The following is a 111,669-nucleotide window of genomic DNA, read 5'->3' on the forward strand; positions in this document are numbered from 1 at the left end:
GGTGACGAAGCACGATGTCATCGCCTTCCTCACCCATCTCGCCGAGATCGTCGGTCCGGAGGCGCGCTTCGTCCACCAGGGCATGACCTCGTCGGACGTGCTCGACACCTGCCTCAACGTCCAGTTGGTGCGCGCCGCCGACATCCTGATCGCCGACGTCGATTCGCTCCTCGCCGCCCTCAAGACCCGGGCCTTCGAGCACAAGCTGACCCCCACCATCGGCCGATCGCACGGCATCCATGCCGAGCCGGTCACCTTCGGGCTGAAGCTGGCCCAGGCCTATGCCGAGTTCGAGCGCAACCGCCGCCGCCTCGTCGCGGCCCGCGAGGAGGTTGCCACCTGCGCCATCTCCGGGGCGGTCGGCACCTTCGCCAATATCGACCCGCGGGTGGAGCAGTACGTTGCCGAGAAGATGGGCCTGACCGCCGAGCCGGTCTCCACCCAGGTGATCCCGCGCGACCGGCACGCGATGTTCTTTGCCACCCTCGGCGTCGTCGCCTCGTCCCTGGAGCGCCTGGCGATCGAGATCCGGCACCTGCAGCGCACCGAGGTTCTGGAGGCGGAAGAGTTCTTCTCCGAGGGGCAGAAGGGCTCCTCGGCCATGCCGCACAAGCGCAACCCGGTCCTCACCGAGAACATCACAGGCCTCGCCCGGATGGTGCGCGGCTACGTCACCCCGGCGCTGGAGAACGTCGCCCTCTGGCATGAGCGCGACATCTCGCACTCCTCCGTCGAGCGGATGATCGGCCCCGACGCCACCGTGACCCTCGACTTCGCTCTGGCCCGCATGACCGGGGTCATGGAGAAGCTGCTGGTTTACCCGGCCAACATGCAGAAGAACCTCGACCGGCTCGGCGGCCTGATCCACTCGCAGCGCGTGCTTCTCGCGCTCACCCAGGCCGGCGTGTCCCGCGAGGATTCCTACCGGCTGGTCCAGCGCAACGCGATGCCGGTCTGGCGCGGCGAGGGCGATTTCCTGGCCCTGCTCAAGGCGGACCCGGAGGTCGCCGCAGCGCTCGCGCCCGAACAGATCGAGGCGTGCTTCGATCTCGACTACCACTTCAAGCACGTGGACACGATTTTCGGGCGGGTGTTCGGCGACCGCTGAGCATCCCGCACGATCCTGCTTGGGCCCGCGACGAACACAGGACAGCTCTCCGTGACCGCTCCCCGCATCGTCTATCTCAACGGCCAGTTCCTCCCCTACGAGGAGGCGCGCGTGCCGATCATGGATCGCGGCTTCCTGTTCGCGGACGGCATCTACGAGGTCTCGGCGATCATCGACGGCAAGCTCGTCGATAACGCCGCGCATCTCGCCCGCCTCGACCGCTCCCTCGGTGAGATCGGCATCCGCAACCCGCACGATGCGGCAAGCTGGGAGCGCCTGCAGACCGAACTCGTCGCCCGCAACGGCGTCACCGAGGGGCTGGTCTACATGCAGGTGACCCGGGGCGTGGCCGAGCGCGACTTCGCCTTCCCGAAGGCCGGCACCGAGCCTACCGTGATGATGTTCACGCAGGCCAAGACCGTGCTCGCCAACCCGCTTGTCGAGAGCGGCGCCCGGGTGATCACCGTCGAGGATCTGCGCTGGAAGCGGCGGGACATCAAATCGGTGGCCCTGCTGGCGCAGGTGCTCGCCAAGCAGCAGGCGGCCGAGGCCGGCGTCGCCGAGGCGTGGATGGTCGAGGATGGCGCGGTGACCGAAGGGTCGTCCTCGACCGCGTTCATCGTCAGCCGCGACCGCGTGCTCGTCACCCGGCCGCTCTCCACGGCGCTCCTGCCGGGCATCACCCGGGCGTCGGTCCTGCGCCTCGCCCAGGAGGCGGATCTGCGGATCGAGGAGCGGCTGATTCCGGTCGAGGAGGCCTACGCGGCACAGGAGGCCTTCTACACCAGCGCATCGGCCTTCGTGATGCCGGTCATCGAGATCGACGGCCGCGCCATCGGCGAGGGGCGTCCGGGGCCGCTGACCCGGCGCCTGCGGGACCTGTACATCGAGGCCGCGCGTCGGGGCTGAAGCCCATCGGTTGGCCGGATACCGTCCGCAGGTGGACCCTCCGGCCTTCCAGGCCCGCAGGAACGGATTCCGTCTCCGACTGTTCCTCCCCGAATTCGTATCCCGAACCGGGGAGGCTCTCATGCCGAAGAAGACCCTGATCGCCGCCTTCGCGGCGACCCTGGCGGCGGTGCCCGCCTATGCTCAGACCACCAGCCCATCTCCGACGCCGCCCGAGCGCGTGCGCCCGAACGCGGATGCGCCGCCGCAGGATCAGTCGCTCAGCGACAAGCTTCAAAAGAACGACGGGGTCATCAAGCCACCGGATTCCGGGACGACCGGGACCGTGGTGAAGCCCGATCAGTCCGGGACCATGCCGGTCATCAAGCCGCACGAACTCCCGGGCCGGACGCCCGGAACCGAGGCCAAGTAGCCGCGCCGGGCCTATCGCCGGACCGCAGAACGGGTCGCCCGTGCGGTGTCTTGCTTGATTTCGCTGGCTGGATCGCGGAAACGGCACACGACGTGCGCCGCCTGCACCCGTGGGCGGCGCCGTCCCGGTTTCCGTCGCGGGTAAGCAGGCAGGCATGGCCAACGTCGTCGTTGTGGGCGCCCAGTGGGGCGACGAAGGCAAGGGCAAGATCGTCGACTGGCTCTCCGAGCAGGCCGACATCGTCGTCCGGTTTCAGGGCGGGCATAATGCCGGCCATACGCTCGTCATCGACGGCGTCACCTACAAGCTGGCGCTGCTGCCGTCGGGCGTGGTCCGCGGCGGCAAGCTCTCGGTCATCGGCAACGGCGTCGTGGTCGATCCCTGGCATCTCGTGGACGAGATCGACCGGATCAAGGCCCAGGGTGTGGAGGTCTCCCCCGCGTCCCTGCGGATCGCCGACAACGCCACGCTGATCCTGCCGCTCCACCGGGAGCTGGATCATTTCCGCGAGACCGCCAATGCCGGCTTGAAGATCGGCACCACCAAGCGTGGTATCGGGCCGGCCTACGAGGACAAGGTCGGGCGCCGGGCGATCCGGGTCGTCGATCTTGCCGATCCCGACGCCTTGCCGGCCAAGATCGAGCGCGTGCTGACCCATCACAACGCCCTGCGGCGCGGCCTCGGGATCGACGAGGTCAATGCCGAGGCGCTGCTGTCGGAGCTGAAGGCCATTGCGCCGAAGATCCTGCCTTTCGCCGACACCGTCTGGGCGCTGCTCGACGAGGAGCGGCGGGCCGGCAAGCGCATCCTGTTCGAGGGCGCGCAGGGCGCGCTACTCGACGTCGATCACGGCACCTATCCGTTCGTCACGTCCTCCAACATCGTGGCCGCGCAGGCGGCGACGGGCTCGGGCCTCGGCCCGGGTGCGATCGGCTACGTGCTGGGCATCGCCAAGGCCTACACGACCCGGGTCGGCGAGGGGCCGTTCCCAACCGAGCTGTTCGACGAGATCGGCGAGACCATCGGCAGCCGCGGCCGCGAGTTCGGCGTCAACACCGGGCGCAAGCGCCGCTGCGGCTGGTTCGACGCCGTGCTGGTGCGCCAGACGGTCCGGACCTCCGGCATTCACGGGATCGCGCTGACCAAGCTCGACATCCTCGACGGCTTCGAGGAGATCCGCGTCTGCACGGGCTACATGCTGGACGGGCAGCCGATCGACCATCTGCCGGCGAGCCAAGCCGCTCAGGCGCGGGTCGAACCGGTCTATGAGGTGATCCCGGGCTGGTCGGAGACGACCGCAGGCGCACGATCCTGGGCGGACCTGCCGGCGCAGGCGATCAAGTATGTCCGCCGGATCGAGGAGTTGATCGGGGCGCCGGTCGCCCTGCTGTCCACCTCCCCCGAGCGGGACGACACGATCCTCATGCACAACCCGTTCGAGGACTGACGCGTCGCGCGCTATCCCGTTGACGACGCGTGATTCCGGCTGCGCTGCCTGTATCCAGTCCGCGCAGGCTTGATCTAGAACGGGCTGGCGGTCGGGCCTTCATTCTCGCGAATGATCCGCCGTATGCGGCGCAACCGGCGTGCGGGCACCGATCCGTGCGGCGGAATACGACAAACCGGCCGACGGCCGCGACCGGACCTGTCCGGCGGGAGCGGCCATCGGTCCCCGGCCTTCGACCGGCGTTGCCGGACGGCGGCCGAAGGGGCGGACCAGGGTATTATGGCCGATTACTATCCGCTTCTGGCGCGCGCGCTCGATGCGCTACCGGATCGAACGCCCGCTCTGCGCAAGGCGGTCTACGACCGTGCGCGCAACGCGCTCATCAGCCAGTTGCGCTCCCTCGACCCGCCGCTCTCCGAGGCGGACATCGATCTCGAGCGGCGCGCCCTCGACGCCGCGATCGAACGGCTCGAGGTCGACCACGGCGGTCTGCCGGCGCCGGCCAACGATGCGGTTCAGGCCTCTCCGGGACAGGCGCCTGCACCGGTCGTCTCCGAGCCCATCGCGGTCGCGCCGGCGGTGCAGCCGGAGCCGGAGATCCCCGAACCGTCTCCCCCTGAGCCGAGCGTCGCGTCGAAGCCCGATCCGGTGCTTCCTGCCGCCAAGGCGCCGTTCGCAGTTCCGGGTCGGGATAGCGATCCCGCATCCGAGTCCGGACCGCGCGAGGCACCGATCCCGATCACCTCGAGGCGCCCGGGCGCCTCCGCCGCTGCTGCGCCCGAAGGGCTACCCCCTGAGGCGGCGGCTTCGGCTCGATCCTCGGTCGAGGAGCAGGACGCCGGCGAGGCCACCGCAGACGTCGGATCGGGCCGTCAGCGCCCGCGGATCGAGGTGGTGCCGCTCCGAGCCGGGCGCTCCCGCGTGCTGCGCAACGTCTTTGTCGGAAGCGTCCTTGCGGTCGTGATCGGCTTGATCGCCGTCGCGGCCTTCCTGTTGCGCGACCGCCCACAGAATCTGCCATCCAGCGGTGCGGAGATTGCGGATTCTCAGCAGTCCGAGGCCGAGTCCAAGTTCGGCGATCGGGTCGGTGGCGATGCAGCGCCGGTGTCGAAGGCGCCTGCGCGCGCGGACGGTGCTGCCCCGTCTCGGACCAACGCGCCACCCGCCGAGGCGGGCGTCTCGGTCGCCCAGAGGGCTGAACTCGTCGAGGAAGGGGCCGGCGCAGAAAGCAGCCAGCCGACCGTCACGCAGGGGCGGGTGACGTGGCGCCTGGAGACGGTGAACGGGGAGCAGGGGCAGCCGGTTCAGAACGCCGTCGTCGCGACCGTGACCGTTCCGGAGGCTGGGCTGACGCTGGTGATGACCATCCAGCGCAACCTCGACACGACGTTGCCGGCCTCCCACACGGTGAGCCTTGCGTTCAGCCAGACCGGCAGCAGCGGCACCGCGCGGACGGTCCAGGATGTCGGATTGCTGCAAGCGAAGGATGAGCAGAGCGCCCGCGGTTCGCCAGTCTCGGGCCTGCCGGTCCGTGTCCGCGACAACCTGTTCCTGATCGGCCTGTCGTCGCTGCAGAACGACGTGGAGCGCAACACCGACCTGCTCCTGCATCGGAACTGGTTCGACATCGCGCTGCGCTACACCTCCGGTCGCCGGGCGGTGCTGACCTTCGAGAAAGGGACCGCCGGCGCCCAGGTCATGCAGAGCGCCTTCGACGCCTGGCAGTGATGAACGGGATCGTTCCCGGCGCTCAGTTACGCCGGGGACCTGCTGTCAGCGGGCTTCAATGCCGGTCCGCGGCAGCTCGCGACTGGCAATGTTGCGCTTGACCGCTTCCTGCACCTTTTCGAAGGCCCGCACCTCGATCTGACGAACGCGTTCGCGGGAGACGCCGAACTCGCCCGAAAGATCTTCCAGCGTGATCGGATCCTCGGCGAGACGTCGCGCCTCGAAGATGCGCCGCTCGCGGGCGTTGAGGACACCGAGGGCGTCCTTCAGCGCGGAAAGGCGGTTCTGGCCCTCCTGTTCGCGCGCGAGCACGGTCTCCTGGCTCGGACTGTTGTCCACGAGCCAGTCCTGCCACTCACCTTCGCCCTCCTCGCGCAGGGGCGCGTTGAGCGACGTGTCACCGGACAGACGCCGGTTCATGTCGATCACGTCCTGCTCGGGCACGCCGAGGCGCGTGGCGATCTGCGACACCTGGTCGGGTTTCAGATCGCCCTCATCGAGGGCGGAGATCCGTCCCTTCGCCTTGCGGAGGTTGAAGAACAGCTTCTTCTGGTTGGCCGTCGTGCCCATCTTCACCAGAGACCACGACCGCAGGATGTATTCTTGGATCGCTGCCTTGATCCACCACATGGCATAGGTGGCGAGACGGAACCCCTTGTCGGGATCGAAGCGCTTGACCGCCTGCATCAGGCCGACATTGCCTTCCGACACGACCTCGCCGATCGGCAGGCCGTAGCCGCGATAGCCCATGGCGATCTTGGCGACGAGGCGCAGGTGCGACGTCACCAGGCGATGCGCCGCTTCGCGGTCACCGGCATCACGCCAGGCCTTGGCGAGGGTGAATTCCTCCGACGGCTCCAGCATCGGAAACTTGCGAATCTCGTCGAGGTAGCGCGAAAGGCCACCTTCGTTGGCGAGCACGGGAAGCGTACCGGCCATGGCTTTCTCCTGAACCTGTGTCCCCCTGCCGGGCGGACGCGACGGACAACAGTGCCGTCCACTCGGGCCGCTCTTGAGCCGACCCTGCCGGCCACCCATCTCATGCGGGTCGCCGGGGAGCCGGTCACGGTCGATGACACCCACGTCGCCAACAACGCGCCACCGGCGATTTTGATCGTACCATGTCACGATGTGACGCGGTACGGGGTGTTCTTTCGCACGCCGCAAGGGGCGGTTACAGGCGCGCCGGGTCGCCTGCGTCGGCCCGGAGTGCCAGGATCAGGGCAGTCATGTCGGTCGGCAGCGCACTCTCGAAGCGCAGCGTCTCACCCGTGCGCGGGTGACTGAAGCCGAGCAGTTCCGCGTGGAGCGCCTGCCGTCCCAGGGCCGTTAGAGCGGCACGCGCCTCCAGACTCAGGCGGGCCGCCTTGGTGCGGAAGGCACCTCCGTAGACCGTGTCCCCGAGCAGGGGATGTCCGCGATGGGCGAGATGCACGCGGATCTGATGCGTGCGACCCGTCTCCAGGCGACACCGCACGAGGGTAGCCTCGCGATAGGACTCGGCGACGGCATAATGCGTGACCGCATGGCGGCCGCTGTCGTCGGAGACGACGGCGATCTTCTCCCGATGGAACCGGGACCGGGCAAGGCTGGCCCGGATCGTCCCCGCCCGCGGCTGGGGCAGGCCCCAGACCAATGCGGCGTAGGCGCGTTCCAGCGGCCCGGTCCGGCCGTGATCGGCGAATTGCGCGGTGAGGCCCTGATGCGCCGCGTCGTTCTTGGCGACGACGATCAGGCCGCTCGTGTCCTTGTCGAGGCGATGGACGATGCCGGGGCGGCGCACTCCGCCGATCCCGGACAGGCTGGCCCCGCAATGGGCGATGAGGGCGTTGACCAGCGTCCCGCTCTCGTGGCCCGGCGCCGGGTGGACCACCAGGCCGGCCGGCTTGTCGATGACGATCAGATCGTCATCCTCGTAGACGATCGGCAGGTCTGCGGCTTCGGCCACCGGCTCGGCCGGTGCCGGAGGCGGCACGGTGAGGATGATGGACGCGCCGGCGGCAACTTTGGCGGCCGGATCGCGCGCCGGGAGACCGTCCCGCTTCACATGGCCTGCGCGGATCAGGTCCTGCAATCGGGCCCGGGACAGATCCGGGAACAGCGTGACCAGCGCTCGATCGAGCCGCACGCCTCCCTCGGCCACGATCCCGGCTTTTTCGACGTCTCCGTTGTCCACCACGATCCTTGTCCGCGCCCGATCTGACCCGCCGAGGCGGATTTCCTGACGAAGGCTCTTGCTCCGCCGCCGGGTCGTGGCTATAGCACCCCCGCGCCGCCGGAAAGCTCCCATCGTCTAGCGGTCTAGGACGTCGCCCTCTCACGGCGAAAACAGGGGTTCGATTCCCCTTGGGAGCGCCACCGGCGCATTTTTCATAAATGTTGGCAGCATTTCACCCCATGGTGGGTGCCCGAGCCCGCAACTCCAGCGGGCCGCGCTGTCCCGCCTCGAAGCCTTTCCACGCGATGTCAGCAATCCGTGCTTGCTACGCCTCGTGCGTGCAGCCGCGCTCGGCGCGTTAGCCGCGGTCGCCTGTCGCAGGCCTTGTGGCCGTGCCGACGTTCCATCGCTCAAAGACGCAGTTCGTCGTCAGGGATATGCCGAGAATTTGGCGGGTCGGGCGGCAGGTCGCCGACCTGATGCGCGATCGCTCTATCCTGCAGGACGTGCGCAAGCGGGAGGGGTGAAGGCCCGCCGCTCGCCGCGCGATCGCTGGCTCCCTGCCGGTGGCCTGCGGCATCAGCAAGCGCGTGGCCGCATTAGCCAGCGGCTTCGGCCATTCGTCCCAGTGCGAGCGTAAGCGTTCGGGTCCACAGGCGGCGCTGCGCATGCGGCTGGGCGGTGCAAACGCTTCCGGGTGAACACTCCCGTGCCAGACCACCTTGGACCCCGCGGTGAATGGCTGTGCAGGGCTTTCGCTCGGTCGCAGCTTGAGCTTGATCCGGACGTGCTCGTCCGACCCGTCATCCCCGAATGAAAGCTCGAAAACGGAACCGTCCCCTGTCTGCACGGCACAGACGGTTCCGTTCCTCGCGCGTGCTCCCCTGATCAGCGGCAGCGATGGCGCCGTCCATCCCGGCCGAGATAGGTCCCGGTCTGCGGATCGTAGGACCGGAAACGACGCGCGCAGTAGCGGTCATCACCGATGGTGCGATCCGAATCGACGTCGTCGTAGCCATAGGTGACCGGAGCGTAGCCGCCGCCATATCCGACGTCATAGCCGTAGCCGTATCCCGGATAACCGTATCCGCCGTAGAGGCCTCCCACGGCCACTCCAAGGCCGAGCCCGCCGAGACCATATCCGCGTCGTCCGTAGCCGTATCCGTAGGGACTTCCGTAGAAGCCTCGGTTCACGCCGTAATGCCGATGCAGGCCGTAACCGCGGTGGGCGCCGAGGTCATGGGCGAGCCCGCGATTGGGGAACCCGTGGCCGACGCCTGGCCTGCCGAGATGAGGGTTGCCGAAGCCCCGGTTGGCAAACCCACCACCACCGGCCGCCGCGGCTCCGAAATTGTGATTGCCGAAGCCCTGGTTGACGAAGCCGCCGCCGCCCGCTGCAGCTCCGAAATTGTGATTGCCGACGCCCCGATTGGCGAAGCCGCCGCCACCCGCTGCAGCTCCGAAGTTGTGATTGCCGAAGCCCTGATTGCTGAAGCCGCCGCCACCGGCGGCTGCGGCCCCGAAGTTGTGGCTGCCGAAGCCTTGGTTGGCGAAACTGCCGCCGGCCTGTGCCCGGGCACCGGTGGGTGCCGCCAAGAGGGCGCCGGCGAGGATTGCCGATGCAATCGCTGTGACCGTCTGGTTCATGGTCGCCACGCTCGCTGTGTTGAGTCTATCTGGATCAACGTCGCGCCAGCGGCGGCCAATCCCGCTTCCTTTTGTCCTGCGACCAGATCGCTGGTCGATCCGACCGATGATCGGGGGCGTGCGATTGTCCCGGCCCGGTTACCCTTCGCCATTTCAGCCCCGCAGTCCTGGCCGCACCGGGCATTTTATTGCGCTGTATCGTGATAGCTCTGATCAGGGATCCGCTCGTTCTCGCCACCTGAGCTTCGGGTCTGGGAAGACCCGCCCGGTTCACCGGCGCGGGCCTCTCACGCGCGTCGGCAGTCTTCTCACCGAGACCCGTTCCCTCAGTACCGGACGGTGCGGATACTGCCGCCACCGCCACCCACGACGCTCCGGATCACCTCCTTGGTCGACGGGCTGATCCCACCATCGCCACGCAGACGACGCCCATCCGCTCGTTCGAAGCGCGCGACATCGTCGGAGCATCGATCCAACGCATCCCTCACCTTCGACGCGAGGGGACCGCCGCGGTGCGCGCCGGCGCCGCTCATCTCGAACCGCAGGCAGGATGCCAGGTAGCCTTTCAGGTCGTCGAAGGCGGCGGCTTGCGCGCCCGTCGTCATGACGATGAAGAGCAGTGCGGATCGGGCGAGCATGGGGCAATCCGGGATACGGCGGTTGACCCGGACAACGTGCGAGCGGGCCATTGGTCGCTTCAAGGCTCACCCGACGGAGGCAGGTGTGCGTGTGTGCTGCCGGTTCGGGACGCCCGTGCGTCCGAGTCCGGCGCCCCGGCGTAACCACCCCCTGCGATCCCATCCCGGGCCGCGTTGCTGTCGGCTCACCGCTTGTGGGTTCAAGTATCCTGACCCAAGCAAGCCATCAGACGCGCACTTAATTCATGTGCCGGCGCCGAGCCTGAAGCTCCTGCTGAGCGAGCTTGCGCCCGACCTCCAACAGCAGCGCATCCGCGCGTGCTTTCAGATTCGGATCCTGCAACTGCGCGAGAGACTGCTGCGCGGCCAAAAGGAGTTCGGCTGCTCGTTCTAAGGGTGGCATGCAGAGTGGGTGCAACTCACCGCCCGTCGCCGCTCTCGTGCCGGTGCGCGACCGCGTCAGATCGATGATGATGCCCCGTCCCCGGATCGGACGCCCCGATGCGTCGCGAACGGTATAGCCACGGTCGAGAACCCATCGCGTAACACCATCAGCCGAAAGCACCCTGTACTCGGCAACGAAAGGGGTGTCTTCGTCGATGCTGCGGCGGATCAAGGCGTGGACATGCTCCTGATCATCCGGATGCATGCCGTCCACAAACGCCGATAGCGGAACGCCTGTGGCTGCGGCGTCCGGATCGACGTTGAACATCAATGCCACGAACGTGTCTGCACGCACCGAGTCCGAGACGATGTCCCAGTCCCAGGTGCCGGCCACCTCGACGGCGTCCAACGCCTGCTGCAATGCAGTGGGGCGAGTCTGGATGTCAACGAGCTTGAGCTTCGGCACCGAGACGCTCACGATTGCTGCGGGACCAACCTTCAGTTGCGAATGTATAAAAGCACTCACACTGGCTTCAAGCGATATCGAGAACAATATCAACCGGAGCGTGTAATTGGTGCCGGATACGGCACGGATTGTGGTAAGAAGCAGCCGAACTGGCGTTTTTCGCGCCAGCGCGGAGCGAGCGATGGGACAGAAGATGCCGCTTCAAGCGAAGGCCGGGTCGGATGGTTCCTGGGATAATCGCAGCGACAGCCGCTCCGCAGCCTCGGCCGGCGATGACGCAAGGCGTCTCGTGACCCGCATCGCGGGGGCGCTTCAGGTTCAACCCGACGTCCTTTACGCTCCCGACGCGGCCAATGCGCGAACTTACAGCGCCACGGATGGCGCTAAGCTCGATCAGCAGTGCGAGGCGCTGCTGTACGCCTACAGGCGTATCCGAGATCCCGAAGAACGCCGTCGGCTCCTGCTGCTCGTCCAGGACGCGGCTGAGGAGACCGAGGCTTTGATCGGACGCTCTTCCGCCTCGTGAGCAGACTCGCGCGGGGCCGAGCGGCCGGTTTTCGCTCATGAATAGGTTGAACTGACGGCACGCGCCGAGAGATGCGAGGCGTGTCCCAGTCGCGAGACCGGACCCCCCTGACACAACCCTCGCACAAGGATCGCCCTAGGTGTCCGGTGTGGGGAAGGCGACAGGAAGGACGAGGACGAGAGGCCGCGTAACATATCTCGACGCATCGCTAGAACGTATTGCGGACTGTCATGCGATTTAACTCCGCAGTATAGAGCCGATTAATCCCATTCCCGTGGTCGCAAAACCGTTTTAGGCGTAAAATCAATGACTTTGTAGTCGTATGAATATCGATTGCGTGCGGTGATGGGTTTCGTGGCGACCATAATGTCTTGGCGGTCGTATTGGAGGATTCCAGGAGGTGCCGGATGCATGGCGGCGCTGTTTCAGATAATACAGTGCCGCACCTCTGTCGCCCGGTCATTCTGGATTATAGATCGGCTTTCAAAGCTTTGCGTTAGGCTCATATGGATCATGTGGGCGCCACAGGCTTCAGCAGCCTTTCGGATACCGCGAAGACCTGCATGGCGGATCGATTCATCGGGTAACAGGAGGACGGTGGCAGCTTTGTTGGACTCGGCGTGTCCGTTGTTGGGCGTCGTGAGGAGCCAAGAGTTCCCTCCGCCCCCCCCTTCAGGCCAACGCCAGCCGCCCTACGATCCGTCGGCCGATGTCGCGCGCGCCAGCTTTGGTCGGAAGGCCTCGAACTCAGTCAGAGACGCCCGCATCAGAAATGGATCAACTGCCTCGGAAAAGCGATGATCGCGATCATACGGATCGAGGAACCCGGGCTGACCCAGCAAGGGGCTCACCAGGCCGCCGTTCAAGGAAGGCGTCGTTCGAGGTATCCGATTGACTGGCCGATCCGAGCCAGCCGCGCCGCGTCTTCAAACGGCATCACGGAATTTGCGGCGCTGGAGAAGGCGATCCGGTTATCGCTGCCTGTTCCGAATGGGCGGGCGACCATGGACGTCCGGCTCCGCGGCGGCTCCGTTACCAGAACCAGATGAGGCGGCCGGATACCGCGTAGATGACGAACCAGAGCCCGACAGCCAGAGCCATCGACGCGACGACGAGAGCCGGATGAGGCTTCTTGCGGGTGCGAGAGGACGCGACGGGAGCGATCTGGTCCATGGGGATGGCGTGTTCGGGCCTCGTACCGATCGCATGCATCGAGGTTCCTCGGGCGGAAGACGGAATGTCCGGTGGATGCGGTCAGCGACAACGGCGCCTTACCAGCAAAACCAAACCCCCGCGTCCTCATCAAAAGATGGATTGACGCCGCGATGGCCGGTGTCGGATTGCGCACGGCGCTCGCATCCGCGATCACCGCCGGGTCTTCCGTCTGCGATTGGCGGGAATATCGGGGACGTTCCGAAACGACGGTGGCGGAGTTTGGCCCCGCATTCCCTACGCAGGCTCAACCTTATGCCGCCGCGCCGGCCATTGCGCAGCGCGCCGCCCGGGCCAGTCGGTCCCCTGTCGGCGGATCGTCGGGCGGCCTCCTGTCGCTTGTTGCACTCCTCAAATGATCGCCACGCCTCGCGGACAGGCGTCCGCGCGACCGTCGAGGGACGTCATTGCATGCGGCATTGCATGCGGCACGGCTGTTCTGGAACGTTGACCTTTCTCGCGGCCCAAGTTTCCGGCTCCGGAAGAATGAGCGAGGTCCGACACGTCGCTGGGCAAGGGCAGCGCGCCCCGATCACGCTTCTCCGAGATCCCGCAGGAGTCTGTCGCGCGCGCGGCTGACCCGGCTCTTCACCGTGCCTGCGGGGCACCCGATCACCGCGGCGGCGGCCTCGTAGGGGAGGCCGTCGATGGCGACGAGGAGGAGCGCTTCGCGATAGGCCGGCTCGAGGCGGTCGATGGCGGCCTGAACCTCCTTCAGTCCGAGGGCGTGATCCTGCGCGGCCGGTTCGGAAACGGTGGCAGCGTGGAGGCCGTCAGGATCCGCGATCTCGAGGCGCCTCTTGCGCCGCCCGTTGATGAAGCCGTTGCGCAGGATCGTGAATAACCAAGCGACCAATCGGGTGCCGGGCTCGTATCGCTCGCGATGCTCCCAGGCCTTGAGCAGCGTGAACTGTACGAGATCATCCGCTTCGGCTCCATCGAAGGTCAGCGACAAGGCGTACCGCCGGAGACGCGGCACCAGCGCGATCAGGTCGTCCTTGAATGCATCGGGAACCTGCCCGCCGGCTTCGGCTGCATCGAGGGCCGCGGACAATCGATCCAGCACGGCGGCGAGCCGCGAGCCGACATCAACCGCCACGACCTCTGAGTAGTATTGCCGCAGCCGATGACCGAGCTGCGCATGGACATACGAGATGACGGGATCGGACGCGTCGGCCGGATCCCGCTTTTCGTCGGCGGGCTGCACGGGAAGCTCTCGTGTCGATGGGATGGAAACATTGTCGCAGCGGACGACACGTCCGGCGGAAGGGCGCGGACTTATCTCTGGTCGATAACGACAGCGTCAATGATGCAGGTATACCAGTGTAAAACGCGAGCGCAGTGGAACCTGCTTGTGCGCAACCCGTTTGTGCCCGGCTGCCGGAGGGGCGGCGAGCGCGGCATGGGGTGCGAGAGCGGTGACGGCGGGCGTCGACAGGCACGAACTCCGGCAGATCATCGCCGGCCTGAGCGAGGGCGTGATCCTGGTCGAGCCCGACCAGACCATCGCGTACGCCAACGCCGCCGCCCTGGCGATGCACGGCGCCGAGAGCCTCGACGAGCTCGGGCCGACCGTGGACGCGTACCGGGACCGGTTCTGCCTGCGCTACCGCAACAACGTCGCGCCCAACCAGTATCCGATCGAGCGCGTCGTCGCCGGCGAGCGCTTCCACGATGTCGTGGTCGAGGTGCGCCGGGCCGACAAGCCCGAGATGGATTTCGTCCACTCGCTGCGCAGCCTCGTGGCCACGGACCGCGACGGCAAGCCGAGCTGCCTCGCGCTGATCCTCAAGGACGTCTCCGACCAGTTCGAGGCCGAGGAGCGGTTCGAGCGGACCTTCAACGCCAACCCGGCCCCGGCGGTGATCACCCGCCTGTCCGACCTGCGCCACGTCAAGGTGAACACCGGCTTCCTGGAGATGACCGGCTTCACCCGCGACGCCGTGATCGGCCGCAGCGTCTACGAGGTCGACGTCCTGGCCGGCGCCCGCAACCGCGACCTCGCGGTCGGGCGCCTCGAGTCCGGCGGCACGATCCCCCAGATGGAGGCCTGCCTCGACCTGCCCGACGGCGGCAGCCGCTTCGTGATCGTCGCCGGCCAGCCGATCGCGATGGGCGACGAGCCGTGCATGCTGTTCACCTTCGCCGACCTCGAACTGCGCCGGAAGGCCGAGACGGCCCTGCGCCAGAGCGAGGAGCGCTTCGCCAAGGCGTTCCGGATGACGCCGGTGCCGACCGTGCTGGTGCGGGCGGACACGTTCCAGGTCACCGGCATCAACGAGGCGTTCAGCCGGGTCTTCGGCCACGGCGAGGACCGGATCGTCGGGCGTAGCCTCGACGAGGCCGGGCTGTGGGTCGCCGACAAGCAGCGCCTGCAGGTCGAGGCCGCCCTCGACCGGCACGGCTACGTCCTCGGGGTCGAGGTGTGCCTGCGCCACGAGAGCGGGACGAACCTGGACTGCCTGGTCTCGGCCGAGCGCGTGACCATCAACGATGCCGAGTTCGCCCTGCTGGTCCTGCAGGACATCACCGAGCGCAAGCACACCGAGCGGGAGCTGTTCGACGCGATCGAGACCGTGATGGCCGACACGTCGTGGTTCAGCCGCGGGCTGATCGAGAAGCTCGCGACCCTGCGCCGCCCCGGCCGGGAGGCCGCCGAGGGGGCGGCGCCGAACCTGACGGTGCGCGAGCGCCAGATCCTCAACCTGATCTGCTCGGGGCTCGGCGACGACGCGATCGCGCGCAAGCTCGGCCTGTCGCGCAACACGGTGCGCAATCACGGCGCCGCCTTGTACCGCAAGATCGGCATCCACAAGCGCAGCGAGGCGGTGGTGTGGGGGCGCGAGAACGGCTTTCCGCTGAGCAGGCCTGACGGATGAATACCGCCGTACCGGTATGGACGGACCATTGATCGGGCGATGTCCGCCCTCATCTTCCGCGCGGCCAGAGTTCTTCCGCGCAGGATGAGGCGCCCGCGACTGAGCCCCCTCGCCGGCGCCGCCCCACCGCGACGCCCCCTGGCGACGCCCCCCGGCGATACCCCGTCGCGATCCCCCCTCGCGACGACCCACGACGACCACCACCACCGGAGTGACAGCGTGACCACCATCCAGACCGTAGCAACGCCCCTCGCGCCGGACGCGCACGCCGACACGCGCGCCGTCCTGCTCAACCAAGTGTCCTGGGGGGCGATCTTCGCCGGCGCCGTCACCGCCCTGGTCACCCAGGTGATCGTGAACCTCGTCGGCGTCGGGGTGGGCCTGGCCTCGGTGGGCACGACGGCGGCCGACAACCCGTCGGCCTCCACCGTCTCGATGGGCGCCGGCATCTGGTTCGTGGCCTCGGGCATCGTCGCCTCGCTGGCCGGCGGCCTGATCGCCGGCCGGCTCTCGGGCAAGCCCCTGCCGGGCGCGGCCGCCCTGCACGGTCTCGTCTCCTGGGCGGTGACGACGCTGGTCGTGCTCTACCTGCTGACCTCGGCCGCCAGCGGCCTGGTCGGCGGCACGCTGAGCACCGTCTCGGGGGCGCTCGGCGGCGCGGGCAACCTCGTGGGCGGCACCGTGCAGACGGCGGCCCAAGCGGCGGCGCCGTCGCTGGCGAAGATCTCGAACCCGCTGGACGGCATCGAGCAGAAGGTCCGCCAGCAGACCGCCGGCCAGGACCCGCAGGCGGCCCGCGACGCGGCGGTGGCGGCGATCAAGGCGCTGTTCACGGGTGACGCGTCGCAGAAGCAGCAGGCCGAGGCCCGCGCGGCCGACGCCCTGGCCAAGGCGCAGAACATCCCGGTCGATCAGGCCCGCCAGCAGATCCAGGACTACGAGACGCAGTACGACCAGGCGGTGGCCACCGCCAAGCAGAAGGCCGAGGCCGCGGCCGTGACGGCCAAGTCGGCGGCCACGCAGGGCGCCTTCTACGCGGCGCTGGCGCTGATCCTGGGGGCCCTGGCGGCCTTCCTCGGCGGCCGCCTGGGCGCGCCGAAGCCCGCGACCCTGCTCGGCGCCTACGAGACCCGGCGCGTCTGACCGCCTTCGGCGCCCGCGCCTCCATGCGGGCGCCGCCCATCCCCGGCGGGCGGAACGCGCCCGGCCGGGATCCCTGCCCCCCTCCAACCGCACGGAGCACACGCGATGAGCAGCACCACCGACAAGATCAAGGGTCTGGCCAACGAGGCGGTCGGCAACGTCAAGCAGGCGGCCGGCAAGGCCACGGGCAACGACAAGCTGGTGGCCGAGGGCAAGGCGCAGGAGCTGAAGGGCGAGGCCCAGAAGACCGTCGGCGACGTCAAGGACGGCGCCAAGACCCTCGCCGACAAGATCACCGGCAAGCACTGATCCTCATCCCGCGGCGCCGGGCCACCGGCGCCGCCCCTCGGCCCATGTCCGGTACGGTGCCGGGCCGAACCGCTCAATGCGCGGGAGCAGAGCCGATGCGGCACTTCGCCAGCCTCTTCCTGCGTCAGGAATTCGTCTTCCTGGTGCTCGCCATCCTGCTGAGCGTCGGCGCCGGCGTGGCCTACTGGGTGTCGCGCGCCACCGTCCTGACCATCGCGGTCGCTCCCAAGGACGGGACGGAGCCGGCGCTGATCCAGGCCTACGCGGATGCCCTGGCCAAGCGCCACAAGGAGATTCGCCTCAAGATCATACCCTTCGACGACGTGCGCGACAGTGCCGAGGCGCTGCGTGACGGGCGGGTCGATCTGGCGATCGTACGCCCGGACGTCGAACTCCCCGACAACGGCCTGACGTTGGCGATCCTTCGCGACCAGGCGATGATCATCGCCTCGCCGGAAGCCGCCGGGATCGACCGCTTCCCCGATCTCGATCGCAAGCGCCTCGCGATCCTGGCCCATCGGGACGCCGACGAGGCGCTCATCCGCGCCATGCTGGATCACTATGGTTTGACGCTGGTCACCACCGAGCCGGAAGGCGGTCTGCCGCCGCGCCACGTCGCCCTGGTCGAGATGGCCGAGAGCGACCTGGGCGCGGCCTTCGCCCGCAAGCGGGTCGACGCAGTGATCTCGGTCATCGCGCCGACCGCACCGACGGCCCAGCGGATCGTCGGCCTCGTCCAGGCGGCCAGCCGCAACCGCAAGATCTCCTTCGTGGATGTCGAGAATGCAGAGGCGATCGTCGCCCGGCTGCCGCGTCTGCAGGTGGTCACCATGCCGGCCGAGACCTTCGGCGGCAGCCCCAAGGTGCCGGCCGACGACGTTCACACGGTCGGCGCTTCGTACCGGCTGATGGCGCGGTCGAGCCTCGCACGCTCCGTGGCGGCCGACGTCACGCAGCACCTGTTCGAGCTGCGCAGCGCGATGGCGAACGTCACGCCGGCCGCCGACTACGTTCAGGCCCCCGCCTATGACGGCACCGTCGGCGCGACCAGCGCGAGGCTGCCCATCCATCCCGGCGCCGTCGATTATTACGAGCGCGAGCAGCAGAGCTTCATCGAGCGCTACGAGACCTGGATCTACCTGCTCGCCTTCCTGGGCGGCGGCATCGGCTCCGCGCTCGCGTGGATCGGCCAGCGCCTGTCGCGCCTGCGCCGCGAGCGCGTCGAGGAGGCCACCGACCGCCTGCTGCAGATCCGTCAGGAGGCGCAGGAGACACCGGATTCCGGACGTCTCGAGATTCTGGCCCGGGAGATCGACGATCTCGCGGGCGACATCGCCAAGCATGCCCTGGAGCGCCCGACCGAGGCCCGGACGATGTCGGCGGCGACCATCGCCATCGACGCGGCCCGTTCGACGGTGAAGCGCGCCATCACGGCTGGCCGGAGCGCGGATGACGGCTTGGGCCTGGCCGGCAGAGCCGTCGCGGCAGACGCGGCCCAGACGCCGGCATGACCCGATGCGGCGGCCCACCGCCGTACCACCCGGGCTTCGGCCCGCACCAAGGAAGGACGACGCCATGAGTAAGGGATATCCCTCGATGACCGCCCTGCTGGGACTGCTGGCGGTGGCCGGCTACCAGAACCGCGACCGGATCGCCGAGTGGCTCGGCGGCCACGCCAAGGATCCGGCGCGGTCGCCGGCACCGCAGGTCCCGCCCGCGACGGGGTCGACGATCCCGGCGAACCTGGATCGCCTCCTCGGCGGCGCCAGCGCGGGAGGCGTCGGCGGCCTCATCGCCGGCGGCCTGACCGAGCTGGTCGATCATTTCACCAAAGGCGGCCATGCCGAGACGGCGCAGTCCTGGATCAATCACGGCCCGAACCGCGACATCCCGGCCGCGGATCTGGAGCGCGCCATCGGGCCGGACACGTTGGCGGCCCTGGAGCAGCGTACGGGCCTGAGCAAGAGCGAACTGTTGGAGCGCCTCTCGCGCGACCTGCCCTCGGCCATCGATCGCTACTCGCCCGACGGACGACTGCCGGCCTTCAGCTGATCCGCTTCGCGGAGGTCGTCGCGGCGACGCCGCGACGACCTCCGCCGACGATTCCGGCAGCCGCTACTCGACCAACTCGTCCACCTTCGCCATCAGCGAGGGCGAGATGGTCAGACCCAGGGTGGCGGCCGTCTTCAGGTTGAGCAGGGTGATGAAGCGCTCGCTCGCCTGCACCGGCAGGTCGCCGACCACCGCGCCGCGCAGGATCCGGTCGAGGTAGCCCGCCGCCCGCTGCACATCCTGCTCGACGCTGGTCGTGTAGGCGGCGAGGCCACCGAGGCGGACCGGCGCCGCATAGGCGTAGACGGCCGGGAGACGGTAGGCGGCCGCCAGGTCGACGATCCGCTGGCTGTACACGCCGGTCACCGCGTCCGGCAGCGCGATGAGGCCGCCCTTCGGCTGAGCGGCGAAGCCGGTGATCGCCGCCTCGATCTCGGCGGCGTCGTGCACGCCGGCGATCCGGGCGTCGATCCCGAGTTCGGGGCCGATCCGGGCCATCTCGGCCGTGTAGCCTGCGAGGCGCGCCCGGTAATCCGGGTTGAGCAAGGCGAGGGCCCGCGTGACGCCGGGACTGAGTTCCTTCAGGAGTTGCAGCCACTTGCCGACGAGAATGAAGTCGAAATTGGTGAAGCCGGTCAGGTTGCCGCCGGGCCGCGACAGGTTGGATACGAAGCCGCCGCCGACCGGATCCTGCAGCATCATGAAGACGACCGGAACCGTCGTGGTCGCCCGCTGGAGCGCCGTCGCGCCGACGACGCCCTGCGCGAGCACCACGTCGGGCTTGCGCGCCAGAATCTCCTCGGCTTGACCGCGCATCCGCTCGGCTTCGCCGTTGCCGTACTGCAGGTCGACGGCGAGGTTCTGGCCCCAGATCCAGCCGGCCCGATTGAGGCTCTCCTTGAGCGTGTCGACGATGACGGGACTGTCGGGATGCGCTTCGCCGTAGACCAGCAGGATCCCCAGGCGACGCTGACCCTTCGCCGGCCCGGCGGCGAGGGCCGGCCACGCGGCCGCGCCGCCGAGGCCCGCGATGACGTCGCGCCGTCTCATGCTCCGGTCTCCCGCCTTCACCCGTTCCGAGCCGCGCCGATCGGGAGGGGGTCCGATCGCGCGCCTGGGGATGGTAATAGGCGCTGCCTTAAGGCGGGGCTATCGCGGGTACCGATGGGGATCCCGGCGGGGCGCGGAACTCAGCGGACCTCGACCCGGCTGCCGCTGCCGCCGTTCAGGAGGCGCTTCAGGTGGAAGGCCGCGACCCCGTCGTCGGGACGCAGCCCGACCAGGGCCGCGAAGGCCGCGAGGGCGCCGGCCTCCCCGGCATCGAGCTTCGCGTAGGCGTCCTGATACTGGGCGAGCAGCGCGTCGCCGTAGACCGCCTCCGTCAGGGGTTCGTAGGCGCGCAGAGCCGTCTGCTTGCCGCGCAGGAGGAGGTCGCCGAGGGGCCGGCCGCGGAACTGCCCGGCCCGGATCACCACGGCCTCGCTGACGCAGATCCGCGTTCCGAACGCCTTGTTGGCGTTCTCCAGGCGTGCCGCCGTGTTGATGGTGTCGCCGTAGGCCGTGTAGTCGAAGTATCGGCCGCCGCCGAAATTGCCCACGATCGCCGGCCCGGCATGGACGCCGATCCGCGTCACGCCGATCTCGATCCCCCGCTCCCGCCAGCGCGCGCGGAACACCTCGGCCACCTGATCGAGGGCCAGCGCGCAATCCACCGCCCGGGCCGCGTGGTCCGGTTGGTCCCCCGGCGCCCCGAACAGCACGTGCAGAGCGTCGCCGACGATCTTGGCCACCGTCCCCTCGTGGGCGAAGACCACGTCGGTCATCTCGGCGAAGTAGCCGTTGAGGATCTCGGCGAGCTGCGCCGGGTCGAGACTCTCCACCAGGCTGGTGAAGCCGGCGATGTCGGTGAACAGGGAGGCCACGTCGCGCCGGTGGCCGCCGAGTTCCAGGCCCGATGCATCCCCCGCGAGCCGCTCGGCGAGGTTGGGCGAGAAGTACCGGGCCAGAGAGGCATGCGCCCGCTCGGCCAGCGATTGCCGCCGCCGGCCCTCGCGCAGAGCCTCGACATGCCTCAGCGTCCGCTCGATCGTCGTCTCGAGATCCACGAAGTCGATCGGCTTCGTCAGGAAGTCGAAGGCACCCCGGTTCATCGCCGTGCGGATGTTCGCCATGTCGCCATAGGCCGAGACGATGATGGTCGAGGGGCGCTCGGCAAGGTCCTGCAGCTTGGCGAGCAGCGTCAGCCCGTCCATGCGCGGCATGTTGATGTCGGACACGACCAGATCGACGTCGCGGTTGTCCGAGAGGCGGTCCAGGGCCTCCTGTCCGTCATGGGCGAACAGGAACGTGACGAGGCCCTGGCGGATCTGGCGGCGGAACTTCTGGGTGATCAGCGCCTCGAGATCCGGCTCGTCATCGACGACGAGGATCTTGGCGCTCGGCATGCCGGGGGTCATTCGGCCCCCGAGAGCGCGGAGAGGCGGCGGTCGATCTCGGCCTTCAGGACGGGGAAATCGATCGGCTTGGTGATCAGGCCCACCGCGCCGGCGGCGATGACCTTCTCGCGCGTCTCGGCATCGCCGTAGGCCGTGATCATGATCACCGGCACGTCGGGCCGGGCGGCGCGCACCCGCGGCAGCAATTCGAGGCCGGTCATCCCGGGCATGTTGATGTCGGAGAGCATCAGAATCAGGCTCGGATCGTTGGACCCGTTGATCCGGTCCAGGGCCTCCGCCGCCGAATGCGCGAAGCCCATCGCGAACCGTCCGGCGCGCAGCTCGCGGCGGAACTGCTGCCGAAACAGGTCGGTCACGTCGGGTTCGTCATCGACGACGAGGATCAGGACGTTCATGGCTGGCTCTCGGTCTCGGTCGCCGGCTGTGGAGGCGCAGCGGGCGCGGTCGTCGTGACGCTCTGGCGCGGCAGGGTGATGGTGAACTCGGTGAAGGCGCCTGGCTCCGTGGCGACGTCCACCGTCCCGCCGTGTTGCTTGACGAGGATGTCGTGGCTCAACGAGAGCCCGAGCCCCGTTCCCTCGCCGGCCGGCTTCGTGGTGAAGAACGGATCGAACATCTTGGCCTTGACGCTGTCGGGGATACCGGTGCCGTTGTCGCGCACGCGGATCTCGATGCTGTCGCCCCGATCCCGGGTGGCGATCGACAGCGTCGGTTCGTAGCCCGGCTCCGCGCCGTCGGCCTTCTTCTCGGTGGCGTAGAATCCGTTCGACATCAGGTTGAGGAGGACCCGGGTGATCTCCTGGGGAAAGAGGTCGGCCGTGCCGGCGGCCGGATCGTAATCGCGCACGAGGGTCACGTTGAAGCTGGGTTTCGCCGCACGGGCTCCGTGATAGGCAAGATTCAGGCTCTCCTCGACCAGAGCGTTGACGTCCACCGGGCGATGCTCCCCGGACCCGGTGCGCGAGTGCAGCAGCATATTCTTGACGATCGAATCGGCACGCTTGCCGTGCTGGACGACCTTCTCGAGATTGCCCTTGAGAAGGCCGGTGATCTCCTCGACCTCCTCCCGCGTGCTCGGATCGAGCGAGGCGGGTTCGAGCACGTCCCGCAACTCGTCCACCAGCTCGTTCGAGAGCGATGCGAAGTTGTTGACGAAGTTCAGCGGATTCTTGATCTCGTGAGCGATGCCGGCGGTGAGCTGGCCCAGGGACGCGAGCTTCTCCGATTGCACGAGACGGCTCTGGGCTCTCTGAAGGTCATCGAGTGATTGATTGAGGTCGCGGGTCCGCTCCTCGACCTTGGCTTCCAGGGTCTCGTAGGATTCCTGGACGCGGCCCGCCATCGTGTTGAACCGGTGCGCAAGGGTCTCGATCTCGTCGCCGGTGCGGATCACGATGCGTTCCGAGAGGTCTCCGGATCCGAAGCGTTCTGCGCCATCCTCCAGCTGTCGGATGGGAACGACCATGCGCCGCGCCAGGAAGGTCCCCGCCACGGCCGCCAGCAGCACGCCGAGGCCCATCAGGGAGGTGGTCTGGATGACGGATTCCAGAGCCGGCCCCATCGCGTCGCGCAGCGATTCCTGCACGAACACGATCCAGTCGACCCGCGGGATGGTGGCATGGGCCGCCAGCACCCAGCCGCCGTCGAGGCCGGTGGTGATCTCGTAATCCTGTCCCGCCATCCGGGATCCGGGCAGCGCCGCCGCGACTTCCGACAGACCGGACAGGTCGGTGTCACGCAGGACCAGACTCAGATCCGGGTGCGCGATCAGGCGTCCGGTCGCGGTCGTCACGAAGGCGTAGCCGTGCTCGCCGACGTTGATCGCGCTGACCACATCCCAGATCAGCTTCAGATTGACTTCCGCGACGGTCACGCCCGGGTCGCGGCCGGCATGGGCGACCGAGACCGTCATGTAAGGCTCGGAACCGCGCCGGAAATAGACCGGGCCGAACCAGGTCTTCTGGGCGAGGGCCTGGGTGAACCGCGGAGAGGTCGAGAAATCCTTGCCGCTGCCTACGGCGTCGGGTTCGAGCCGCGACACCCGCAGCTGTTCCTTTCCGGCCGGATCGAGATAGGCGACCTCCGTGATCGCCGGCGCCTGGCGCAGCAGGCGAATGAAGTCGTAACGCTGCTGCTCGGGGGGGATCCGCCGCCACTCGGCGCGGGTCGTCCAGCCGATCTGGCTCTCGATTCCGGACAGGAAGGCATCGACGCGTTCGGCGGCCGCCCGCGCCTTGGTGCGCTGCGTCTCGATCGCCGTCCGCTTGGCGTCCTGATAGTTTAAGGTCAGGTCGACGGCCCCGTTGATGAGCAGGACCAAGCTGACGAGGCCCACGAAGGCCACCGCGAACTTGACCGACAGCGGCACGCGGAGCCACCGCGGGACCGTATCTCCGGTCGGTGGGGGAAGCGCCGTCACTCGACGATCTCATCGGCTTGGGCGAGGAGCGCCGACGAGATGTCCACGCCCATGCTGCGCGCGGATTTGAGGTTCACGATGAAGTCGAACTTCGTGGGCGCCTGGACGGGCAGGGTTGCCGGGTTCTCGCCGCGGAGAATGCGACCGACATAGGCCGCCGCCCGACGGACCGCCTCGGTCGGATCGGGACCGTACGACATCAGGCCGCCGCGATAGGCGAAGCGCCGGATGGCGAAGACCGTCGGGATCGTGTTGCGCGTCGTCAGCGCGACGATGCGATCGCCGTTGGCCTCGCTGAATGTCCCGGGCGCGACGATCAGCCCCCCGTGCCCCTGTCGCGCGAGATCTGCGATGACAGGATCGATGTCGGCAGTCTTCTCGACCTTTACGACCCTGGGTTCGATTCCCAGCGCGGCCGCGGTGCTGCGGAACGGCTCGGCGTAGAGGTTCTTGCCCCGGATCTCGGTGCTCGGATTCGACAGGAGCGTGACGCGTCGGATGCTCGGCACGGCTTCCTTGAGGGCCGCTACCCATTTTCCACCCAGGGGCGCCTCGTAGAGGGTGAAGCCCGTGATGTTGCCCCCCGGGCGTTGGAGGCTCTCCACATACCCGAACCCGACCGGATCGGAGGCGCCGACGAACACGATCGGAATCGTTCGGGTCGCCGTCGCGACGGCCGAGAGTTGCGCATTCAGATAAGCGAAGATGACCGGCGGCCTTGCGGCGACGAGTTCGGTCGCCAGGATCCGCGTCCGCTCGGGGTCGGCACCGCCCCAGCGGTGATCGACGGGCTGATCCGGATGCCCCTGGTCGCGCAGGGCGGCATTGAACGCCTCCGCGAGCGCGCGACCTTCGTCATCGCTTTCCGTGAACGGCCAGAGCGCCGCCACGTGGGCCTGCGTCTGCGCTCCGGCGATGCGTGGCCATCCGGCCAGCGCCAATCCAGCGATTACGGTGCGCCGCCTCATCCGACCATCGCGCCAAGTCTCCGCCCACGGCCCGCGCCGCGCGGCCCGGACCGCGCGCATCGGCCCGGCCCCCGCGATCGATCGCCGGAGCATAGTGCAAGCTCGGCATTGACACCACGCGCCGGCCCGCCGGCAACGCTCAAAATGCCAGCCGCATCCCGCCGACGATGTTCCGTGGAGCCCCCGCGAAGATCGAGCCGGTCGTCGTCGCCAGCACCGCCGCCCCGTTCTGGAGGCCGGTCGTGGCGCTGATCCCATTGGCGAGATTCTGCGCGGAGGCCACGTAGGTCGTATCGAACAGGTTGCGTACTTCGAGATACACGCTGAGCCGCTTGGCGTATCCGCCGGTCAGGTCCGTGGCGTAGTGCAGGTTGGCGTTGACGATCGCATAGCCCGGCGCCTTCAGCGAATTGGCATTGTCGAGGTAGAAGTCGCCCTGAACCACCGTCTCCACGAAGGCTCCGAGACCGGCGAGCGGCCCGCTCGGCACGTCGTAGCCCAGGCGGGCCAGCAGCTGGTGGGCCGGAACGCCGGGGATCCGGTTCCCCGCCCGGTCGAACCGACGGGTCAGGCTGCCCGCGCTGAGCTGCTCGGTGTAGCGGGTGTAGATCTGGTCGTCGAACGTGTAGGCCAGGGTTCCGCGCCAGCCGGGCGCGAAGGCCCAGTCGGCGCCGACCTCGATCCCCCGATGCTCCGAGGCGGGCGCGTTGAACGTGTAGGCGAGGAGGCCCGCCCCCGGCGATTGCGTAACCAGCTCGTTGCGGAAGAACTCGTAGAAGCCGGTGACGCTGAAGCGGAGATCCGTCACCGGACTCCACTCTGCGCCGAGATCGAAGCCCAGGTTCTCCTGCGTCTGGAGCTGGGTGTTGTTGCCCGGAAGTCCGGCGGGGGTGATGAACAGGTTGCTCGCGGCCGGCGTCGTATAGCCGGTGGCGACCCGGCCGCGCAGCGCCCAGGCCGGATCCGGCCGGTAGACCAGCGCCAGTTCCGGGGCGACGTTGAGAAAGGAGCGGTTCGCGTCCGCCACTGTCCGCGTCGCGCCGCTCGCCGCGTAGCTGTAGGCCAGGTTGCGGCCGGTGATGGACGTGCTCTCGGCGCTGAGGCCGAGAACGCCGGTCCATTGGTCCGACAGGGCGAGTTCGAGCCGCGCCCGGCCGCCGAGATTCGACTGCACCGCCGTCTGATCGCCGATCAGCGCCCCCAGGCGCGGGCCGTCATAGGGCGCCCGGTTGAACGTCGTGATGTGGTTGTCGATCGTGTTGTAGGCCAGCGCGACATAGCCGGTCGCCGGCAGACCGAACAGATCCCCCCGCCGGGTCAGGTCCGTCAGGAAATTCCAGGACGGATACGAGCCCCGCGACGATGTCTGGTAGAAGGGCTGATCGAAGTTGCGCTCGTCGAAGCCGAGCTGCGTGCGCCACGTGGTGAAGGCGTCGATGTCGTGCTCCCAGCGGGCCGCCACGATGGTCCGGCGGTCGTTGCGCCCGAAGCCGCCTTCATCCGCCGTCACCGGCACGGTCGCGCCGAAGGCTCCGTTCCGGAACAGGTTGAAGGTGGTGCAGCCGGCCGCCGCGCTTGCGGCGGCGGCGCAGCCGCGCTGGTACGGGTTGATCCGGTACTGGGCCAGGGACGAGCGGGCGGGAAGGTTGGCGTCGAGGGTGTTGTTGATCACCTTGAGGGTGAAGCGGTTGTCCGGGGTCGGAGTGTAGCTCGCGAGCAGATTGATGGTCTGCGTGTCATAGCTCGCATGGTCCTGATAGCCGTTGGCGCGGACGTCGCTCGCGAACAGGCTGATCTCGAACGGACCGCTGACGCCTCCGACGGTAAAGTAATTGCTGAGGTAGCCGAAGCTGCCGGCATCCACCCCGATCTCGTAGCCGTCGATCTCCCGCCCGGTCCGCGTCCGGAACGCGAGCGCGCCCCCGGTGGCGTAGTTGCCGAAGAGGGGCGATTGCGGCCCGCGGAACACGTCGATCCGGCTGTAGGCCCGCGGGTCCGTGAGGTCGAAGCGCGACGCCCCGTCCGGTTGGGTCAAAATGAAGCCGTCCTCCAGAACGACGGTGTTCTTGATGACGCCGGTGGAGCGGGCGTTGTTGCCGCGGATCGAGATCACCACGTCCCGGCCGCCATTGCCCTGCCGGACCGTGACGCCCGGGCTGTTCACCAGGACCGATCCGATGCTGGTCGCCGGCCGGTTCGCGATGGTGCCGTCCCGGCCGATGCCAGTGACGATCTCGCCCACCGGATGCTCGATGACCGAGGGGGCCGCGCCGGGGGGCGCGGCCACGCCGAAAGGCGGAGCCGTGGTCCGGCCCGCAGACGGCGCCGCTTCGCCCTCCACGGAGAGTTCGTCCAGCATGACCGCGGTCTGGCCGAGGGCGGGGAGGGGGGTACCGGCAAGCAGAAGCGCGAGGGCGCGGCCGCGCAAGGCGGTCTGGTCGGGGGGCATCGGAGGACTCGTCTGATCGGTGGGGCAAGCGGCGGGGCCGCGGGCATGGGCAGGCGATCAGGCGAAACGGGGCGGCCCTCGCGGTTGGCCGGGGATGCGGTGGACCGAGACGATGGGCTTTGGGGGCGGGATCGGCCACGTCACCGCATGCCAGCGCAGGCGACGGGCGAGGCCGACCACCGTCGGAAGAAGCGGCGGGACGGCGCCGGCCCGACACAGCCCGCAGAGGCCGCAGCCCGTCAGTGCCGGCGCATGCGGACCGATGGCGACTTCCGTCGCCTGATCCGGCCCATGCCCGCACAGGATCTGGCCGGGCAGCCCCCACGGCGCCTGCGCCATCCGGATGGCCACGGCCGGTGCCAGCGCCTGGATCCAGAGCGCGCACACGATCAGCCCCGCACCCAGAAGGCCCGGGCGCCGGCGCGTCAGACGAGAACGGGTCCGCACGGGCATGGCGCCCGTCCGCTCCGGATCAGCTCATCCCGCGCCTTCGGAGCCGATCCACGCCGAGATCGAGACCGAGCATCCCGGCGATCGCGAGGCCGGTCAGCGGGAAGAGGATCCCGAGCCCGAGGATCATCAGGGTCACGGTGACCCGCACCCGCCGGTTAGGCGGCCACGGCGGCACCCCGAGGCTGCCGGCCGGGCGCCGCTTCCACCACATCGTTCCGGCCGTCACGGCGAGCAGGATGGTGGCGAGGCAGAAGGCCAGCATCGCGAACTGGTTCGCGCGGCCCCAATGCTCACCTTTGTGGATCCCGATGCCGTATTGGATCGCCCGGCCGACCGGGCCGAGATCGGCGAAGCGGACGTCGACCAGCGGCCGCCCGGAATACTGATCGAGGGTGATCACCCGCTGCCGGGTGACGTCGCGCGGGTAGATGGCGGCGGCGTAGACCCCGTCGGCGCCGACGGGCAGCGCCAGCTCGAAGCCGTGGGGCATCCCCATGCGTCCGAGACTCGCGACGGCCTCGTCGATTCCAATGCCCGCGCCCGCTGCGGCAGGCGGTGTAGAGCGCGGTATGGGCGCGTCCTGCAGGGTCCAGCCCGCATCCTCGAGCCTGTCGCGCAGGGGTATCGTGGAGACCGGCCGGTTCGCCCAGAGCGCGGCCGGTTGGCCGAGGCCGGCGGCATTCGACCATGCGCGGAGCTGCTGCCCCCACCAGATCGACCAGGGCAACCCGGTGAGCGCGAGGAAGAGCAGACCGCCGCCGGCCACGAATCCGGTGACGGCGTGGAGATCGCGCCACCACACGCGCCGGCGGGGCGTGGCGCGAACGGTGACGACGCCGCTGCTCCGACCGCGGGGCCACCAGAGATACGTGCCCGTCACCACCAGGATGACCGCGAAGCCCGCGACGATCTCGATCACGGCATTCGCCAGCGGGCCGAGCAGGGCGAGGCTGTGCAGCCCCCGAACCACCGCCATGAACTCGCGATCGGAGTCGACGCGGTCGAGCACGTCACCGGTGTAGGGGTTCAGGTAGACTTGGATGCGGCGATCGCCCACCGCGACCGTTACGCGCGCGGCGGCGTCCGGGGCGGCGGGATCGACGTAGGTGACGGGCGCGCCGTCCGGCACCGTCTGCAGCGCATTGAAGATCAGGCGATCCGGGCCGAGCGGCGCCATCGCCTGGGGGGCGACCTTGGTCCGGTACGCGAACAGGCTGCCGTTGATCTCATCCTTGAACAGGTAGAGCGCGCCGGTCGCCGACAAGCTGATCAGGAAGGGCAGGCACAGAAGGCCCGCGTAGAAGTGCCAGCGCCAGACGGCCCGGTAGAAGGCGTCGCTGGACAGTCGTCCAGTAGCAGTCGCCCCGTACGCGGGGGCGCTGCCGTGCAGAACAATCGACATGAGGAGAGGTCCGGGCCTGAGCGATCGGGATCGGGATCGTCAGGCCGCGGGCGGACCTCGCGCGGTTCCGTTATAGGCCGGAGGTCCCGTCGTCGGGATCTCGGCTTCCGGGCGCCACGCACACAGCGAGGTCGGCGCGGAGGGCCAGGCCGCCGCCTCCGGATCGATGGGGGGCAGCGTCAGCGTCCCGGCCTGCACGACCGTGCAGCACGCATGGACATGCACACTCTTGCTCGCCGGCTCGCCCGACGAATGCCCGGCGCAGAGCACCTCGCCCGGACCGTCCAGGGCGCGGCTCGGTGTGGCGAGCCCCAGAAAGGCTTGAAGCAGCAGCGCGTAGAGCGCGACCAAGCCAATGATCGCGCGCCCTCTACCCGTTCGAGGCTGCCGCCGGCGCATGGGGCGATCTATGCGGCCGGACTGCGGCGCGTCAATGCGCGGGTCCCATACGGCGCTGGACGCCCTGTGCATCGGCGACGACCGGGAGGGGCGCGCCCCGATGAGACCGCGCCGCATCCGCCCTGACGGCGTTGGGCTCGAGGCCCTGCGGACGCCGCAGAGCGCGCCGTGCCGGATGTCGGCGCACTACGAGTCCGGTCGCCCTTTAATCCGCTCGCCCGGTCGGCAGGGCTGGATTCTTCTCCTGTGTTGCTCATCCTGCGGAGAGATCGGTACAATCTTTATTATTCGTTCTGGATTCATCAGAGCATCAGCTTGACGGCCCGACCTGACTCAATGAGACGTCGTCGGCAGAGTGCCACGGTGAAGGGCATGCCGCGCGAGCGGGAGCTTGGAGAGGGAACGATGGTCTTCGCAGGTCGCGCAGCAGCTGCGGTGCTGTTCTTATCGATGTTGTCGGCCCCCGCATGGGCTGCGGATCCGATCAAGATCGGGCTGAGCGGTCCCTATACCGGGGGATCGTCTTCGATGGGCGTCTCAATGCGCGACGGCGCCAAGCTCGCCGCTGCCGAAATCAACAAGGCCGGCGGTGTCCTCGGTCGGCCGATCCAACTCGTCGAGCGCGACGACGAGGCCAAGAACGAGGTCGGTGCGCAAGTCGCGCAAGAGCTGATCAATAAGGAGAAGGTGGTCGCGACGGTCGGGTTCATCAACACCGGCGTCGCGCTCGCGGCCCAACGCTTTTACCAAGAAGCCGAAATCCCGGTGTTCAACAACGTTGCCACCGGGACGATCATCACCAATCAGTTCAAAGAGCCGGATTACGACTCGAACTACGTCTTCCGGAACTCGGCCTACGACGTGCTGCAGGCGGGCCTGATGGTCGATGAGGCCCTCGCGCAGGGCCATAAGAAGATCGCGATCCTCGCAGACTCGACCAATTACGGCCAGCTCGGCCGTGAGGATATCGAGAAGTATCTCGGCACGAAGGGCGTGAAGCCGGTCGCGGTCGAGAAGTTCAACATCAAGGACGTCGATATGACGGCCCAGCTGCTCAAGGCGCAGCAGGCCGGCGCCGAGGTGATCCTCGCCTACGGGATCGGGCCGGAGCTGGCCCAGATCGCCAACGGCATGGCCAAGCTCGGCTGGAAGGTGCCGATGATCACCAGCTGGCCGTCCTCGATGCAGAGCTTCATCGACATCGCCGGCGCGAACGGCAACGGCGTGGTCATGCCCCAGACGTTCATCGAGGACCAGACGCTGCCGAAGCGCAAGGCTTTCCTTGAGAACTACTACAAGACCTACGGCGTCACGAAGATCCCGACCCCCGTGGCCGGCGCCCAGGGCTACGATTCGATCTACCTCCTCGCCGCGGCGATCAAGCAGGCGGGCAGCACCGACGGCGCGAAGATCCGCACCGCCCTTGAGAACCTGAACGAGAAGGTCGAGGGCGTCGTCACCACTTACGACAAGCCCTTCACCGCCAAGGACCACAACGCCATCTCGCGCAACATGGTCGTGTTCGGGAAGGTGCAGGACGGCAAGATCGTCTACGCCAAGGATGAGGACGCCAAGAACGCCGGTGTCGTCCGCGTCAAGGAGAAGTCCTCGAACTGAGGTCCCGACGCCCGCGCCCACCCGGGCGCGGGTGCCCCAGAGTCCGGCGGCACTCCAGCCTGCTGGCACGTCGCATATCGGTCCCGCGGCGCGCGCCGCGCGGCCGGACGACCCTCCGGTGACAACGCATCCATGGCCATCCTGCTTCAGCTCATCGCCTCAGGCGTCGCGGTCGGTATGATCTACGCCGCCATCGCGTTCGGCTATCAGCTCACCTTCGCGACCTCGAAGACGCTCAATTTCGGCCAGGGCGAGGCGCTGGCGCTCGGGGCCCTGTTCGGCCTGACCCTGGTGCCCTTCGTCGGCTACTGGCTGATGATCCCCCTGGTCCTCGTCTTCGGCTTCGCCCTCGGGGCCGTGGTCGAGCGCCTGGGCGTGCGCCCGGCCGTGAAGATCAAGTCCGAATACGGATGGATCATGGCCACCATCGCCCTCGGCATCATCTTCAAGAACGTCGCCGAGAACGTCTGGGGCCGCGACGACCTGAAATTTCCCTCGCCACTCCCCGAGACTGCCCTCGAAGTGGGCGGCGTCCGCATCCTGCCGATGGAACTACTGATCGTCGCGGGGGCGCTGCTGATGATGCTCGCGGTCGAGATCTTCAATCGCAAGTCGATCTGGGGGAAGGCGGTCGTCGCCACCTCCAACGACATCGACGCCGCCGGCCTGATGGGCATCAACACCCAGAAGGTGATCACCCTGTCCTATTCGATCAGCGCCATGACGGCGGCCTTCGCGGGCGTGCTCGTGGCGCCCGTGACGCTGACCGGGGCCACGATGGGCTCCGTGCTGGCGCTGAAGGCCTTCGCGGTGGCGATCATCGGCGGCCTCGAATCCGGCCTCGGCGTCATCGTCGGCGGCCTGATCCTCGGTGTCGCGGAGACGCTGACCGGCTTCTACATCTCGACCGGCTACAAGGATGTGCCGGGCCTGATCCTGCTCCTCGTCGTCCTCTCCATTCGCCCCGTCGGCCTGTTCGGCAAGGCGGTCATCAAGAAGGTCTGACCGTGACCGCCCGCGCATCTCTCCCGGCAGCCTGAGCCATGGCGCAGACCCTCGCCCCCGCCGACGCGCCCGTCCCGACCGCCGCGCCGAGCCTGTCCCGCCACGTGGGCGCCCTCGGCGCCGTGCTGCTGGTGGTCTGTCTCGCCGCCTTCCCGCACGTGGTGACGAGTTCGTATTACATCCACCTCGTGGTGGTGATCGCCATCTACGCGATCCTGATTCTCGGGCTCGACATCGTGGTCGGCTATACCGGACAAGTCAGTCTCGGGCATGCCGGCCTGTTCGGGGTCGGCGCCTACGCGGCCGCGGTGCTGTTCCTGCACTTCAAGCTCGGCGTGTGGTGGGGCATCCTGGCCGGGATCGGCGTGACCTCGGCCTTCGGCGTGCTGCTCGCCGTCCCGGCGCTGCGGGTCACCGGTCCCTACCTCGCCATGGTGACGCTGGCCTTCGGCACCATCATTCAGATCTTCATCAACGAGCTGACGCCCCTGACCAACGGCCCCCTCGGCATCACCCTGCCGCCGGCCCGCGTCCTCGACTTCTCGCTCCTCGGCCTCCAGGCCCCGTGGGGTGCAGCCGGGCGCAAGCTCGAATTCTACTACCTCGTCTGCGTCGCGCTGCTGGCCACAATCCTGGTCGTCAACCGGGTGGTGCGCTCTCCCTACGGCCGCGCCTTCGAGGCGCTGCGGGACTCGCCGATCGCCTGCGACTGCATGGGCGTCAGCGTCTACCGCTACAAGGTCTATGCCTTCGTGATCTCGGCAGCCCTTGCCGGTCTCGCCGGTGCGCTGTTCGCGTGGTCGGAGCGCTACGTGGCTCCCAACTCCTACGGCTTCGAGCTGACCGTGCTGTTCCTGCTTGCCGTCACGATGGGCGGGCGCAAATCCCGGGCGGGGCCGATCATCGGGGCCGCGATCGTCGTGATGATGCCCAACGTGCTGGCCGATATCGAGCTGGTGCGGATCATGGCGGGGCTCATCGCCCTTGCCGCCTTGATCGTGGGCGTCCTCGCTTTCCTCCGGCGCCGGGAGGACCGCTTCGCCCTGCTGGTGCCGGTCGGGCTCTGCCTCGCCTTCTTCCCGGCGACCCTGGCGCTCGAATCCGTGACCGACTTCCGCCTGACGGTCTTCGGTCTGATGATCCTGTTCGTGGTGTACTACCTGCCGGACGGGATCGTCGGCTTCGTCCGAGAGAAGATCCCGGCGCTCCGGCCGGCCCACACCGCCGAGGGCAAGAGCCTTTACGCCGAGGGGGCGGCGCTCAGCGTCCAGAGCGGCGGCCGGGGTGCCGACCCGCTGCTCACCGTCGAGCAGGCCCTGATGCAGTTCGGCGGCCTCAAGGCCCTCGCCGGCGTCGACCTCACGGTCCGGCCCGGCACGATCCACGGCCTGATCGGACCGAACGGTTCCGGCAAGAGCACGATGATGAACGTGCTGACCGGTATCTACCGGCCGACCGGCGGCAGCGTGACCCTGGCCCGCGGCCAGGGCTCGAAGCGCCTCGACGGGCGCACGCCCTCCGAGATCGCGGCGGCCGGCGTGGCGCGCACCTTCCAGAACGTGCAGCTCTTCCGGGAGATGACGGCGCTGGAGAACGTGCTGGTCGGGCTCCATCACAGGTTCCGCGGCACCCTCTTCGACGCGATCCTCGGCACGCCGCGCCGCCGTCGGGAAGAGCGCGAGCAGCGCGCCCGCGCCATGGCGATCCTCGACTTCGTCGGCCTGGGCGCCCTGGCGCAGGTGGAGGCCCGCAACCTGCCCTACGGCAAGCAGCGCCTCCTCGAGATCGGTCGCGCGCTCGCCCTCGATCCTGTCCTGCTCCTCCTCGACGAGCCCGCCGCCGGCCTCACCGCCCCCGACATCGCCGAGCTGACGGCGATCATCCGCAAGATCCGAGACGCCGGCATCACGGTGATCCTCATCGAACACCACATGGACGTGGTCATGGGCCTGTGCGACCGCGTCAGCGTCCTCGATTTCGGCCACAAGATTGCCGAGGGCAGCGCCCGCGAGGTCCAGGCGGACCCGAAGGTGATCGAGGCATATCTCGGCAGCCCGGTCGCCGACGAGGAGTTGACCCATGCTTGAGGTCACGGGTCTGTCGGCCGGCTACGGCCAGGTCGAGGTGCTGCACGGCCTCGATTTCGCGGTCCCGAAGGGGCAGGTCGTGGCGCTGATCGGCTCGAACGGCGCCGGCAAGACCACCACGATGCGCGCCCTGTCGGGCATGATCCGCCCGCGGGCGGGTTCGATCCGCCTCAACGGGCGCGAGATCGGCGGCCTCGAAAGCCACGACGTCGCCCGGTTCGGCCTCGCGCACTCGCCGGAGGGGCGCCGCGTCTTCCCGACGCTCTCGGTGGAGGACAACCTGACCCTGGGCGCGTTTCCCCGGTTGACGGGGGCGCGGCCGAAGGGCGACGTCGCGGCCGACCGCGAGCGCGCCTTCGAGATGTTCCCCCGTCTGAAGGAGCGGCGCACGCAGCTCGCCGGCACCCTCTCGGGCGGCGAGCAGCAGATGCTCGCGATGGGCCGGGCCCTGATGCTGCGGCCCGAGATCCTCCTCTTGGACGAACCCTCCATGGGCCTCGCGCCCAAGCTCGTGGAGGAGGTGTTCCGGATCATCCGCCTGCTCAAGGCCGAGCAGGTCACCATGTTGCTCGTCGAGCAGTTCGCCATGGCGGCGCTCGGCGTCGCCGACCACGCCTATGTGCTCGAGAACGGTCGGATCCGCTTCCAGGGCCCGGCGCAGCAGATGCGCAACGATCCGGCCGTCCGGGCGGCCTATCTCGGCGGCAGCCACTGAGGCCGCCGCGAGACCCCCGGTCGCGGAGACCGATCCGCTCCGGGGGCTGACGCTTCGGGCGGGGCGCGATGCCGTCAATCTGGACCGTCGCGTCCTGCGAGCGTCGCCCTCGTGAAGGCCGGCGTGTCCTGCACAGGGCTATGCGGAGCCTGCCCAACGACGACATCCGTGCTCCAGCAGCCCGGCCACGCCTCGCTGTGTTGAATCGGACGCATGTACCGCCGGAGGGTCCCGCCGTTCCGGCTCGCGCCGGCCGACGCGAGCACGAATCAAGCATTGCCGGCCAGGAGATGCATCGTGGCTCCGCTCGCGCGGAGCCGGATTAAATGACTTGTCATTGATCATCCCTGCATTCGCGATGTCCGAACGCCGGTAACCTCCTGTGTCGCCCTGTCGTGGGGCTCCGGCAGCCGAGGGTGGCTGCCGATCGGGGAGGGCGGTCTGATGAGACGTCGCATGTCGGCCCTCCTGATCCTTCCGGCATTCGCCTTTGCCGGCTCCGTGCAGCCAAGTGCGGGGTCGCCGGACGCGCCGGCCACCTTCGTCGAACCGATGGATGGCCCGCACCGTCATTGCTCCGGCTCCTGTATGAAGACGGGGGCCTTGCAATGGATCTGCCGGCGCGATCAGACCTGTTCCATCGATTGTGCGACGGCACCGCCGAAGATGCATTGTCACGACCCCGAGCCGCGGCGCCGGGCGCGCTGAGGCGAGACAGCGCGGCCTGGTTCGACCCAGCCGATGAGGCCTCCGAGGCCGCCGCTGACCAGGCGGGCGTGGCCAGCAGGGATGAGAAGGGTCATCCCGATGCCGCCGGGAACCTCGTGCCGAACCGGCATCCGCGTCCTCGCGCAGAGGTCTGAAGCTCGGCTGATCCCCAGGATTGTGGAAGCGCCGGTCGGAGCGGCTTGGTCACGCATGGCGGCGTTCCGCTGGCGCATCGGGAAGGACGATCTTCGCTGGCGCCCGCGACCTGGCGGGGGCGGCAGGATCGGGAGATGGAGCGGGCGCACCACGCCGAACGGCATCGCCAGATCTCCGGTGCGCGACGACTCTCAAAGGTTGGCGATTGCGCCGCCGGTCAGCCGTCCATGGCTTTGACAACCTCGGCTCGCCATGAGACCGCTCTAGGGTGTTGGATGCACGAGCCTGTCGCGTGTCACGGCCAACACGGTGAACGGGCCTGCCTTCTCTCAGGGCGGCAACTGAAGGGTCGTTCGGCGCGCCGTCATGGCGGCGCATACGCGCGATCGTTCGGGCTCAACCGCGGAAGCAGTCCGCTCGGTCAATCCCTGAGGCCCCGTGAAGCAGCGCCACGCCGTGATGCACAGAAGTTCGAACGTGACGATGTGCATCCCAGCCTGCCTGATGGGCGGTGGCGCGATGGGCGCGCTCATGCGCGCGCACGACTGGGACGCCTCACCGCTCGGCCATCCCGCGACCTGGCCGCCATCCTTGACGACGCTGACAGGCGTCATGCTCGGTTCGAGGCAGCCGACCTTCGTCATCTGGGGGCCCGAGCGCAGGCTCCTCTACAACGATTCCTTTGTCGGGCTTCTCGGCGCCGCGCATCCGTCTGCGCTCGGTCGCGACTATCTCCAGGTCTGGCACGACCTCGGCGCCGAGCTTGGATCCTTCGTGGACGAGGCCTGCTCCGGTCGCTCCGTTGACACGGCCGCGTTCGAACACGTCGTGAGGTCGCCCGACGGGGGCCGGTTCTCGTTGTCCTACGTGCCCATCCGCGATCCGGCCGGGCGCGTGGATGGCCTGTACGGCACCTGCACTGAGATCGCGGATCAACGGTTCGTCGAGGGGGAGCGGCAGGAGGCGGATGCGACGCTCCGCGAGAACGAGGAGCGACAATCGTTCCTGCTGGATCTGAGCGACGCGCTTCGGCCGCTGAACACGCCCACCGACATCGTCGAAGTGGCCGCCCGGCGTCTGGGCGAGCGGGTCGGTGCGAGCCGCGTATTCTACGCCGAGATCGCCGGCAGCCTGATGACGGTCGAACGCGAGTACGTCCACGGCGTCGGCTCGATCATCGGCGAGCACTCGCTGGCGGCGTTTGGCCCGGACCTGCTGGCAGCCTACCGCGACGGCGTGGTCGTCGCGGTCGACGACGTGCCCTCGGATCCCCGGTTCACTGTCGAAGCCCGGGCGGGCTTACGGTCACGCCAGGTCGGCGCCTTCGTCGATGTCGTTCTGTTTCGGGGTGACGAATGGGTCGGCCTGCTCGCGGTGCAGAGCGCGACCCCGCGCGCCTGGACGCCAGCGGAAGGCAACCTGATCCGGGAGGTCGGCGAGCGCGTCAAGGCTGCCACCGAGCGGGCCCGTGCCGAAGTGGCGCTGCGCGAGAGCGAGGAGCGTCTGGCGGCGATCTTCTCGGCTGCGTCCGTCGGCCTGTCCGAAGTGGATGCGAGCGGCCGCTATCTTCGGGTCAACACAGAGATGTGCCGCATTCTCGGACGGTCCGCAGACGAGGTTCTCTCGGTCGGCGTCGCGGATGTGACCGATCCAGCCTATATCCCGCAGAGTTTGGCGACGATCGCGCAGGCGTTCGAGACCGGGCACAGTTCCGCCCTCGACAAGCTCTATCGTCGTCCCGACGGCACGTCCATCTGGGCGAGCAGCAGCGTCAGACGTCTCGACGATGGGCAGGGCAGGTTCAAGAACCTGCTGGTCGTCACGGCGGATCTCAGCCATCGCCGGGAGGCGGAGCAACGGCTGGCCGAAAGCGAGCGCCGCCTACAGCTTCTCAACGAGACGCTCGAACTTCAGGTCTCGGAGCGCACGGCCGAGCGCAATCTATTGGCCACGATCGTCGAAAGAACCGACATCATGGTGATGGCGTCGGATCTCAACTACAACATCCTGGCCATCAACAAGGCGAATGCGGACGAGTTCGAGCGCATCTATGGCGTACGGCCGAAGGTCGGCGACAACATGCTCGACCTTCTGGCCGATCAGCCTGAACACCAGGCGCAGGTCAAAGCGGGTTGGGGACGCGGGCTGGCCGGCGAGGAGATTACCCTCGTCCAGGAGTTCGGCGATCCCGGACGCGTCCGCCCCGCCTATGAGATCAGTTTCCGCACCCTGCGCGGTGCGGATGGCGAGCGCACGGGCTGCTATCAGTTCGTCATGGACGTGACAAAGCGGTTACGCGATCAGGCCGAGCTGGTCCTGGCCCAGGAAGCCCTGCGCCAATCCCAGAAGCTGGAGGCGGTCGGCCAGCTTACGGGCGGAGTGGCGCACGACTTCAACAACCTTCTCACCATCATCCGCTCATCCGTCGATTTTTTGCGTCGGCCCGATCTGCCGGAGGTCCGCAAGCGCCGCTACCTCGACGCGGTCTCCGAGACGGTCGACCGGGCCGCCAAGCTGACCGGCCAACTTCTCGCCTTCGCGCGCCGTCAAGCGCTGAAGCCGGAGGTGTTCAGCGCCGGGCAGCGGGTGAGTGCGATCGCCGACATGCTCGACACGCTGACCGGCGCACGCGTGCAGGTTCTGATCGAGGTGCCGGACACCGCCTGCCATGTGCGGGCGGATGTGAGCCAGTTCGAAACGGCCCTGGTCAACATGGCCGTCAACGCCCGCGATGCCATGGACGGTGAAGGCACGCTCATCCTCCGGGTCACCGGGGGGGCGGCGCTGCCGGCTGTTCGCGGCCATGCAGGGTGCGAGAAGCCGTTCGTGGCGGTCTCCCTGACCGACACGGGGACCGGCATTTTGCCGGACCGGATCGAGCGGATCTTCGAGCCCTTCTTCACCACGAAGGAGGTTGGTCGAGGCACGGGTCTCGGGTTGAGCCAAGTCTTCGGTTTCGCCAAGCAGTCGGGCGGCGACGTGGATGTCCGGAGCGTCGTCGGCCGGGGCACCACATTCACGCTCTATCTACCCGAGGTGGCTGCGTCCGATCTGTCGTCCGGTGAGCGCATCCAGGAAATGGGGCTGGCCCCGCTGGGCTCGGGTCAACGCATCCTGGTCGTCGAGGACAATATCGGAGTCGGCCAGTTCGCGACCCAGATCCTGGAGGATCTGGGCTACCGGACGGCATGGGCCGGCAATGCCGAGGAAGCGTTGGACCGGCTGGGTCGCGACGGTGACGGGTTCGATCTGATCTTCTCCGACGTGGTCATGCCGGGCATGGGCGGCGTCGCGCTGGCGCGTGAGCTGCAGCAGCGGTGGCCGGATCTGCCGGTGGTCCTCACGTCGGGGTACAGCCACGTGCTCGCCCAGGAAAGCGACCACGGATTCGCGTTGCTGCACAAACCCTATTCGGCCGAGCAACTCGGGCGCATCCTGCACCAAGTCCTCGGCGTGCGGTCCAAGCTCACGGCCCCGGCCGCCTGACGGCAAACGCGGTCAGGGAGTACGCGCGGTTTTGCGGGGGACCCTCGATGCGCTGCTGGTTGGTCGCTCGCAGGTGGGCACCACCGAATCCGTGAAGCGGAGGCCAAGCGCCGACGATCATCTTCCCGGCCGGGGCCACCGCTCAACGCAACGGGGTCGCCCTGCGCCGACAGGAGAGGTGCGGGGTAGATGCAGGGCACCGTCACAGGTTGGCATAGGTCTCACGGCCGCAGGGCTGCGGCCGACGGGCCCCGCGGTGTCAGGCCGAGCTTGGTCGGCATTGCTTGTTCTAACGGGCTTCCGCTCCTCAGAGCGCAGGGCTTTTGCGCGGCCGGGACCGGCGATCTGACCATTTGATGAGTGTGCCTGAGAGCGCCGTCACGGATACGGTGCCTGTTGGCTGCTCAGAAGGGGCGTTTGCCGGGGAGACCCGACTGCGCCTGCGATTGGCCACGCTCGATTGGCGATGCGTGTTCCCGAGGCGAGAAACAGCGCAGCTTGAGACCATCACCGGGCCGCGCAAACGCGATGTCATGCGTCCGGTCGGTCCGGCCAACGGGCCAGTCCAATCTCAGTCTAAAGCGTAAACTACGGAGCGGTGACAGGTGGCTGGGGGACCTGGATTCGAACCAGGACTAGAGGAGTCAGAGTCCACCGTTCTACCGTTAAACTATCCCCCAAAGCCTTCAGCCGAGCGCATCCCTACCGGATGGGGCTGGGCGAAACCCGTTCCGTATCGAGCGGCGCCGGGCGTGGGCGGTGAAATAGGCGGAATGCTTCGGAAGGTCAACCGGTTGTTCTCCTGTTGACGCAGCCTCTGCCACGGCCGTAACCGTAACACCGCAGACCCGTCAGGAAGGGTGGCCGAGTGGTTTAAGGCAGCGGTCTTGAAAACCGCCGTGGGGGCAACTCTACCGTGGGTTCGAATCCCACCCCTTCCGCCAGCGGGTTTCGGTTGTGGCGGCCAACGCATTCCCCGCGAGGGGCGGTAGCGTCATCGGGCCAAGGCTCAGACCGGGATCGCGGGCGTACGATAAGGCCGCTTCCGAATGGAATGCGATCGTCTCCGTTCAAGGCGCCTGTTTTGAGGGCGGCACCGTGCGCGTCGATCTGGCGACAAAGGGCGATGCGTCAGCGCAGGGCTAAGATTTCGGCCACGTCCAGACGAGTCGCGCCGGCAAGCTGCAGAAAGCCGTTCGATGATCGGCCTCTTGGCCCCTGTGTGCTAGCCCAGATCGGATGGCTTAGTGCTGCTGCATTGTGTCAGCAGCAAAATGATCTCGGATAACGGATTTCGAGCACCGAGCCCGTTGAATTCAAAAATCTATGCGCCGGCCGATCATAGTCTGCGCTGAAACTCAGGCATTGAGTCGTCTGTAGACCTCAATCGCGTCGTTGATGTCCTCGTAGACGATTGCCCGCCCGTTCAGCAGCACGATGCCTTGGGTGCACCACTCGCGGAGCTGCTCCATCGAGTGGGAAATCATGATGATGTCGGCATTCTTGCGACGGGCGGAGAAGACTTCGTCACACCGCTTGGAGAAGCGCGCGTCGCCGACCGAGGTGAGCTCGTCGATCAGGTAGGTCTCGAACGGGATTGCCATACTCATGCCGAAGGCGAGCCGTGCGCCCATGCCCGATGAGTAGGTGTAGATCGGCTGCTCCAGATAGCTCCCGAGTTCCGAGAAATCCTCCACGAAATCAAGCACCTTCCGCGGATCCTCGCCGTAGATCCGGGCTACGAACATGACGTTGTCGCGGCCGGTCATCTTGGGATGGAATCCGCCCGCGAAGCCGAGCGGCCACGACACACGCCGGCCTCTATAGACCTTGCCTTTGGTCGGTTCCTCGGTGCCCGCCAGGATCCGCATCGTCGTCGACTTGCCGGCACCGTTGATGCCGAGGATGCCGTAACAGATACCTTGCTTGAGGGTGAAGGATGCCCGGTCCAGGACGATTCGCGGCGCGCCGTTGGCGCGGTAGATTTTCGTGACGTTCTCGAATCGGATCACGGGACTGCTCGTACGGCACAGCGGCCTGATGGTCTTTGGCTCGGAGGTAGAGCACCGGAAGGTGGCCAAACTGGGAATGACGGCGGTCGGGTCAAGCCGTTGGCGATCCCCCCGGGGCCGCCCCGATCGGCAGCGGTCATTCGGATCTGCGCCCGGTGTCTGGGCCGCTCTCTTGGGGACCGCGTGCGGCAGCGTGGGCCGTTCGGATGCCTCCAGAGGACAAAAGGCCCTGGCTCGGCCGGCGCCGAGGCATGCGCGCCGGAACCTGGCGCACAGGCCGCCTCAGCCTGCTTCAGCGACGGCCCTGCCGACGCGGTCCGTGGGGGTAGCCGGGGAGAGGCGATCGGAATCGCCGCTGGCCAGGTGACGATCCGCCGGATGAAGATTCCGGCCGTCGGCGTGAACGCGGGGCGATCATGCCCCTCAAGCCGCGCCGGAATCCGTCTCGCGACGGAGCCGGGTCATTCCAGTCTGTCCCGGCAGCGTTCTGCCACCGTGAGAGGATGGCCTCCGCGGCCTGTGGCCTTTTACGCCCGCCGCAGCAGACTGGGCATCCGCAACTCCGAGGCGCGGCTGCGCGGCGAAGGATGGCGTGATCCGGACAGGCGCGGCTCCACCTGACCGATCTGATCGAGCAGGAGCGGGCGAGCGAAGTAATAGCCCTGCGCGCAGCGGATCTGCGTCGCCCCGAGAAGGTAGGCGACCTCCTCGTAGGTCTCGACGCCTTCGGCCACCACCGACATGCCGAGCGCCGCGCCGAGCGACTCGATCGCCTTCAGGACGATCTGGCTGCGCGGTCGCTTGTCGATGTCGGTGATGAAGGAGCGATCGATTTTCAACTCGTCAGCGGTGATGTCCGCCAAGGCCGACAGCGACGAGTAGCCGACGCCGAAATCGTCGATCGAGACCCGCGCTCCGATCGCCCGGATCCGCGGGAGCACGTCGCGCTGGAAGCGGCCTGCCGTGAAGAAGGCCTCCTCGGTCAGTTCCAAGACGAAGCGCTCCGCGAGCCCGGTCTCGCCGAGGGAGGCACAGAAGGCGGTCATGAAGGGCACATCGCAGGCCTGCTTCGCGGCGATGTTGAGGCTCACGGTGACGTCCGGGCCAAACACCTCATCGATATCGGGCATCGACCGAACGGTCTCGGCCAGGACTTGGAGCGTGATCTCGTTGATCAGGCCGAGCTCGATGGCGAGGGCGATGAAATCGCCCGGCGCCTGGATCATGCCGAGTTCGTCCCGCCAGCGCAGAAGCACCTCGACGCCGGTGACGGCATGGGTGCGCATGTCGACCTTCGGCTGAAAGGCGCAGCAGAAGCAGCGGTCGCGGATCGCCAGCCGGAGCCGCTGCTCCACAGCCATCCGGGCCGTCGCCGCCTGGCTCATCGCGTCGTCGAACAGGCTGACGCCGCCCTTCAACTCGCCCTTTACCCGGTACATGGCGTTGTCGGCCTGCCGGGCGAGGACCTCATAGGTGTCGCCGTGGTCCGGGAACAGGCTCACGCCGATGGAGGCGGAGGCGAAGATCTCGTGCCCGTCGATGAAGAACGGCTGCTTGAGCCGCTCCGAGATGGCGCGCACGGCTGCCAGCGCGTCGTCCGGATCGAGGACGGGATCGAGCAAGAGCACGAACTCGTCGCCGCCGATGCGGGCCAGCAGGTCGCTCGGGCGCAACGTCGCGCGGATCCGGTCGGACATCTTGCGCAGCAGGGCGTCGCCCGCGGCGTGACTGTAATAGTCGTTGATGTGCTTGAAGTTATCGAGATCGATAAAGGCCAGGGCAAAACGGTCCCCGGGTCGTGAACCGGCCAGGACCTCGCCGATGCTTTGCTCGAACATCGTCCGGTTGGGAAGCCCGGTCAGGGCGTCGATGAAGGCCTTGGTGATCAGCTCCCGCTGAATCCTGTGATGACGCGTGACATCGGTGACCGTGGTGAGCGTGAAGCTGCCGTGATCCTCCGTGACCGGGTGGGTGCGCACCTCGACGACACGATCGCCGATGGCCTCGACATGCGCGGCCTCCCGAGACGAGCCCGCCGCGGCGGCGAGCGCGTGGACGGCGCTGTCGCCGAGAGCGCGCGCGGCGGCATTGGCCAGGGTGCACCCTCCCTGCTCGTCGAAGACCACGACGCCCACGGGGAGCGTCTGGATCACGGCTTCGAGCAGGGTCTGAGGCGTCGGGGAAGTCGGGGCGCTCATACTCCGCCCTGCTGCCAGAGCGGCGTGGCAGCGTGTGGTCCGGCCTGCGAGACGGTGTCGCCGGCGTCGAGGGGACGGCGGAGCAGCCGACGATGCACGTGATCGAGCGCTGCGCCCTGAGCCCCCTCCGGACCCGTCTCGCGTCCGAGACGCACGGCGCCGATCGGATCGTGGTCTTGGCCGCCGACCTTGTTCATGGTCGCGCCCCGCCACCGCTCCACGACGGCACCGATGAAGCCGGCGCCGGCGACTGCCGCGCCGTCCCCCGCCGCGGCGCCGCTCGTGTCGTTGCGCGGCTGGCGGATCGACGGGAGGCGCCGGAATGTCATCCGGACGGGGATCGGAACGCCTTCACCGAAGGCAATGACCTCGCCCGTCCCGAGCGACGGGATGAAGGTTAGCAGGTTGCTGGCGTCCGATACCGCTGCGGCCAGGAAGGCCTGATCGCGCGCGTTCGTCATCCGCATGGCGAACAGGGTGCTGCATTGCGACATGATGGTCGCGTCGAGTTCAGCCGGACGCTGCGTGACCAAGCCGAGATGGACGCCATGTTTCCGGCCCTCGCGGGCGATCCGCGACAGGGCGCGGCGGGTCGGCGTGAAGCCGACGGAGCGATCGGCCGAGGCGAAGCGATGCGCCTCCTCGCACACGAACAGCAGCGGGATCGCGCCCTCGCTCCAGATGCCGAACTCGAACGCCAGCCGGGACAGGACGCAGACGACGGCGTCCACCACCTCGCTCGGCAGGCCGGCGAGCTGCATGATCGTCATCGGCCGCCCATCCGGATCGAGGCGGAACAGGTGCGCCAGGATCTCGCCCATCATGTCGCCGCCGACATTGGCGTTGTCGAACATGAAGCCGTGCCGCGGATCGTTCCGGATCGCCTCGATCCGCGTGATCAGACGGTGATAGTGCATCCGGGAGACGCGATTCTCCAGCCGGCCCATCCGCTCGTCAATGAGGGCAATCAGGTCCTGGAGCACGTAGGGCACGGGCGTGTCGATCGTGTAGCCGCCGGCCTTGCCCAGTGTCCGCTTCACGATCTGCCGGTCGCTCGCCTCCTTGTACTGGGCGTACTTGCTCTTCGCGAGCGGGATGACTTCGGCGAGGATCTCGATCTCCTCGTCCACGGCTGGACGCCCGCCGTAGATCACGTCGGCGATCTCTTCGAGGTTGAACAGCCAGAACGGCAGCTTGAGCGTCCGCGGATTGATCACGCTCGCGCGGTCGCCGAAGCTGGCGGCGTATTCATTGTGTACGTCCAGCAGGAAGATGCGCACTGCCGGCTTGGCGCGCATCACCTCGTCCAAGATGATGGTCACGCCGCTCGACTTGCCGACCCCCGTGGCGCCGAGAACGGCGAAGTGCTTGGAGAGAAGGTCGTCGAGTTTGATGCAGGCGGGGGTTTCGGGGTCTTGGTAGAGCGCCCCGACGGCCGCCGTGTTGGCCACAGACACTTGGTGGACGATTCGCAGTTCGGAGGGGGACAGCAGCTCGACCGTGTCGCCGATCGCCGGGTAGCAGGTCACGCCCCGGCAGAATCCAGGCACCCCGTTCGTCTCGATGATCTGGCCGAGCAGGTCGAGGCTCGCAAAGGCCCCGGGTTCTCGCCCGCGCTCGTGGGCCGAGGCCAACGTCGTGACGATGCCCACGAGGATGGCCCCGCCCGCACGGATCCGGACCAGATTGCCGACCGTGACCCGCACGCTCGGTCGCCCGTTCCGGAGCCCGAGCTCAAGATGAACTTTCGACCCCTCGATGGAAGTCACAGACCCCATCTGCGACGCGGACTCGTCGTCCCGGAACGTCCCGTCGCCGCTCAGCATCATCCGCGCCCTGCTCTGAAACAGAATCGACACGATACTGCAGGGTGGTCATTAAAGTTCTGACAAAGGAATTCGCGCAAAAGCGTAATGCTTAACCGATGCTTTTTGTCTCAGTATTATCGCCCAGGTTGCGTGCGTCCTGTGCATCGGCTCGGGATACGGGCGGCCGCCACCCTTCGCGATCTCGGTGTCTCAGGGATTCCGGGTATTGGACGCAGCCTGAAAGCGGGCCACCTCACCGAGAGTGCAGAATCGGACGGTGCGGTCGATCGCGGATGTCGGGCGCGCAGCTAGGCGGCCTGCCCGTCGCCGAAATGCTCACGCATCCAGCACTCGCCGGAAATGCGGGCTCCGTTCCGCGTTACGAAGGCGTAGGGCGACTTTTCGACGACCGTGCCGCCGTGGCTGCGGATGATCCATCGGAAGCACCGGGGATCGTCCCTGCACGGGACGATTTCGACCGTATGGGAGTGCATTGTTTCGATCGACATAGAGCAGTAACGCCGCAGCGCAGCAATCCGCTCCATGCGACGATCGCGGAGGGTTACTGAACCGTGCGGGCCCGCACGCGATTTGCGCCGTCTTGCCGCGTCAGACCATATCGCGCCGCGATCCGGGCCGAACCCGTCGACCGGATGCTACACCGGCACCGAGCAACAGGAAGTCTGCATGCCGATCAAGGCCATCAATGACCGCAAGAAGCTGTCCAGCGATTTCAACGAGGCCAATGACGCCTTCATCGACGAGGTGCTGAACGCGCTCCAGGGCGGACGCATTCCCCTCGATCTCGCCCGCGCCTATCTCGCGCATCCCGTGGCAATGATGCACACCGACGGGGCGCAGGCCGTCGCCAACTACTTCGAGCGCATGCTGGCCCAGCGACCGAATATCGACTGGACGCCGGGGAGTTGATGACGGTGTCGCTGAGTCGAGGAGAGGATGCGCGGATGACCATCGAAGAGATCGAGGAGCTGAACCGGGCCCGCGCCGCGCTGGCGCGTCAGCGGAATGCCATCGCCCGGCGCCTGGGCGGTCTCGACGTGGCGCCGATCTCTATGGCGGAGGATCTGACCCGGACGCTGCTGGCCATCGAAGCCGTGGATCGGGCCCTGGTCGATGCGGGCCAGCCCCATATGGACATCGGCCCCAGGCCGGAGGCCTAACCGACTCCGGCGCGTCAGCCCTCGCGGAGCCTTGCGCCGAACTCCCGGGCGGGCGTACAGGCTCGGGTGCTCTGAGGAGACCCGACGATGTCCGACCGCCTGCCCGGCTTCAACACGCTGGCGATCCATGCGGGCGCCGCCCCCGACGCCGCCACGGGCGCGCGCGCCACGCCGATCTACCAGACCACCAGCTTCGTGTTCGACGATGTCGATCACGCCGCGTCGCTGTTCGGGCTCCAGGCCTTCGGCAACATCTACACGCGGATCACCAACCCGACGAACGCCGTGCTGGAGGAGCGCATCGCGGCCCTCGAAGGCGGGACCGCCGCCCTGGCGGTCGCCTCCGGCCACGCGGCCGAGTTCCTGACCATGCACGCCCTGATGCAGCCGGGCGACGAGTTCGTGGCCTCGAACAAGCTCTACGGCGGGTCGATCAACCAGTTCAATCACTCGTACAAGAACTTCGGTTGGTCGGTGGCCTGGGCCGACAACGACGATCCCGCCTCCTTCGAGGCGGCGATCACGCCGCGCACCAAGGCGATCTTCTGCGAATCCATCGCCAATCCCGGCGGCGTCATCACCGACATCGCGGCGCTGTCGCAGATCGCCAAGAAGCACAACATCCCGCTCGTCGTCGACAACACCATGGCGACGCCGTACCTGATCCGGCCCTTCGAGCACGGCGCCGACATCGTCGTCCATTCGGCGACGAAGTTCCTCGGCGGCCACGGCAATTCGATCGGCGGCCTGATCGTCGACGGCGGCTCGTTCCAATGGGCGGGCGACGCGCGCTACCCGATGATGAGCCAGCCGCGGCCGGAATATTCCGGCATGGTGCTGGCCGAGACCTTCGGCAATTTCGGCTTCGCCATCGCCTGCCGGGTGCTGGGCCTGCGCGACCTCGGTCCGGCGCTCTCGCCGTTCAACGCCTTCCTGATCCTCAACGGCATCGAGACCCTGCCGCTGCGCATGCAGCGCCATTCCGACAACGCGCTGACGGTGGCCACCCATTTGTCCAAGCACGAGGCCGTGTCCTGGGTGAGCTACCCGGGGCTGGAGACCGATCGTTACCATGTGCTGGCCAAGCGCTACACGCCGAAGGGCGCCGGTGCCGTGTTCACCTTCGGTCTGAAGGGCGGCTACGAGGCGGGCGTGAAGCTGGTCTCGAACCTCCAGCTGTTCTCGCACCTCGCCAATATCGGCGACACCCGGTCGCTGATCATCCATCCGGCCTCGACCACGCACCGCCAGCTCACCGACGCGCAGAAGACCGCCGCCGGGGCGGGGCCGGAAGTGGTGCGCCTGTCGATCGGCTTGGAAGATCCGGCGGACCTGATCGACGATCTCGACGCCGCGCTCGAGGGCTGACACGGTCCCGCGCCACGAGCCGGCTCCGCCGTCGTCGCGCGCGCGGCGCGGCGACCGAGGGCAGCGGGCACTGGGTCAGCGTCGCACGGCTGGTTTGCTCCGCGACGCTCGCAAAGGCGGGGACGCCACGGTGCCGGCCGCCGCGCTCCGGCGCGACGGCCCGTGGGACGCTCAGAACGCGTCCGCCGCCAGCGCCATCGTGCTGTCCGCACCGGCCTTGATGCGGGCCAGGCGCAGGGCAGTCTCCGGCAGCATCCGCTCCATGTAGAATCGGCCGCTCGTCAGCTTCGACTCCCAGCGCGGGGAGGGCGCCTCGGCATGCTTGGCCTGGGCGGCCTTGGCGATCCGCGCCCACATGTAGCCCAGGGCCACGAGGCCGAAGAGGTGCATGAAGTCGGTTGCGCCGGCCCCGGCATTGTCGGGCTTGGCGAAGGCGTTCTGCATCAGCCACATCACCGCGCCCTGGAGATCGTTTAGCCCGGCCTGGAGCGGCTGGGTGAACGGCGCCATCGCGGGATCCTCGCCGTGGTCCTTCAGGAAGGTCTGGACCTCGCCCAGGAAGGTCATCATCGCCCGGCCGCCATCCTTCGGCAGCTTGCGGCCGATCAGGTCCATCGCCTGGATGCCGTTGGCGCCCTCGTAGATCATGGCGATGCGGGCATCGCGCACGAACTGCGACATGCCCCATTCCTCGATGTAGCCGTGGCCGCCGAGCAGCTGCTGGGCCTCGACCGCATTGGCGAAGCCGCGATCGGTGAACACGCCCTTCACCACCGGCGTCATGAGGCCGAGATAATCGTCGGCCGCCTGCCGCTCCCGGGCATCCTCGGAACGGTGCAGGATGTCGGCCTGGAGCGCCGTCCAGAGCATGAGTGCGCGGGCCGCTTCATTGAACGCGCGGATCTGCATCAGCGTGCGGCGCACGTCCGGATGGACGATGATCGGGTCGGCGGCTTTGTCGGGCGCCTTCGCGCCGGTCAGCGCCCGGCCCTGGAGGCGATCCTTCGCGTAGGCGGCGGCGTTCTGGTAGGCGACCTCGGACTGCCCGAGCCCCTGGACGCCCACGGCGAGCCGCGCCTCGTTCATCATCACGAACATGGCGTTGAGGCCGCGGTTCTCCTGGCCCACGAGCCAGCCGGTCGCGCCGTCGTAGTTCATCACGCAGGTGGCGTTGCCGTGGATGCCCATCTTGTGCTCGAGGGAGCCGCAAGACACGCCGTTGCGCGCGCCGAGGGTGCCGTCGGCGTTCACCAGAACCTTCGGCACCACGAAGAGCGAGATGCCCTTGGTGCCGGCGGGGGCCCCCTCGATCCGGGCGAGGACGAGGTGGACGATGTTCTCTGCGAGGTCGTGCTCGCCGGCCGAGATGAAGATCTTGGTGCCGGTGATGCTGTAGGCGCCGTCGCCGTTCGGCACGGCCTTGGTCTTGAGCAGCCCGAGATCCGTGCCGCAATGCGGCTCGGTCAGGTTCATGGTGCCGGTCCAGGCCCCTTCGACCATCCTGGGCAGGTACAGCGCCTTCTGCTCCTCCGTGCCGTGGACCAGCAGCGCCGCCATCGCGCCCTGCGTCAGACCGGGATACATGCCGAAGGCGAGGTTCGCGCCCGAGGCGAATTCCTGGATCGCGGTGTTCAGCGTGTGCGGCAGGCCCTGGCCGCCATAGGCTTCGGGCACCGAAAGTCCCATCCAGCCGCCGCTCGCATAGGTGTCGTAAGCGGCCTTGAAGCCCGTCGGCGTACGGACCGTGCCGTCGGCGTCCCGGCGACAGCCCTCCAGATCGCCTGTCCGGTTGATCGGGGCCAGGACCTCCTCGGCGAGCTTCGCGCCCTCGCGCAGGACGGCCTCGATCACATCGGGTGAGGCATCGGCGAAGCCCGCAAGGTTGTCACGGGCATGAAAGCCGAGCACATCGGTGAGCAGGAACAGCGTGTCCTCAACCGGAGCGCGATACTGCGGCATCTCTGGCTTCCCCCGTCTGGTGCAGGCCCCTCGACACGGCCCGCTGCCTTGGCCGCATGTAACCGCCCCGCCGCCTCCGGAGCAACGGCTCGACCCCGTCGCCGCCGGACCGGCGCACCCGTCCCACGCCGCCGGTCGCTCGCGACGATTACCGGGGCCCGGTGAACCTTAACCTCGTGTTTACCAAGAAAGTTAATGGTCGCCTCGAACGATCCGACGCGTGTGTTCGTGGATACCGAATTCCGGTCCGCCCTGCGCAGAGGAAACGGACGCCGACCGCTGCCGACGACAGGCCACCGATGACCCGCAACGCGATGCCGCAGCTCGACAGTTTCGATCCCGAGGTGCTCGACGCGGCGCGCGACGTGGCGGCGCGGGCGGGCGTGCCGCTCGAGACCTGGATCGCCTCGGTGGTGCCGCAGCAGCAATCGGCCGCTCCGGGAAACCGGCGGCACCGGCGCCGCCACCGCGCCGAGCAGGTCGGTTCCGGTGCCGTCCGGCCCGATGCGGCGCCGGATCGATCCGCCCCGGCCGCTCCGGACGGCGAGAACCCGGAGCCCCGCGCCGACGCCTACGGCCAGGGCATCGCCGCCTTGATGGATCGCCTGGACGGGCTCGACCGGGCCCTCGACCATGAGCGGCGTGCCGCCCAGGAAGCGGAGGCGCGGCGCCTCGCGGAGATCGAAGCCCGCATCGAGCGGGCCCTCAAGGCGGCCCCCGTCCAGCAGGTGACCGAACGGCTCGGCGATATCGAGCGGCGCATGTCCCAGCTCGGCGAGCAGGTCGCCACCACGCGCCAGCCCGGCCGTCGCGCGCGCCCCGCCGCCGCGGACATCCGCAATGCGGTCCAGGACATCCGGCAACGGCAGCGCGAGCTCGCCGAGACCGCCGGGCCGGGGGCCGCGATGTCCGCGACCGATGGCGGCGTCGTCGCCAGCATGCGCATGGACCTCGCGCGCCGGCTGGAAGCCCGGATCGAGGAAGGTGTCGCCCCGTCGACCGCCCTGATCGAGCTTCAGGAGGAGACCACACGCCTGCGCGAGGCGATCAACCAGCTGGCGACGAGCCGGGATATCGGCGCCCTGGAGCAGGCTGTCATCACCCTGGCCAGCGGCATCGAGCGGGCCCAGGCAGGAACCGATCTCACCGCCATCGCGGTGCCGATCGAGCAGGTCCGGGCGCAGGTCGAGCGCCTCGCCGAAGAGGTGGCCGAGAACGTCCACAGCCGCGTCGCGGAGGATGTCCGCCGCCTGGCCGAGCGCCTCGATTCCGCGGCGGCGACCGGCGCGGCCGATCCGGATGGTCGAACCCTCGCCGGCCTGTTTGCCGAGCTTGAGGAGATTCGCCGGCAGATCGGTGCCCTGGCGGGTCCGGAGCGGATACAGGGTCTCGCGCAGAGCCTTCAGGCGCTGAGCGCGCAGATTGCGCAGTTGCAAAGCCTGAGCGCCGGTCCGGACCTGCGCCCGATCCTGGAGGAGATCCGCAGCGACGTGAAGATCGCCGCGCCGGCCGCGCTGGCGGAGCAGATCCAGGCGCTTGCGGAGAAGGTCGACCTCCTCTGCGCCCGGGACGATTGGTCCGAGCGGACCGGTGAGACCGCCGCCCGTCCGGACGGGCTGGCGTCGATCCACGCCATGCTGCGCAGCCTCGCCGACAAGGTCGATCAGGTCGGCGCCCGGGCCGAGCACGAAGGGCTCGACGCCCTGGAGCGGCAGGTCGTCTCTCTGGCGGGGCGCCTCGACGCGCCGCTGAGCGTCGATCCGGCGCTGGCCGGCCTCGAGCGCACCATGGGCGACCTCCTCCGGCAGGTGACGGCGCTCCGGGACTCCGCCCCGACCGAGGCCGTGGTGGAGCGCGCCGCGCGCAATGCCGTGGCTCAGACCCTCCAGGGTTCCGGTATCGGCACGGCCGAGTCCGGGGAGATCGGCCTCCTCCGCGCCAGCTTGGCCGATATGCAGGCCCGGCAGGTCGCGTCCGATCAGCGGCTCGGCGCCACCCTCGATGGCGTCCAATCGGCCCTTGAGCGCCTTCTCGTCCGGCTCGGCCCGGCCGAGTCCGTCCCGCCGCGGGTCCCGTCCCTCGACGAGCGCCTGATGTCGTCGACGAGCGCGGAGGCGACCCTCGCGCCCGTCGAGGCGCGCGCGAAGCCCCGGCGGGACGGCATCGAGGCTTCCCGCCTCGCCGACGACTTGCTCGAGCCCGGCAGCGGCCGTCCGCCGCGCGAGCCGCGCTCGCCTAGAGAGCCGTCGGCCCGCCGGCCGATGCAGGAGCGGATCGGCGACGCGGCCGCCGCGCGGATCGCGGCCGACGCCACCTCCGAGACCGACATCAAGACCAGCTTCATCGCCGCGGCGCGGCGGGCCGCCCAGGCCGCGCAAGCGGAGCTGGTCGCGGAAGCGCCCGTGGAGCGCCGGGAGACCCGGGGCGAGCGGGCCGCGCTGCTGCCCAGCGCGACGACGGGGCGGCTCGCGCGGCTGCGCGCCGAGATCGATCGCCGCCGCCGCCCGCTCCTGCTCGGGCTCGCCGCCATCGTGCTGGCGCTGGGCGCGCTCCAGGCGATCACCATGCGCAGCGCGGATGAGCCGCAAACGCCCGCCCCGGCGAGCCAGATCGCGCCGTCACGCGGGGATGCCGCCGACGTTCAGAAGAAGGCTCCGGACGCCGCCAAGGAGACGCCGGACGCGAAGCCGGCCGTGGCCGATCCGACCACGACCCAGTCGCTGCCGAATCCCGCTCCCGCGGAGACGCACTCCACCGCCAAGCCGGCGGTGCCGCAGGTCTCCGGCATGAACGCCCTGCAGGCCGACCTCGGGAACCTGCCGCCGGCGCTGGCCAAGGTGAAGCTCGCCGCCCTCGAGGGCGACGGCACGGCCATCTGGGACCTCGCCACCCGGGAGGCCGACGGCCGCGGCATGCCGCGCGATCTGTCGGTCGCGGCAAAGCTCTACGAGAAGTTGGCCTCGGCCGGCTACGCCCCCGCCCAGTACAAGCTCGCCGGCCATTACGAGAAGGGGTCCGGCGTCGTCCGCGATCTCGACAAGGCGAAGCTCTGGTACGGCCGTGCCGCCGAGCAGGGTCATGCCCGCTCCATGCACAATCTTGCGGTGCTCTATGCGGAGAACCCGGTCGCCAACGGGAAGCCGGACTTCGCATCCGCGGCCTCGTGGTTCCGCCAGGGAGCCGAATTCGGCGTCCGCGACAGCCAGTACAATCTCGGCGTTCTCTATGCCCGCGGCCTCGGCCTGACGCAGGACCTGATCCAATCCTACGCGTGGTTCTCGGCCGCGGCGAGCCAGGGCGACGACGATGCCGGCAAGAAGCGCGACGATGTGGCCAACAAGCTGAGCCCCGCCGATCTCGCCAGCGCGAAGAGCCTCGCGGCCAACTTCAAGCCGCGAAAGATTGACGCGGCGGTGAACGAGCCGCCGGCGTCGAAGGCCCCCGCCAGCCCGCCGATGTCGCTGCTCGGGGCGCCTTTGCCCAGCGCGGTGCCGTCCACGGCCTCGCCCCGCCGGGGCTGACGGCTTTCCTGAAGCCGGCGCCGCAGCCGCGCCGACCTTGACCGCCGTGCCGCGATGCGGGAACGCTCCGGCGGGGCGGCATCGACCGCGGTCGGATCGCGCGGGTCGCCAACCCTTGCCGATGCCCGGAGGATGGATGGCGCACCGGAACTCTGTCCCGCTGAGCGCCATCGTCCTCGGCATTGCCGGCCTCATTCCCTTCTTGGGATTTGCGGCCCTCGCGGTCTCCGGTACCGATGGCGGCCTGAGCAGCATCGGCCTGTCGCCGCGCACCATCCTGTCGGCCTACGGTGCGGTGATCGCCTCGTTCCTGGGCGGGATCCGCTGGGGCGCGGCCGCGGCGCGCAATGCCGGCAACGGCGACTATCTCGTGGCCATCGTGCCGTCCCTGGTGGCCTGGGCGGCAATGGCGGCGCCTGCACCCTGGGATCTGCGCATCCTCGGCGCCCTGGTGCTCGCCTGGGGGCTGATCGATCAGGATCTGCCCCGCCGCGGCCTCGTTCCGCTCTGGCTCGGCCGGATGCGCCTCGTCCTTTCGGGGGTTGCCGGGGCCGCGCTCCTCGTGGCGGCATGAGGCCGGCGCGGAGACCGGGAGACGAGCGCCGTGCGCCGTCAGGTCTCGCGTGTCATCTCGCGCAGGAGCTTCAGGACCGCGTCACGGCGTGCCGGTGACTTGATTGTCCGGAACAAGGCGGCAGCCTCGGCGGATTGCTCGTCAATCTGATCCTGCTCTATCCCTGCGAGCCGATCGTTCTGCAGGAAATAGGTCGGGCAGACGTTCAGCGTGACTGCGATCCGTTCCAGAAGCCAGCGCGTCGTCGGCGGGGTCACGTCGTCTGTCATCCCGTTGAAACTCGCGTTCTGCGCGCTGGACCGATTCAAACGGCAGAGCTTTCCGCCGCCACCCTAGCCTTTCAGCGTCGGCGATGCCATCCTCAGGTTGCGCTCGATGTATCATTTGTCGCAATGCGTGCATTAACGTTGAGATCGGGCATGCCGCATTCGAAGCACCTGGACAGGACCTTCAGCGTGTTGCGCGATCTGGAGCGGGCTGCGGCGCCCGACGAGATCGCGCGATTGCTGGTCGACGCCTTCACCCGCTACGGGGTGTCGTACGTGATGGCCGGGATCGTTCCGACGCCCGGCCTGCCGACGCGGCGGCATGCCGGATTCGTCCTCACGAGCACCATGCCGGAGGGGTGGGCACGCCGGTACGTGACGCGGGGCTACGCGCTCCATGATCCCACGGTCCGGCGGCTCTGCACCAGCGCGACGCCCTTCGACTGGAGCACCGTGCCGCCGGACACGCCGATGGCGAGCCGCATCATGAACGAGGCCGGCGAGTTCGGTATCCGCGCCGGCATCACGATCCCGTTCGTGACCCTCGATGGCGAGCCGGGCGGGATCAGCGTGTCCGGGGAGCGGATCGAGATCGATCCGGCCGAGCGCGTCGCGGTCAATCTGGTGGCGACCTACGCGGTCGGCCAGCTCCTGCTGATGAACAGCCGCCCCTCCGCGCAGGCGCCGGCGCGTCTCTCGCCGCGGGAGCGCGAGACCCTCCAATGGGCGGCCGAGGGCAAGACCGATGTCGAGATCGGTATGGTCATGGGCATCACGGCAGCCGGGGTCGACTACCATCTGCGCTCGGCGCGGGCGAAGCTCGATACCGTCAACCGCGCCCACACCGTGGCGCAGGCGCTGCGTGCCGGCCTGATCACGTAGGGCCGACACGGCCGGCTCCGGAGCGCGCGCGAGCGCGACCCGCTCGGGCCCGGCAAGGTCTTGGACCGGTGGGCGCTCACGCACGCAAACCCTACGGTTTCTCGTAGTACCCAGGTCTTCGCGAAACGAAGAAAACCCACGTCAATCCAACGTGAGGTTACTTCGTGATCCATATCGTCACCCCCGCCAACGCGCATCGCTACGCCGATGCGATGGAGCAGGCCTGGCGCCTGCGCCACGACATCTTCGTGGCAGAGAAAGGCTGGACCGAACTCGCCCGCCCGGATGGCCGGGAGATCGACCAGTTCGACACGCCGCATGCGGTCCACTTCCTCGCCATGGAGGGCGACGCCGTCATTGGCTACAGCCGGCTGCTGCCGACGACGCGCCCGCATCTTCTGTCCGATGTCCTGCCTCAGCTCTGCGAGGTCGAGCGGCCGGTCGGCCCGCAGATCTGGGAATGGACCCGCCAGGGCGTGGCGCGCTCGCACCGCGCGAAGGGCCGTGTGGTCAACCCGGTCTCGATCGCGCTGCTCACCGGCATCGTCGAATGGGGGCTCGCCCACGGGGTCAACAGCCTGCTGCTGCAGATGCCGACCCTCTACATGATCCACGTGATCCAGCTGCATTTCCGCCCGCAGCCCCTTGGCCTGCCGGTTCAGATCGCCGGCGAGGAGATCATGGCGGCCACCGCCCGGTTCGATGCCCGAACCCTCGCCAAGCTGCGCGCGGTCCGCGGCGACAGCAACTCGGTCCTGGTTTCCGAACCCGCTTACCTGGTGGCTTGAGGATGATGTTCGACAGCAAGGATGTGGCCCTGGACGCGCTCGCCGCACAGTGCCTGCGGGTGCGCGAACTCGTCGACACGGTCGGAGACCCGCTGATGCGGGCCGCCATCGACCTCCTGCTTCTCGAGGTCGCCCGGGCCCTGGCCGAGACCAGCCCGCATGAGCGCGCAGGCGGGGCGTGAAGCGGTCGCCGGCGGACCGCCCATACGAAACGGCGGGCGTCCCGGAGGACGCCCGCCGCCCTTCGTCCGGAGTTCAGGCGCCCATCGCCGTCTTCAGGTTCTGGTCGACCTTGTCGAGGAAGCCCGTGGTCGAGAGCCACTTCTGATCGGGGCCGACTAGGAGCGCGAGGTCCTTGGTCATGTGACCCGCCTCGACCGTGTCGACGCAGACCTTCTCCAGGGTCGCGGAGAACTTGGCGAGATCGTCGTTGCCGTCGAGCTTGGCCCGGTGCGACAGGCCGCGGGTCCAGGCGAAGATCGACGCGATCGAGTTGGTCGAGGTCTCGCGGCCCTTCTGGTGCTCGCGATAGTGGCGGGTGACGGTGCCGTGGGCAGCCTCGGCCTCCACGGTCTGGCCGTCCGGCGTCATCAGCACGGAGGTCATCAGGCCGAGGGAGCCGAAGCCCTGCGCGGCCGTATCGGACTGCACGTCGCCGTCGTAGTTCTTGCAGGCCCAGACGTAGCCGCCCGACCACTTGAGGCACGAGGCGACCATGTCGTCGATCAGGCGGTGCTCGTAGGTGAGGCCGAGCGCCTTGAACTTTGCCTCGAACTCCTCCTCGTAGACCTTCTGGAACAGGTCCTTGAACCGGCCGTCATAGACCTTGAGAATGGTGTTCTTGGTCGAGAGGTAGACGGGGTACTTGCGCGCCAGGCCGTAGTTCATCGAAGCGCGGGCGAAGTCGATGATCGACTGGTCGAGGTTGTACATCGACATGGCGACGCCGGCGTCGGGGAACTTGAACACCTCCTTCTCGATGACCGTGCCGTCATCGCCCTCGAACTTGATGGTCAGGCGGCCCTTGCCGGGCACCTTGAAGTCGGTGGCACGGTACTGGTCGCCGTAGGCGTGGCGGCCGATCACGAAGGGCTGGGTCCAGCCGGGGACGAGGCGCGGCACGTTCTTGCAGATGATCGGCTCGCGGAAGATCACGCCGCCCAGGATGTTGCGGATCGTGCCGTTGGGCGACCGCCACATCTCCTTGAGGTTGAACTCCTTCACGCGGGCCTCGTCCGGCGTGATGGTGGCGCATTTCACGCCGACGCCGTGGCGCTTGATCGCCTCGGCGGCGTCGACCGTGACCTTGTCGTTGGTGGCGTCGCGGTGCTCGACGCCGAGGTCGTAGTATTCGAGATCGACATCGAGATAGGGGTGGATCAGCTTGTTCTTGATCTCGGCCCAGATGATCCGGGTCATCTCGTCGCCGTCGAGCTCGACGACGGGGTTCGCTACCTTGATCTTCGCCATGGACCGATGCCTTCCCGCGTTGTCTCCGCGCACGGCATGCAAGGGCCGTGCGGTCGTCGACCCGAGTGCCCTGTGGGGCGCCCCAGGCCGGAATCGCCCCGCGACATAGCGCGGGCCACCCGGCGACGGAAGGCGCGCACTGTCATCCGGCCAGCTTCGTCACCCGACCCTCGACGGCGCGGGGCTGCCCGTGTCAGACGGCCCGCATGACGAGCCGAGACGTGCCGGGCGACGCCCCGAGGAAGGTCACCGAACTCCTGCCGGGGATCGCCCCGGCCGTGATCCTGGTGGAGCCGCAGCTCGCCGAGAATATCGGCATGACGGCGCGCGCCATGGCGAATTTCGGCTTGTCGGAGCTGCGGCTCGTCAATCCGAAGAACGGCTGGCCCAAGAAGGGGGTGCGCGAGGCGGCCTCCGGTGCGACGCATGTCCTGGACCGGGCGACGATCTTCGGCAGCGTCGCCGAAGCCATCGCCGATTGCCGGTACGTGCTGGCGACCACGGCGCGGGAGCGCGGGCAGATGAAGCGGGTCTTCGCCCCCGAGGAGGCCATGGGCGAACTCGTGGCGCGGGAAGGGCAGCGCACCGCGGTGATGTTCGGCCGCGAGCGGGTCGGGCTCACCAACGACGAGGTGTCGCTCGCCGACGCGATCATCACCTTCCCGGTCTCTCCGGATTTTCCGTCGCTCAACCTCGCGCAGGCGGTGCTGCTTGTCGGCTACGCGTGGCGGCAGGCGAGCGGCCGGGCCCGGCTGCCCTTCTCGGGCGAGCTCCTCTCGCCGCCGGCGACCCGCGAGGCGCTGGTCGCGCTGTTCGGAAGCCTCGAGGCCGCGCTCGACGCGGCGGGTTTCTATCCGCCGGAGAAGAAGGAGATCATCGCCCGCAACATGCGCGACATGCTCCATCGCATGAGCCTGACCGAGCAGGATGTGCGGACGTTTCGCGGTGCCCTGCGGGCCCTGACCCGAAAGGGGGCCTGATCAGCCGGAGGCCGACTTCATCTCCGGGGGCTTGCCGCCGCCGAAGCATCGGCCGACCGCCTCCCAGAACGCCGCCTGCTCCTCGGGGGTGCATTGCGCCATGCGCGCCTCGACCTTGGCGCGGCCGGCCACCGCATCGGGCGTCGCAGCCACCTCGGACTCGCTCGGGTTTCTCGCCTCGGCCATGGGCAATCCTCCGTTGCAGAACGAAAGCTCAGCTGGGCCGTGCGGTTCCGTTCCGCGGCGCAATCGGGCATGGAGTCGGCGGTTCGCGGAGCGGCTGCGCGGCAGCGGGACGAGGGCGGGGTATCGGGTGCGGCTCAGCGTGGACAATCTGGCCTGCCGCCGCTCCGGCCGCCGCATCTTCTCCAACCTGTCCTTCGCCCTCGGACCCGGCGATGCCCTGGCGATCACCGGGCGGAACGGCGCGGGCAAATCGAGCCTGCTCGCCATCCTGTCGGGCCGGTTGCGGGCCGATGCCGGGCGGATCGCCGTCGCCGAGGTCGGGGAAGCGAGCCTGCCCGAATGCCTGCATGCCGTCGGCCATCGCGACGGATTGAAGAGTGCCCTCACGGCGGGCGAGAACCTCCTGTTCGCGCAACGGCTCCTGGGTGCGCCGCGCCTGGACCCGCGCGACGCGCTGGAGCGGCTCGGCCTCGGTCACGCCCACGATCTGCCGGTGGCCTATCTCTCCGCGGGACAGCGGCGGCGTGTGGCCCTGGCGCGGCTCCTCGTCTGCGCCCGGCCGCTCTGGCTCCTGGACGAGCCCACCGCAGCCCTCGATACGGCCTCGCAGGCGGTGCTCGCCGAACTGATGGAAGGACATCGGGCCGGGGGTGGCCTCGTGATCGCCGCCACCCACCAATCCCTCGGCCTCGCCGGCGCGGCGGAACTGCGCATCGAGGCTTCCGCCGCGGCGCCTGTGGCCGACGTCCCCGAGGATTGGGCATGATCCGCGCGGTCCTCGCCCTCATCGCCCGCGACCTGCGCCTCGCCGGCCGGGTCGGCGGCTCCGGTGCCCTGTCGCTGGTCTTCTTCCTGATGATCGTCGCCCTGGTCCCCTTCGCGCTCGGGCCGGACCTGAACCTGCTGTCGCGGATCGGTCCCGCGATCCTGTGGCTGGCCGCGGTGCTGTCGACCCTGATCGGCCTCGACCGCCTGTTCCAGGCCGACGAGGAGGACGGTTCCCTCGACCTGATGACCGCCGCGCCGGTGCCCCTCGAACTGGTGGTGCTCGCCAAGGTGACGGCCCATTGGCTGACCACCGGCCTGCCGCTCGCGCTCGCCGCGCCGCTGTTCGGCCTGCTGGTGGCCCTCGACGGTACCGCCATGGGCGCTTCCGCGCTGACGCTGCTCGCCGGCACGCCGGCTCTCAGCTTCATCGGCGCGGTGGGCGCCGCGCTCACGGCCTCGATCCGGCGGGGCGGACTGATCCTCGCCGTGCTGGTTCTGCCGCTGATGATCCCGACGCTGATCTTCGGCGTCTCGGCCGCGCAGGCGGCGAGCGGGGGGACGGTGCCGTTCCTCGTGCCGCTGGCCGTGCTCGGGGCGCTGACGTTGATCGCTGCCGTGGTCGGAACGCTGGCGGCGGCGGCGGCGCTGCGTTGGCCGGAATAGCCGAAGCTCTCTTGCGCAACGCGGCCAGCACTCATCGTTGCGCCAGCAGTGCCGGCTTCTTCGTTCCGATGTCTTCGGTCGGGCCGGTCGAATGCTGTCCGGGTCCTCGGCAGTGGACGAAGCCGGTGACCGGATTTGGCTCCGGGCGCGTTGACGCGCGGCGCCCCCCTCACTATAGAAGCCGCTTCGCCGAGAGGCCGCGCTTTCGCGCGCGCTGCGTCTCGGCCATCGCCAGACAACCTGACGCGACGACCGATTTCCGGCCAAGCCGGCCCGTCGGCATCGCCCGACGAGAAACACGAGGACTTACATGGCCAACACCGCTTCGGCCAAGAAGATGACCCGCAAGATCGCCAAGCGCACGGCGATCAACCGCTCGCGCCGCTCGCGCATGCGGACCTTCGTCCGCAAGGTCGAGGAGGCCATCGCCACCGGCAACCAGCAGGACGCGCTCGCCGCCCTCCGCGCCGCCGAGCCTGAGATGATGCGCGCCGCCCAGCACGGCATCGTTCACAAGAACAACGCCTCGCGGAAGGTCTCGCGCCTCGCCGCCCGCGTGAAGGCGCTGGCCGCCTAACGCCCACGCACCACCGAGACGGTTTCAAGCCCGGCCTTCGCGCCGGGCTTTTTCGTGCGCGCTGTCCGGGCGCGATGGCTCGATGCCGGCTGCGTGCACCCGCCGAAACCGTTAACCCTATCCAAGAATCAACGCGATTGCAGAGTCCGGAAACGGCGTGTAGCTTAACAGAAACTGACACCGGGCAAGCAAAACACGACGATTTCGGGACTCAAGCGACTCAATCTGATTCGCCAAGACTCTAGCGCCCGTGTTCAGCCGTGCCGGGAACACTTCCGAATGGGAATCCGCGCCGTCCCCACAAGTCCCACTGTTAAAGGAACCGTAGGTAATTGTTGATAGGCTCTCCCAATCGGCAAAAGTTCCTCGCGGTGGGGTTGACTCCGTCCAGGGGACTCTGTCCCGCCGGTTCTTGCGGGACGCTGAGGGCGTAAATCGTGCGTACGCGCGGACTGCGGACTTCCGCGGGCCGCGTCGGGAGAGCCAGTGATGCGTGTCGACGGAACGGTGGCGAGTGACGACGACGGGGGCCGCAGCGGCGGCGGCACTGTGGATTACGGGTCTGCCTGGGCCCGGGTGAAGCGTCGGCTGCGGGCCGAACTCGGCGAGGATGTGTTCGCGAGCTGGTTCGCCCGCCTTGAGCTGGAGGCCGTCGCCGGCGGGACGGCCCGGCTGACCGTACCGACCCGCTTCCTCAAGAGCTGGATCGAATCGCACTACCTCGACCGCGTCCTGAACACGTTCAAGGCCGAGGTCGAGGAGATCGCGCGGATCGAGGTCGGCGTCCGCGGCACCGGGGCCCCGGCCCGTCCTGTCGCCGCCGGCGTCGCCAAGCCGGGCCCGGCCAGCGGTCCGCTCGCCCGCCTTCACGCCACGAGCGCGCCGATCCCGATCGCCGCCGTTGCGCCCGCAGCCGAGGCGCGCAATGCCGACGCCGGAGGCGACCTCAGCGGCACGCCCCTCGACGCGCGGCTGACCTTCGCGAGCTTCGTGATCGGGCGCTCCAATGCCCTGGCACATGCCGCCGCCGAGCGGGTCGCCAACCACCAGGGGGAGGGCGCCCTCTACAATCCGCTCTATCTCCATGCCGGCGTCGGGCTGGGCAAGACGCACCTGCTGCACGGCATCGGCCACGCCGCCCGCGAGGCCGGCCGCCGGGTGATCTACCTGACCGCCGACCGGTTCATGTACGGCTTCGTAAATGCCCTGAAGACCCAGTCGGCGCTCGCCTATAAGGAGCGCCTGCGGGGCATCGACCTTCTGATCCTCGACGACGTCCAGTTCATCCAGGGCAAGTCGATCCAGGCCGAGTTCGGCCACACGATCAACGCGCTCATCGATGCCGGCCGCCAGGTCGTGGTCGCGTCCGACCGGCCGCCAACCGAGCTTGAGGCTCTGGACGAGCGCGTGCGCTCGCGCCTGGGCGGCGGCCTCGTCGTCGAGATCACCGCCCTCGACGAAGCCCTGCGGGTCTCGATCCTGTCGGCGCGGCTTTCCGCGGTCCGGGCCGCACATCCGGGCTTCGACGTCTCGCCCCAGGTGGCAACCTACGTGGCCCGGGCGATCACCGCCAACGGCCGCGACCTCGAAGGTGCGGTGAACCGCCTGCTGGCCCACGCGACGCTCACCGGCACCGCCGTGACGATGGAGACCGCCGAGAGCGCGATCCGCGACCTCGTGAAGAATCGCGAGCCGAAGCGCATCAAGATCGAGGACATCCAGAAGCTGGTCGCCTCGCGCTACAACGTCTCACGGTCCGACATCCTGTCGGAGCGGCGCACCGCCGCGGTGGTGAAGCCGCGTCAGATCGCCATGTATCTGTCGAAGGTCCTGACCCTGCGCTCCCTGCCGGAGATCGGCCGCCGCTTCGGTGGCCGCGACCACACCACGGTGCTGCACGCCGTGCGCAAGATCGAGAAGCAGATCGGCGAAGACGCGGTGCTCGGCGATGAAGTCGAGCTCCTGAAGCGGATGCTTCAGGACTAGTCGAACCTGCATGACGTCCCGGACGAACCTGCTCTCGACCGAGCAGATTCGCTCCGGATCGGCCGCGGGACCGTCCCCCGTGGCCTGATCGGGAAGGCGTCCGGACCAGCAGCGCCCCATTAGACCCCGATGCCACGCGCCCTCTGCCGGTCCCTCCCTCCAGGACTGGCCGGGGGCGCGCGCCCCGTGGCAGACTGGCGCGAATGGAGATGGCCCTGTAAGGCCGCGTCGTCGACCGGCGACAATCAACGCCCCGGGGAGTGCTGATGACGGACGCCTTCATCTACGACCACGTTCGCACGCCGCGCGGTCGCGGCAAGGCGGACGGCGCCCTCCACGAAGTGACCGCGCTCCGGCTGGCCGAGACGGCGCTGCGCGCCCTCAAGGTCCGCAACGGGCTCGACACGGCCCTCGTCGACGACGTGATCCTGGGCTGCGTCGATCCGGTCGGGGAGGCGGGCGGCGACATCGCCCGGGCCGCGGCCCTGGTGGCCGATTACGGCGCGCATGTTCCGGGTGTGCAGATCAACCGTTTCTGCGCCTCGGGCCTCGACGCGGTGAACTTCGCCGCCGCACAGGTCATGAGCGGTCAGCACGAGATGGCGGTGGGCGGCGGCGTGGAATCGATGAGCCGCATCGGCATCGGCGCCTCGGGTGGCGCCTGGCCGGTGGATCCGGCGATCGCCATCAAGTCCTATTTCATGCCGCAGGGAATCTCGGCCGACCTGATCGCCACCAAGTACGGCTTCACCCGCGACGCGTGCGACGCCTACGCGGTCCGCTCGCAGGCGCGCGCGGCGAAGTCCTGGGAAGACGGCCTGTTCGACCGGTCCGTCGTTCCGGTCCGCGATGTGAACGGCATCACCCTGCTCGACCGCGACGAACATATGCGCCCGGGCACCGACATGCAGTCGCTGGCCGCCCTGAAGGCGTCGTTCGTGCAGATGGGCCAGATGGGCGGCTTCGACGCCGTGGCGACGGACGCGCATCCGGACGTGGAGAGCGTGGATCACGTCCATCATGCCGGCAATTCCTCCGGCATCGTCGACGGTGCGGCCGCCGTGCTGATCGGCTCCCGGGCGGCCGGCGAGGCCGCGGGCCTGCGCCCGCGCGGCCGGATCCGGGCCTTCGCCAATATCGGCTCGGACCCGGCCCTGATGCTCACCGGGCCGGTGGACGTCACCCGCAAGATCCTGGCGAAGACTGGCCTGAGCCTGTCGGATATCGACCTGTTCGAGGTCAACGAGGCTTTCGCGGCGGTGGTCCTGCGCTTCTGCCAAGCCTTCGACCTCGATCCGGAGGCCGTCAACGTGAACGGCGGCGCCATCGCCCTCGGCCACCCTCTGGGCGCCACCGGAGCGATGATCCTCGGCACGGCCCTCGACGAGCTGGAGCGGACCGGCAAGGAGCGGGCGCTGATCACCCTGTGCATCGGCGCCGGCATGGGAACCGCCACCATCATCGAGCGGGTGTGAGCCATCGCGTGCACGGGAGCGGCGTGCCGCCGCTCCCCAAAGTCCGGTAACGCTGCTAGAGGCGCGGTCGACGCTCGGCCCGTCTCTGGGCCGGACGATAAAACAACGGGAGACAAGCCCTTGAACCGCCTGTTTGCGACGCTCTGTCTGGGCGTCACCCTGAGCCTGCCGGTGGCTGCGCGCGCCGATGATGCGGCGGACCGCGTGGCCGCGGCCACCACCCTCGTCAACAAGACCCTGATCAAGAACCTTCAGACCGGGTTCAACGTCGCCCTCGAGAAGACCGTGGCGGCAATGCCGGAGGCGCGCGCCGAGGCCGTGCGCAAGGAACTCCTGACCGAGTTCGACAAGCAGCGCGCCCTCATGGTCGAGGGGCTGTCGAAGGACTACGCCGAGAAATTCAGCCTCACCGAACTGAAGCATCTCGATGAGATCTACTCGGACCCGACATACCTCAAGTTCCAGACAATGAACGCCGATCCGAACTCCTCGGTGACCGCGATCTCGCAGAACTCCGTCACCAAGCTGCTGAATATGCTGGCGGTGGCCGCGGCGACCGACAACACACCCAAGCCCGGCGCGGCGCCGATGCCGCCCGTGCCGCCGGCCGCGGCGCCCGCTCCGGCTCCGAAATAGCCGATGGGAGGCCGCGCGCGTGAGGCCGATCTCAGGCGGCGCGCGCGGCTGTCACGGGCGCGAAGCCCGCGACCGGGGGGAGCGCTTTCAGAAGGGGCTTGGCGAAGTGGTAGCCTTGCACGAGCGTGATCCCGATACTGCGCAGGGCGGAGAGTTCGGCAGCGGTCTCGACGCCCTCGGCGAGCACCGTCACGCCGAGGGCGCGGGCGATGCCGACCACACCCGACACGATGGCGTACCGTCCGGCGTCGCCGTCGAGGCCGCGCAGAACGTCCATGTCGATCTTGATCAGATCGGGACGGAAGTTGGCGAGCAGGCTCAGCCCCGCGAAGCCGGCGCCGAAATCGTCGAGGGCCGTCAGAAATCCCTGCTTCCGATAGGCGGCGACGATGTCCTTCACGTGCCCGATGTCCCGGAAGCGTTCCTGCTCGGTGAACTCGAACATGATGCGTTGATGGGCGAAATCGATGCGTCGCGCGGCCTCCAGCGAGGCGCGGATGCAGGCATTCGGCTCATAGACCGCGTTCGGCATGAAGTTGATCGAGAGACGCGTGGTGCTGTCGCGGGGAAACAGCGCCCCGGCGAGCTCGATCGCCTTGACGCGGGCGGCCTGATCGAACTGGTATCGCGTTTCGTCGGTCACCTGGTCGAGGATCGTATAGGCGGATTCCCCGTTCGGGCCGCGCACCAGCGCCTCGTAGGCCCAGACGGAGTCGTCTGCGAGATCGAGGATCGGCTGGAACGCCATCGTGAAATCGAAGTCGAGCGTGGTGCCGGCGCGACAGGCGCGGCAGCCGGAGTCCTTCGTCATGTGCAGCTTTCGGTTCTTCTCGCCGACGCCGCCACCATGAGCGTCGGCGCTCAACACAACCTTAATGCAAGCTCGCCGGTGGATCATTGGCGCAACCCAGGGAGGACGGCACCGTGACGCTGACCGATTTCCGCTTCGAGACCGATGCCGACGGCATCGCCCTGGCGACCTGGGATATGCCCGGCCGCTCGATGAACGTGATCACCGAGGGGGTAATGGACCAGCTCGAGCAGATCATCGAGCGGGTTGCCTCCGATCCGGCCCTGAAGGGCTGCGTCATCGCCACCGGCAAGGACAATTTTTCCGGCGGTGCCGACCTCACCATGCTCCAGGGACTCGGTCGGGCCTACGAGCAGCTCAAGGCCGAGCAGGGCGAAGAGGTGGCGATGCGCCACTTCTTCGAAGCGTCCCGGCGCCTGTCGCTGCTGTTCCGGCGGCTGGAGACCTGCGGGAAGCCCTTCGCGGCGGCGATCCAGGGCCTGTGCCTCGGCGGCGCCTTCGAGCTGGCTTTGTCCTGCCACCACCGGATCGCCTCCGACGACGGGAAGACCCGGGTCGGCCTGCCGGAGATCAAGGTCGGCCTGTTCCCGGGCGGCGGCGGCACGCAGCGCGTCGCCCGCCTGATGCAGACCGGCGACGCCCTCCAGATGCTGTTCAAGGGCGAGCAGATCCGCGCGCCCATGGCCAAGGGCATGGGGCTGATCCACGCGGTGGCGCCCCAGGCCGAGATCGTCGAGCGCGCCAAGGCCTGGATCCGTGAGGGCGGCTCGGCGGTGGCGCCCTGGGATGTGGCGAAGTTCAAGGCCCCGTCCGGAAAGGTCTACTCCCCCGCCGGCATGATGATCTGGCCGCCGGCCAACGCCATCTACCGCCGCGAGACCCACGACAATTACCCGGCCGCCAAGGCGATCCTGGCCTCCGTCTACGAGGGCCTGCAGCTGCCGATGGACCTCGCCCTGCGGGTCGAGAGCCGATACTTCGCCCACATCCTGCGCTCCACCGAGGCGGCGGCGATGATCCGCACGCTGTTCATCTCCATGGGCGAGCTGAACAAGGGCGCGCGGCGACCGAAGGACGTGCCGGCCGCCAACCTGCGCCGGGTCGGCGTGATCGGGGCCGGCTTCATGGGCGCGGGCGTGGCCTACGTCACCGCGCAGGCGGGCCTCGAGGTGGTGCTCGTCGACCAGTCGGTCGAGGCCGCCGAGAAGGGCAAGGCTTACGCCCACACCCTCATCACCGGCCAGATCAACAAGGGCCGCGCCAAGACCGCCGATCGCGACGCGCTTCTCGGCCGCATCCAGGCCACGGCCGATTACGGCGCGCTCGCCGATTGCGACCTCGTGATCGAGGCGGTGTTCGAGGATCCTCAGGTGAAGGCCGAGGTGATCCAGAAGGTCGAGGCGGTGATCCGCCCCGACGCGATCTTCGCCTCCAACACCTCGACCCTGCCGATCACCGGGCTGGCCAGGACCTCGCAGCGGCCGGCGCAATTCGTCGGCATCCACTTCTTCTCCCCCGTGGAGAAGATGATGCTCGTCGAGATCATCAAGGGCGAGGCGACCGGGGATGCGGCGCTCGCCGCGGCCCTCGATTACGTGCGCCTGATCAAGAAGACCCCGATCGTCGTGAACGATGCCCGCGGCTTCTTCGCCAACCGCTGCGTCGGCGCCTACATCCTCGAAGGGCACAAAATGCTCGCCGAGGGCGTTCCGCCGGCCATGATCGAGAGCGCCGGCCGCCAGGCGGGCATGCCGGTCGGGCCGCTGTCGCTCAACGACGAGGTCGCCCTCGACCTCGTGCTCAAGATCGCCAAGGCCACCGAGGCGCAGGTGGGGCAGGGCGCCGTGGACCCGGCGCAGAAGGCGATCCTGTCGGAGATGGTCGAGAAGCAGGGCCGGCTCGGTCGCAAGAACCGCAAGGGCTTCTACGACTACCCCGAAGGCGCGCCCAAGCGTCTCTGGCCCGGCCTGAAGGACCTGCAGCCGAACCGCCTCGACCCGGACGCCGTCGACTTCACCGAGCTGAAGCAGCGGCTTCTGGTGGTGCAGGCGCTGGAGGCCGCCCGCACCGTCGGCGAGGGCGTGGTCACCGACCCGCGCGAGGCCGATGTCGGCTCGATCCTCGGGTTCGGCTTCGCGCCGTTCACCGGAGGGGCCTTGTCGTACATCGACTTCATGGGTGCGGCGGCCTTCGTCGACCTCGCGCGGACGCTCGAGGCCAAGCACGGCCCCCGGTTCCGGGCACCCGATAACCTGACAGCGATGGCCGCGCGCGGCGGCACCTTCTACGCGGGCGCCGAGAAGCGCGCCGCCTGAGACGGAGGTGCCGGACGCCCGATCGCGGCGTCCGGCAGCTGAGCGAGTTCTTCCAGCAGCACCGCCCGCGCGCAGGCGCCGAAAGCCCGCATCAGCCGTCCACGGGCATGGTCGGGCGGGAACAGCAGGGCGAAATGCACCGGGAGGGCGGGGGCGAAGGGACGGATCGCGATCGGCGAGATCTTCGCCTCCTCGTAGGCGGCCAGCGGGTTCATCACGCTGACCCCGAGCCCGGCCGAGACGAGGGTGCAGATCGATGCACCGAGGCCGGCCTCGGCGGTGATGGTCAGGGTGATCCCGGCTGCCGCGAAGATCGCCTCGGTCCGGTTGCGCAGGGCGCTCCCGAGCGAGGAGGCGACGAAGGGTACGCCGAAAAAATCCGCAGGGGTTAGAAGAGCCTGCGCGGCAAGGGGATGGTCCTGCGGCAGGACGGCGACGCAGGCACGCGTCTCGACATGTTCGCGATGCGCGTCCGGGGCGTCGCCGTACAGCATCGTCAGCGCGGCGTCGCAGAAGCCGGTGGCGAGCCAGTGATTCACGGTCTCGTCGTCGCCGGAATGGATCGCCACGATCACGTCCGGATGCGCGGCGCGGAAGCGCACGACCGCCCGCGCCAGGAGCCCGCCCGCCAGCCGCGGCATCGCGGCCACCCGCAGCCGCTCCGCCCCGAAGGCGCGGATCCGTGCGGCCGCGGATTCGAGGCTGGTCAGCCCCACGAAGGCGCGCTCGACCTCAGCGTGAAACCGCGTGCCGTCGAGGGACGGTACGACCCGACTCCCGCTCCGATCGAACAGGGGCAGGCCCGTGATCGCCTCCAGCTGGGCGATCAGCCGGCTCACCTGCGGCTGCGAGGTGTGGAGCCGGCGGCTCGCCTCGGTCATGGACCCGGTGGCCACAACGGCCCGGAAGGCCTCGATGTGCCGGAAGGTCATGCGCCGCTCGGCCATATCAGATCCGTATGCTCGGCAGGTGAATCGGCATTGGACGCCCGCGCGCGGCCGCTCCTAGGATCGCACGGCAAAGCTTCGGGCCGACTCCCTGGCGGACGGCCCGGCGCTGAACCGGTTCAGACATAGCGACGGGGTTCGGATCGTGTCGAGGACGCTGCCGCTTCTATTGGCCACTCTGTGCTGGGCCGGGCTCGCCGCGCCGTCGGCCGCGGAGGGGCGCCTCGACAAGATCCGCACGACCGGACAGATCAGCCTCGGCTTCCCGGACGCGTCGCCGCCCTTCGGCTTCCTCGACCAGAACGCCAAGCCGGTGGGCTATTCGCTGGAGATATGCGAGCACGTCGCGCAGAAGCTCAAGGCCGCCCTCGGCCTGCCGAAGCTCGAGGTGCGCCACGTGCCGGTGATGTCGGCGACCCGGATCCCGCTGATCAACAACGGCACGATCGACCTGGAATGCGGCACCGCCAGCAACCTGCCCGAGCGGCACAAGCTGGTCTCCTTCGCGCCGACCACCTTCGTGGCGCAGGTGGTGCTGGTGGCCAAGAAGGATACGCCGGTGGATGTGGACGACATCGCCTCGTTCCGCGGCAAGGCCATCTCGGCGCAGGCCGGCGGCGAGACCCAGCGCGTCGCCACCCGGATCAACGTCCGCGACAAGCTCGACATCCAGGTGATGCCGGCCAAGGACACCGCGGAGGTGTTCCTGCTCCTCGAGACCGGCCGCGCGGCGGGCGCCATCAACGACGACGCCCTGGCCCACGCCACGGTGGCCGGCGCCAAGCGGCCCGCAGATTACAAGATCGGCACCAAGGGCCTAGAATTCGCGCCCTACGGGATCCTGGAGCCGAAGGACGACCCGGCCTTCAAGGCGGCCGTCGACAAGGCGGTGATCGAGCTGATTCAGGACGGCACCGTTGCCCGCCTCTACGGCAGGTATTTCGAGCAGCCGATCCCGCCGAAGGGTATAAACCTGGAGTTGCCGATGAGCGACGTGCTCAAGCGGGCCCTGGCTCACCCGACCGATTCCGGCGACGAGGCCGCGTACCGATAGGGTGGCCGGCGAGTCCAAGATGCGAGACGATCTGACCCATACGGCGGACGCGCCGTCCGTCGTCGACCTGCGAAGCGACACCGTCACGCGGCCGACCGAGGCGATGTACGCGCGGATGCGGACGGCACCGCTGGGCGATGACGGGCTCGATGCCGACCCGACCGCCCGCGCGCTGGAGGAGACCGCCGCCGCCATGCTCGGCAAGGCGGCCGGCCTGTTCGTGCCGAGCTGCACGATGGGCAATCTGCTGGCGATCCTTGCCCAGGTCCAGCGCAGCGAGCAGATCCTGCTCGAAGCCCAGGCCCACATGCTCAACACCGAGCGCGGCGCCGCGACCCTGACCGGTGCCTTCCTGTACGGGGTCGCCGGCACGGACGGCGCCATGGACCTCGACCGGCTGGAGGACGCCCTCAGCCCGAATGCCAGCCCGCTCCGGACGGCCATGATCGCGCTGGAGACCTCCCACAACGCCGCCGGGGGCACCGTGCTGCCGCCGGCCCATATGGCGGCGGTCGCAAATCTCGCCCGGGCGCGCGGCATCCCGGTCCATCTCGATGGGGCGCGCCTGTTCAATGCGGCGACGCATCTCGGCGTCGCGCCGGCGGATCTCGCCGCGCATGTCGACACGGTGTCGCTGTGCCTGTCCAAGGGCCTGAGCGCCCCGGTCGGCGCCGTGCTGGCCGGCGACGGGCCGGTCATCGCGGCGGCGCGGCGCCTGCGGAAGATGATCGGCGGGACGCAGCGGCAGGTGGGGATCATGGCCGCGGCCGGCCTCGAGGCGATCACCGTCATGGGTGCGCGCCTCGCCGAGGATCACGACCGAGCCCGGCAGCTGAGCGAGGGGCTGAACGCCCTGCGGCCGCGCCTCTCGGCGACCATGCCGCAGACCAACATCGTGCAGGTCGACCTCGGCCGGACCGGGCGGGATAGCGCGCGCTGGATCACGGATCTCGACGCGCTCGGGATTCGCACGCGCCCCCTCGGCGGGCAGCGGCTTCGGCTCGTCACGCACCGCCACATCGCGGCGGCCGATATCGACCGCGCCGTGGCGGCCTTCCGCACCTGCCTCGACGCGGCCTGAGCGGAATCAGGCCGCGCCCGCGACCCGCGTCTTCGCGCCGAGCATCCGGGCGAGGAGGACGACGTCGGCGGCATTGTCAGAGAGCAGGTCGGTGACGTCGCCGACCTCCAGCGCCTTCACGTGGCGGCAGCGCATGCCGTAGCGGCCGGCGGTGCAGGTGCAGCGCAGCTCCGGGCCGCCCGGCCGCTCCTCCAGGCTGACATGGTAGCGGTTGCCGGTCGAGCCCCGCATGGCGAATCGCAAAGCTGCCGGCTCGTCGGGGAAGGCCGCCAGGGCCCGGCCGCTGATCGTCCCCGGGCCGCGACGCGGTCCTGCCGGGCCGCCGACCGCCCGCGTGACCGGCAGGCCGAGCGCGGCCGCGAGGGCATGCACGTCCGCGACCGCCCGCTCGCGCATCGCAGCCAGGGCGATCTCCGCGCAGGCATAGGCGTCCTCGCCGGCATCGTGATGCTCGAAGCGGATGCCGAGGCGCCGCGCCACTTTGCCGAGCCCGCATCCCTCCGGCGCCGGGAAGACCCGGCGCGCCACCTGGACCGTGCAGAGATACGCGAGATCGGGAACCGCCAGGCCCGCCCGCGTCAGGCCGGCCCGCAGGACGCCAATATCGAAGCTCGCATTGTGCGCCAGGATCAGCCCGCGCCCGAGATCGCCGAGATAGGGCGCCATCACGGTGGCGAAATCCGGCTTGTCGGCGACGTCGGCCGGCAGGATCCCGTGAACCCGGATGTTGCCCGGCGCGAAGCGCATCTCGGGGGGCCGGATCAGATGGCTCTCCCGGCGGACGACCCGACCCTGCGCGATCCAGGCGAGGCCCACCGCGCAGGCGCTGTCACGCCGCTCGTTGGCCGTCTCGAAGTCGAGGGCCAGGACCGTCATCCAGGGTCAACCATGCCGGGTGGGAGTTCTCGGGGTGTTCCCCGCGAGGTCTAGGCTGCCCGGATCCGGGCTTCAACCCTGCGCCACCATCGCCAGCCAGTCATCCTCCGACACGACCTGGACGCCGTGCTTCTGGGCGTCCTTCAGCTTCGAGCCGGCTCCCGGGCCGGCCACGACGAGGTCGGTCTTGGCCGAGACCGAGCCGGACACCTTGGCGCCGAGGCGCTCGGCCACCGCCTTGGCCTCGTTGCGGGTCATCTTCTCCAGGCTGCCGGTGAAGACCACGGTCTTCCCCGCGAAGGCGGAGGCCGAGGCGGGCCGCTCCATCGGCTCGACCGCGACCGCGTCGAGCAGAGCCGCGACGGCGTCGGCGTTGTGCGGCTCGGAGAAGAACAGGAGCAGGGCATCGGTCGCCACCGGGCCGATCTCCCCGTCATCGGCGAAGACCCGGTAGGCATCCCCGGGACGCTGCGCCGCCGCGCGCGCGATCGCCGCACGCACCGCGTCGACGTCGCCGTAATGGGCAAGGAGGTTCTCGCGCTGGACGGCGCTCAGGCGCGCCCGCTCCTTGGCCGGCGCGGCGTCGTCCTCCGGGAAGCCGAGATCGAGCAGCCGGTCGCGGGTGGTGCCTCCGACGCGCGGGACGGCGGTGAGTTCGACCCAGTCCGGTCCGGGCTGCGACGCCGAGGCCTCCTGGATCGCCGCGATGAGCGTCGGCATGTCGGTGAAACGCTTGGCCAGCGCCTTGGCGGTCGCCTCGCCGATCTGCGGAATGCCGAGGGCGAAGAGCAGGCGATTCATCGGCACGGCCCGGCGTGCCTCGACGGCGGCGAGCAGGTTCTTGATCGCCTTGTCGTCGTCCTCGCCCTTCTTCTTGGCGGCTTTCTTGGGTGGCTCGGCCGTTGCCGAGTCCGCGCGCCGCTCGGCCGAGAGCGCCTCGCGTCGCGCCACGATGGCGGCCTTGAGTTCCTCGAAATCGAGGCGGAACAGGTCGGCGGGCTGGCGCACGAGCCCGGCCTCGAACAGGACCTCGATATAGGTCTCGCCGAACCCCTCGATGTCGAAGCCGTTGCGCGACACGAAGTGCTTCATCCGCTCGACGCCCTGCGCCGGGCAGATCAGGCCGCCGGTGCAGCGGCGCACCGCGTCGGGGCGGCCGGTGCGCGGATTGATGGCGCGGACGGCGCGGCTGCCGCAGGCCGGACAGGTCTCGGGGAACGCATAGGGCTGCGACCCGGCCGGACGCTTGGTGAGGTCGACATCCATGACCTTGGGGATCACGTCCCCGGCCCGCACCACCGTCACGGTGTCGCCGACGCGGATGTCGCGGGGCACGAGGATCGGCTGACCGTCGGCGCCGATCCCCTCCGCGATAGGCTCACGGATAAACTCGCCGTCCGCCCCGACGCCCCTCACGTAGCCCTCGTTGTGGAGGGTGGCGTTGGAGACGACGACGCCGCCGACCGTCACGGGGCGCAGCTTCGCCAGCGGGTTCAGGGAGCCGGTGCGGCCGACATTGATGACGATGTCCTCCATCACCGTCGTGGCTTCCTGCGCGGCGAATTTGTGGGCGAGGGCCCAGCGCGGCGAGCGCGAGACGAAGCCGAGACGCTTCTGCAAGCCGAGGTCGTCGACCTTGTAGACGACGCCGTCGATGTCGTAGCCGAGCCCGGCCCGGTCCGCCTCGATGCGGCGGTAATGGCCGAGCATCGCCTCCGTGTCCGTGAAGGTCTCGGTGCGGGGATTCACCGGCAGGCCCCAGTCCGCGAAGCGCTGGAGGCTGCCGGATTGCGTCTCCGCGATGGGCGCCGACAGCTCGCCCCAGGCATAGGCGAAGAACCGGAGCGGACGGGACGCGGTGATCGCGGGATCGAGCTGGCGCAGGCTCCCGGCCGCGGCGTTGCGCGGGTTGGCGAAGAGCGGCTTGCCGGCCGCTTCCTGCCGGGCGTTGATGGCGGCGAAATCGGCGTGGGACAGGTAGACCTCCCCGCGCACCTCGCAGATCTCCGGCCAGCCGGACCCCGCGAGCACTGCCGGGATGTCCTGCACCGTGCGGGCATTGGCCGTGACATTCTCCCCGACCTCGCCGTCGCCGCGGGTGGCCGCAGTGTCGAGCCGCCCGTTCACGTAGCGCAGCGACAGGGACAGGCCGTCGATCTTGGGCTCGGCCGTGAAGGCGAGGGGTGTCTCGTCGGGCCAGCCCAGGAAGCGGCGCACGCGCGCGACGAACTCGGCCACCTCCCCATCGTCGAAGGCATTTCCCAGCGAGAGCATGGGTACGGCGTGCCGCACCTTGGCGAACTTTTCCGAGGGCTTTGCGCCGACCGACGTGCTGGCCGCGCCGGTGCCGGCGAGATCCGGAAAGCGCGCCTCGATCTCCTCGAGGCGGCGGCGCAGCCGGTCGTACTCGGCGTCCGAGATCTCGGGCGCGTCCTCCTGGTAGTACAGCCGGTCGGCCTCCAGGAGCGCGTCCGACAGCCGCGCGTACTCGGCGCGCGCATCCTCGGCGGTGAGGTCGAGATCGAGCGGATCGGATTTCGTAACGGCCATGGCGGGTTTCTAACGCATCGGCGGCCAACGGGGAGTCGGCCGTGGCGCGCAGTCCCCTGTTCCCTCAAGCATGGGACTTGAGCAGGCCGCCGTCTCCCGCCATCCGGAACGCCGCCAGGAATGTTGCGGCGACGAGGACGGCGACCCCGTGCAGCGGCAGCATCGGCGCCAGCCAGCCCGCGACGGCGGTGCCGGCGACCGAGCCCAGATTCATGGCGGCCATGTAGACTTCGAACTGCGTGGCCGCGCCCGGTCGGCCCCGGCTCGCCTCGAGCAGGGCCGGCATCAGGGCGACGATCAGCAAGCCGGGCAGCACGCTGGTGAGCGCCAGGATCACCGGTCCCGCCGCCCCGATGAGGCCGGCGCCGATCAGGCTGCCGGCGAGCGCGAAGGTGACGGCGCTTCCCACGAGCAGCATGCGCAAGGGCGCTGCTGCCCCCGCCCGATCCGACCAGAGACCCACCGCGACGGCGCCGGCCGTGCCGCTCGCCAGGGTCAGGATCGCCTGAAGGCGCGACAGACCGGCGGCATCCCAGCCCTGACGCTGGAGCAGATCGATCGAGAAGGGCAGCTCGAACAGTCCGAGGGCGGCGTCCAGGCCGAAGCACAAAGCGAGCAGACGCAGGGCACGCGGCCGCTGGAGCGCGACGACGGTCCGGCGCAGGAAACGCCGGATCGGGACGCGGCGCGGTGCCGATCCGCGACGCTCAAGGGACAGGAACGCATCGGTCGGCGCCTCGCGGATCAGCAGCATCGGCAAGCTGGCGAGGATCGCGGCGACGAGCAGCCAGCGGCTGCTCGCGGCGAATCCCCAGGCAGCCAGCATCCAGCCGAAGAGCCCGGCGCTGAGGCTGGTTCCCGCCACGAAGCCCGCGCGCGTGCAGGCGCTGACCCGGCCGAGCTCGTGCGCCGGGACATGGTCCATGATCATCCGGTCGCAGGCGGTGTCGAGCAGCGACGCGAACACGCTGTGAACGAGGAAGACCAGTCCCAAGGCACCGATGGCGTTGCGTTCGACGACGAGGAGGAGCGCGAGACTCGCGAGGCATCCGACGAGCGCTGCGACCGCGAAGGGCCGACGCCGGCCCATCCGCGTGTCGCCGGCCCGGTCCACCCAGGGTCCCCAGAGCAGGGGCTGCAACGTCCAGGGCAGTCCCGCCAGGGCGAAGTGAACGCCGATCTCGGCCGACGAAACGCCCTGCGCCGCCAGATGGTTGGCGAGGGCGGTGAGCGAGAAGCCCGCGATGAGGCCCTGGTAGAGATAGGTGGCGAAGAACACCCCGTAGCGGACCCTTCGCCGGCGCAGGCTCGGCTTGTCCGAGGGGGCGCTGCCGAAACCCGCGGCAATCGGGGTCATTGCGCACGCCGCTCCTTGCGGGAGGCGGGCTTGTTTCCGATGCTGCTCATACCGCCTTCACCGGATGCCCGCCCGTGCCGTTTCGCCCTGCCGACGCTAGCGCCAGCTCTCCGCCCCCGCGAGGCGTCGCGTGAGCGCGGCTCGGGTCTGGATCGTCGATCTCGGGCTTTCTCCGGACCGGCTCCATCGCTGCGACGCCGTACTCGACGGCGCGGAGCGCCTGCGCGCGGACCGGTTCCTGCGGCCGGCGGATCGGGCGCGCTTCGTCGCCAGCCACGCGGCGCTCCGAACGGTGCTCGCCGACGTGCTCGGTCTCCCGCCGGCCGAAGTGGAGATCACGGCCGGCCCCGGCGGCAAGCCGGAGCTCGCGGGGGCGACGCGGGGCGCCTGGCAGTTCAACCTGTCGCATTCCGGAGCGCGGGCGGTGATCGGCATCGCGCGCGACATGCCCATCGGTGTCGATGTCGAGGCCGTCCGGCCGATCGTGGACGCGCTGCGGATCGCGCGGGCGCATTTCGCCGCCGACGAGGTGTCAGCCCTGTCCCGAGCATCCCGGAGCACGGTCGAGCGTGCCTTCTTCGGTCTGTGGACCCGCAAGGAAGCCGTGGTGAAGGCGCTCGGCAGCGGCCTGTCTCTGCCCCTCGACCGGTTCAGCGTCACCGTTCCGCCTGAGGCCCCGCGTCTCCTCCGGGCGGTCGGCGACGGATCCTGGACTCTGGACGGCCCGTGGAGTCTCGCGGATCTCGATTGCGGCGCGGACCATCTCGCCACGGTTGCGGTGCGCTCGGCCGCGGTGGCGATCACGAGCCACCGGCTCTCCGACGATTGGCCCGAACATCTCGGCTGAAAAGGCGCAACACCGCGCTTGCGGTGGGGGAAAGGCGCGGCTATACACCCGCTCGCCGGCCTTGGCGGAGACGCGGGACGGCCTTCGGAGTGTAGCGCAGTCTGGTAGCGCACCACGTTCGGGACGTGGGGGTCGCAGGTTCAAATCCTGCCACTCCGACCAATACTTAGCAGAGACCGGAATGGCTGCCCCGACAGCTATCCCGACAGAAGCCCTCTCTGCGGATGCCCTCAGAACTCTCCGCGGCCGACAGCTCGCCGCTCGCCGTGCTTGCCTGTTCTACCCGCAAGGGCTGCGGCACGAGGCTTATCCGTCGGCGATGCCGGTCCTGCTCAAGCTGGGGCTGGTGGTGTCACAACCCGCCCAGGGCCCGGGCCATAAAATCTCAGCATGGTTCATCACTGAGGCTGGGCGTGCGCACCCCGCGGAGATCGACGGCGCGCTGACAGGGCGCCGTAGGTTGTAGCGATACTGCCACAGACGCTTACCGTAGGTTGTGGTACCTCCGCTTTCGGAGGAAGCCATGACAAACGGCGCAGAAGCAATAATCAGCGCGGTCGCGGCTCTAAAAGAGCTGTTAAAGATAAATGGGCTTAGCGACAAATTCTATATAGAGTTCGATGACAATCTGTCCGGCCGCGCGCTGCATTCGTTCATCGTCAATGGCCTCGGCATAGCCAGCGATCCCAGCGTTTGGCCGCAGGGCGCCCCAGAGTACAAGTTCCTGTGCCGCGATCAGATTGATGTCCTGGGTGCGCGGATTCGATGGCCGATCCAAAGCACGCCGGGCGGGTAGCAGCAGAGGAACCCGGACGGAGCGCGTATCACTCCTGCCTATCGCACGGGACCTCAAACGGCGTCAGGGCGTCGCGCGCGTGCTGCCGCCAGATATGGCGCTGGACCCAGTTACAGGCCGCCGACGGCTTGATCGTCATGGCTCTTTTTGATCTCGGCCCGCACCGGGGTCGAGACCCGCCTCGTCGGGCTCAGGCCCGTGACGTGGAAACGGCGCCATGGGCACGCTCGCCACCAAGAGCGCGATCATCTCGGAATACGAGTTCAAGAGAATCGCGGGCGGCTCACCCGTGATTTGCTGCCACCGCGTAACGAAGACATTCGTCGGAAGATCGGCGACCGCTTCCGCCGCCGTCGCGAGGGGGTCTTTCTCAGGCGGCGCGGAGGAGACCATGCGCCTCCAACGGCCTCGATCAGGATTTGGCCTTCGCCTCCGTCCAGGATGGTGAATCGAAGGTTTTTCGATCTGAGACGGGTCTGGGTGCCGCGACGAAGCGGTCAGTCGCGGTGGAGACGGCGTGATGGCTCCGCGCATGCCCGTGTCCCTGGTCGAGCAAACCCACGGGGATGCGCCGTCGCCCGGTGTCGCCGGCTGCGACGCGGGCGGCGGAATGGCGTATGGAGCCCGCCGATGGACGCGCCGTCTCACCGCCCGATCGACCACCCTTCAGCATGGAGCGGCTTCGCCCGCACCTTCGTCGTGGCCGCCGCAATCATGGGCCTGGCGGCGATCGGCCTCGTGGCCGCAATCGACCCCTACGGATTGCGGGCCGCGCCCGGTCGTCCGCCGGGACCGATCATGGACACCAATCAGCGGCTCTCCTACCCGCAGATCGCCCGCGGCGGTCCGTTCGACGCGGCGGTCTTCGGGACCTCGACCGCACGTCTGCTCGACCCGGTCGCGCTGGACGCGGCCTTCGGCGTGCGGTTCGCCAATCTGGCTATGAATGCCGCCACGCCCGATGAGCAGACCCGCCTCGCCGGATTGTTCCTGGCACGCAGGCCGATCCGCGCGGTCCTGTTCGGCCTCGACGCCACGTGGTGCGCCGCCGATCCGCCGGCCCGAACCGCGAACGCCTTTCCGGACTGGCTCTACGCGGACGGAGCGCCGGGGGACGTGTTGCGGCAGATGAGCTTGCGCTCGGTCACGACGGCCGTCGGAGCCGGGTTCGCAGATCTCGGGCTGGCACGGGCGAGGATCCGCGGCGACGGCTATGCGGTGTTCACGCCATCGGAGGCGCGCTACGACCTTGACCGCGCGCGGGCGCATATCCGAGCGGGGGCCGTCGAGTCATCCGCCGCGGACGCACCGGGCGCCCCGATGCCGGCCCTCGCCCATCTCGACGATCTGCTCGGCCGCGTGCCGGGGGAGGCGCTGAAGATCGTGGCGTTCATGCCGGTCCATGCGGCGGCGCAGCGAGCGCCGGACTCGGCAGCGGGCCGGCGCGAGGCGGCTTGCAAGGCGCGCACCGCGATGATCGGGAAACGCCGCGGCGCCGTCGTGGTGGATTTCCGCCGGATCTCGCCGCTCACGACCGAGGACGCGAATTACTGGGACGCGCTCCATTACCGTTTGCCCGTGGCGGCGCGCCTCGTCTCGGATCTGAAGGCCGCCGTCGCGACGGGCCAAGACGATCCGGACGGAGTCTACCGCGTGCTGGCACATCCCTGAGATATGCGGTCAGGCGGCGGCGCGCTCGGACCGAGCCCAACCCGCGCGGGTGCTGGTGCAGTAATCCGCGTAGCGGCCGTCCCGGATCGCCGCGCGGGCGCCGGCCATCAGGTCCTGGTAATAGGCGAGGTTGTTCCAGGTCAGGAGCATCATCCCGAGGATCTCGTTCGACCGAACGAGGTGATGCAGATAGGCGCGGGAGTAATCCCGGGCCGCCGGACAGGTCGAAGCCTCGTCGAGCGGCGCGGTGTCCTCGGCGTGGCGGGCATTGCGCAGGTTGACCCGTCCGTGGCGCGTATAGGCAAGGCCGTGCCGGCCGGCGCGGGTCGGCATCACGCAGTCGAACATGTCGATGCCGCGGGCGACCGCGCCCAGGATGTCGTCCGGCGTACCGACGCCCATCAGGTACCGGGGCTTCGCCGCCGGCAGATGCGGCTCCACGGTCTCGATCATGGCGAACATGACCTCCTGGGGCTCGCCCACGGCGAGGCCGCCCACCGCGTAGCCCTTGAGATCGAGATCCGTCAGCGCGCGCGCGCTCTCGACGCGCAGGGCCGGCACGTCGCCGCCCTGGACGATGCCGAACATGGCCCGCCCGGGCTGCTCGCCGAACGCGACGCGGCAGCGCTCGGCCCAGCGCAGGGACAGATGCATGGCCTTCTCGATGGCCGCATGGTCGGCCGGCAGGCGCACGCATTCGTCGAGCTGCATCTGGATGTCCGAGCCGAGCAGACCCTGGATCTCGATGGAGCGCTCCGGGCTCATGTGGTGGGCGGTGCCGTCGATATGCGAGCGGAAGGTCACGCCCTGCTCGTCGATCTTCCGCAGGGCGGAGAGGGACATCACCTGGAAGCCGCCGGAATCCGTCAGGATCGGCCGATCCCAGTTCATGAAGCGGTGCAGGCCGCCGAGCCGGGCCATGCGCTCCGGGCCGGGCCGCAGCATCAGGTGATAGGTGTTGCCCAGCACCACGTCGGCGCCGAGGTCGCGGACCTGATCGGGATACATCGCCTTGACGGTCGCGGCGGTGCCCACCGGCATGAAGGCCGGTGTGCGGATCGTGCCGCGCGGCGTCGTGATGACGCCGGTTCGGGCGGTGTCGTCCTGCGCCAGCAGGTTGAATCCGAAGGGAACGCTGTCGGTCATGGGATGTCCGCGCGCGGGCCCGGGAAGAGCAGGCTGGCGTCGCCGTAGGAGTAGAACCGGTATCCCGCCTCGATCGCGTGCGCGTAGGCCGCACGCATCGTCTCCAGTCCGGAGAAGGCCGAGACCAGCATGAACAGCGTCGAGCGCGGCAAGTGGAAGTTGGTCACGAGCGCGTCGACCGCGCGGAACCGATAGCCCGGCGTGATGAAGATCTCGGTCGGCCCCGAGAAGGGCGCGAGCGTCCCGTCCGGGCCGGCGGCGCTCTCCAGAAGGCGCAGCGCCGTGGTGCCCACCGCGACAATCCGACCCCCCGCGGCCCGCGCCGCGTTCAGGGCGTCGGCCGTGGCTGCGTCGAGGATGCCGATCTCTGCATGCATGCGGTGTGCGTCGGTATCCTCGGCCTTGACCGGCAGGAAGGTCCCGGCGCCGACATGCAGCGTGACGTGGTGGCGCCGTAGACCGGCGGCATCGAGATCGGACAGCAGCGCCTCGGAGAAGTGCAGGCCCGCCGTCGGCGCCGCGACCGCTCCCGGATACCGGGCGTAGACCGTCTGGTAGTCGGTGGTGTCCCGGGTATCCGTGGCGCGCTTGCCCGCGATGTAGGGCGGCAGCGGCAGGGCGCCCTCGGCGGCGATGGCGGCGTCGAGCTCGGGCCCGGACCGGTCGAAGGCCAGGACGATCTCGCCGGCCTCGGCCTTCTCGATGACGTTGGCGCCCAGTGCGCCGAAGCGCAGTGCATCGCCCGGAGCGAGTCGTTTCGCCGGCCGGGCGAAGGCGCGCCAGCGATCCGGGGCTTCGCGCAGGTGAAGCAACACCTCCGTGCGCTGGCCCGGGGCGCCGGGACGCGTGCGGACACCGTTCAGCCGCGCGGGGATCACCTTCGTGTCGTTGAAGACCAGGGCATCGCCCGCCCTGAGGGCGCCGGGAAGGTCGCGCACGGTCCGGTCGGCCGGCGGCAGGCCGGGATGCACCACGAGCAATCGCCCGGCATCGCGCGGCTCGGCCGGGCGCAGGGCGATGCTGGTTTCCGGCAGGTCGAAATCGAAGAGGTCTACGCGCATCGCCGGCTGCCTGCACCGAACGGCACGCGGTTTCAACCGCGGAACCGCCGGGGAGTGCGCCCGTTTCCGCGTCACCGAGACGCGAGGTCCTCGATCCATGCCCTGGTACGCCGTTCGCCCCCGTGATGACGCCGACCCCCGCTGGCCGCTGCCCGGCACAGCCGAGATCGTGCTGAAGGCCGAGGATCCCGAAGCCGCCCGCGCGAAGTTCGAATCGGCCTATCCGAGCCAGCCTTTCGGCAGCCCCGGCGTCCCCGTTCCGGATACCGGTGCCGGCAGCTTCCGCGGCGATCCGGACGCGCTGGTCGTCGCCGAGACGGGCGAGCCGTCGGCGTCGCGGGATCGCCCCGCGTGACGACCCGCGTGCCCCCCCGCGCGCCCCGCCGGTCCATCACCCTGGACGGCCAGCTCCTCGGCTATTGGGAGCGTGAGGCCGCTCGGTTGGAGACCCTGGCCGCCGCGACGCGCTTCGCCTGGCAGCGTCGGCGCTATCTCCGCAAGGCCGAGGCCGCCCACGCCAAGGCGGAGCTGAGCCGACGGCGCGAAGTTGCCCGGGGCCGCGAGACCCCGTCGGAGACATAGCCGCGGCTAACACGTTTTCGACGGTCTCGAACCTTTGCCGTGGCCTTGGCCGCGGCGGGTGCCGTATGGGCGCGGCGTCACCCCAACGGCGCAATCCATGGACCGCACCCAGAAAGCCGCCCTCTTCAGCGCGGGCATCGGCCTCGCCGTCACGGCGCTGAAATTCTACGCCGCGTGGCTCACGGGCAGCCTCGCCCTGTACTCCGACGCGCTGGAGAGCATCATCAACGTGGTCGCGGCCGTGGGCGCCTTCGTGGCCCTGCGGGTCGCCGCGCGTCCGGCCGACGAGGACCATCCCTACGGACACCACAAGGCCGAGTTCTTTTCCGCGGTGATCGAGGGCGCGCTGATCGTGGTGGCTGCGCTGCTGATCCTGCGCGAATCCTATTCCGGGCTGCTCGCTCCGGAGCCCCTCGACGCGCCCCTGATCGGCCTCGCGATCAACTTCGGGGCCGGAATCATCAACGCCGCCTGGGCGGTGGCACTCATGCGGTGGGGCAAGCGCTGGCGTTCGCCGGCTCTGATCGCCGATGCGCGTCACGTCTTCGCCGACGTTGTCACGTCCTGCGGTGTCCTTGCCGGCGTCGGCGCCGTCATCCTGACCGGGTACCCGGTCCTCGACCCCGTCGTGGCCGGGCTCGTGGCGCTCAACATCCTCTGGTCCGGCTTCCGCATGGTCCGGGAATCGGTGGACGGCCTGATGGATCGGGCCGCCCCGGCCGAGATGGTGAGCCAGATCCGGTCGCTCATCTCGCAGCACGGTGAGGGCGCGCTGGAGGCGCACGACGTGCGCACACGCTCCGCCGGTCAGGCCACCTTCATCGATTTCCACCTCGTCGTCCCCGGGGCCATGACCGTCGAGGATTCCCACGCGATCTGCGACCGGCTGGAGTCCGCCTTGGAGACGACGATTCCCGGCGCCGTGGTGACCATCCATGTCGAGCCCGGCGAGGAGGCCAAGGCCCGGGGATTGCCCGTGCTGTAGGACCGTCAGCTCCAGGCGTGGAGCGGCGGGTTCACGCCGTTCAGGGCGTGGTTGCCCACGATCGCGTATTTCCAGCGGACCGGATCGTGCAGCGTGTGTGTGCGGGCGTTCCGCCAGTGCCGGTCGAGGTTCTCCGCCGCCAGGGTCGAGCGGGTGCCCGACAATTCGAAGAGCTTGTTTGACGCCGCCAAGGCCACCTCGGTGGTGAGCACCTTTGCCTCGGCCACGGCGATCTGTGCCGCGGCGACCGCCTCGGCATCCGGTCGCGCTACGGCCGTGTCGAGGACGAGCCCGGCCCGGTCGAGCAGCGCTTCGGCGGCGTGCTGCCGGATGGTCAGATCGCCGATCGCGTGGATCGTGTAGGGATCGTCCGAGGCCCGTTCCAGCCCGCTATCGATCCAGGGGCGGGCCTTGTCGCGAACGAAGCGAATCGTGTCGTCCAGGGCCTCGCGGCCGATCCCGGCATCGACGGCCGCCTGGATAATCTGGAACACCGCGCCGTCGGCGGTGGGCGCCTCGTAGCCCTTCCAGGCGGGGACGAGATGGGTCTTCGGTACCCGCACGTCCTCGATCAGCACGGTTCCGCTGGCCGTACCGCGCTGGCCGAAGCTCGACCAGTCGTCGATTACCGTCAGGCCGGGCGCGTCCCGCTCGGCGATGGCGTACCAAGCACGCCCGTCTCCATCGAGCGCCACGATCGGCACGAGATGCGCGAGAAGGGCGCCCGTGGCGTAGAATTTCTGGCCCCGCACGACGACGTGGTCGCCGTCATCGGTGAAGCGTGTGTCGAAATCGGCCGCCCGCTTGGTGCCGCGTTCCGAGAAGGCGTTGCCGAACCGCGTTCCGCGCAACACCTCCGAGAAGAGCAGGTGCTTCTGCGCCTCGTCCGACACGGTCCGGATGGCCGCCAGGATGCCGAGATGGTTCTGGGCGATCTGCGCGATCGATGGATCGGCAGCCGCAAGGATGGCGATCACCTGGGCCAGTGTCCGGTACGAGACCTCCGGGCCGCCATACGCCCGCGGCACGTTGATCGACCAGAGGCCGCTCTGAGAGAAGGCGTCGAGTTCCGCCAGCGGTCGTGCGGCGTGGCGGTCCCGCTCCGAGGCGCCGCCCCGGAACGCGGCAGCCAGCCGCTGGGCGACGGCCAGCGCCTCGGCATCGTCACGGATCACATGGGCGGGGGAGGGCGGTCGCGCAGGGCCGGGAGCTCCCTGACGGCGCTCCGGCGCGAGCGTGCGCGCATCGACGGCGATGTTCATGGCTCACTCCAGTCAGGCAGGATACGGATCGGCGTGCGACGCTCAGGCTGCCTCGGCATGCCGGTTCCGGGCGGCCTCGAGGGCGCGGACCCGGGGGATCACGTGCGCGCCGAAATACGCGACGTCTTCCTGGAAGTGCAGGAAGGCCAGCAGGGCGAGGTCCGCACCGGCATCCTTCAGCGCCAGGATCCGCTGGGCGATCTGGTCGGGCGTGCCGATCAGATTGGTCTTGAAGCCGTCGTTGTACTGAACGAGATCCTCGAAGCTCGACTTCGCCCAGTTGCCTTCGCCTTCGGGCGAGGCCTTGCCGGCATTCTTCACCTCGTGGCCGAAAGCCTTCACGGCCTCGGGGTCGGCATTGTCGATGATCTCCTGAAGGACGGCGCGGGCCTCCTCCTCCGTGTCGCGGGCGATCACGAAGGCGTTCACGCCGATCCGGGGAGGGTTGCCGGTCTTGGCGGACTTGGCGCGGATGTCGTCCACCTGGGCGCGGATCGTCTCCGGCGTGCCGCCATTGGTGAAGTACCAGTCGGAGACGCGGGCCGCCATGTCGCGCGCCGCCCGCGACGAACCGCCCTGGAAGATCTCAGGCAGCGGTTGGGCGGGCTTCGGCTTCAACGTGTAGTCGCTGTAGCGATAGAAATCGCCGCGGAAGGTGAAGTTGTCCTGCGTCCAGATCCCGCGCAGGCTCCGGATGAATTCCTCGGACCGGCGGTAACGCTCGTCATGATCGAGCCAGGGCTCGCCGATGGCCCGGAACTCTCCCGAGAACCAGCCCGACACGATGTTCACCGCGATGCGCCCCTCGGTGAGCTGCGAGATCGTGGCGATCTGCTTGGCGGCGAGGGTCGGATGCCACGGTCCGGGCAGAAGGGCGGCGATGACCTTGAGCTTGGTCGTCGCGGCAAGCAGAGCGTGGCTGAAGGCCACCGATTCGTGCTGGTACTCAGCCCCGTAGCCGGCGGTGAACCGGATCTGCGTCAGCCCGTACTCGAACCCCGCCGCCTCGGCGATCTGGGCCAGCTTTCGATTGTACTCCGCATCCCAGCTCGTCCGCTGCGGGATCTTGCTGATCACGAGCCCACCGGAAACGTTGGGCACCCAGTAGGCGAACCGGATCGGCTCGCGCCGCGGGTCATCGGCGAAATGGCTTGTCATTCGGCGCTACCTCAGTTGCACGGCGGCCACGCGCCGTATCGTCTATGGAAGATCGCCGCGAACTGAATACACTATGCACTGCGCGGCCGATCGATCTAGAACACAGAAAGTATTCTGGAGCGACGGCGCGCGGTCAAAGGAACGGGTTGCTGTTTTTCAGCCGGACCCGGCGAGACTTTTCCTCGTCGGGAGCCAAAGAGTTCGATTTTGTCCTAGGCCGCCCGGGGCTCGGCCGAATCGTGCAGGCGGCGCCACGCAAAGACCGAGAAGACGCCGATCAGACAGGCGGCGAGGCCGAACCACGTGAACGCGTATTGCAGATGGTTGTTGGGGAGGTCGACGCGCAGCTGACCGCCCCGCGGCCAGGTCGTCTGTCCCGGGACGGCATCGGCCTCGATCAGGTAGGGCGCCACCGTGCGGAGGCCGCGGGCCGCGGCGATGCCGGCGATATCCCGATTGAACCACTCGCCACGGGCCGGGTCGGGCTCCGGCACGAACATCCCCCGGGCCTCGCTGGAACGGAGGATTCCAGTGACCGTCGTCGGCCCCTCGATCAGGCCATCCCGGCGATCACCCTGCGCCTTCAGTTCCGTGGGCACGAAGCCCCGGTTGATCAACACGATGCTGTCGTCGTCGCGGCGCAGGGGCGTGAGAACGTAGAAGCCTTGCAGGGCGCGTCCCGGCGTCTCGCCGGCTGCCAGGCCGTGGACGAGGGTCTCCCGGTCGTTGAGGAAGCGCCCGGAGACCCGGACATGCCGAAACTCGTCACGCTCCGGAGTCCAGGCCTCCGGCGCCGGGGGCGCCACGGGCTCGGCCCGGCTTTGCCGAACGATCCGCGCGATCAGGTCTTCCTTCCAGGCCTTGCGTTCGAGCTGCCATGTCCCGAGGCCGAGCAGGATGGCCAGAGCGATCAAGGACGCCATTCCCGGCGCGACGAGATCGCGCCAGGCGGCCCGCTTCGTTTCGGCAGCGGTCACGGCTCGAAGCGCCCTTCCTCGGCCCGATTGCTGAACTGAAGGGCGACCAGAAGGCCCTTGAGCGGTCGAACCAGGATCAGGCTGAGACCGACGGAGAGTGTCAGTGCCACCGTGGCGTGAACCCAGATCGGCGGCTCGTAGGTGATCTCCAGCCACAGGGCGAGGCCCACGACGATGAGGCCGACGATCGACATCACGAAGAAGGCCGGCCCATCCGCCGAGTCGAAATGCGTGTAGTCGAGGCCGCAGGCCTCGCAGGAGGGACGCAGGGTGAGAAACCCCTTGAACAGATGTCCCTCGCCGCAACGCGGGCACCGGCCGCGCAGGCCGGTGGGGATCGGGGGCGGCGGCGAATAGGTTCGGTTGTCCACGGGCATACTCCAGAACAGCTCCGCGCGGACCCCGGTCGTCCCGCGCCCGGGCCGTCCTATCCGATATGGGGATCACGAAGCGTCGGAAATGCAAAAGGGCGGCCTGAGCCGCCCTTCGCAGGTCCGCCATGCATCGGCGGGATGCTTCGCTCTCAGTGAGCGCCGCCGCCGTGGAAGACGCCCGAGCCCCACACGTAGATGGCGGCGAACAGGAACAGCCATACGACGTCGACGAAGTGCCAGTACCATGCGGCGAACTCGAAGCCGAGATGCTGGCGCGGGGTGAACTGGCCCGCATAGACGCGGAACAGGCAGACCGCGAGGAAGATCGTGCCGATGATGACGTGGGCGCCATGGAAGCCCGTCGCCATGAAGAATGTCGATGCGTAGATGCTTCCCGAGAAGCCGAATTCGGCGTGGCTGTACTCGTAGGCCTGGCAGGCGGTGAACAGAACGCCGAGGATGATCGTCAGCCACAGGCCGTATTTCAGGCCCTTGCGGTCGCCCTCGATCAGCGCGTGGTGGGCCCAGGTCACCGTGGTGCCGGAGGTCAGCAGGATCAGCGTGTTGAGGAGCGGCAGATGCCAGGGATCGAAGGCCTCGATACCCTTCGGCGGCCAGACGCCGCCGGTAAACTCCACACGCGAGACCTGGATGGGATCGGCGGTGTAGAGCGCGGCCTCGAAGTAGGCCCAGAACCACGCGACGAAGAACATCACCTCGGAGGCGATGAACATCATCATCCCGTAGCGGTGGTGCAGCTGGACGACGCGGGTGTGATCGCCGGAATTGGCCTCGTGGGCGACGTCCCGCCACCACGAGAACATCGTGTAGAGGACGCCGATCGTGCCGGCCCCGAAGATGTAGGGGCCTGGGCTCAGGGTGCCGATCTGGAGGCTCTTCATCCAGAACACGGCGCCGAACGCCATCAGGAAGCCTGAAAAAGCCCCGATCAACGGCCACGGGCTCGGACTCAGGATGTGATAGTCGTGATTCTTGGCGTGCGCCTCGGCCATCGTCCCGTCGCTCCTCACCCTCGTGCCCCGCGCCGTTCCCGGCATCCGGCCTTACGCTGTTCGTTGCTTGCTCTTGGCCGGGCGCGGCCGACACCACACCCAAGCTTGCCCGAACGTTTAGTCGGTGCAGCCCCGTCTTGTCACGGGTCCGCGATCAGAAATCGCCCTTCGTCTCCGAAGAACCGGACTTCGCCACCGTCGCCTTGACCGGCTGGCCGTTCTTGGAGGCGAAGTACGTGTAGGACAGCGTCATCTCCGAGAGATGCGCTGTGTTCGAATCGTCCCGGACGGCCGGATCGACATAGAACACCACGGGCACGTCCAGTGTCTCGCCGGGCTGAAGCGTCTGCTCGTTGAAGCAGAAACAGGCGATCTTGACGAAATAGCCGCCCATCAGGCCGGGCTGGACGTTGAAGGTGGCCACACCCGCCGACGGTGCGCTGCCGACGTTCTGCACCCGGAAGAAGACGGTCTTCGTCTCGCCGAGCTTCGCTTCGACGCGGCTCACTTCCGGGACGAACTTCCAGGACAGCCCCGGCGCGACGTTGGTGTCGAAATGCACGACCATGCTGTCGTCGGTGCGTGCCGCGGAGGCGGCGAGCGCCGGCCCCTGGCGGGGCGTTCCGTCGTAGCCGGTCGCCTTGCAGAACGCGTTGTAGAGAGGGACCGACGCGAAGGCGAGGCCGACCATGCCGACGGCGAGACCGGCGCAGGCGATGGCGGTACGCTTGGCGCCGCGACCCGGTCCGGAAGGGGCAGCTGTCATCGCGAACTCCTCAGAGCGGCCGGCTCAGGATCTGCGGTCCGAGCTTGACGATCGTCAGCACGAAGAACAGCAAAACCCAGGCGCCGAGGGCCAGCGCGATGGCCACGGAGCGCTTGCGGCGGCGCGCCTCCTCCTCGGGAGTGAGTGGCCGGTACTGGATCTCGGGATCCGCCATGGCGCTCAGCCCAGGACCGGGCGGAACAGGCCGAAGCTCTGCTCGGCCAGGAGCGCCGAGAACAGCGCGAACAGGTAGAGGATCGAGAAGCCGAACATGCCCATGGCGGCACGCTTCTCGGCATCGCCCTCGCGGTTCCGGAGAACCCGGATGCTGAAGGCAACCATACCGAGGCCGCCCACGAGGCCGACCACCGCGTAGACGAGGCCGCCGAAGCCGAGCGCGACCGGCACGAGGCCGAGGGGCGCGAGGAGCAGCGAGTACCACACGATCTGGCGGCGGGTGGAGGCCGGTCCGGCGACGTTCGGCATCATCGGGATGCCGGCGCGGGCGTACTCGTCGGCCTTGATCAGGGCGAGCGCCCAGAAGTGGGGCGGGGTCCAGATGAAGATGATGGCGAACAGGATCAGGGACTCGATGCCCACCGAGCCGGTCACCACCGCCTGACCGATGACCGGCGGCAGGGCGCCCGCGGCACCGCCGATGACGATGTTCTGCGCCGTCGCCCGCTTCAGCCACATGGAATAGACCACCGCGTAGAACACGATGGTGAAGGCCAGGAGCGCCGCGGCCAGCCAGTTGGCGGTGAGGCCCAGCACCAGGACGGACGCGACCGAGAGGAACAGGCCGAAGCCGAGGGCCTCCTCCGACGTGATCTTGCCCGCAGGGATCGGCCGCGTCGCCGTGCGGCTCATCACGGCGTCGATATCCGCGTCCCACCACATGTTGAGGCAGCCGGAGGCACCGGCGCCGACCGCGATGGCGAGCAGCGAGATCGCGCCGATCGCCGGCTGCACGTGCCCGTGGGAGACCACCATGCCGACCAGGGCGGTGAAGATGACGAGGACCATCACCCGCGGCTTCAGCAGGGCGAAATAGTCCGGAACGTCGCCGCCGGCGCTCGTGAGGGCCGGGGCGGGGACCTCCGGTCCGATCGTGTTCGTCAGGCTCGTCATCGCGTCTGCCGCTGCTGTGTCGGCGCCCGGCCGCGCGCGTCACGGCCGAGTCGGTTCTCGAATTCGACGTGTTCCAAGAGTCGGCGTGAGCGGGGCCCAGGACGTCGTCCTCGGCCCGTGCGGATCGCCCTCAACGCTCGCCCTTGCCGGGAGGTCGGCCGACCGGCCTCCGGGGAAGGGCGAGGGCCGCAGATGCGGCCCTCGCGAGATCTCTATCAGTGCGCGCCCGGCTCGTCGACGATGCGGGGCAGCGTCTCGAACTGGTGGAAGGGCGGCGGGGAGGAGAGCGTCCACTCGAGGGTGGTGGCGCCTTCGCCCCACGGGTTGTCCGCGGCCCGCTCCTTGGAGCGGAAGGCCAGGACCACGCCGATCACGAACACGAACATGCCGAGGCCGAAGATGTGGCCGCCGTAGGTCGACACCTTGTGCCACTGGGCGAAGGCATCCGGATAGTCGGCGTAGCGACGCGGCATGCCGGCGAGGCCGAGGAAGTGCATCGGGAAGAACAGGACGTTCGCGCCGATGAAGGCCAGCCAGAAGTGCAGCTTGCCGGCCCACTCGGGGATGATGTGGCCGGTCATCTTCGGGAACCAGTAGTAGACACCGGCGAAGATGATGAACACGGCACCCAGGGACAGCACGTAGTGGAAGTGCGCGACCACGTAGTAGGTGTCGTGCAGGTACTTATCGACCGCCGAGTTGGCGAGCACGACGCCGGTGACGCCGCCGACGGTGAAGAGGAAGATGAAGCCCACCGCCCAGTGCATCGCGGCGGTGAAGCGGATGGAGCCGCCCCACATGGTTGCGATCCACGAGAAGATCTTCACGCCGGTCGGGACCGCGATCACCATGGTGGCGAACACGAAGTAGGACTGCGTCTGCAGCGACAGGCCGACCGTGTACATGTGGTGCGCCCACACGACGAAGCCGACCACGCCGATCGCCACCATGGCGTAGGCCATCGCGAGGTAGCCGAAGACGGGCTTGCGCGAGAACGTGGCGATGATGTGCGAGACGATGCCGAAGGCCGGCAGGATCATGATGTACACTTCGGGGTGACCGAAGAACCAGAACAGGTGCTGGTACAGGATCGGGTCACCGCCGCCGGCCGGGTCGAAGAAGGTCGTGCCGAAGTTGCGGTCAGTGAGCAGCATCGTGATGGCGCCCGCCAGAACCGGCAGCGAGAGCAGCAGCAGGAAGGCGGTCACCAGCTCGGCCCAGGCGAAGAGCGGCATCTTGTGCAGCGTCATGCCCGGGGCACGCATGTTCAGGATCGTGGTGATGAAGTTGATCGCGCCGAGGATCGAGCCGGCGCCGGAGAGGTGCAGGGCGAAGATCGCGAAGTCCACGGCCGGGCCGGGATGGCCGGCGGTCGAGAGTGGCGGGTAGACGGTCCAGCCGGTGCCGGCGCCGGACGCGCCGGGCGCGCCCTCGACGAACAGCGAGCACAGCAGGGAGCAGAAGCCCGCCACCGTGAGCCAGAACGAGATGTTGTTCATGCGCGGGAACGCCATGTCGGGCGCGCCGATCATGAGGGGCACGAACCAGTTGCCGAAGCCACCGATCAGCGCCGGCATCACCATGAAGAACACCATGATGAGGCCGTGTCCCGTGACGAACACGTTGTAGGTCGCGGGATTCGAGAAATACTGCAGGCCGGGCGCCTCCATCTCCATCCGGATGCCGAAGGAGAGGAACGCGCCGATCATGCCGGCGCAGAAGGCGAACAGCAGGTAGAGGGTGCCGATGTCCTTGTGGTTCGTCGACAGGAACCAGCGGGCGAAGAACGATGGCTTGTGGTCGTGGACCTCGTGGGCCCCGGCATGGGCTGCGGCTGTAGCCATGGATTCGAATGCCTTGTGAATCTGATGGGTTCGGTTCGGTCAGCCGGGGCTCAGCGGGCCTCGGCGAAGCTCGTGCCGTTGTCGATGCGGGCGTACTTGGTCTTCGCCTCCTTCAGCCATTCGGCATAGGCCTGCTCGCTGACCACGCGGACCACGATCGGCATGTAGGCATGGCGCTGGCCGCACAGCTCCGAGCACTGACCGTGGAAGGTGCCTTCCTTGTCGGCCTTGAACCACATCTGGTTCAGGCGGCCGGGAACGGCGTCGATCTTGAAGCCGAAGGCCGGCATGGCCCAGGAATGCAGCACGTCGGCAGCGGTGACCTGGATCTTCACGATCTTGTTGACCGGAACGACCATCTCGTTGTCGGTCTGGAGCAGGCGCGGCTGCTTGTCCTCGTCGATGTTGGCGTCGAAGGTGAAGCCGCCGCCGGCCTCGGTCTGCGGGTACTCGTAGGACCAGTACCACGCGTGGCCGATGACCTTGACGATCATGTCGGCCTTCGGATCCGAGAGCTGCGTGCGCAGCAGGCGGAAGGACGGGATTGCGACGGCGACCAGGATCAGCACCGGCACGATCGTCCAGGCGATCTCGATGGCGGTGTTGTGCGTGGTGCGCGACGGCGTCGGGTTCCGCTTCTCGCTGAAGCGGTAGATGCACCAGAGGATCAGCCCCAGGACGAAGACGGAAATCCCGAGGGACAGCCAGTGCAGGCCGATTTCGAAGTTCAGGATGTCGCGCGCGTTGTCGGTGACCGGAATCTGCCGGTCCATCTCCCACGGCACGGGCTGACCGAAGCCCGCAGCCTGCGCGCCTGATATCGGGAAGAGCAGGGCGCCGAGAGCGGCGAGGCTCCAGAGTGACCGGTTGATCGTCCGCACCGTCCGCATCTGCCTCTCGTGGCTCCCTTGAACTATCTGGCTGCCGCCGAACCGTCCCGTCTTGACTGCGTGCGGGATTGTACCGACGTGACGGAGTACCGGTTGTGTCACCCGGCATTATCCGACCGGGGCTTCAGACCACAAGGGCCGGCGAGGTGCAACCGCACAAGCGTCGCATCGCGCGCTTTCCAGCCAGTTGGCGGTGTCTCGTGGCGTCGGCGCACTAGGGAACGGCGAAATCATTCACGGTCGCATGGCGCGGGGGATGAGCCATCGCCGGCCGTTCGTATCACCCCATCGGAGTTCGAGATGTCGACGGAAACCGGAAGTCGAACGTCCGGTCTGCCGCCCTGCGCGGTGCCGGTGTCCATGCAGGTGATGGCCTATGACGGCTCGGCGCCGAAGCCGGACATGCGGGCGCTCGCAGCGGAGGCGCCGGTCAACCTCGTCTACGGCAGCGTGCCGCACGCGGTGATGATGGCGACGCCCGCCGATCTGGAGGATTTCGCCTACGGGTTCAGCCTCACGGAAGGGATCGTGGACAGCGTTGACGAGATCCGCGCGACCCGGGTCGAGATGGCCGAGGACGGCCTGCGCCTTCACGTCGATCTGGCGCCCGGTCGGCTTCGCGAGCACTTGGCGCGCAAGCGCGCCATCAGCGGCCGGACCGGTTGCGGCGTCTGTGGCATCGAGGATCTAGCGCAACTGCCGCGGGCCGGGGGGCGGGCCGCGTCCGAAGTCCGGATCGCTCTACCGGCCATTGCCCGAGCGCTCTCCGAGCTGGATCGGGCGCAGGTGCTCGGCGCGGAGACGCGCGCCGTTCACGCGGCGGCCTGGGCTCGCCGCGACGGCAGCCTCGCGGCGGTCCGTGAGGATGTCGGCCGCCACAACGCCCTCGACAAGCTGATCGGCGCCCTGATGCGGGCGGGCACGCCCGCGGACGAGGGCTTTCTCGTCATCACCAGCCGCTGCTCGTTCGAGATGGTTGAAAAGGCCGCACGGCTCGGCGCGGCTGTGATCGTCGCCATCTCGGCACCCACGTCGCTGGCCCTCGAACGTGCCCGATCCTATGGCCTGACGCTCTGCGCCATCGCGCGAGCCGATACCGTCACGGTCTTCACGGGCGCAGAGAGGCTGACCGCCGGCGGCTGAGCACCGGCGGGTGACGCCGAGGCCGGAGCCTGCGCGCCTATTCGGACGGGCCCGGGACGATGGTGGCGCCGCCGATCACCCGCACCGGCTTCTTGTCCGACGGCGGGTCCTTCCAGTCCTTCACGGCCGGCTTGGCCGCGTCCGCGACGGGGGCTCCGGCCGGCTTCGAGGGTGCTGCAGCAGGCGTCGTCGGGGCCGGCGAGGGGGATTTCTCGATCGATGCCGCCTTGGTCTCGGGCGCCGAGGGCGGATTCGGATCGCTCTTGGCCGTGTCGGCGGGAGCGATCTTGGGGGCCGGCGCCTCGGGTGAGGTGCGGTGGGGCGTCTTCAGCTCCGGCGTGCGCGCGGGCGTCGCCCGTGCGACCTTTCTGGACGGAGCGCTGCGGACGACGCCGTCGGGGTTGAGCCCGTCGGGATTGACGTCCGGTCGGAAGGCTTCGCCACCCGGTCGGCGCTGCGGTCGCGCCATCGGGTCCTCGGCGGGCGGGGCCGGGCGGATCGCGCGACGGGGGAGGGCCTCGTCCTCGGTCCAGCCGAATCCGGGTGTGGGCCGCTCAAGCCGCGCGTAGGTTTCCGGCGCGCCCGTCCGCTGGCGGCCCACGATCGCCCCTGTCATCGGATCGACGAAGAGCCGCACCGGCACGCCGGCGGGGCCGACGGCCTCGACGACGTAGACCCGCCCGTCGAAGCGCGGGCGGCTCAGGCCGCTGAAGCCGCGGTCTGCGAGGCGCCAAGCCACGACGCGCGGGGGGAGGACCTCATCCTCGAAAGCGAATTGCGCGTGGGCGCCGCTGGATGCACCCAGGCAGGTCGCGGCCGATAGGACGACCGCGCCCAGCGTCAGGATCGTCGGTCGTCGGAGGCGTGCAACTCTGCTCTTCATCGTCACTCTTGTGCGTTCTCGGTTTGGAGACCCGGCAGAGTGTCCGGTTCCGGCATGGTCCGGGCCGGTGGACCCGGACCTCGACCATGCCGGCGAGGTCGTTGCCCCGCATGCCGCTTGTGCTCGGCCTGCCCGGTAGAACCCGCGATTCGGGCGAGATTGCGGAGGCCGGGAGCCGGGTCCGCCCCCTCATCCAGAGCGGCGACGCCGCAGCCGCCAGCAGTCTCTTGCTGAAAACATTTCAATCTGGCAGTTTTGCGACTTAGGACAGCACAACTGTCCCATCGGCCGTGCACCCCGGCCGTCGCCGTCTCGCGCGCGGGCGAGTTCTTCGGCTGACGGATACGGGCGCGCCAGCGCACCGCTCCCTGAGCGGTCTGGGTCCTCGATGAACGCAAGCCGACGGACGTGTCCACCCGGACCGGCCGGATGGCCTGCGGCAAGAGGCCGAAGCGCCGGGCGCCGACGGCTTGCGGGCATGAAACATGCTCGCGGGTTCTTGGCTGCGGACGGGTTCGAGGGAAGGACGAGACGAAGCATGTCACAACGCAGGGCTGCCGAAGAGTTTGCTGCGTCCACGGCCCAGGCTGCCGCCCCGCGCGGCGGCGCGACGCCGCTCATCGTGCGCGATCCCGCCCTTCCGAAAGCCGAGGGTTCCTACGATCCCGCGAACGAGCGCGATGCCTGCGGCGTCGGCTTCATCGCCGACATGCACGACCGCCGGACCCACGCGATCGTCGCGCAGGGTCTGAAGATCCTGGAGAACCTCGACCATCGCGGTGCGGTGGGCGCCGATCCCAAGATGGGCGACGGCTGCGGCATCCTCACGCAGATTCCGCACGGCTTCTTCGCCGATGAATGCTCGCGGCTCGGATTCGAGCTGCCGCCGGCGGGTTCGTACGCGATCGGCCAGTTCTTCATGCCGAAGGCGGACGAGCCGCGGGCGATCATTCAGGAGATCGTCGAATCGGCGCTCGCCGCCGAGGGCCTGCCGCTGCTCGGCTGGCGCGACGTGCCGGTCGATCCGGAGGATCTCGGAGAGGCCGTGAAGGCGACCGAGCCGCATCACCGTCAGGTCTTCATCGGCCGGCCGGCCTCGGTCTCCGACCAGGACGCGTTCGAGCGCCGGGTCTATGTCGCCCGCAAGGTGATCTCCAACAAGGTCTACGCCCTCGAAGACCCGCGGGTGAAGGAGTTCTACCCGGTCTCCGTGTCGTCCCGGACCATCGTCTACAAGGGCATGGTGCTGGTCACGCAGCTCGGCGGCTACTTCCTCGACCTGAAGGACAAGCGCTTCGTCTCGGCGATCGCCCTCGTCCACCAGCGTTTCGCCACCAATACGTTCCCGACCTGGCGGCTGTCGCACCCGTACCGGATGGTCGCCCATAACGGCGAGATCAACACGCTGCGGGGCAACGTCAACTGGATGGCCGCCCGTCAGGCGAGCGTCGATTCCGACCTGTTCGGCAACGACATCTCGAAGCTGTGGCCGATCTCGTACGAAGGGCAGTCGGATACCGCCTGCTTCGACAACGCCCTCGAGTTCCTCGTGCAGGGCGGATACCCGCTCGCCCACGCGATGATGATGCTCATCCCGGAGGCCTGGGCCGGCAATCCGCTGATGACCGAGGAGCGGCGCGCTTTCTACGAGTATCATGCCGCGCTGATGGAGCCGTGGGACGGCCCCGCCGCCGTGGCCTTCACGGACGGCCGCCAGATCGGCGCGACCCTCGACCGGAACGGTCTGCGCCCGGCCCGCTACATCGTCACCGATGACGGCCTCGTGGTGCTCGCCTCCGAGATGGGCACCCTGCCGATCCCGGACGAGAAGATCGTGCAATCCTGGCGCCTCCAGCCGGGCCGCATGCTGCTGATCGACCTGCAGAAGGGGCGCATCGTCTCGGACGAGGAGATCAAGGGCGAGCTCGCCGCCGCGCACCCCTATGCCGATTGGGTCAAGAACACCCAGATCGTCCTGGAGGATCTGCGCCCGGTGCAGCCGCGCGAGTCGCGCGGCGACGTCAGCCTGCTCGATCGCCAGCAGGCCTTCGGCTACACCCAGGAAGACCTCAAGCTGCTGATGCAGCCCATGGCCGTCACCGGCCAGGAGGCGGTCGGCTCGATGGGCACGGATACGCCGCTGTCGGCGCTCTCCGAGAAGTCGAAGCTGCTCTATACCTACTTCAAGCAGAACTTCGCGCAGGTCACGAACCCGCCGATCGACCCGATCCGCGAGGAGGCCGTGATGAGCCTCGTGTCGTTCATCGGGCCGCGGCCGAACCTGCTCGACATGGAAGGCGCCTCCCGGCGCAAGCGCCTGGAGGTCCGCCAGCCGATCCTGACGAACGGTGACCTGGAGAAGATCCGCTCGATCGGCCATTTCGAGGACCGGTTCGACACCAAGACGCTCGACATGACCTACCCGGCCGAGTCGGGCGCGCAGGCCATGGACGGGGCGCTGGACCGCCTCTGCGACCGGGCCGAGGCTGCGGTGCGCGGCGGCTACAACATCATCGTTCTCACCGACCGGGCGGTCGGGCCGGACCGGATCCCGATTCCGGCGCTTCTCGCCACGGCCTCCGTCCACAATTACCTGATCCGCAAGGGGCTGCGGACCTCGGTCGGCCTTGTGGTCGAATCGGGCGAGCCGCGCGAAGTGCATCACTTCGCCTGCCTGGCGGGCTACGGCGCCGAGGCGATCAACCCGTATCTCGCCTTCGAGACGCTGCTTGAGATGAAGGATGAGTTCCCCCCGGATCTCACCGACGACGAGATCATCTACCGCTACATCAAGGCGATCGATAAGGGCCTGCTGAAGGTGATGTCCAAGATGGGCATCTCGACCTACCAGTCCTATTGCGGCGCCCAGATCTTCGACGCGGTCGGCCTGAACTCGACCTTCGTGGGCCGCGACTTCTTCGGCACGGCGACGACCATCGAGGGCGTCGGCATGGCCGAGATCGCCGAGGAGACGGTGCGCCGTCACCGCGACGCCTTCGGGGACGCGCCGGTCTACCGGAACGCCCTCGATGTCGGCGGCGAGTACGCCTACCGCCTGCGCGGCGAGACCCACACCTGGACGCCGGACACGGTGGCCACGCTGCAGCACGCGGTGCGCCTCAACGTGCCCGAGCGCTACCGGGAATATGCCGATCTCGTGAACCGCCAGGAGCACCAGCTCAAGACGCTGCGCGGCCTGTTCCGGATCAAGTCGGCGCCGGAGATCGGCCGTCAGCCGGTCCCGCTGGAGTCGGTCGAGCCGGCCTCCGAGATCGTCAAGCGCTTCGCCACCGGCGCCATGTCGTACGGCTCCATCTCCAAGGAGGCGCACGAGACGCTCGCCATCGCGCTGAACTCCTTCGGCGGCCGCTCGAACTCCGGCGAGGGCGGCGAGGAGGTCGAGCGGTTCAAGCCGCTGCCGGACGGGCGCTCGCGCCGGTCCTCGATCAAGCAGGTTGCGTCCGGCCGTTTCGGCGTCACGACGGAATACCTCGTCAATTCCGACATGATGCAGATCAAGGTCGCGCAGGGTGCCAAGCCCGGCGAGGGCGGCCAGCTGCCCGGCCACAAGGTCGACGCCAAGATCGCCAAGGTCCGCTACGCCACGCCGGGCGTCGGCCTGATCTCGCCGCCACCCCACCACGACATCTACTCGATCGAGGATCTGGCCCAACTGATCTTCGACCTGAAGAACGTGAATCCGTCGGCGGACGTGTCGGTGAAGCTCGTTTCCGAGGTCGGTGTCGGCACGGTCGCGGCCGGCGTCGCCAAGGCGCGGGCCGACCACATCACGATCTCGGGCTTCGACGGCGGCACCGGTGCCGCGCCGCTGACCTCGCTCAAGCATGCGGGCGGGCCGTGGGAGACCGGGCTGGCCGAGACCCAGCAGACGCTGGTGCTCAATGGCCTGCGCGGGCGCGTCGCCCTCCAGGCCGACGGCGGTATCCGCACCGGGCGCGACGTGATCATCGCGGCCCTGCTCGGCGCCGACCAGATGGGCTTCTCGACGGCGCCGCTGATCGCCGCCGGCTGCATCATGATGCGCAAGTGCCATCTGAACACCTGTCCAGTGGGCGTTGCCACGCAGGATCCGGTGCTGCGCAAGCGCTTCAAGGGCACGCCCGAGCACGTGGTGAACTACTTCTTCTTCGTGGCCGAGGAGGTGCGCGAGATCCTGGCGTCGCTGGGCTTCACCAAGCTGGAGGAAGCGGTCGGACGCTCGGACCTGCTCGACAAGGTCGACGCCATCGCCCACTGGAAGGCGCGCGGGCTCGACTTCACCAAGCTGTTCCATCGGCCGAAGGTGGCCGAGGGCACGGCGATCCGCCACGTGGAGGTGCAGCATCACCCGATCGACACGGTCCTCGACCGTCGCCTGATCGCGGGTGCCCAGCGCGCCATCGAGACCGGCGAGCCCGTGGTCCTGACCGACACGATCCGGAATTCGGATCGGGCGACCGGAGCGATGCTGTCCGGCATGGTCGCCAAGGCGCATGGGCACGAGGGCCTGCCCGACGACACCATCGTGGTGAAGCTCGCCGGCACCGCCGGCCAGAGCTTCGGCGCCTGGGTGGCGGCCGGCGTGACCCTCGAGCTGACGGGCCACGGCAACGACTATGTCGGCAAGGGCCTGTCGGGCGGCAAGCTGATCATCCGGCCGAGCGACGCGCTGAAGTCGCCGCAGGATCGGACCATCATGGTCGGCAACACCGTACTGTACGGGGCGATCGCGGGCGAGTGCTACATCCGCGGCTCTGCCGGCGAGCGCTTCGCCGTGCGGAACTCGGGCGCCATCACGGTGGTCGAGGGCATGGGCGACCATGGCTGCGAGTACATGACCGGCGGCGTGGTCGTGTCGATCGGCGAGACCGGGCGCAACTTCGCGGCCGGCATGTCGGGCGGCATCGCCTACGTGCTCGACGAGGACGGCTCGTTCTCGGCGCGCTGCAACCTGTCGATGGTCGATCTGGAGCCGGTCGAGGAGGAGGACGACCTGATGCGTCGCTTCCACCAGGACGGCGATCTGGAGACCAAGGGGCGGGTCGACATCCTGGCCGACATGTCCGGGCACGACGAGGAGCGGCTGACGCAGCTCATCACCAACCATCTCAAGTACACGGGCAGCCCCCGCGCCAAGGCGATCCTCGACGATTGGAGCGGCTACCGCACCAAGTTCGTGAAGGTCATGCCGGTGGAGTACCGCCGGGCGCTGCGCGAGATGGAGATGGCGCGGATGCCGGTGGCCGCGGAATAGGCGGACACCCGAACCGGGCGGTTCGCCGCCCGGTCACGCACGCATGAAGTGAGACGACGCGGGCAGCGCAGTCACGGACTGGCCGGCCCAGGGGCTGACCAATGGGCAAGATCACAGGTTTCCTCGAGTTCGACCGGCAGGAGCAGAAGTACCAGCTCGCCGCCGACCGGGTCCGGCATTTCCGCGAATTCACGCTGCCGCTCGACGAGCACGACCTGACCAAACAGGCGGCCCGCTGCATGGATTGCGGCATCCCGTTCTGTCACGGCCCGACGGGCTGCCCGGTCCACAACCAGATCCCGGACTGGAACGACCTCGTCTTCCAGTCGGATTGGGAGGAGGCTGCGCGCAACCTCCATTCCACCAACAACTTCCCCGAGTTCACCGGCCGCATCTGCCCCGCGCCGTGCGAGGAAGCCTGCACGCTGAATCTCGAGAACCAGCCCGTCGCCATCAAGACGATCGAGCAGGCGATCGCCGACCGGGCCTGGAACATGGGCTGGGTCAAGCCCGAGCCCGCGGAGACCCGCACCGGCAAGCGCGTCGCCATCGTCGGCTCCGGTCCCGCGGGCATGGCGGCGGCGCAGCAGCTCGCCCGTGTCGGTCACGACGTCCATGTCTTCGAGCGCGAGCCGAAGGCCGGCGGCCTGCTGCGCTACGGCATCCCCGACTTCAAGATGGAGAAGCGGCACATCGACCGGCGCGTGCGCCAGATGGAGGCCGAGGGCGTCGTCTTCCACTACAACCAGAACATCGGCGTGACGAAGTCGGTGGACGAGCTCAAGGCCGAGTTCGACGCCGTGATGTTCTGCGGCGGCGCCGAGGATCCCCGCAACCCGCAGCTCCCGGGACAGGAGCTGGAGGGCGTTCACTACGCGATGCCCTACCTCGTCCAGTCGAACCGCCGGGTCAGCAGCGAGCCGATGCGCGGCAACGGCGAGCTGCCGATCCTGGCGGGCGGCAAGAACGTGGTCGTCATCGGCGGCGGCGACACCGCCTCCGATTGCGTCGGTACGGCGTTCCGCCAGGGTGCCCTGTCGGTGACGCAGCTCGACATCCGCCCCCGTCCCCCCGAGCGGGAGGACAAGCTGACCGTCTGGCCGTACTGGCCGACGAAGATGCGGACCTCGTCCAGCCAGGCTGAGGGGGCGGAGCGCGAGTTCCAGGCCGCGACGCTCCGGCTCCAGGGTAACAAGAAGGGCCAGCTCACCGGTGTGGTCTGCGCCCGGGTCGACGCCAAGCGTCAGCCGATTCCCGGCACCGAGTTCGTCCTGCCCGCCGACCTCGTCTTCATGGCGATCGGCTTCGCCGGCTCGGTCCAGAAGGGCCTCCTGGAGCAATCCGGAATCGGCGTGAGCAAGCGCGGCAACGTCGAGGCCAACGAGGACGACTACCAGACCTCGGATGCGAAGATCTGGGCGGCGGGCGACATGCGCCGCGGCCAGTCCCTGGTGGTCTGGGCTATTCGCGAGGGACGTCAGGCGGCGCGCGCCATCGACGAGACCCTGATGGGCACGAGCGTCCTGCCGCGCTGAGGCCGACCGAGAGAGAGGCGCGCCCGGCTCAGCCGGGCGGCCAGCGGAAATCGTCGGCGCGGCCGGGCTGCGGCATGGGGGCGTTTCCGCGCAGAAGCGTCCGCTCCACGGTGCCGAGGTTGTCCGGCTCGCGCGGCCGTCCGTTCAGGAGGGCGCCGCCGGGCGAGACCTCCATGCGGCTCAGCGGGACCACCGGGCCGGCCGCGGGCTTGACCGGAAGCGCCGGCACACCGGGGGGTTCCGGCAGGCTCGGCAGCATGGCGGTGATCTGGCGATCGATCGCCGCGGTGTCGGTCGCCGGCGCGGGCCCGTCGAGGCTGGGCCCCGAGGTCGAGGACGGCGCCGTCGGCGCAACGGTTGCGGTGGGCGAAGGCTCGGCCGATCCCGGCACGGTGCCCATGAGGCGCTTCAGCTCGACATCGGCGAAATGCGCGAGCTTGCGGTCGCCCGCTTTGGTGAAGTGGACACCGTCCGCGGTGCGCAGCTTGGCGATCTGTCCTTCCGGATCCGGTCCCGACGCCGCGTACCGGTCCCGATCGTCGACGAAGCCCGGCCAGATATCGACATAGGTGCCGCCGGCCTTGGTCACGCTGTCGCGCACGATCTCGTTCAGCGACGCGAGATCGCGGCTCAGCGATTCGCTCTGCATCGGCGGCAATCCGACCCAGATCAGCGGGATCTTGCGATCGACGAACACCTTCACCAGCGCTTCGACCCGTGCGCGATAGAGGGCACGCCAGCGATCCGTCAGCGGATCGACCGTCTCGTCCCCGTCGCGGATCGGCTGCCGATCGTTGGCGCCCATCATCACGAAGGCGTAGCGCACTTTCGCGTTGCTCTGGAGATAATCGTGGGCAACTTTTGGCCAGTCGACCACGTCCTTGCGTACGAGGCCGCTGTCGCCTTTGGCACGGTCGATCACGGCGACGTCGGCATTGTCCTCGAAGACGTCGTCGAGGCCCTTCGCGAGGTGGTCGGCCAGGGAATCGCCGAATACGGCGATCTGGACGTTCGGCTCGGTCTTGGCGACGGCCGGCTTCGGCGGCGTCGGCGCCCGCGCCGGGCGGACCCGCCGCTTCACCGCGGGAGCCGGTCGTTGTGCCTCCCCGGTCGCATAGGGGGGACGCGAGCGTGGCGCCCGGTAGGTGCGCTCCGGCTGTGGCGCCACCGGCTGCGGCCTGTCCTCCCAGGGCCAGTAGAACTGGCGCGGCGCCTCCTGCTGCGGCGCGTATCGCGGTTGGCGCCCGTATGTGCCGTCATCACGGTAATACGCATCCCGTGGCCGACGCCGCGGTGGAGCCTCGTAATAGGTGCCGCCGCCGGGCTGCTGATAGCTGTCGCCCCATTGCGCGCGGGCCGGTCCCCCGCCGAGGACGGACAGACCGGCGAGCCCCAGCAGGGCCGCGAGGCCGAGGAGCAACGGGCGTTCCGAGTGACGCCGACGAGCGACTACCATGCGCATCCCGTACGCTGTACGCCGAACCCAACCCGTTCGGAACGCGCCCAGTATAGGTGGAAGCTGACGGCGGGTCTAAACCTCTCGCGAGGATCAGCGTCGCGGCGAGGCCGGCTGTCCCGTGACCCGGCTGAGCAGGGCCGGCGTGGCATAGCCGTCAGCCGGCAATCCGACGCTGATCTGATAGCGGCGCACCGCCTCACGCAGCTTCGGGCCGGCGCGGCCATCCGTCGGACCGTCGTAGAAGCCGGCGGCCGCCAGACCGGTCTGCAGGGCCCGAAGGCCCAGCCCGTCGAGGCGCGCCCCTGCGGCCGGCCAGGGAGCCGCCAGCGGCGGTCCGCCGCCGAGACGGTCCGCGAGGTGGCCCACGGCCAGAGCGTAGGAATCCGAGGTGTTATAGCCTCGGATCACCTCGAAATTGTCGGTGATCAGGAAGACCGGGGCGCCGAGGCCCCCGGGCAGGAATAGGCTGGCCCGGCCGCGGCCGGGCAGAGGTTTCCCGTCCGTGCGGGTAACGCCGCGTTCGGCGAACGAGCCGAGCTCGCCGCTGTATCGGCTCAGGTCGAAATCCTTCGGCAGGCGCACCTCGTAGCCCCAGGACAGGGTCGGATCCCAGCCGAGATCCTTGAGGTAGGCCGCGATCGAGGCGAGCGAATCCGCCGCGCTGGCCCAGATGTCGCGCCGCCCGTCCCCGTCGAAATCGACCGCATGTGCCAGATGGGTGGAGGGCAGGAACTGGACCTGTCCCATGGCCCCGGCCCAGCTGCCGCTCATCCGGTCGGGCGTGATGTCGCCGCGCTGCAGGATCGTGAGGGCGGCGAGGAGTTCGTCGCGAAACATCGTGCCGCGGTGGCGCGCCGCAGCCAGAGTCGCCAGTGCCCGGATGGTGGGAACGCTGCCCGCGCTGGCCCCGAAATCCGATTCCACGCCCCAGAACGCCGTGACCATCGGCCCCGGTACGCCGAAGCGGGTTTCGATGGCCTGGAGGGTCGTTGCGACGGCCGCGGCACGGGCGCGTCCGCGCGCGATGCGTCCGGGGGAGACGGCGCCGACGAGGTAGTCCCAGACGGGCCGGACGAATTCGCTCTGGCGGCGCGTATGCGCCAGGATGCCGGGGTCCGGGCCGGTGATACCGCGGAATGCCGCGTCGAAGGTCTGCGCGGAGACGCCCCGCGCCGCCGCATCCGGTCGGAGCGCTGCCACGAAGGCCTGGAAGGTATCTTCGGCGCGGACCTCTCCCGCGGCGAGACAGGCCGCCGCGGCGAGCAGCCCTCTGCGGGACATCATTCAGTCAGATCCGGTTGCGCGTTTCCAGGCGCTCCTCCCAGGCCAGGGCCTGAGCGACGATGGCGTCCAGATCGTCATGCCGGGGCTGCCAGCCCAAACGCTCGCGGATCAGCGCGCCCTCGGCCACGATCCGGGCCGGATCTCCCGCACGACGCGGGCAGAGCCTGACTTCAAAGTCGCGGCCCGATAGACGCTTCACGACCTCGATGACCTCGAGCACGGAGTAACCGCGGCCATAGCCGCAATTCAGCGTCAGGCTGTCGCCGCCCGACCGGAGGTGGTCGAGGGCCAGACGATGCGCTTCGGCGAGGTCCGAGACTTGGATGTAGTCGCGCAGGCAGGACCCGTCGGGGGTCGGGTAATCGGTCCCGAAGACGTCGAGCCGCGCGCGCTGTCCTCGCGCCGCCTGCGTGGCGACCTTGATGAGGTGGGTGGCATTCGGCGTCGACTGGCCGGACCGACCCTCAGGATCCGCGCCGGCCACATTGAAATAGCGCAGAATCACGTACGAGAAGCCGTGCGCGGCCGCGGCATCGGCGATCATCCATTCGCTCATCAGCTTCGAGCGGCCGTAGGGATTGATCGGCTTCAGTGGCAGGTCCTCGGGAACCGGCACGACCTCGGGCTCCCCGTAGACGGCTGCGGTCGAGGAGAAAATGACGTGCCGGACGCCGGCCCGCACGGAGGCCTCGACCAGCGATCGCGTCTTGACCGTGTTGGACAGGTAGTAACCCAGCGGATCGGCCACCGAGTCGGGCACGACGATCTTGGCGGCGAAGTGGGCGAGGGCATCGATCCGATGCTGAAGGATCGTCTGCGTGACAAGGGCTTGGTCGGCCACGTCTCCGACCACGAGCTTGACGCCCTCCGGAACCGCCCAGTCGAAGCCGGTGGATAGATCGTCCAGGACGATCACCTCCTCATGGCCCGCATCGAGCAGCGCCAGCACCATGTGGCTGCCGATGTAGCCGGCACCGCCCGTAACCAGAACCGCCATGACCCCCCACCCTGACGCCGTCCCGCCGAGCCTGATTACGCGATTGCAGACGGGAAATTTACGCTCCGCTGCTTCATACTATCGACGTAGAACCCTTGCGACGGCTCGCGTTAAGCTATCTCACTGACGGCACCGCCGACCACGTCGCTCCATCCTGTTCCGGGGTTACCGTTTGATGAAACCGATCCGCAAGGCCGTCCTGCCCGTCGCGGGCCTTGGCACGCGCTTCCTGCCAGCCACGAAGGCGGTCCCGAAGGAAATGCTCACGGTCGTGGACCGGCCGGTCGTGCAGCATGTCGTCGACGAGGCCCGTGAGGCGGGGATCGAGCACTTCATCTTCGTGACCGGTCGCGGCAAGGCCGTGATCGAGGATCATTTCGACATGGCGTTCGAACTCGACCACACGCTCCAGGAGCGGGGGAAGACGGCCGCCTATGAGGAACTGAAGAAGGACCTGCCGAAGGCGGGCCAGACGAGTTTCACCCGGCAGCAGGCCCCGCTGGGCCTGGGCCATGCGGTGTGGTGCGCCCGGGAGATCGTCGGCGACGAGCCCTTCGCGGTCCTGCTCCCCGACATGCTCAGCCGCGGCTGCATGAAGCAGATGCTGTCCGCCTATGAGCGCCACGGTGGCAACATCATCGCCGTCGAGGAGGTGAAGCCGGAGGAAACGCATCAGTACGGGATCGTGAGCGTCGGCGAGACCTACGGTCAGTCGTTCCAGATCACCGGCATGGTCGAGAAGCCCAAGCAGGGCACGGCGCCCTCGAACTTCATCATTTCCGGCCGATACATCCTACAGCCCGAGATCTTCGGTATTCTCGAGCATGGCAAGAAGGGCGCTGGCGGCGAAATCCAGCTTACCGATGCCATGATCGATCTGATGGAGACGCAGGCGTTCTACGGCATGCGCTACGAGGGCCGGACCTACGACACCGGCTCGAAGCTCGGCTTCCTCACGGCCAATCTCGCCTACGCCCTCGATCGGGACGACCTCGCGGGGCCGCTGAAGGCTGAAATCGAGAAGCTCCTGAAGCGTCAGGGCTAAGGCGCGCTATTTCCGCGGCTGCCGAACCGCACAGATCCAGGCCCCGACCGGCGAACGCGGTGATCGGGGCCGATCGCTCACCCGGAGGCAGCGTGGGCGTCTTGCGTCCGTCGCACGCGGTTCAGGTATGCGCGCAGAGCAGCGGGATCCGACGATTTGCCCTTGCTTCTTGTGCGGCGCACTTTAATTTGTGCGTTGCGGGATCGCGATGGCGTCGCGGTCCTGCTGCCCTTCTTGGGCGTTTCCTCCCTAGACTTCGGGCCGCTCCTTCGGGAGTGGCCTTTTTTCTGTCTGGTCCTCCCGCATCCGTCTCCGCCGAACGTCCCGGCGCGATCGCTATTCCGCGGCGATTTGGCGCGGAACGACCTCCGCGAGATCTCGCGAGACCTCGACGATCACGGCGCGCAAGGCTCCGACCAGGGCCGGAAAGCCCGGCGTCGTCGCGAGGCTGACCTCGTTCATGTAGAGGCCGCGGTTGACCTCAATCTGGAGCGCGTGGCGATCCAGGTTCGGCTCGCCATAATGCTCCGTGATGAACCCGCCCGCGTAGGGCTTGTTGCGCACCACGCGAAAACCCCGAGCCCGGAACGCGGCCTCGAACCCGTCGATCAGCGCGGGCGCGCAAGCCGTGCCATACCGGTCACCCAGCACCACGTCGGCCTTCATCTCCGGGTCGCGGCCCAGGCTCGATGAGGGCATCGAGTGGCAGTCGATGAGCATGCAGCAACCATGCGCGCGCGCCGTGCGCTGGATGAGGCTGCGCAACGCGCGGTGATAGGGCTTGTACAGGCCCTCGATCCGGGCGGTCGCCTCGGCCACGGGCAGTCGCCGGGCGTAGATTTCCTGACCGTCTGCGACGACGCGCGGGACCGTCCCGAGGCCGCCGGCCACGCGCATCGACCGGGTGTTGGCGAAGGGCGGCAGGCGCCCGTCGAACATGCGGGGGTCGAGCTCGTACGGCTCGCGGTTCACGTCGAGGAAGGCGCGGGGGAAGTTGGCCCGCAGCAGCGGCGCGCCCAGTTCGACGACGGGCGCGAACAGGCGCTCGACATAGGCGTCCTCGGAGCGACGCAGCGCCAGGGCGTCGAGCCGCGAGGCTGCGATGAAGTCTGGGGGGTAGACGGCTCCAGAATGACCGGTATTGAAGACGAAGGGCAGGGTGTGCGCCGCGGGCTCGTCGACCGCAAAGGCCGGGGCAAATCCGAAGGCGTCTGGCTGTACCGGTTCGGATGCAGTCATCGGTTGGTGGACACCCCGGCGGTTGAACGAGGACGGCAGGTGCTCACTGTGGTGCGCGATCGACCGCCTGTCCACTCCGTGCCGGCGACTGGGGCAGTCGCCCGTGAGACACGCGGCTCCCGCTGCGCGCTCCATCCTAACACCTTGTTTACCATCGCCTCCCTTTATGGGATCAACTTCTCGACTCGAAGGCTCGGATCCGGCCGATGAAAATCCTGCTGGCGGAAGACGACAACGACATGCGCCGGTTTCTGGCCAAGGCGCTGCAGAATGCGGGCTATGATGTCCTGTCCTTCGACAACGGCCTCTCGGCCTACAACCGGCTGCGCGAGGAGCCGTTCGAGCTGCTGCTGACCGATATCGTGATGCCCGAGATGGACGGTATCGAACTGGCTCGCCGGGCCACCGAGCTCGATCCCGATATCAAGGTGATGTTCATCACCGGCTTCGCAGCCGTGGCCCTGAACCCGGATTCCAAGGCTCCGAAGGATGCGAAGGTCCTGTCGAAGCCCTTCCACCTGCGCGATCTCGTGAACGAGGTCGAAAAACTGCTGGCTGCCTGAGCCGGCCGCGGAGCCACCGGCACGGCGCGACCGAGTTTGCCTGTGGCGACACGGGCATAGGCAAGTCGCGTCCCGCACTCCTATATGGCGGGAGTTCACGGTCGGGACGACGTTCGCGATGCAGCCGGTCACAATCTACACCACGGGCTGGTGTCCCTACTGCTCGGCGGCCAAAAGCCTGCTGAAGGAAAAGGGCGTGGCCTTCCAGGAGATCGACGTCGAGCGCGCGCAGGGGGCTCGAACCGCGATGGTCGAGCGCGCGGGCGGCCGTACGAGCGTGCCTCAGATCTTCATCGGTGCCACGCATGTCGGCGGCTGCGACGACCTGTACGCCCTCGACCGGGCTGGCAAGCTCGACCCGCTGCTCAAGGACACGGCCGATGCCTGAGGCGCGCTTCACGGCCGCCTGCGTGCAGATGCGGTCGGGGCGCGATCCCGCGGCCAACCGCGACGCGGCCGTGGCGGGTGTGCGCGAAGCGGCGTCCCGGGGCGCGGCCTACGTGCAGACTCCCGAGATGACATCCCTGGTGGAGCGGAGCCGCGAGCGCCTGTTCGCCCACGTCACCGCCGAGGACCAGGACCAGACCCTGGCGGCCCTCCGCGAGACCGCGCGCCAGACCGGCACGGTCGTTCAGATCGGCTCGATCGCAGTCCGGTCCGGCGACAAGATCGCCAACCGGGCCTACCTGATCGGCGCCGATGGCGCGATCCTGGCGTCCTACGACAAGCTGCACCTCTTCGATGTCGACCTGCCGAGCGGCGAGCGGTGGCGGGAATCCGCCACGTATTCCGGAGGTGCCTGCGCGGTCCTCGCCGAGACGCCGTGGGCCACCCTCGGCCTGACGATCTGCTACGACATCCGTTTTCCCGCCCTGTACCGCGCCCTCGCCGAAGCGGGCGCGGACGTGCTGACGGCACCCGCCTGCTTCACCCGTCAGACCGGGGAGGCCCATTGGCACGTCCTGCAGCGGGCCCGCGCCATCGAGACCGGCGCCTTCGTGATCTCGGCGGCGCAGGGCGGCCTGCACGAGGACGGGCGGGAAACCTACGGCCATTCGCTGATCGTCGATCCCTGGGGCCGGGTGCTGGCCGATGCCGGCGGGGTCGAACCCGGGATCATTCTGGCGGAGATCGACCTCGCGCAGGTCGCCGAGGCCCGGGCCCGCATCCCTTCGTTGCAGCACGGCCGGCCCTTCACCATCGAGCGCGTCTCTTCCCAGGCTCAAGCGGCGCATCAGGCAGCACAGCAAGCGACAGAATGATCCGCTACAGTCTCGTCTGCGAGGCCGGACACGGCTTCGAGAGCTGGTTCCCGTCCTCCGACTCCTACGACACGCAGGTCGAACGCGGGCTCGTGACGTGCCCGGTCTGTGACAGCGCCAAGGTCAGCAAGGCCCTGATGGTGCCGAGCGTCGCCCGCACGGATCGGGCGCGTGCACCCGCGCTGCCCGCGAAGGCGGAGGCGGAAGCGCCGGTGACCATGGTCGCCGAGCCGGAGCGTCAGTTGCGGGCGATGCTGCGCGCGCTCCGGGAGCACGTGGTGGCCAATGCCGAGCACGTCGGCGCGCGCTTTCCCGAAGAGGCGCGCAGGATCCATTACGGGGAGACCGAGGGCCGTTCGATCTATGGCGAGGCGACCCCCGCGGAGGCGCGCGCGCTGATCGACGAGGGCATTGAGGTGGCGGCGATCCCGGTCCTGCCGGACGACCGGAACTAAGCGGATACCAGACCCGCCCCGAGCCTCAGGGCCGCAGGGCGGCGGTCCCCGCGAACGACGCCAGCACAGCCGAGACAAGGGCACTCCAGCCGGCGAGCGAGATCCCGAACAGCCGGAGCGCCGCCACCGAGCAATCGACGACCTTCGTGGTCTGGAGCGCGTTGAGGAAGTCGCCGACTTGGCCCGGATTCGTCCCGGTGCCGCCCCCGCAATCGGCCGGCCCCGGCCAGAAGCCCCATTCCGCGCCGGCGTGGTAGACCCCGATGCCGGCGCCGTAGAGGAGGCCGAGGGCGGCGAGCCCGAGGGCGATCCGTGCCAGGCGCTCCGGCAGGAACAGGGCCAGAAGGCCGAGGGGGATCGCGGCGTAATAGGGCAGCCGCTCTGTCAGGCAGAGCTTGCACGGCGCGTAGCCGTATCCGTACTGCAGAACGAGCGCGGCTCCGACGGTGAGGGCGGAAGCGATTGCCAGCCAGAGGCCAGCGGTCTTGAGGCGCAGGGCGGCCGCCGTATTCATCGCTACAGGATCACCTTGAAGAGCAGGAAGCCGAGGACGATGACGGCGACGGAGATCGCCGCAACCGCGTTGAGGTGCCGGTCGAGCACGGCCCGAATCTGGACGCCGTAGCGTCCAAGCAATCCGGCCAGGATGAAGAAGCGGGCGCCACGGGTCACGATCGACAGAACCGTGAACCAGAACAGGCTGTAATGGGCGAAGCCCGAGGTGATCGTCACGAGCTTGTAGGGGATCGGCGTGAGTCCCTTCAGCAGGATCACCCAGTGGCCGTAGCGCGCGTAGGAATCCTGGAAGGTCGCGGCCGAGTTCTGCAATCCGTAGAGACGGATGAGCCATTCCCCGAGGGAATCGAACAGGAGGGCCCCGATCGCGTAGCCCACGAGTCCGCCGATGACCGAGGCGACGGTGGTGATCGTGGCGTAGAGCCAGACCCGGTCCGGTCGGGCGACCGCCATGGGCACCAGCATCGCGTCCGGCGGAACCGGGAAGAAGGAGCTTTCGGCGAAGGCCACAGCGCCGAGCGCATAGGGCGCGGACGGCCTGTCGCTGAGGGCCAGGATCCACGCGTACAGCCGGCGGAGCATGCAAGGTCCCGAAGTGAGCGATCGGTCGCCCTTTGAGCATAGGCGTCCCGCCTTGGCCAGATCGGCGCCCACCGCAAAAACAACACTTGGCCGGACCCGCCGACCTATGCGAAGAGCCCTCCGTACGCGGGTATGGCGGAACTGGTAGACGCGGGCGACTCAAAATCGCCAGCCGCAAGGCGTGGGGGTTCGATTCCCTCTACCCGCACCATGGCCATCCGGCGATCGTGCGGCCTGTCCCGTCCGGCGGCTCCATGAGGGGCGACCCGTTGTCCGCGCGAATCCCATCGACGCGCGAAGTTCGGTCGCCCTGATCTCCTGATCGCTGCCCCCTATCTGTGCTGCAACGCGGCCGGCTTGGCCGTCCTGCGGAGCGGAGTAGGGACTTGAACGAGCGTGGGATCGTCGCGGTTCTCGGCGCGGGCATGGCCGGCGCAGCTGCGGCACGCCACCTTGCCGAGGCGGGCCTGCGGGTGCGGGTGTTCGACAAGGGACGCGGCGTCGGCGGTCGGATGGCAACCCGGCGCGTCGGTGATCTCCAGTTCGACCATGGCGCTCAGTTCATGCGCGCGCGCGGTACCGCCTTCGCGGGTCAGATCGATCGATGGGCGCGAAGCGGCATCGTTGCGCCCTGGGCCGGTTCCGAACGGTCTGTCGGCGTGCCGAGCATGGTCGAGCCCGTGCGCGACCTGCTGTCGGGTCTTCCGGTTCAGAGCGCCACGACCATCCTGCGTCTTCACCGGGATGGGGCACACTGGCGGCTGGAGGACGCGTCCGGGGCGCCGTTCACGGGCCGTTCGACGCGGTGGCGATCACCGTCCCGGCGCCGCAGGTCATGACGCTGCTCGCGGCATCCGGCGTCACCCTCCCGGACATCGCCCGCGCTTCATATGCACCCTGCTGGTCCTTCATGATCGCGGCGGACACGTCCCCGCCGGAGGACCTGACCGAGCCGGGGGCCGGTCCGATCGGCCTGATCGCGTGCGATTCGTCGAAGCCCGGGCGGCCCCCCGGGATCCGGCTCACGGTCCACGCGACCCCGGATTGGTCGCGCCGGCATCTCGAAGCGCCGCGTGAGACGATCGTCGCCGAACTTGTCCGCGCCACCCGGGACTGCCTCGGCTCCGAACTTCGACCGTCCCACATGGAAGCCCATCGCTGGCGCTACGCGCAGGTCGAGAACGCCCTGCAGGTGCCCTGCCTGTACGATCCGGCATGCCGACTCGGGGCGGCCGGGGATTGGTGCCTGGGGGCCCGGATCGAGGCGGCCTACGACAGCGGGCTGGCGCTCGCCGACGCTATCCTGAACGATCTCGGGCACC

General features: G+C 68.7%; 99 protein-coding genes and 5 tRNA genes (2 of these 104 only partly in view). 55 read left to right on the top strand and 49 right to left on the bottom strand.

The window, feature by feature from the left end:
* The 5 genes from purB to MCBMB27_RS24140 form a co-directional block, all read left to right on the top strand.
* On the top strand, nt 1-1,108 hold the 3' portion of the coding sequence (purB, locus tag MCBMB27_RS24120; RefSeq protein ID WP_043381613.1) for an adenylosuccinate lyase. 200 nt of this gene lie to the left of the window's left edge; only the last 1,108 of its 1,308 coding nucleotides appear in the window; its start codon lies off the left edge, out of view; it ends in the stop codon at nt 1,106-1,108.
* 51 nt (nt 1,109-1,159) lie between these two features.
* Entirely contained in the window at nt 1,160-2,017 is an 858-nt protein-coding gene (locus tag MCBMB27_RS24125) for a D-amino-acid transaminase (RefSeq protein ID WP_043381611.1), read from the top strand.
* A gap of 121 nt (nt 2,018-2,138) precedes the next feature.
* Complete coding sequence (locus MCBMB27_RS24130) at nt 2,139-2,429, top strand: hypothetical protein (RefSeq protein WP_075381450.1); 291 nt, start codon at nt 2,139-2,141, stop codon at nt 2,427-2,429.
* A gap of 154 nt (nt 2,430-2,583) precedes the next feature.
* Complete coding sequence (locus MCBMB27_RS24135) at nt 2,584-3,876, top strand: adenylosuccinate synthase (RefSeq protein WP_043350287.1); 1,293 nt, start codon at nt 2,584-2,586, stop codon at nt 3,874-3,876.
* 279 nt (nt 3,877-4,155) lie between these two features.
* The gene (locus MCBMB27_RS24140; RefSeq protein ID WP_075381451.1) at nt 4,156-5,604 is read left to right on the top strand and encodes a histidine kinase; all 1,449 of its coding nucleotides are present in this window, start codon (nt 4,156-4,158) and stop codon (nt 5,602-5,604) included.
* Nucleotides 5,605-5,649: 45 nt separating this feature from the next.
* Here MCBMB27_RS24140 and rpoH read toward each other — a convergent pair whose 3' ends face one another.
* Nucleotides 5,650-6,543 carry an RNA polymerase sigma factor RpoH gene (rpoH, locus tag MCBMB27_RS24145; RefSeq protein ID WP_043350239.1) on the bottom strand — a complete coding sequence of 298 codons (894 nt, stop codon included), beginning with the start codon at nt 6,541-6,543 and terminating at the stop codon, nt 5,650-5,652.
* Between the two features lie 235 nt (nt 6,544-6,778).
* The gene (locus tag MCBMB27_RS24150; protein ID WP_170861843.1) at nt 6,779-7,783 is read right to left on the bottom strand and encodes an RluA family pseudouridine synthase; all 1,005 of its coding nucleotides are present in this window, start codon (nt 7,781-7,783) and stop codon (nt 6,779-6,781) included.
* 103 nt (nt 7,784-7,886) lie between these two features.
* Between MCBMB27_RS24150 and MCBMB27_RS24155 the strand changes: the two genes are divergently transcribed.
* Nucleotides 7,887-7,962: transfer RNA gene (locus tag MCBMB27_RS24155), tRNA-Glu, on the top strand.
* A gap of 688 nt (nt 7,963-8,650) precedes the next feature.
* Here the strand turns inward: MCBMB27_RS24155 and MCBMB27_RS24160 are convergent.
* From MCBMB27_RS24160 to MCBMB27_RS24170, 3 genes are all read right to left on the bottom strand, one after another.
* Nucleotides 8,651-9,409, bottom strand: coding sequence for a BA14K family protein (locus MCBMB27_RS24160; RefSeq protein ID WP_075381452.1), 759 nt, complete (start codon nt 9,407-9,409; stop codon nt 8,651-8,653).
* 326 nt (nt 9,410-9,735) lie between these two features.
* Nucleotides 9,736-10,047: a hypothetical protein gene (locus MCBMB27_RS24165; protein ID WP_075381453.1), complete on the bottom strand. Its 312-nt coding sequence runs from the start codon at nt 10,045-10,047 to the stop codon at nt 9,736-9,738.
* A gap of 238 nt (nt 10,048-10,285) precedes the next feature.
* Nucleotides 10,286-10,897, bottom strand: coding sequence for a PAS domain-containing protein (locus MCBMB27_RS24170; RefSeq protein WP_043350281.1), 612 nt, complete (start codon nt 10,895-10,897; stop codon nt 10,286-10,288).
* Between the two features lie 181 nt (nt 10,898-11,078).
* On the opposite strand from MCBMB27_RS24170, the gene MCBMB27_RS24175 reads away from it, so the two are divergent.
* Nucleotides 11,079-11,423, top strand: a complete 345-nt coding sequence (locus MCBMB27_RS24175; RefSeq protein WP_075381454.1) for a hypothetical protein — start codon at nt 11,079-11,081, stop codon at nt 11,421-11,423.
* A 1,032-nt stretch (nt 11,424-12,455) separates the two neighbouring features.
* On the opposite strand, the gene MCBMB27_RS24180 is transcribed toward MCBMB27_RS24175, so the two are convergent.
* A complete protein-coding gene (locus MCBMB27_RS24180; protein ID WP_075381455.1) occupies nt 12,456-12,635 on the bottom strand; it encodes a hypothetical protein in 180 nt (59 codons plus the stop codon).
* Between the two features lie 532 nt (nt 12,636-13,167).
* Nucleotides 13,168-13,842, bottom strand: coding sequence for a sigma-70 family RNA polymerase sigma factor (locus MCBMB27_RS24185; protein WP_075381456.1), 675 nt, complete (start codon nt 13,840-13,842; stop codon nt 13,168-13,170).
* Between the two features lie 211 nt (nt 13,843-14,053).
* Between MCBMB27_RS24185 and MCBMB27_RS24190 the strand changes: the two genes are divergently transcribed.
* The 5 genes from MCBMB27_RS24190 to MCBMB27_RS24210 all read left to right on the top strand — a co-directional run bounded on the left by MCBMB27_RS24190 (nt 14,054) and on the right by MCBMB27_RS24210 (nt 19,018).
* Nucleotides 14,054-15,514, top strand: a complete 1,461-nt coding sequence (locus MCBMB27_RS24190) for a helix-turn-helix transcriptional regulator (RefSeq protein WP_043350222.1) — start codon at nt 14,054-14,056, stop codon at nt 15,512-15,514.
* Nucleotides 15,515-15,733: 219 nt separating this feature from the next.
* Nucleotides 15,734-16,657 (top strand): PhnA-like protein, encoded by a 924-nt coding sequence (locus MCBMB27_RS24195; RefSeq protein WP_075381457.1) that lies wholly within the window; start codon nt 15,734-15,736, stop codon nt 16,655-16,657.
* A 105-nt stretch (nt 16,658-16,762) separates the two neighbouring features.
* Nucleotides 16,763-16,966, top strand: a complete 204-nt coding sequence (locus tag MCBMB27_RS24200) for a CsbD family protein (protein WP_043350217.1) — start codon at nt 16,763-16,765, stop codon at nt 16,964-16,966.
* Nucleotides 16,967-17,061: 95 nt separating this feature from the next.
* Nucleotides 17,062-18,477, top strand: a complete 1,416-nt coding sequence (locus tag MCBMB27_RS24205) for a TAXI family TRAP transporter solute-binding subunit (RefSeq protein WP_043345428.1) — start codon at nt 17,062-17,064, stop codon at nt 18,475-18,477.
* Nucleotides 18,478-18,541: 64 nt separating this feature from the next.
* Entirely contained in the window at nt 18,542-19,018 is a 477-nt protein-coding gene (locus MCBMB27_RS24210) for a YidB family protein (RefSeq protein WP_075381458.1), read from the top strand.
* 63 nt (nt 19,019-19,081) lie between these two features.
* Here MCBMB27_RS24210 and MCBMB27_RS24215 read toward each other — a convergent pair whose 3' ends face one another.
* The 9 genes from MCBMB27_RS24215 to MCBMB27_RS24255 form a co-directional block, all read right to left on the bottom strand.
* Nucleotides 19,082-20,068 (bottom strand): ABC transporter substrate-binding protein, encoded by a 987-nt coding sequence (locus tag MCBMB27_RS24215; protein ID WP_075381459.1) that lies wholly within the window; start codon nt 20,066-20,068, stop codon nt 19,082-19,084.
* A gap of 140 nt (nt 20,069-20,208) precedes the next feature.
* A complete protein-coding gene (locus MCBMB27_RS24220; RefSeq protein WP_075381460.1) occupies nt 20,209-21,474 on the bottom strand; it encodes an adenylate/guanylate cyclase domain-containing protein in 1,266 nt (421 codons plus the stop codon).
* Nucleotides 21,471-21,869, bottom strand: coding sequence for a response regulator (locus MCBMB27_RS24225; RefSeq protein WP_043760537.1), 399 nt, complete (start codon nt 21,867-21,869; stop codon nt 21,471-21,473). The genes MCBMB27_RS24220 and MCBMB27_RS24225 overlap by 4 nt, the downstream gene beginning before the upstream one ends.
* Nucleotides 21,866-23,842, bottom strand: a complete 1,977-nt coding sequence (locus MCBMB27_RS24230; protein WP_236952804.1) for a sensor histidine kinase — start codon at nt 23,840-23,842, stop codon at nt 21,866-21,868. The genes MCBMB27_RS24225 and MCBMB27_RS24230 overlap by 4 nt, the downstream gene beginning before the upstream one ends.
* Nucleotides 23,843-23,889: 47 nt before the next feature.
* Nucleotides 23,890-24,861 (bottom strand): ABC transporter substrate-binding protein, encoded by a 972-nt coding sequence (locus MCBMB27_RS24235; protein ID WP_075382089.1) that lies wholly within the window; start codon nt 24,859-24,861, stop codon nt 23,890-23,892.
* A 139-nt stretch (nt 24,862-25,000) separates the two neighbouring features.
* Nucleotides 25,001-27,310 (bottom strand): TonB-dependent receptor family protein, encoded by a 2,310-nt coding sequence (locus tag MCBMB27_RS24240; protein ID WP_075381462.1) that lies wholly within the window; start codon nt 27,308-27,310, stop codon nt 25,001-25,003.
* 57 nt (nt 27,311-27,367) lie between these two features.
* Nucleotides 27,368-27,763, bottom strand: coding sequence for a DUF2946 domain-containing protein (locus MCBMB27_RS24245; RefSeq protein ID WP_075381463.1), 396 nt, complete (start codon nt 27,761-27,763; stop codon nt 27,368-27,370).
* A 19-nt stretch (nt 27,764-27,782) separates the two neighbouring features.
* On the bottom strand, nt 27,783-29,165 hold the full coding sequence (locus tag MCBMB27_RS24250; protein WP_075381464.1) for a PepSY-associated TM helix domain-containing protein: 1,383 nt from the start codon (nt 29,163-29,165) through the stop codon (nt 27,783-27,785).
* Nucleotides 29,166-29,204: 39 nt separating this feature from the next.
* Nucleotides 29,205-29,516, bottom strand: coding sequence for a hypothetical protein (locus MCBMB27_RS24255; protein WP_236952805.1), 312 nt, complete (start codon nt 29,514-29,516; stop codon nt 29,205-29,207).
* Between the two features lie 453 nt (nt 29,517-29,969).
* On the opposite strand from MCBMB27_RS24255, the gene MCBMB27_RS24260 reads away from it, so the two are divergent.
* The 6 genes from MCBMB27_RS24260 (at nt 29,970) to MCBMB27_RS24285 (ending at nt 39,338) form a co-directional block, all read left to right on the top strand.
* The gene (locus MCBMB27_RS24260; RefSeq protein WP_043345452.1) at nt 29,970-31,181 is read left to right on the top strand and encodes an ABC transporter substrate-binding protein; all 1,212 of its coding nucleotides are present in this window, start codon (nt 29,970-29,972) and stop codon (nt 31,179-31,181) included.
* Between the two features lie 132 nt (nt 31,182-31,313).
* Nucleotides 31,314-32,186, top strand: a complete 873-nt coding sequence (locus tag MCBMB27_RS24265) for a branched-chain amino acid ABC transporter permease (protein WP_043345455.1) — start codon at nt 31,314-31,316, stop codon at nt 32,184-32,186.
* A gap of 38 nt (nt 32,187-32,224) precedes the next feature.
* Nucleotides 32,225-34,273, top strand: a complete 2,049-nt coding sequence (locus MCBMB27_RS24270; protein WP_075381466.1) for a branched-chain amino acid ABC transporter ATP-binding protein/permease — start codon at nt 32,225-32,227, stop codon at nt 34,271-34,273.
* Nucleotides 34,266-34,988 carry an ABC transporter ATP-binding protein gene (locus tag MCBMB27_RS24275; RefSeq protein WP_043380492.1) on the top strand — a complete coding sequence of 241 codons (723 nt, stop codon included), beginning with the start codon at nt 34,266-34,268 and terminating at the stop codon, nt 34,986-34,988. Before MCBMB27_RS24270 ends, MCBMB27_RS24275 begins: the two co-directional genes overlap by 8 nt.
* Nucleotides 34,989-35,444: 456 nt before the next feature.
* Complete coding sequence (locus tag MCBMB27_RS24280; protein ID WP_051044591.1) at nt 35,445-35,696, top strand: hypothetical protein; 252 nt, start codon at nt 35,445-35,447, stop codon at nt 35,694-35,696.
* Between the two features lie 594 nt (nt 35,697-36,290).
* On the top strand, nt 36,291-39,338 hold the full coding sequence (locus MCBMB27_RS24285) for a PAS domain-containing protein (RefSeq protein ID WP_083683694.1): 3,048 nt from the start codon (nt 36,291-36,293) through the stop codon (nt 39,336-39,338).
* Between the two features lie 606 nt (nt 39,339-39,944).
* On the opposite strand, the gene MCBMB27_RS24290 is transcribed toward MCBMB27_RS24285, so the two are convergent.
* Nucleotides 39,945-40,018, bottom strand: a tRNA-Gln gene (locus MCBMB27_RS24290).
* Nucleotides 40,019-40,192: 174 nt separating this feature from the next.
* Here MCBMB27_RS24290 and MCBMB27_RS24295 point away from each other — a divergent pair.
* Nucleotides 40,193-40,282, top strand: a tRNA-Ser gene (locus MCBMB27_RS24295).
* 414 nt (nt 40,283-40,696) lie between these two features.
* On the opposite strand, the gene MCBMB27_RS24300 is transcribed toward MCBMB27_RS24295, so the two are convergent.
* The 3 genes from MCBMB27_RS24300 to MCBMB27_RS24310 all read right to left on the bottom strand — a co-directional run bounded on the left by MCBMB27_RS24300 (nt 40,697) and on the right by MCBMB27_RS24310 (nt 45,374).
* Nucleotides 40,697-41,350, bottom strand: a complete 654-nt coding sequence (locus tag MCBMB27_RS24300; RefSeq protein WP_043346135.1) for an ABC transporter ATP-binding protein — start codon at nt 41,348-41,350, stop codon at nt 40,697-40,699.
* A gap of 527 nt (nt 41,351-41,877) precedes the next feature.
* A complete protein-coding gene (locus MCBMB27_RS24305; protein WP_075381467.1) occupies nt 41,878-43,548 on the bottom strand; it encodes an EAL domain-containing protein in 1,671 nt (556 codons plus the stop codon).
* Complete coding sequence (locus MCBMB27_RS24310) at nt 43,545-45,374, bottom strand: ATP-binding protein (RefSeq protein WP_043380551.1); 1,830 nt, start codon at nt 45,372-45,374, stop codon at nt 43,545-43,547. The genes MCBMB27_RS24305 and MCBMB27_RS24310 overlap by 4 nt, the downstream gene beginning before the upstream one ends.
* 669 nt (nt 45,375-46,043) lie before the next feature.
* Here MCBMB27_RS24310 and MCBMB27_RS24320 point away from each other — a divergent pair.
* The 3 genes from MCBMB27_RS24320 to MCBMB27_RS24330 all read left to right on the top strand — a co-directional run bounded on the left by MCBMB27_RS24320 (nt 46,044) and on the right by MCBMB27_RS24330 (nt 47,905).
* On the top strand, nt 46,044-46,286 hold the full coding sequence (locus MCBMB27_RS24320; protein ID WP_043346132.1) for a hypothetical protein: 243 nt from the start codon (nt 46,044-46,046) through the stop codon (nt 46,284-46,286).
* A gap of 35 nt (nt 46,287-46,321) precedes the next feature.
* Entirely contained in the window at nt 46,322-46,537 is a 216-nt protein-coding gene (locus tag MCBMB27_RS24325; RefSeq protein WP_043380487.1) for a hypothetical protein, read from the top strand.
* Nucleotides 46,538-46,624: 87 nt separating this feature from the next.
* Complete coding sequence (locus MCBMB27_RS24330; protein ID WP_075381468.1) at nt 46,625-47,905, top strand: O-acetylhomoserine aminocarboxypropyltransferase; 1,281 nt, start codon at nt 46,625-46,627, stop codon at nt 47,903-47,905.
* Nucleotides 47,906-48,076: 171 nt separating this feature from the next.
* On the opposite strand, the gene MCBMB27_RS24335 is transcribed toward MCBMB27_RS24330, so the two are convergent.
* Nucleotides 48,077-49,864, bottom strand: coding sequence for an acyl-CoA dehydrogenase C-terminal domain-containing protein (locus tag MCBMB27_RS24335; RefSeq protein WP_075381469.1), 1,788 nt, complete (start codon nt 49,862-49,864; stop codon nt 48,077-48,079).
* 299 nt (nt 49,865-50,163) lie between these two features.
* Here MCBMB27_RS24335 and MCBMB27_RS24340 point away from each other — a divergent pair, with 299 nt between their 5' ends.
* Nucleotides 50,164-53,385: an SEL1-like repeat protein gene (locus MCBMB27_RS24340; protein ID WP_075381470.1), complete on the top strand. Its 3,222-nt coding sequence runs from the start codon at nt 50,164-50,166 to the stop codon at nt 53,383-53,385.
* 136 nt (nt 53,386-53,521) lie between these two features.
* A complete protein-coding gene (locus MCBMB27_RS24345) occupies nt 53,522-53,959 on the top strand; it encodes a DUF3429 domain-containing protein (RefSeq protein ID WP_043346119.1) in 438 nt (145 codons plus the stop codon).
* 38 nt (nt 53,960-53,997) lie between these two features.
* On the opposite strand, the gene MCBMB27_RS24350 is transcribed toward MCBMB27_RS24345, so the two are convergent.
* The gene (locus MCBMB27_RS24350) at nt 53,998-54,228 is read right to left on the bottom strand and encodes a hypothetical protein (protein WP_075382091.1); all 231 of its coding nucleotides are present in this window, start codon (nt 54,226-54,228) and stop codon (nt 53,998-54,000) included.
* Nucleotides 54,229-54,378: 150 nt separating this feature from the next.
* Here MCBMB27_RS24350 and MCBMB27_RS24355 point away from each other — a divergent pair, with 150 nt between their 5' ends.
* The 3 genes from MCBMB27_RS24355 (at nt 54,379) to MCBMB27_RS24365 (ending at nt 56,077) form a co-directional block, all read left to right on the top strand.
* The gene (locus tag MCBMB27_RS24355; protein ID WP_075381471.1) at nt 54,379-55,107 is read left to right on the top strand and encodes an autoinducer binding domain-containing protein; all 729 of its coding nucleotides are present in this window, start codon (nt 54,379-54,381) and stop codon (nt 55,105-55,107) included.
* A gap of 164 nt (nt 55,108-55,271) precedes the next feature.
* On the top strand, nt 55,272-55,895 hold the full coding sequence (locus tag MCBMB27_RS24360; protein WP_043346116.1) for an acyl-homoserine-lactone synthase: 624 nt from the start codon (nt 55,272-55,274) through the stop codon (nt 55,893-55,895).
* 2 nt (nt 55,896-55,897) lie between these two features.
* Nucleotides 55,898-56,077: a hypothetical protein gene (locus tag MCBMB27_RS24365; RefSeq protein ID WP_075381472.1), complete on the top strand. Its 180-nt coding sequence runs from the start codon at nt 55,898-55,900 to the stop codon at nt 56,075-56,077.
* Nucleotides 56,078-56,150: 73 nt separating this feature from the next.
* On the opposite strand, the gene MCBMB27_RS24370 is transcribed toward MCBMB27_RS24365, so the two are convergent.
* Nucleotides 56,151-57,365, bottom strand: coding sequence for an NADP-dependent isocitrate dehydrogenase (locus tag MCBMB27_RS24370; protein ID WP_043380473.1), 1,215 nt, complete (start codon nt 57,363-57,365; stop codon nt 56,151-56,153).
* Between the two features lie 206 nt (nt 57,366-57,571).
* Between MCBMB27_RS24370 and MCBMB27_RS24375 the strand changes: the two genes are divergently transcribed.
* Nucleotides 57,572-58,345 carry an RNA methyltransferase gene (locus MCBMB27_RS24375; RefSeq protein ID WP_083683697.1) on the top strand — a complete coding sequence of 258 codons (774 nt, stop codon included), beginning with the start codon at nt 57,572-57,574 and terminating at the stop codon, nt 58,343-58,345.
* Here MCBMB27_RS24375 and MCBMB27_RS24380 read toward each other — a convergent pair whose 3' ends face one another.
* Entirely contained in the window at nt 58,346-58,531 is a 186-nt protein-coding gene (locus MCBMB27_RS24380; RefSeq protein ID WP_043346103.1) for a hypothetical protein, read from the bottom strand.
* Between the two features lie 127 nt (nt 58,532-58,658).
* Here MCBMB27_RS24380 and ccmA point away from each other — a divergent pair, with 127 nt between their 5' ends.
* From ccmA to MCBMB27_RS24410, 6 genes are all read left to right on the top strand, one after another.
* Nucleotides 58,659-59,297, top strand: a complete 639-nt coding sequence (gene ccmA, locus MCBMB27_RS24385; RefSeq protein ID WP_043346101.1) for a heme ABC exporter ATP-binding protein CcmA — start codon at nt 58,659-58,661, stop codon at nt 59,295-59,297.
* A complete protein-coding gene (gene ccmB, locus MCBMB27_RS24390) occupies nt 59,294-59,962 on the top strand; it encodes a heme exporter protein CcmB (protein ID WP_043380469.1) in 669 nt (222 codons plus the stop codon). The genes ccmA and ccmB overlap by 4 nt, the downstream gene beginning before the upstream one ends.
* Before the next feature lie 310 nt (nt 59,963-60,272).
* Nucleotides 60,273-60,539, top strand: a complete 267-nt coding sequence (gene rpsT, locus MCBMB27_RS24395; RefSeq protein ID WP_007561677.1) for a 30S ribosomal protein S20 — start codon at nt 60,273-60,275, stop codon at nt 60,537-60,539.
* Between the two features lie 489 nt (nt 60,540-61,028).
* Nucleotides 61,029-62,525, top strand: coding sequence for a chromosomal replication initiator protein DnaA (dnaA, locus tag MCBMB27_RS24400; protein ID WP_043346098.1), 1,497 nt, complete (start codon nt 61,029-61,031; stop codon nt 62,523-62,525).
* Nucleotides 62,526-62,791: 266 nt separating this feature from the next.
* Nucleotides 62,792-64,000, top strand: a complete 1,209-nt coding sequence (locus tag MCBMB27_RS24405; protein ID WP_043346109.1) for an acetyl-CoA C-acetyltransferase — start codon at nt 62,792-62,794, stop codon at nt 63,998-64,000.
* 120 nt (nt 64,001-64,120) lie between these two features.
* Nucleotides 64,121-64,636 (top strand): hypothetical protein, encoded by a 516-nt coding sequence (locus tag MCBMB27_RS24410; RefSeq protein WP_043346096.1) that lies wholly within the window; start codon nt 64,121-64,123, stop codon nt 64,634-64,636.
* A gap of 31 nt (nt 64,637-64,667) precedes the next feature.
* On the opposite strand, the gene MCBMB27_RS24415 is transcribed toward MCBMB27_RS24410, so the two are convergent.
* A complete protein-coding gene (locus tag MCBMB27_RS24415; protein ID WP_043346107.1) occupies nt 64,668-65,447 on the bottom strand; it encodes an EAL domain-containing protein in 780 nt (259 codons plus the stop codon).
* Nucleotides 65,448-65,560: 113 nt separating this feature from the next.
* Here MCBMB27_RS24415 and MCBMB27_RS24420 point away from each other — a divergent pair, with 113 nt between their 5' ends.
* Nucleotides 65,561-67,762, top strand: a complete 2,202-nt coding sequence (locus tag MCBMB27_RS24420; protein ID WP_043380466.1) for a 3-hydroxyacyl-CoA dehydrogenase NAD-binding domain-containing protein — start codon at nt 65,561-65,563, stop codon at nt 67,760-67,762.
* On the opposite strand, the gene MCBMB27_RS24425 is transcribed toward MCBMB27_RS24420, so the two are convergent.
* Nucleotides 67,732-68,694 carry a LysR substrate-binding domain-containing protein gene (locus tag MCBMB27_RS24425; RefSeq protein ID WP_236952807.1) on the bottom strand — a complete coding sequence of 321 codons (963 nt, stop codon included), beginning with the start codon at nt 68,692-68,694 and terminating at the stop codon, nt 67,732-67,734. The genes MCBMB27_RS24420 and MCBMB27_RS24425 overlap by 31 nt on opposite strands.
* A gap of 160 nt (nt 68,695-68,854) precedes the next feature.
* Between MCBMB27_RS24425 and MCBMB27_RS24430 the strand changes: the two genes are divergently transcribed.
* Nucleotides 68,855-69,763, top strand: a complete 909-nt coding sequence (locus MCBMB27_RS24430; RefSeq protein WP_085987610.1) for an amino acid ABC transporter substrate-binding protein — start codon at nt 68,855-68,857, stop codon at nt 69,761-69,763.
* Between the two features lie 19 nt (nt 69,764-69,782).
* Complete coding sequence (locus MCBMB27_RS24435) at nt 69,783-70,844, top strand: threonine aldolase family protein (protein ID WP_043380543.1); 1,062 nt, start codon at nt 69,783-69,785, stop codon at nt 70,842-70,844.
* Between the two features lie 6 nt (nt 70,845-70,850).
* Here MCBMB27_RS24435 and MCBMB27_RS24440 read toward each other — a convergent pair whose 3' ends face one another.
* From MCBMB27_RS24440 to MCBMB27_RS24450, 3 genes are all read right to left on the bottom strand, one after another.
* A complete protein-coding gene (locus tag MCBMB27_RS24440) occupies nt 70,851-71,720 on the bottom strand; it encodes a 3'-5' exonuclease (RefSeq protein WP_043380462.1) in 870 nt (289 codons plus the stop codon).
* A gap of 72 nt (nt 71,721-71,792) precedes the next feature.
* Entirely contained in the window at nt 71,793-74,270 is a 2,478-nt protein-coding gene (gene ligA / locus MCBMB27_RS24445; RefSeq protein WP_075381473.1) for an NAD-dependent DNA ligase LigA, read from the bottom strand.
* A 64-nt stretch (nt 74,271-74,334) separates the two neighbouring features.
* On the bottom strand, nt 74,335-75,627 hold the full coding sequence (locus MCBMB27_RS24450) for an MFS transporter (RefSeq protein WP_075381474.1): 1,293 nt from the start codon (nt 75,625-75,627) through the stop codon (nt 74,335-74,337).
* Nucleotides 75,628-75,757: 130 nt separating this feature from the next.
* On the opposite strand from MCBMB27_RS24450, the gene MCBMB27_RS24455 reads away from it, so the two are divergent.
* The 3 genes from MCBMB27_RS24455 (at nt 75,758) to MCBMB27_RS29780 (ending at nt 77,270) form a co-directional block, all read left to right on the top strand.
* Nucleotides 75,758-76,474, top strand: coding sequence for a 4'-phosphopantetheinyl transferase family protein (locus MCBMB27_RS24455; RefSeq protein WP_043380454.1), 717 nt, complete (start codon nt 75,758-75,760; stop codon nt 76,472-76,474).
* Between the two features lie 85 nt (nt 76,475-76,559).
* Nucleotides 76,560-76,636: transfer RNA gene (locus MCBMB27_RS24460), tRNA-Pro, on the top strand.
* Nucleotides 76,637-76,997: 361 nt separating this feature from the next.
* Nucleotides 76,998-77,270, top strand: a complete 273-nt coding sequence (locus MCBMB27_RS29780; RefSeq protein ID WP_139231581.1) for a hypothetical protein — start codon at nt 76,998-77,000, stop codon at nt 77,268-77,270.
* A 135-nt stretch (nt 77,271-77,405) separates the two neighbouring features.
* Here the strand turns inward: MCBMB27_RS29780 and MCBMB27_RS24465 are convergent, their stop codons facing one another.
* On the bottom strand, nt 77,406-77,663 hold the full coding sequence (locus MCBMB27_RS24465) for a hypothetical protein (protein WP_075381475.1): 258 nt from the start codon (nt 77,661-77,663) through the stop codon (nt 77,406-77,408).
* Nucleotides 77,664-77,900: 237 nt separating this feature from the next.
* Here MCBMB27_RS24465 and MCBMB27_RS24470 point away from each other — a divergent pair, with 237 nt between their 5' ends.
* Entirely contained in the window at nt 77,901-78,941 is a 1,041-nt protein-coding gene (locus tag MCBMB27_RS24470) for a hypothetical protein (RefSeq protein WP_075381476.1), read from the top strand.
* Between the two features lie 9 nt (nt 78,942-78,950).
* On the opposite strand, the gene tgt is transcribed toward MCBMB27_RS24470, so the two are convergent.
* Together tgt and queA are read right to left on the bottom strand one after the other, a co-directional pair.
* Entirely contained in the window at nt 78,951-80,087 is a 1,137-nt protein-coding gene (gene tgt, locus MCBMB27_RS24475) for a tRNA guanosine(34) transglycosylase Tgt (RefSeq protein ID WP_075381477.1), read from the bottom strand.
* Nucleotides 80,084-81,148, bottom strand: a complete 1,065-nt coding sequence (queA, locus tag MCBMB27_RS24480; RefSeq protein WP_075381478.1) for a tRNA preQ1(34) S-adenosylmethionine ribosyltransferase-isomerase QueA — start codon at nt 81,146-81,148, stop codon at nt 80,084-80,086. Before queA ends, tgt begins: the two co-directional genes overlap by 4 nt.
* A 97-nt stretch (nt 81,149-81,245) precedes the next feature.
* On the opposite strand from queA, the gene MCBMB27_RS24485 reads away from it, so the two are divergent.
* The 3 genes from MCBMB27_RS24485 (at nt 81,246) to MCBMB27_RS24495 (ending at nt 82,715) form a co-directional block, all read left to right on the top strand.
* Nucleotides 81,246-81,503, top strand: a complete 258-nt coding sequence (locus tag MCBMB27_RS24485) for a hypothetical protein (protein WP_043754863.1) — start codon at nt 81,246-81,248, stop codon at nt 81,501-81,503.
* A complete protein-coding gene (locus MCBMB27_RS24490) occupies nt 81,500-81,730 on the top strand; it encodes a hypothetical protein (RefSeq protein ID WP_167380423.1) in 231 nt (76 codons plus the stop codon). Before MCBMB27_RS24485 ends, MCBMB27_RS24490 begins: the two co-directional genes overlap by 4 nt.
* Before the next feature lie 97 nt (nt 81,731-81,827).
* The gene (locus MCBMB27_RS24495) at nt 81,828-82,715 is read left to right on the top strand and encodes a cation diffusion facilitator family transporter (protein WP_043348505.1); all 888 of its coding nucleotides are present in this window, start codon (nt 81,828-81,830) and stop codon (nt 82,713-82,715) included.
* A gap of 5 nt (nt 82,716-82,720) precedes the next feature.
* On the opposite strand, the gene MCBMB27_RS24500 is transcribed toward MCBMB27_RS24495, so the two are convergent.
* The 10 genes from MCBMB27_RS24500 to coxB all read right to left on the bottom strand — a co-directional run bounded on the left by MCBMB27_RS24500 (nt 82,721) and on the right by coxB (nt 92,130).
* Nucleotides 82,721-83,977: an SfnB family sulfur acquisition oxidoreductase gene (locus MCBMB27_RS24500; RefSeq protein ID WP_075381479.1), complete on the bottom strand. Its 1,257-nt coding sequence runs from the start codon at nt 83,975-83,977 to the stop codon at nt 82,721-82,723.
* A gap of 42 nt (nt 83,978-84,019) precedes the next feature.
* On the bottom strand, nt 84,020-85,135 hold the full coding sequence (gene sfnG, locus MCBMB27_RS24505) for a dimethylsulfone monooxygenase SfnG (RefSeq protein ID WP_075381480.1): 1,116 nt from the start codon (nt 85,133-85,135) through the stop codon (nt 84,020-84,022).
* A gap of 212 nt (nt 85,136-85,347) precedes the next feature.
* Nucleotides 85,348-86,058 (bottom strand): SURF1 family protein, encoded by a 711-nt coding sequence (locus tag MCBMB27_RS24510; protein WP_075382093.1) that lies wholly within the window; start codon nt 86,056-86,058, stop codon nt 85,348-85,350.
* Between the two features lie 50 nt (nt 86,059-86,108).
* Nucleotides 86,109-86,489, bottom strand: coding sequence for a DUF983 domain-containing protein (locus MCBMB27_RS24515; RefSeq protein WP_075381481.1), 381 nt, complete (start codon nt 86,487-86,489; stop codon nt 86,109-86,111).
* Between the two features lie 146 nt (nt 86,490-86,635).
* Nucleotides 86,636-87,499 (bottom strand): cytochrome c oxidase subunit 3, encoded by an 864-nt coding sequence (locus MCBMB27_RS24520; protein WP_043348496.1) that lies wholly within the window; start codon nt 87,497-87,499, stop codon nt 86,636-86,638.
* 154 nt (nt 87,500-87,653) lie between these two features.
* Nucleotides 87,654-88,265, bottom strand: coding sequence for a cytochrome c oxidase assembly protein (locus MCBMB27_RS24525; protein ID WP_043348494.1), 612 nt, complete (start codon nt 88,263-88,265; stop codon nt 87,654-87,656).
* Nucleotides 88,266-88,275: 10 nt separating this feature from the next.
* Nucleotides 88,276-88,440, bottom strand: coding sequence for a hypothetical protein (locus MCBMB27_RS30305; protein ID WP_043348492.1), 165 nt, complete (start codon nt 88,438-88,440; stop codon nt 88,276-88,278).
* Between the two features lie 5 nt (nt 88,441-88,445).
* Nucleotides 88,446-89,396 carry a heme o synthase gene (locus MCBMB27_RS24530; RefSeq protein ID WP_043380432.1) on the bottom strand — a complete coding sequence of 317 codons (951 nt, stop codon included), beginning with the start codon at nt 89,394-89,396 and terminating at the stop codon, nt 88,446-88,448.
* A gap of 215 nt (nt 89,397-89,611) precedes the next feature.
* Nucleotides 89,612-91,240 carry a cytochrome c oxidase subunit I gene (ctaD, locus tag MCBMB27_RS24535; protein WP_043348481.1) on the bottom strand — a complete coding sequence of 543 codons (1,629 nt, stop codon included), beginning with the start codon at nt 91,238-91,240 and terminating at the stop codon, nt 89,612-89,614.
* A gap of 50 nt (nt 91,241-91,290) precedes the next feature.
* Nucleotides 91,291-92,130, bottom strand: a complete 840-nt coding sequence (coxB, locus tag MCBMB27_RS24540) for a cytochrome c oxidase subunit II (protein WP_043348479.1) — start codon at nt 92,128-92,130, stop codon at nt 91,291-91,293.
* A gap of 300 nt (nt 92,131-92,430) precedes the next feature.
* On the opposite strand from coxB, the gene fdhD reads away from it, so the two are divergent.
* Nucleotides 92,431-93,273: a formate dehydrogenase accessory sulfurtransferase FdhD gene (gene fdhD, locus MCBMB27_RS24545; RefSeq protein WP_043380430.1), complete on the top strand. Its 843-nt coding sequence runs from the start codon at nt 92,431-92,433 to the stop codon at nt 93,271-93,273.
* A gap of 37 nt (nt 93,274-93,310) precedes the next feature.
* On the opposite strand, the gene MCBMB27_RS24550 is transcribed toward fdhD, so the two are convergent.
* Nucleotides 93,311-94,156 (bottom strand): hypothetical protein, encoded by an 846-nt coding sequence (locus MCBMB27_RS24550; protein ID WP_075381482.1) that lies wholly within the window; start codon nt 94,154-94,156, stop codon nt 93,311-93,313.
* A gap of 538 nt (nt 94,157-94,694) precedes the next feature.
* Here MCBMB27_RS24550 and gltB point away from each other — a divergent pair.
* On the top strand, nt 94,695-99,410 hold the full coding sequence (gltB, locus tag MCBMB27_RS24555) for a glutamate synthase large subunit (protein WP_043380425.1): 4,716 nt from the start codon (nt 94,695-94,697) through the stop codon (nt 99,408-99,410).
* A gap of 101 nt (nt 99,411-99,511) precedes the next feature.
* Nucleotides 99,512-100,945: a glutamate synthase subunit beta gene (locus tag MCBMB27_RS24560; RefSeq protein ID WP_075381483.1), complete on the top strand. Its 1,434-nt coding sequence runs from the start codon at nt 99,512-99,514 to the stop codon at nt 100,943-100,945.
* A 28-nt stretch (nt 100,946-100,973) separates the two neighbouring features.
* On the opposite strand, the gene MCBMB27_RS24565 is transcribed toward MCBMB27_RS24560, so the two are convergent.
* From MCBMB27_RS24565 to galE, 3 genes are all read right to left on the bottom strand, one after another.
* Nucleotides 100,974-102,401 (bottom strand): SGNH/GDSL hydrolase family protein, encoded by a 1,428-nt coding sequence (locus MCBMB27_RS24565; RefSeq protein WP_075382094.1) that lies wholly within the window; start codon nt 102,399-102,401, stop codon nt 100,974-100,976.
* Nucleotides 102,402-102,494: 93 nt separating this feature from the next.
* Entirely contained in the window at nt 102,495-103,688 is a 1,194-nt protein-coding gene (locus tag MCBMB27_RS24570; protein ID WP_075381484.1) for a lytic murein transglycosylase, read from the bottom strand.
* Between the two features lie 4 nt (nt 103,689-103,692).
* Nucleotides 103,693-104,685, bottom strand: a complete 993-nt coding sequence (gene galE / locus MCBMB27_RS24575) for a UDP-glucose 4-epimerase GalE (RefSeq protein WP_043353807.1) — start codon at nt 104,683-104,685, stop codon at nt 103,693-103,695.
* Nucleotides 104,686-104,860: 175 nt separating this feature from the next.
* Between galE and galU the strand changes: the two genes are divergently transcribed.
* Nucleotides 104,861-105,730: a UTP--glucose-1-phosphate uridylyltransferase GalU gene (galU, locus tag MCBMB27_RS24580; protein WP_043380421.1), complete on the top strand. Its 870-nt coding sequence runs from the start codon at nt 104,861-104,863 to the stop codon at nt 105,728-105,730.
* 336 nt (nt 105,731-106,066) lie between these two features.
* On the opposite strand, the gene MCBMB27_RS24585 is transcribed toward galU, so the two are convergent.
* Nucleotides 106,067-106,969 (bottom strand): N-formylglutamate amidohydrolase, encoded by a 903-nt coding sequence (locus MCBMB27_RS24585; protein ID WP_043380418.1) that lies wholly within the window; start codon nt 106,967-106,969, stop codon nt 106,067-106,069.
* A gap of 206 nt (nt 106,970-107,175) precedes the next feature.
* Between MCBMB27_RS24585 and cpdR the strand changes: the two genes are divergently transcribed.
* From cpdR to MCBMB27_RS24605, 4 genes are all read left to right on the top strand, one after another.
* Nucleotides 107,176-107,532: a cell cycle two-component system response regulator CpdR gene (cpdR, locus tag MCBMB27_RS24590; protein ID WP_003603128.1), complete on the top strand. Its 357-nt coding sequence runs from the start codon at nt 107,176-107,178 to the stop codon at nt 107,530-107,532.
* Nucleotides 107,533-107,650: 118 nt separating this feature from the next.
* Nucleotides 107,651-107,920 carry a glutaredoxin 3 gene (gene grxC, locus MCBMB27_RS24595; RefSeq protein WP_043353813.1) on the top strand — a complete coding sequence of 90 codons (270 nt, stop codon included), beginning with the start codon at nt 107,651-107,653 and terminating at the stop codon, nt 107,918-107,920.
* Complete coding sequence (locus tag MCBMB27_RS24600) at nt 107,913-108,794, top strand: carbon-nitrogen hydrolase family protein (protein ID WP_075381485.1); 882 nt, start codon at nt 107,913-107,915, stop codon at nt 108,792-108,794. Before grxC ends, MCBMB27_RS24600 begins: the two co-directional genes overlap by 8 nt.
* Nucleotides 108,791-109,249 (top strand): DUF1178 family protein, encoded by a 459-nt coding sequence (locus tag MCBMB27_RS24605; protein ID WP_075381486.1) that lies wholly within the window; start codon nt 108,791-108,793, stop codon nt 109,247-109,249. Before MCBMB27_RS24600 ends, MCBMB27_RS24605 begins: the two co-directional genes overlap by 4 nt.
* A 25-nt stretch (nt 109,250-109,274) precedes the next feature.
* Here the strand turns inward: MCBMB27_RS24605 and MCBMB27_RS24610 are convergent, their stop codons facing one another.
* Both MCBMB27_RS24610 and MCBMB27_RS24615 read right to left on the bottom strand, forming a co-directional pair.
* Complete coding sequence (locus MCBMB27_RS24610; protein WP_075381487.1) at nt 109,275-109,763, bottom strand: disulfide bond formation protein B; 489 nt, start codon at nt 109,761-109,763, stop codon at nt 109,275-109,277.
* A gap of 2 nt (nt 109,764-109,765) precedes the next feature.
* Complete coding sequence (locus MCBMB27_RS24615; RefSeq protein WP_043353820.1) at nt 109,766-110,347, bottom strand: YqaA family protein; 582 nt, start codon at nt 110,345-110,347, stop codon at nt 109,766-109,768.
* Between the two features lie 126 nt (nt 110,348-110,473).
* Here MCBMB27_RS24615 and MCBMB27_RS24620 point away from each other — a divergent pair.
* The 3 genes from MCBMB27_RS24620 to MCBMB27_RS30660 all read left to right on the top strand — a co-directional run.
* Nucleotides 110,474-110,558 (top strand) — tRNA-Leu (locus tag MCBMB27_RS24620).
* A 214-nt stretch (nt 110,559-110,772) separates the two neighbouring features.
* Complete coding sequence (locus tag MCBMB27_RS30655) at nt 110,773-111,186, top strand: NAD(P)-binding protein (RefSeq protein ID WP_236953018.1); 414 nt, start codon at nt 110,773-110,775, stop codon at nt 111,184-111,186.
* Nucleotides 111,153-111,669 carry the 5' portion of an NAD(P)/FAD-dependent oxidoreductase gene (locus MCBMB27_RS30660; protein WP_236952808.1) on the top strand. It continues 8 nt past the right edge of the window, so only the first 517 of its 525 coding nucleotides appear in the window; its start codon is at nt 111,153-111,155; the stop codon falls past the right edge of the window. Before MCBMB27_RS30655 ends, MCBMB27_RS30660 begins: the two co-directional genes overlap by 34 nt.

This window comes from Methylobacterium phyllosphaerae, from assembly GCF_001936175.1.
In the GTDB taxonomy this organism is placed as follows: domain Bacteria; phylum Pseudomonadota; class Alphaproteobacteria; order Rhizobiales; family Beijerinckiaceae; genus Methylobacterium; species Methylobacterium fujisawaense.

Coding starts and splice junctions, on each gene's coding strand:
- MCBMB27_RS24520 (WP_043348496.1), bottom strand. CDS start 87,499: ATGGCCGAGGCGCACGCCAAGAATCACGACTATCACATCCTGAGTCCG.
- grxC (WP_043353813.1), top strand. CDS start 107,651: ATGCAGCCGGTCACAATCTACACCACGGGCTGGTGTCCCTACTGCTCG.
- MCBMB27_RS29780 (WP_139231581.1), top strand. CDS start 76,998: ATGACAAACGGCGCAGAAGCAATAATCAGCGCGGTCGCGGCTCTAAAA.
- gltB (WP_043380425.1), top strand. CDS start 94,695: ATGTCACAACGCAGGGCTGCCGAAGAGTTTGCTGCGTCCACGGCCCAG.
- MCBMB27_RS24450 (WP_075381474.1), bottom strand. CDS start 75,627: ATGACCCCGATTGCCGCGGGTTTCGGCAGCGCCCCCTCGGACAAGCCG.
- MCBMB27_RS24330 (WP_075381468.1), top strand. CDS start 46,625: ATGTCCGACCGCCTGCCCGGCTTCAACACGCTGGCGATCCATGCGGGC.
- fdhD (WP_043380430.1), top strand. CDS start 92,431: ATGTCGACGGAAACCGGAAGTCGAACGTCCGGTCTGCCGCCCTGCGCG.
- MCBMB27_RS24320 (WP_043346132.1), top strand. CDS start 46,044: ATGCCGATCAAGGCCATCAATGACCGCAAGAAGCTGTCCAGCGATTTC.
- MCBMB27_RS24610 (WP_075381487.1), bottom strand. CDS start 109,763: ATGAATACGGCGGCCGCCCTGCGCCTCAAGACCGCTGGCCTCTGGCTG.
- MCBMB27_RS24550 (WP_075381482.1), bottom strand. CDS start 94,156: ATGAAGAGCAGAGTTGCACGCCTCCGACGACCGACGATCCTGACGCTG.
- MCBMB27_RS24560 (WP_075381483.1), top strand. CDS start 99,512: ATGGGCAAGATCACAGGTTTCCTCGAGTTCGACCGGCAGGAGCAGAAG.
- galE (WP_043353807.1), bottom strand. CDS start 104,685: ATGGCGGTTCTGGTTACGGGCGGTGCCGGCTACATCGGCAGCCACATG.
- MCBMB27_RS24465 (WP_075381475.1), bottom strand. CDS start 77,663: ATGGTCTCCTCCGCGCCGCCTGAGAAAGACCCCCTCGCGACGGCGGCG.
- MCBMB27_RS24380 (WP_043346103.1), bottom strand. CDS start 58,531: ATGGCCGAGGCGAGAAACCCGAGCGAGTCCGAGGTGGCTGCGACGCCC.
- MCBMB27_RS24160 (WP_075381452.1), bottom strand. CDS start 9,409: ATGAACCAGACGGTCACAGCGATTGCATCGGCAATCCTCGCCGGCGCC.
- MCBMB27_RS24600 (WP_075381485.1), top strand. CDS start 107,913: ATGCCTGAGGCGCGCTTCACGGCCGCCTGCGTGCAGATGCGGTCGGGG.
- MCBMB27_RS24510 (WP_075382093.1), bottom strand. CDS start 86,058: ATGGCGTCCTTGATCGCTCTGGCCATCCTGCTCGGCCTCGGGACATGG.
- MCBMB27_RS30305 (WP_043348492.1), bottom strand. CDS start 88,440: ATGGCGGATCCCGAGATCCAGTACCGGCCACTCACTCCCGAGGAGGAG.
- MCBMB27_RS24215 (WP_075381459.1), bottom strand. CDS start 20,068: ATGAGACGGCGCGACGTCATCGCGGGCCTCGGCGGCGCGGCCGCGTGG.
- ctaD (WP_043348481.1), bottom strand. CDS start 91,240: ATGGCTACAGCCGCAGCCCATGCCGGGGCCCACGAGGTCCACGACCAC.
- MCBMB27_RS24605 (WP_075381486.1), top strand. CDS start 108,791: ATGATCCGCTACAGTCTCGTCTGCGAGGCCGGACACGGCTTCGAGAGC.
- MCBMB27_RS24270 (WP_075381466.1), top strand. CDS start 32,225: ATGGCGCAGACCCTCGCCCCCGCCGACGCGCCCGTCCCGACCGCCGCG.
- MCBMB27_RS24585 (WP_043380418.1), bottom strand. CDS start 106,969: ATGACTGCATCCGAACCGGTACAGCCAGACGCCTTCGGATTTGCCCCG.
- MCBMB27_RS24405 (WP_043346109.1), top strand. CDS start 62,792: ATGACGGACGCCTTCATCTACGACCACGTTCGCACGCCGCGCGGTCGC.
- MCBMB27_RS24225 (WP_043760537.1), bottom strand. CDS start 21,869: ATGAACGTCCTGATCCTCGTCGTCGATGACGAACCCGACGTGACCGAC.
- MCBMB27_RS24570 (WP_075381484.1), bottom strand. CDS start 103,688: ATGATGTCCCGCAGAGGGCTGCTCGCCGCGGCGGCCTGTCTCGCCGCG.
- MCBMB27_RS24175 (WP_075381454.1), top strand. CDS start 11,079: ATGGGACAGAAGATGCCGCTTCAAGCGAAGGCCGGGTCGGATGGTTCC.
- MCBMB27_RS24205 (WP_043345428.1), top strand. CDS start 17,062: ATGCGGCACTTCGCCAGCCTCTTCCTGCGTCAGGAATTCGTCTTCCTG.
- MCBMB27_RS24355 (WP_075381471.1), top strand. CDS start 54,379: ATGCCGCATTCGAAGCACCTGGACAGGACCTTCAGCGTGTTGCGCGAT.
- MCBMB27_RS24440 (WP_043380462.1), bottom strand. CDS start 71,720: ATGACGGTCCTGGCCCTCGACTTCGAGACGGCCAACGAGCGGCGTGAC.
- MCBMB27_RS24250 (WP_075381464.1), bottom strand. CDS start 29,165: ATGTCGATTGTTCTGCACGGCAGCGCCCCCGCGTACGGGGCGACTGCT.
- galU (WP_043380421.1), top strand. CDS start 104,861: ATGAAACCGATCCGCAAGGCCGTCCTGCCCGTCGCGGGCCTTGGCACG.
- tgt (WP_075381477.1), bottom strand. CDS start 80,087: ATGACCGACAGCGTTCCCTTCGGATTCAACCTGCTGGCGCAGGACGAC.
- MCBMB27_RS24530 (WP_043380432.1), bottom strand. CDS start 89,396: ATGACGAGCCTGACGAACACGATCGGACCGGAGGTCCCCGCCCCGGCC.
- MCBMB27_RS24210 (WP_075381458.1), top strand. CDS start 18,542: ATGAGTAAGGGATATCCCTCGATGACCGCCCTGCTGGGACTGCTGGCG.
- MCBMB27_RS24235 (WP_075382089.1), bottom strand. CDS start 24,861: ATGAGGCGGCGCACCGTAATCGCTGGATTGGCGCTGGCCGGATGGCCA.
- MCBMB27_RS24245 (WP_075381463.1), bottom strand. CDS start 27,763: ATGCCCGTGCGGACCCGTTCTCGTCTGACGCGCCGGCGCCCGGGCCTT.
- MCBMB27_RS24495 (WP_043348505.1), top strand. CDS start 81,828: ATGGACCGCACCCAGAAAGCCGCCCTCTTCAGCGCGGGCATCGGCCTC.
- ligA (WP_075381473.1), bottom strand. CDS start 74,270: ATGGCCGTTACGAAATCCGATCCGCTCGATCTCGACCTCACCGCCGAG.
- MCBMB27_RS30655 (WP_236953018.1), top strand. CDS start 110,773: ATGGCCGGCGCAGCTGCGGCACGCCACCTTGCCGAGGCGGGCCTGCGG.
- MCBMB27_RS24415 (WP_043346107.1), bottom strand. CDS start 65,447: ATGACGAAGGACTCCGGCTGCCGCGCCTGTCGCGCCGGCACCACGCTC.
- MCBMB27_RS24425 (WP_236952807.1), bottom strand. CDS start 68,694: ATGACCTTCCGGCACATCGAGGCCTTCCGGGCCGTTGTGGCCACCGGG.
- cpdR (WP_003603128.1), top strand. CDS start 107,176: ATGAAAATCCTGCTGGCGGAAGACGACAACGACATGCGCCGGTTTCTG.
- MCBMB27_RS24615 (WP_043353820.1), bottom strand. CDS start 110,347: ATGCTCCGCCGGCTGTACGCGTGGATCCTGGCCCTCAGCGACAGGCCG.
- MCBMB27_RS24240 (WP_075381462.1), bottom strand. CDS start 27,310: ATGCCCCCCGACCAGACCGCCTTGCGCGGCCGCGCCCTCGCGCTTCTG.
- MCBMB27_RS24305 (WP_075381467.1), bottom strand. CDS start 43,548: ATGAGCGCCCCGACTTCCCCGACGCCTCAGACCCTGCTCGAAGCCGTG.
- MCBMB27_RS24435 (WP_043380543.1), top strand. CDS start 69,783: ATGCGAGACGATCTGACCCATACGGCGGACGCGCCGTCCGTCGTCGAC.
- MCBMB27_RS24130 (WP_075381450.1), top strand. CDS start 2,139: ATGCCGAAGAAGACCCTGATCGCCGCCTTCGCGGCGACCCTGGCGGCG.
- MCBMB27_RS24365 (WP_075381472.1), top strand. CDS start 55,898: ATGATGTTCGACAGCAAGGATGTGGCCCTGGACGCGCTCGCCGCACAG.
- MCBMB27_RS24515 (WP_075381481.1), bottom strand. CDS start 86,489: ATGCCCGTGGACAACCGAACCTATTCGCCGCCGCCCCCGATCCCCACC.
- MCBMB27_RS24345 (WP_043346119.1), top strand. CDS start 53,522: ATGGCGCACCGGAACTCTGTCCCGCTGAGCGCCATCGTCCTCGGCATT.
- MCBMB27_RS24370 (WP_043380473.1), bottom strand. CDS start 57,365: ATGGCGAAGATCAAGGTAGCGAACCCCGTCGTCGAGCTCGACGGCGAC.
- MCBMB27_RS24500 (WP_075381479.1), bottom strand. CDS start 83,977: ATGAACATCGCCGTCGATGCGCGCACGCTCGCGCCGGAGCGCCGTCAG.
- MCBMB27_RS24265 (WP_043345455.1), top strand. CDS start 31,314: ATGGCCATCCTGCTTCAGCTCATCGCCTCAGGCGTCGCGGTCGGTATG.
- ccmB (WP_043380469.1), top strand. CDS start 59,294: ATGATCCGCGCGGTCCTCGCCCTCATCGCCCGCGACCTGCGCCTCGCC.
- MCBMB27_RS24335 (WP_075381469.1), bottom strand. CDS start 49,864: ATGCCGCAGTATCGCGCTCCGGTTGAGGACACGCTGTTCCTGCTCACC.
- coxB (WP_043348479.1), bottom strand. CDS start 92,130: ATGCGGACGGTGCGGACGATCAACCGGTCACTCTGGAGCCTCGCCGCT.
- MCBMB27_RS24140 (WP_075381451.1), top strand. CDS start 4,156: ATGGCCGATTACTATCCGCTTCTGGCGCGCGCGCTCGATGCGCTACCG.
- MCBMB27_RS24260 (WP_043345452.1), top strand. CDS start 29,970: ATGGTCTTCGCAGGTCGCGCAGCAGCTGCGGTGCTGTTCTTATCGATG.
- MCBMB27_RS24325 (WP_043380487.1), top strand. CDS start 46,322: ATGACCATCGAAGAGATCGAGGAGCTGAACCGGGCCCGCGCCGCGCTG.
- MCBMB27_RS24180 (WP_075381455.1), bottom strand. CDS start 12,635: ATGCATGCGATCGGTACGAGGCCCGAACACGCCATCCCCATGGACCAG.
- MCBMB27_RS24310 (WP_043380551.1), bottom strand. CDS start 45,374: ATGCTGAGCGGCGACGGGACGTTCCGGGACGACGAGTCCGCGTCGCAG.
- MCBMB27_RS24375 (WP_083683697.1), top strand. CDS start 57,572: ATGACGAGCCGAGACGTGCCGGGCGACGCCCCGAGGAAGGTCACCGAA.
- rpoH (WP_043350239.1), bottom strand. CDS start 6,543: ATGGCCGGTACGCTTCCCGTGCTCGCCAACGAAGGTGGCCTTTCGCGC.
- rpsT (WP_007561677.1), top strand. CDS start 60,273: ATGGCCAACACCGCTTCGGCCAAGAAGATGACCCGCAAGATCGCCAAG.
- queA (WP_075381478.1), bottom strand. CDS start 81,148: ATGCGCGTAGACCTCTTCGATTTCGACCTGCCGGAAACCAGCATCGCC.
- MCBMB27_RS24220 (WP_075381460.1), bottom strand. CDS start 21,474: ATGACCCCCGGCATGCCGAGCGCCAAGATCCTCGTCGTCGATGACGAG.
- dnaA (WP_043346098.1), top strand. CDS start 61,029: ATGCGTGTCGACGGAACGGTGGCGAGTGACGACGACGGGGGCCGCAGC.
- MCBMB27_RS24350 (WP_075382091.1), bottom strand. CDS start 54,228: ATGACAGACGACGTGACCCCGCCGACGACGCGCTGGCTTCTGGAACGG.
- MCBMB27_RS24470 (WP_075381476.1), top strand. CDS start 77,901: ATGGACGCGCCGTCTCACCGCCCGATCGACCACCCTTCAGCATGGAGC.
- MCBMB27_RS24165 (WP_075381453.1), bottom strand. CDS start 10,047: ATGCTCGCCCGATCCGCACTGCTCTTCATCGTCATGACGACGGGCGCG.
- MCBMB27_RS24275 (WP_043380492.1), top strand. CDS start 34,266: ATGCTTGAGGTCACGGGTCTGTCGGCCGGCTACGGCCAGGTCGAGGTG.
- MCBMB27_RS24485 (WP_043754863.1), top strand. CDS start 81,246: ATGCCCTGGTACGCCGTTCGCCCCCGTGATGACGCCGACCCCCGCTGG.
- MCBMB27_RS24200 (WP_043350217.1), top strand. CDS start 16,763: ATGAGCAGCACCACCGACAAGATCAAGGGTCTGGCCAACGAGGCGGTC.
- MCBMB27_RS24525 (WP_043348494.1), bottom strand. CDS start 88,265: ATGACAGCTGCCCCTTCCGGACCGGGTCGCGGCGCCAAGCGTACCGCC.
- sfnG (WP_075381480.1), bottom strand. CDS start 85,135: ATGACAAGCCATTTCGCCGATGACCCGCGGCGCGAGCCGATCCGGTTC.
- MCBMB27_RS24340 (WP_075381470.1), top strand. CDS start 50,164: ATGACCCGCAACGCGATGCCGCAGCTCGACAGTTTCGATCCCGAGGTG.
- MCBMB27_RS24280 (WP_051044591.1), top strand. CDS start 35,445: ATGTCGGCCCTCCTGATCCTTCCGGCATTCGCCTTTGCCGGCTCCGTG.
- MCBMB27_RS24565 (WP_075382094.1), bottom strand. CDS start 102,401: ATGGTAGTCGCTCGTCGGCGTCACTCGGAACGCCCGTTGCTCCTCGGC.
- MCBMB27_RS24135 (WP_043350287.1), top strand. CDS start 2,584: ATGGCCAACGTCGTCGTTGTGGGCGCCCAGTGGGGCGACGAAGGCAAG.